Annotated in this window: 97 protein-coding genes, 1 tRNA gene and 1 pseudogene; 41 read left to right on the top strand and 58 right to left on the bottom strand. The window is 66.4% G+C overall.

Annotated elements, in window-relative coordinates; all coding sequences use genetic code 11:
* Nucleotides 1-119: 119 nt before the first annotated feature.
* Nucleotides 120-680, bottom strand: a complete 561-nt coding sequence (ilvN, locus tag AC1DVR_RS18085; protein WP_478001998.1) for an acetolactate synthase small subunit — start codon at nt 678-680, stop codon at nt 120-122.
* A 67-nt stretch (nt 681-747) separates the two neighbouring features.
* Nucleotides 748-2,520, bottom strand: a complete 1,773-nt coding sequence (locus tag AC1DVR_RS18080) for an acetolactate synthase 3 large subunit (protein WP_478001997.1) — start codon at nt 2,518-2,520, stop codon at nt 748-750.
* Between the two features lie 439 nt (nt 2,521-2,959).
* On the opposite strand from AC1DVR_RS18080, the gene AC1DVR_RS18075 reads away from it, so the two are divergent.
* From AC1DVR_RS18075 to AC1DVR_RS18060, 4 genes are all read left to right on the top strand, one after another.
* Nucleotides 2,960-3,523, top strand: a complete 564-nt coding sequence (locus AC1DVR_RS18075; protein WP_478001996.1) for a DUF2852 domain-containing protein — start codon at nt 2,960-2,962, stop codon at nt 3,521-3,523.
* Between the two features lie 84 nt (nt 3,524-3,607).
* The gene (locus tag AC1DVR_RS18070) at nt 3,608-4,072 is read left to right on the top strand and encodes an RDD family protein (protein ID WP_478001995.1); all 465 of its coding nucleotides are present in this window, start codon (nt 3,608-3,610) and stop codon (nt 4,070-4,072) included.
* A 104-nt stretch (nt 4,073-4,176) separates the two neighbouring features.
* Nucleotides 4,177-5,007: an arginyltransferase gene (locus AC1DVR_RS18065; RefSeq protein ID WP_478001994.1), complete on the top strand. Its 831-nt coding sequence runs from the start codon at nt 4,177-4,179 to the stop codon at nt 5,005-5,007.
* Nucleotides 5,004-5,387: a VOC family protein gene (locus tag AC1DVR_RS18060; protein ID WP_478002003.1), complete on the top strand. Its 384-nt coding sequence runs from the start codon at nt 5,004-5,006 to the stop codon at nt 5,385-5,387. Before AC1DVR_RS18065 ends, AC1DVR_RS18060 begins: the two co-directional genes overlap by 4 nt.
* A 70-nt stretch (nt 5,388-5,457) precedes the next feature.
* On the opposite strand, the gene pdxA is transcribed toward AC1DVR_RS18060, so the two are convergent.
* From pdxA to lptF, 5 genes are all read right to left on the bottom strand, one after another.
* Nucleotides 5,458-6,480 (bottom strand): 4-hydroxythreonine-4-phosphate dehydrogenase PdxA, encoded by a 1,023-nt coding sequence (gene pdxA / locus AC1DVR_RS18055; RefSeq protein WP_478001993.1) that lies wholly within the window; start codon nt 6,478-6,480, stop codon nt 5,458-5,460.
* Between the two features lie 10 nt (nt 6,481-6,490).
* Nucleotides 6,491-7,816 carry a peptidylprolyl isomerase gene (locus AC1DVR_RS18050; protein ID WP_478001992.1) on the bottom strand — a complete coding sequence of 442 codons (1,326 nt, stop codon included), beginning with the start codon at nt 7,814-7,816 and terminating at the stop codon, nt 6,491-6,493.
* 77 nt (nt 7,817-7,893) lie between these two features.
* The gene (locus AC1DVR_RS18045) at nt 7,894-10,077 is read right to left on the bottom strand and encodes an LPS-assembly protein LptD (RefSeq protein ID WP_478001991.1); all 2,184 of its coding nucleotides are present in this window, start codon (nt 10,075-10,077) and stop codon (nt 7,894-7,896) included.
* Entirely contained in the window at nt 10,077-11,171 is a 1,095-nt protein-coding gene (gene lptG / locus AC1DVR_RS18040) for an LPS export ABC transporter permease LptG (RefSeq protein ID WP_478001990.1), read from the bottom strand. The genes AC1DVR_RS18045 and lptG overlap by 1 nt, the downstream gene beginning before the upstream one ends.
* Nucleotides 11,168-12,316, bottom strand: a complete 1,149-nt coding sequence (gene lptF, locus AC1DVR_RS18035; RefSeq protein WP_478001989.1) for an LPS export ABC transporter permease LptF — start codon at nt 12,314-12,316, stop codon at nt 11,168-11,170. Before lptF ends, lptG begins: the two co-directional genes overlap by 4 nt.
* 245 nt (nt 12,317-12,561) lie before the next feature.
* On the opposite strand from lptF, the gene AC1DVR_RS18030 reads away from it, so the two are divergent.
* Nucleotides 12,562-14,034 carry a leucyl aminopeptidase gene (locus AC1DVR_RS18030; RefSeq protein ID WP_478001988.1) on the top strand — a complete coding sequence of 491 codons (1,473 nt, stop codon included), beginning with the start codon at nt 12,562-12,564 and terminating at the stop codon, nt 14,032-14,034.
* Nucleotides 14,031-14,504, top strand: a complete 474-nt coding sequence (locus AC1DVR_RS18025) for a DNA polymerase III subunit chi (RefSeq protein WP_478001987.1) — start codon at nt 14,031-14,033, stop codon at nt 14,502-14,504. Before AC1DVR_RS18030 ends, AC1DVR_RS18025 begins: the two co-directional genes overlap by 4 nt.
* 117 nt (nt 14,505-14,621) lie before the next feature.
* Here AC1DVR_RS18025 and eda read toward each other — a convergent pair whose 3' ends face one another.
* Nucleotides 14,622-15,263: a bifunctional 4-hydroxy-2-oxoglutarate aldolase/2-dehydro-3-deoxy-phosphogluconate aldolase gene (eda, locus tag AC1DVR_RS18020; protein ID WP_478001986.1), complete on the bottom strand. Its 642-nt coding sequence runs from the start codon at nt 15,261-15,263 to the stop codon at nt 14,622-14,624.
* Nucleotides 15,264-15,523: 260 nt separating this feature from the next.
* A complete protein-coding gene (gene edd, locus AC1DVR_RS18015; RefSeq protein ID WP_478001985.1) occupies nt 15,524-17,329 on the bottom strand; it encodes a phosphogluconate dehydratase in 1,806 nt (601 codons plus the stop codon).
* Between the two features lie 297 nt (nt 17,330-17,626).
* Between edd and AC1DVR_RS18010 the strand changes: the two genes are divergently transcribed.
* Both AC1DVR_RS18010 and AC1DVR_RS18005 read left to right on the top strand, forming a co-directional pair.
* Entirely contained in the window at nt 17,627-18,892 is a 1,266-nt protein-coding gene (locus AC1DVR_RS18010; protein WP_478001984.1) for an RSP_2647 family RNA methyltransferase, read from the top strand.
* On the top strand, nt 18,892-19,458 hold the full coding sequence (locus tag AC1DVR_RS18005) for an RSP_2648 family PIN domain-containing protein (protein ID WP_478001983.1): 567 nt from the start codon (nt 18,892-18,894) through the stop codon (nt 19,456-19,458). Before AC1DVR_RS18010 ends, AC1DVR_RS18005 begins: the two co-directional genes overlap by 1 nt.
* 111 nt (nt 19,459-19,569) lie before the next feature.
* Here AC1DVR_RS18005 and AC1DVR_RS18000 read toward each other — a convergent pair whose 3' ends face one another.
* The 4 genes from AC1DVR_RS18000 to AC1DVR_RS17985 form a co-directional block, all read right to left on the bottom strand.
* Nucleotides 19,570-20,745 (bottom strand): vWA domain-containing protein, encoded by a 1,176-nt coding sequence (locus AC1DVR_RS18000; RefSeq protein ID WP_478001982.1) that lies wholly within the window; start codon nt 20,743-20,745, stop codon nt 19,570-19,572.
* A 1-nt stretch (nt 20,746) separates the two neighbouring features.
* Complete coding sequence (locus AC1DVR_RS17995) at nt 20,747-20,920, bottom strand: hypothetical protein (RefSeq protein WP_478001981.1); 174 nt, start codon at nt 20,918-20,920, stop codon at nt 20,747-20,749.
* A gap of 31 nt (nt 20,921-20,951) precedes the next feature.
* Entirely contained in the window at nt 20,952-22,361 is a 1,410-nt protein-coding gene (locus AC1DVR_RS17990; RefSeq protein ID WP_478001980.1) for a DUF2927 domain-containing protein, read from the bottom strand.
* 418 nt (nt 22,362-22,779) lie between these two features.
* Nucleotides 22,780-23,619 carry an AAA family ATPase gene (locus tag AC1DVR_RS17985; protein ID WP_478002002.1) on the bottom strand — a complete coding sequence of 280 codons (840 nt, stop codon included), beginning with the start codon at nt 23,617-23,619 and terminating at the stop codon, nt 22,780-22,782.
* A 201-nt stretch (nt 23,620-23,820) separates the two neighbouring features.
* Here AC1DVR_RS17985 and dksA point away from each other — a divergent pair, with 201 nt between their 5' ends.
* Nucleotides 23,821-24,243 (top strand): RNA polymerase-binding protein DksA, encoded by a 423-nt coding sequence (gene dksA, locus AC1DVR_RS17980; protein WP_478001979.1) that lies wholly within the window; start codon nt 23,821-23,823, stop codon nt 24,241-24,243.
* A 114-nt stretch (nt 24,244-24,357) separates the two neighbouring features.
* Nucleotides 24,358-25,557, top strand: a complete 1,200-nt coding sequence (locus AC1DVR_RS17975; protein ID WP_478001978.1) for an FAD-dependent oxidoreductase — start codon at nt 24,358-24,360, stop codon at nt 25,555-25,557.
* Nucleotides 25,558-25,661: 104 nt separating this feature from the next.
* Here AC1DVR_RS17975 and AC1DVR_RS17970 read toward each other — a convergent pair whose 3' ends face one another.
* The gene (locus tag AC1DVR_RS17970; RefSeq protein WP_478001977.1) at nt 25,662-25,802 is read right to left on the bottom strand and encodes a hypothetical protein; all 141 of its coding nucleotides are present in this window, start codon (nt 25,800-25,802) and stop codon (nt 25,662-25,664) included.
* A gap of 164 nt (nt 25,803-25,966) precedes the next feature.
* Nucleotides 25,967-28,711, bottom strand: coding sequence for an aconitate hydratase AcnA (gene acnA / locus AC1DVR_RS17965; RefSeq protein WP_478001976.1), 2,745 nt, complete (start codon nt 28,709-28,711; stop codon nt 25,967-25,969).
* A 230-nt stretch (nt 28,712-28,941) separates the two neighbouring features.
* Between acnA and AC1DVR_RS17960 the strand changes: the two genes are divergently transcribed.
* Nucleotides 28,942-29,655 carry a DUF1223 domain-containing protein gene (locus AC1DVR_RS17960; protein ID WP_478001975.1) on the top strand — a complete coding sequence of 238 codons (714 nt, stop codon included), beginning with the start codon at nt 28,942-28,944 and terminating at the stop codon, nt 29,653-29,655.
* A gap of 13 nt (nt 29,656-29,668) precedes the next feature.
* On the opposite strand, the gene AC1DVR_RS17955 is transcribed toward AC1DVR_RS17960, so the two are convergent.
* From AC1DVR_RS17955 to purB, 4 genes are all read right to left on the bottom strand, one after another.
* Nucleotides 29,669-30,541, bottom strand: coding sequence for a lysophospholipid acyltransferase family protein (locus tag AC1DVR_RS17955; RefSeq protein ID WP_478001974.1), 873 nt, complete (start codon nt 30,539-30,541; stop codon nt 29,669-29,671).
* Nucleotides 30,542-30,564: 23 nt separating this feature from the next.
* Entirely contained in the window at nt 30,565-31,437 is an 873-nt protein-coding gene (locus tag AC1DVR_RS17950; protein ID WP_478001973.1) for a DMT family transporter, read from the bottom strand.
* A gap of 179 nt (nt 31,438-31,616) precedes the next feature.
* Nucleotides 31,617-32,639, bottom strand: coding sequence for a flagellar motor switch protein FliG (locus AC1DVR_RS17945; RefSeq protein WP_478002001.1), 1,023 nt, complete (start codon nt 32,637-32,639; stop codon nt 31,617-31,619).
* Nucleotides 32,640-32,923: 284 nt separating this feature from the next.
* Complete coding sequence (purB, locus tag AC1DVR_RS17940) at nt 32,924-34,228, bottom strand: adenylosuccinate lyase (protein WP_478001972.1); 1,305 nt, start codon at nt 34,226-34,228, stop codon at nt 32,924-32,926.
* Between the two features lie 158 nt (nt 34,229-34,386).
* Between purB and AC1DVR_RS17935 the strand changes: the two genes are divergently transcribed.
* A complete protein-coding gene (locus AC1DVR_RS17935; protein ID WP_478001971.1) occupies nt 34,387-34,713 on the top strand; it encodes a hypothetical protein in 327 nt (108 codons plus the stop codon).
* A 45-nt stretch (nt 34,714-34,758) separates the two neighbouring features.
* A complete protein-coding gene (locus AC1DVR_RS17930) occupies nt 34,759-35,394 on the top strand; it encodes a CDGSH iron-sulfur domain-containing protein (protein WP_478001970.1) in 636 nt (211 codons plus the stop codon).
* 69 nt (nt 35,395-35,463) lie between these two features.
* On the opposite strand, the gene AC1DVR_RS17925 is transcribed toward AC1DVR_RS17930, so the two are convergent.
* From AC1DVR_RS17925 to AC1DVR_RS17915, 3 genes are all read right to left on the bottom strand, one after another.
* A complete protein-coding gene (locus AC1DVR_RS17925; RefSeq protein WP_478001969.1) occupies nt 35,464-35,925 on the bottom strand; it encodes a DUF4265 domain-containing protein in 462 nt (153 codons plus the stop codon).
* 8 nt (nt 35,926-35,933) lie between these two features.
* Nucleotides 35,934-37,271, bottom strand: a complete 1,338-nt coding sequence (dddP, locus tag AC1DVR_RS17920; RefSeq protein WP_478001968.1) for a dimethylsulfonioproprionate lyase DddP — start codon at nt 37,269-37,271, stop codon at nt 35,934-35,936.
* A 138-nt stretch (nt 37,272-37,409) separates the two neighbouring features.
* Nucleotides 37,410-38,519 (bottom strand): hypothetical protein, encoded by a 1,110-nt coding sequence (locus AC1DVR_RS17915; protein ID WP_478001967.1) that lies wholly within the window; start codon nt 38,517-38,519, stop codon nt 37,410-37,412.
* A gap of 236 nt (nt 38,520-38,755) precedes the next feature.
* Between AC1DVR_RS17915 and AC1DVR_RS17910 the strand changes: the two genes are divergently transcribed.
* Nucleotides 38,756-40,093 carry an ATP-binding protein gene (locus tag AC1DVR_RS17910; protein WP_478001966.1) on the top strand — a complete coding sequence of 446 codons (1,338 nt, stop codon included), beginning with the start codon at nt 38,756-38,758 and terminating at the stop codon, nt 40,091-40,093.
* A gap of 87 nt (nt 40,094-40,180) precedes the next feature.
* The gene (locus tag AC1DVR_RS17905; protein ID WP_478001965.1) at nt 40,181-41,275 is read left to right on the top strand and encodes an ABC transporter ATP-binding protein; all 1,095 of its coding nucleotides are present in this window, start codon (nt 40,181-40,183) and stop codon (nt 41,273-41,275) included.
* Between the two features lie 196 nt (nt 41,276-41,471).
* Here the strand turns inward: AC1DVR_RS17905 and AC1DVR_RS17900 are convergent, their stop codons facing one another.
* Complete coding sequence (locus AC1DVR_RS17900; RefSeq protein WP_478001964.1) at nt 41,472-42,152, bottom strand: helix-turn-helix transcriptional regulator; 681 nt, start codon at nt 42,150-42,152, stop codon at nt 41,472-41,474.
* Between the two features lie 169 nt (nt 42,153-42,321).
* Here AC1DVR_RS17900 and AC1DVR_RS17895 point away from each other — a divergent pair, with 169 nt between their 5' ends.
* From AC1DVR_RS17895 to AC1DVR_RS17880, 4 genes are read left to right on the top strand one after another with little or no spacing between them, the layout of a single operon-like run.
* Entirely contained in the window at nt 42,322-42,552 is a 231-nt protein-coding gene (locus tag AC1DVR_RS17895) for a twin-arginine translocase TatA/TatE family subunit (RefSeq protein ID WP_478001963.1), read from the top strand.
* Nucleotides 42,553-42,570: 18 nt separating this feature from the next.
* Nucleotides 42,571-43,392, top strand: coding sequence for a Sec-independent protein translocase subunit TatA/TatB (locus tag AC1DVR_RS17890; RefSeq protein ID WP_478001962.1), 822 nt, complete (start codon nt 42,571-42,573; stop codon nt 43,390-43,392).
* Nucleotides 43,389-44,234, top strand: coding sequence for a twin-arginine translocase subunit TatC (gene tatC, locus AC1DVR_RS17885; protein ID WP_478001961.1), 846 nt, complete (start codon nt 43,389-43,391; stop codon nt 44,232-44,234). The genes AC1DVR_RS17890 and tatC overlap by 4 nt, the downstream gene beginning before the upstream one ends.
* Nucleotides 44,231-45,064 carry an ATP-binding protein gene (locus AC1DVR_RS17880; protein ID WP_478001960.1) on the top strand — a complete coding sequence of 278 codons (834 nt, stop codon included), beginning with the start codon at nt 44,231-44,233 and terminating at the stop codon, nt 45,062-45,064. The genes tatC and AC1DVR_RS17880 overlap by 4 nt, the downstream gene beginning before the upstream one ends.
* A 189-nt stretch (nt 45,065-45,253) precedes the next feature.
* Here the strand turns inward: AC1DVR_RS17880 and AC1DVR_RS17875 are convergent, their stop codons facing one another.
* The 6 genes from AC1DVR_RS17875 to AC1DVR_RS17850 all read right to left on the bottom strand — a co-directional run bounded on the left by AC1DVR_RS17875 (nt 45,254) and on the right by AC1DVR_RS17850 (nt 52,000).
* Nucleotides 45,254-46,495: a peptidoglycan DD-metalloendopeptidase family protein gene (locus AC1DVR_RS17875; RefSeq protein ID WP_478001959.1), complete on the bottom strand. Its 1,242-nt coding sequence runs from the start codon at nt 46,493-46,495 to the stop codon at nt 45,254-45,256.
* Nucleotides 46,496-46,548: 53 nt separating this feature from the next.
* Nucleotides 46,549-47,229 (bottom strand): protein-L-isoaspartate(D-aspartate) O-methyltransferase, encoded by a 681-nt coding sequence (locus AC1DVR_RS17870; RefSeq protein ID WP_478001958.1) that lies wholly within the window; start codon nt 47,227-47,229, stop codon nt 46,549-46,551.
* Nucleotides 47,226-48,011 (bottom strand): 5'/3'-nucleotidase SurE, encoded by a 786-nt coding sequence (surE, locus tag AC1DVR_RS17865; protein WP_478001957.1) that lies wholly within the window; start codon nt 48,009-48,011, stop codon nt 47,226-47,228. The genes AC1DVR_RS17870 and surE overlap by 4 nt, the downstream gene beginning before the upstream one ends.
* 146 nt (nt 48,012-48,157) lie before the next feature.
* A complete protein-coding gene (locus AC1DVR_RS17860) occupies nt 48,158-49,444 on the bottom strand; it encodes a PAS domain-containing protein (protein WP_478001956.1) in 1,287 nt (428 codons plus the stop codon).
* 94 nt (nt 49,445-49,538) lie between these two features.
* Nucleotides 49,539-50,237 (bottom strand): response regulator, encoded by a 699-nt coding sequence (locus AC1DVR_RS17855; protein WP_478001955.1) that lies wholly within the window; start codon nt 50,235-50,237, stop codon nt 49,539-49,541.
* Nucleotides 50,237-52,000: a DUF4118 domain-containing protein gene (locus AC1DVR_RS17850; protein ID WP_478001954.1), complete on the bottom strand. Its 1,764-nt coding sequence runs from the start codon at nt 51,998-52,000 to the stop codon at nt 50,237-50,239. The genes AC1DVR_RS17855 and AC1DVR_RS17850 overlap by 1 nt, the downstream gene beginning before the upstream one ends.
* Nucleotides 52,001-52,167: 167 nt before the next feature.
* Here AC1DVR_RS17850 and AC1DVR_RS17845 point away from each other — a divergent pair, with 167 nt between their 5' ends.
* A complete protein-coding gene (locus AC1DVR_RS17845) occupies nt 52,168-54,153 on the top strand; it encodes a potassium transporter Kup (protein WP_478001953.1) in 1,986 nt (661 codons plus the stop codon).
* Between the two features lie 80 nt (nt 54,154-54,233).
* Here AC1DVR_RS17845 and AC1DVR_RS17840 read toward each other — a convergent pair whose 3' ends face one another.
* The 3 genes from AC1DVR_RS17840 to AC1DVR_RS17830 all read right to left on the bottom strand — a co-directional run bounded on the left by AC1DVR_RS17840 (nt 54,234) and on the right by AC1DVR_RS17830 (nt 56,079).
* Nucleotides 54,234-54,686, bottom strand: a complete 453-nt coding sequence (locus tag AC1DVR_RS17840; protein WP_478002000.1) for a hypothetical protein — start codon at nt 54,684-54,686, stop codon at nt 54,234-54,236.
* Between the two features lie 230 nt (nt 54,687-54,916).
* Nucleotides 54,917-55,741, bottom strand: a complete 825-nt coding sequence (locus AC1DVR_RS17835; protein ID WP_478001952.1) for a Stf0 family sulfotransferase — start codon at nt 55,739-55,741, stop codon at nt 54,917-54,919.
* A gap of 263 nt (nt 55,742-56,004) precedes the next feature.
* Nucleotides 56,005-56,079 (bottom strand) — tRNA-Gln (locus AC1DVR_RS17830).
* Between the two features lie 112 nt (nt 56,080-56,191).
* On the opposite strand from AC1DVR_RS17830, the gene AC1DVR_RS17825 reads away from it, so the two are divergent.
* The gene (locus AC1DVR_RS17825; RefSeq protein ID WP_478001951.1) at nt 56,192-57,376 is read left to right on the top strand and encodes a BaiN/RdsA family NAD(P)/FAD-dependent oxidoreductase; all 1,185 of its coding nucleotides are present in this window, start codon (nt 56,192-56,194) and stop codon (nt 57,374-57,376) included.
* A gap of 239 nt (nt 57,377-57,615) precedes the next feature.
* Here the strand turns inward: AC1DVR_RS17825 and kdsA are convergent, their stop codons facing one another.
* The 4 genes from kdsA to AC1DVR_RS17805 form a co-directional block, all read right to left on the bottom strand.
* Nucleotides 57,616-58,446, bottom strand: a complete 831-nt coding sequence (gene kdsA / locus AC1DVR_RS17820; RefSeq protein ID WP_478001950.1) for a 3-deoxy-8-phosphooctulonate synthase — start codon at nt 58,444-58,446, stop codon at nt 57,616-57,618.
* Nucleotides 58,447-58,481: 35 nt separating this feature from the next.
* Complete coding sequence (locus AC1DVR_RS17815; RefSeq protein ID WP_478001949.1) at nt 58,482-60,248, bottom strand: KpsE/RkpR family capsule polysaccharide export protein; 1,767 nt, start codon at nt 60,246-60,248, stop codon at nt 58,482-58,484.
* Nucleotides 60,226-60,885, bottom strand: coding sequence for an ABC transporter ATP-binding protein (locus AC1DVR_RS17810; RefSeq protein WP_478001948.1), 660 nt, complete (start codon nt 60,883-60,885; stop codon nt 60,226-60,228). The genes AC1DVR_RS17815 and AC1DVR_RS17810 overlap by 23 nt, the downstream gene beginning before the upstream one ends.
* A 271-nt stretch (nt 60,886-61,156) precedes the next feature.
* Nucleotides 61,157-62,461 carry a Na+/H+ antiporter NhaA gene (locus AC1DVR_RS17805; RefSeq protein ID WP_478001947.1) on the bottom strand — a complete coding sequence of 435 codons (1,305 nt, stop codon included), beginning with the start codon at nt 62,459-62,461 and terminating at the stop codon, nt 61,157-61,159.
* Nucleotides 62,462-62,785: 324 nt separating this feature from the next.
* Between AC1DVR_RS17805 and AC1DVR_RS17800 the strand changes: the two genes are divergently transcribed.
* The 3 genes from AC1DVR_RS17800 to rpsI all read left to right on the top strand — a co-directional run bounded on the left by AC1DVR_RS17800 (nt 62,786) and on the right by rpsI (nt 64,668).
* Entirely contained in the window at nt 62,786-63,556 is a 771-nt protein-coding gene (locus AC1DVR_RS17800) for an SseB family protein (RefSeq protein ID WP_478001946.1), read from the top strand.
* A 159-nt stretch (nt 63,557-63,715) separates the two neighbouring features.
* Nucleotides 63,716-64,180 (top strand): 50S ribosomal protein L13, encoded by a 465-nt coding sequence (gene rplM / locus AC1DVR_RS17795; RefSeq protein ID WP_478001945.1) that lies wholly within the window; start codon nt 63,716-63,718, stop codon nt 64,178-64,180.
* Between the two features lie 2 nt (nt 64,181-64,182).
* Nucleotides 64,183-64,668: a 30S ribosomal protein S9 gene (gene rpsI / locus AC1DVR_RS17790; RefSeq protein ID WP_478001944.1), complete on the top strand. Its 486-nt coding sequence runs from the start codon at nt 64,183-64,185 to the stop codon at nt 64,666-64,668.
* Nucleotides 64,669-64,828: 160 nt separating this feature from the next.
* Here the strand turns inward: rpsI and AC1DVR_RS17785 are convergent, their stop codons facing one another.
* Nucleotides 64,829-65,038: a DUF1127 domain-containing protein gene (locus AC1DVR_RS17785; RefSeq protein ID WP_478001943.1), complete on the bottom strand. Its 210-nt coding sequence runs from the start codon at nt 65,036-65,038 to the stop codon at nt 64,829-64,831.
* 89 nt (nt 65,039-65,127) lie between these two features.
* Between AC1DVR_RS17785 and AC1DVR_RS17780 the strand changes: the two genes are divergently transcribed.
* From AC1DVR_RS17780 to AC1DVR_RS17760, 5 genes and pseudogenes are all read left to right on the top strand, one after another.
* Nucleotides 65,128-66,525, top strand: a complete 1,398-nt coding sequence (locus tag AC1DVR_RS17780) for an aminotransferase-like domain-containing protein (protein WP_478001942.1) — start codon at nt 65,128-65,130, stop codon at nt 66,523-66,525.
* 146 nt (nt 66,526-66,671) lie between these two features.
* Nucleotides 66,672-66,926, top strand: a complete 255-nt coding sequence (locus AC1DVR_RS17775) for a hypothetical protein (protein ID WP_478001941.1) — start codon at nt 66,672-66,674, stop codon at nt 66,924-66,926.
* A gap of 171 nt (nt 66,927-67,097) precedes the next feature.
* Nucleotides 67,098-68,012: pseudogene (locus tag AC1DVR_RS17770) on the top strand (ABC transporter permease); the annotation flags it as partial.
* Nucleotides 68,013-68,242: 230 nt separating this feature from the next.
* A complete protein-coding gene (locus AC1DVR_RS17765; RefSeq protein ID WP_478001940.1) occupies nt 68,243-69,049 on the top strand; it encodes an ABC transporter permease in 807 nt (268 codons plus the stop codon).
* A 17-nt stretch (nt 69,050-69,066) separates the two neighbouring features.
* On the top strand, nt 69,067-70,146 hold the full coding sequence (locus AC1DVR_RS17760; protein WP_478001999.1) for an ABC transporter ATP-binding protein: 1,080 nt from the start codon (nt 69,067-69,069) through the stop codon (nt 70,144-70,146).
* A gap of 77 nt (nt 70,147-70,223) precedes the next feature.
* Here AC1DVR_RS17760 and AC1DVR_RS17755 read toward each other — a convergent pair whose 3' ends face one another.
* The 8 genes from AC1DVR_RS17755 to AC1DVR_RS17720 all read right to left on the bottom strand — a co-directional run bounded on the left by AC1DVR_RS17755 (nt 70,224) and on the right by AC1DVR_RS17720 (nt 77,873).
* On the bottom strand, nt 70,224-70,838 hold the full coding sequence (locus AC1DVR_RS17755; protein ID WP_478001939.1) for a TetR/AcrR family transcriptional regulator: 615 nt from the start codon (nt 70,836-70,838) through the stop codon (nt 70,224-70,226).
* Between the two features lie 109 nt (nt 70,839-70,947).
* Nucleotides 70,948-71,817, bottom strand: a complete 870-nt coding sequence (gene ppk2, locus AC1DVR_RS17750; protein WP_478001938.1) for a polyphosphate kinase 2 — start codon at nt 71,815-71,817, stop codon at nt 70,948-70,950.
* Between the two features lie 42 nt (nt 71,818-71,859).
* Nucleotides 71,860-72,822, bottom strand: a complete 963-nt coding sequence (locus AC1DVR_RS17745) for an alpha/beta fold hydrolase (RefSeq protein WP_478001937.1) — start codon at nt 72,820-72,822, stop codon at nt 71,860-71,862.
* A complete protein-coding gene (locus AC1DVR_RS17740; RefSeq protein WP_478001936.1) occupies nt 72,812-73,732 on the bottom strand; it encodes a homoserine O-succinyltransferase in 921 nt (306 codons plus the stop codon). The genes AC1DVR_RS17745 and AC1DVR_RS17740 overlap by 11 nt, the downstream gene beginning before the upstream one ends.
* A gap of 87 nt (nt 73,733-73,819) precedes the next feature.
* Nucleotides 73,820-74,692, bottom strand: coding sequence for a DEAD/DEAH box helicase family protein (locus AC1DVR_RS17735; RefSeq protein WP_478001935.1), 873 nt, complete (start codon nt 74,690-74,692; stop codon nt 73,820-73,822).
* 65 nt (nt 74,693-74,757) lie between these two features.
* The gene (locus tag AC1DVR_RS17730; RefSeq protein ID WP_478001934.1) at nt 74,758-75,675 is read right to left on the bottom strand and encodes a DMT family transporter; all 918 of its coding nucleotides are present in this window, start codon (nt 75,673-75,675) and stop codon (nt 74,758-74,760) included.
* Between the two features lie 64 nt (nt 75,676-75,739).
* A complete protein-coding gene (locus tag AC1DVR_RS17725; RefSeq protein ID WP_478001933.1) occupies nt 75,740-76,630 on the bottom strand; it encodes a DMT family transporter in 891 nt (296 codons plus the stop codon).
* Nucleotides 76,623-77,873, bottom strand: coding sequence for an MFS transporter (locus AC1DVR_RS17720; protein WP_478001932.1), 1,251 nt, complete (start codon nt 77,871-77,873; stop codon nt 76,623-76,625). Before AC1DVR_RS17720 ends, AC1DVR_RS17725 begins: the two co-directional genes overlap by 8 nt.
* A gap of 237 nt (nt 77,874-78,110) precedes the next feature.
* Between AC1DVR_RS17720 and AC1DVR_RS17715 the strand changes: the two genes are divergently transcribed.
* On the top strand, nt 78,111-78,701 hold the full coding sequence (locus AC1DVR_RS17715) for a nitroreductase family protein (protein WP_478001931.1): 591 nt from the start codon (nt 78,111-78,113) through the stop codon (nt 78,699-78,701).
* Between the two features lie 105 nt (nt 78,702-78,806).
* Here the strand turns inward: AC1DVR_RS17715 and AC1DVR_RS17710 are convergent, their stop codons facing one another.
* Nucleotides 78,807-79,055 carry a putative quinol monooxygenase gene (locus AC1DVR_RS17710; RefSeq protein ID WP_478001930.1) on the bottom strand — a complete coding sequence of 83 codons (249 nt, stop codon included), beginning with the start codon at nt 79,053-79,055 and terminating at the stop codon, nt 78,807-78,809.
* Between the two features lie 201 nt (nt 79,056-79,256).
* Here AC1DVR_RS17710 and AC1DVR_RS17705 point away from each other — a divergent pair, with 201 nt between their 5' ends.
* On the top strand, nt 79,257-79,733 hold the full coding sequence (locus AC1DVR_RS17705; RefSeq protein ID WP_478001929.1) for a VOC family protein: 477 nt from the start codon (nt 79,257-79,259) through the stop codon (nt 79,731-79,733).
* A gap of 141 nt (nt 79,734-79,874) precedes the next feature.
* Here AC1DVR_RS17705 and AC1DVR_RS17700 read toward each other — a convergent pair whose 3' ends face one another.
* On the bottom strand, nt 79,875-80,639 hold the full coding sequence (locus tag AC1DVR_RS17700; protein WP_478001928.1) for an SDR family oxidoreductase: 765 nt from the start codon (nt 80,637-80,639) through the stop codon (nt 79,875-79,877).
* A gap of 122 nt (nt 80,640-80,761) precedes the next feature.
* On the opposite strand from AC1DVR_RS17700, the gene AC1DVR_RS17695 reads away from it, so the two are divergent.
* The 4 genes from AC1DVR_RS17695 to AC1DVR_RS17680 all read left to right on the top strand — a co-directional run bounded on the left by AC1DVR_RS17695 (nt 80,762) and on the right by AC1DVR_RS17680 (nt 83,384).
* Complete coding sequence (locus AC1DVR_RS17695) at nt 80,762-81,661, top strand: LysR family transcriptional regulator (protein WP_478001927.1); 900 nt, start codon at nt 80,762-80,764, stop codon at nt 81,659-81,661.
* A 123-nt stretch (nt 81,662-81,784) separates the two neighbouring features.
* The gene (locus AC1DVR_RS17690; protein ID WP_478001926.1) at nt 81,785-82,405 is read left to right on the top strand and encodes a hydrolase; all 621 of its coding nucleotides are present in this window, start codon (nt 81,785-81,787) and stop codon (nt 82,403-82,405) included.
* Nucleotides 82,402-83,019 carry a M17 family peptidase N-terminal domain-containing protein gene (locus tag AC1DVR_RS17685; protein WP_478001925.1) on the top strand — a complete coding sequence of 206 codons (618 nt, stop codon included), beginning with the start codon at nt 82,402-82,404 and terminating at the stop codon, nt 83,017-83,019. Before AC1DVR_RS17690 ends, AC1DVR_RS17685 begins: the two co-directional genes overlap by 4 nt.
* A 23-nt stretch (nt 83,020-83,042) precedes the next feature.
* Nucleotides 83,043-83,384 carry a hypothetical protein gene (locus AC1DVR_RS17680; protein WP_478001924.1) on the top strand — a complete coding sequence of 114 codons (342 nt, stop codon included), beginning with the start codon at nt 83,043-83,045 and terminating at the stop codon, nt 83,382-83,384.
* Here the strand turns inward: AC1DVR_RS17680 and AC1DVR_RS17675 are convergent.
* Nucleotides 83,374-83,973: a TetR/AcrR family transcriptional regulator gene (locus AC1DVR_RS17675; RefSeq protein ID WP_478001923.1), complete on the bottom strand. Its 600-nt coding sequence runs from the start codon at nt 83,971-83,973 to the stop codon at nt 83,374-83,376. The two genes, AC1DVR_RS17680 and AC1DVR_RS17675, sit on opposite strands and share 11 nt — an antisense overlap.
* Before the next feature lie 80 nt (nt 83,974-84,053).
* Between AC1DVR_RS17675 and AC1DVR_RS17670 the strand changes: the two genes are divergently transcribed.
* Nucleotides 84,054-84,935 carry an NmrA family NAD(P)-binding protein gene (locus tag AC1DVR_RS17670; RefSeq protein ID WP_478001922.1) on the top strand — a complete coding sequence of 294 codons (882 nt, stop codon included), beginning with the start codon at nt 84,054-84,056 and terminating at the stop codon, nt 84,933-84,935.
* A 38-nt stretch (nt 84,936-84,973) separates the two neighbouring features.
* On the opposite strand, the gene guaA is transcribed toward AC1DVR_RS17670, so the two are convergent.
* A complete protein-coding gene (gene guaA, locus AC1DVR_RS17665; RefSeq protein ID WP_478001921.1) occupies nt 84,974-86,566 on the bottom strand; it encodes a glutamine-hydrolyzing GMP synthase in 1,593 nt (530 codons plus the stop codon).
* 12 nt (nt 86,567-86,578) lie between these two features.
* Nucleotides 86,579-87,427 (bottom strand): arylamine N-acetyltransferase family protein, encoded by an 849-nt coding sequence (locus AC1DVR_RS17660; RefSeq protein ID WP_478001920.1) that lies wholly within the window; start codon nt 87,425-87,427, stop codon nt 86,579-86,581.
* A gap of 156 nt (nt 87,428-87,583) precedes the next feature.
* Between AC1DVR_RS17660 and AC1DVR_RS17655 the strand changes: the two genes are divergently transcribed.
* Both AC1DVR_RS17655 and AC1DVR_RS17650 read left to right on the top strand, forming a co-directional pair.
* On the top strand, nt 87,584-89,128 hold the full coding sequence (locus AC1DVR_RS17655; RefSeq protein ID WP_478001919.1) for a trimethylamine methyltransferase family protein: 1,545 nt from the start codon (nt 87,584-87,586) through the stop codon (nt 89,126-89,128).
* Nucleotides 89,129-89,314: 186 nt separating this feature from the next.
* Nucleotides 89,315-90,256 (top strand): arginase family protein, encoded by a 942-nt coding sequence (locus tag AC1DVR_RS17650; RefSeq protein WP_478001918.1) that lies wholly within the window; start codon nt 89,315-89,317, stop codon nt 90,254-90,256.
* Nucleotides 90,257-90,290: 34 nt separating this feature from the next.
* On the opposite strand, the gene AC1DVR_RS17645 is transcribed toward AC1DVR_RS17650, so the two are convergent.
* Complete coding sequence (locus tag AC1DVR_RS17645; RefSeq protein WP_478001917.1) at nt 90,291-90,701, bottom strand: DUF6477 family protein; 411 nt, start codon at nt 90,699-90,701, stop codon at nt 90,291-90,293.
* A 108-nt stretch (nt 90,702-90,809) separates the two neighbouring features.
* On the opposite strand from AC1DVR_RS17645, the gene AC1DVR_RS17640 reads away from it, so the two are divergent.
* Entirely contained in the window at nt 90,810-91,925 is a 1,116-nt protein-coding gene (locus tag AC1DVR_RS17640) for a DUF6456 domain-containing protein (protein ID WP_478001916.1), read from the top strand.
* 97 nt (nt 91,926-92,022) lie between these two features.
* Here AC1DVR_RS17640 and AC1DVR_RS17635 read toward each other — a convergent pair whose 3' ends face one another.
* Together AC1DVR_RS17635 and AC1DVR_RS17630 are read right to left on the bottom strand one after the other, a co-directional pair.
* The gene (locus AC1DVR_RS17635) at nt 92,023-92,703 is read right to left on the bottom strand and encodes an MIP family channel protein (RefSeq protein ID WP_478001915.1); all 681 of its coding nucleotides are present in this window, start codon (nt 92,701-92,703) and stop codon (nt 92,023-92,025) included.
* 192 nt (nt 92,704-92,895) lie between these two features.
* On the bottom strand, nt 92,896-93,894 hold the full coding sequence (locus tag AC1DVR_RS17630; protein WP_478001914.1) for a hypothetical protein: 999 nt from the start codon (nt 93,892-93,894) through the stop codon (nt 92,896-92,898).
* Nucleotides 93,895-93,992: 98 nt separating this feature from the next.
* Between AC1DVR_RS17630 and lipA the strand changes: the two genes are divergently transcribed.
* On the top strand, nt 93,993-94,949 hold the full coding sequence (gene lipA / locus AC1DVR_RS17625; protein WP_478001913.1) for a lipoyl synthase: 957 nt from the start codon (nt 93,993-93,995) through the stop codon (nt 94,947-94,949).
* A 136-nt stretch (nt 94,950-95,085) separates the two neighbouring features.
* Here the strand turns inward: lipA and AC1DVR_RS17620 are convergent, their stop codons facing one another.
* From AC1DVR_RS17620 to hpt, 5 genes are all read right to left on the bottom strand, one after another.
* Nucleotides 95,086-95,703: a glutathione S-transferase family protein gene (locus AC1DVR_RS17620; protein ID WP_478001912.1), complete on the bottom strand. Its 618-nt coding sequence runs from the start codon at nt 95,701-95,703 to the stop codon at nt 95,086-95,088.
* A 19-nt stretch (nt 95,704-95,722) separates the two neighbouring features.
* Entirely contained in the window at nt 95,723-96,613 is an 891-nt protein-coding gene (locus AC1DVR_RS17615; protein WP_478001911.1) for a c-type cytochrome, read from the bottom strand.
* Between the two features lie 116 nt (nt 96,614-96,729).
* Nucleotides 96,730-96,912, bottom strand: coding sequence for a hypothetical protein (locus tag AC1DVR_RS17610; protein ID WP_478001910.1), 183 nt, complete (start codon nt 96,910-96,912; stop codon nt 96,730-96,732).
* A complete protein-coding gene (locus AC1DVR_RS17605) occupies nt 96,909-97,478 on the bottom strand; it encodes a mismatch-specific DNA-glycosylase (protein WP_478001909.1) in 570 nt (189 codons plus the stop codon). The genes AC1DVR_RS17610 and AC1DVR_RS17605 overlap by 4 nt, the downstream gene beginning before the upstream one ends.
* A gap of 15 nt (nt 97,479-97,493) precedes the next feature.
* Nucleotides 97,494-98,033 carry a hypoxanthine phosphoribosyltransferase gene (gene hpt / locus AC1DVR_RS17600; protein ID WP_478001908.1) on the bottom strand — a complete coding sequence of 180 codons (540 nt, stop codon included), beginning with the start codon at nt 98,031-98,033 and terminating at the stop codon, nt 97,494-97,496.
* 97 nt (nt 98,034-98,130) lie between these two features.
* Here hpt and AC1DVR_RS17595 point away from each other — a divergent pair, with 97 nt between their 5' ends.
* Complete coding sequence (locus tag AC1DVR_RS17595) at nt 98,131-98,607, top strand: type II toxin-antitoxin system RatA family toxin (protein ID WP_478001907.1); 477 nt, start codon at nt 98,131-98,133, stop codon at nt 98,605-98,607.
* The last annotated feature ends 208 nt before the right edge of the window (nt 98,608-98,815 follow it).

Here is a 98,815-nt window from a genome sequence, read left to right as displayed (position 1 = left end):
CCGCCCCCCGCACCCCCCGACCCTAGGGGACCCTAGGCCCCCTAGGGGAACCCCCAAAAATACGCAGGGGGAGCCGCGGCTCCCCCTGCAACCCCCTGCGGATATTTGCGTCGGGTGAATTAGGCGCCGCGCGACAGAGCGGCAACGCCGGTGCGGGCGATCTCGCGCAAGCCAAGCGGGCGCATCAGGTCGGCGAAGGCGTCGATCTTTTCCGGCGTGCCGGTCATCTCGAAGACGAAGCTTTCCAGCGTCGAGTCCACCACATTGGCGCGGAAGATCTCGGCCAGGCGCAAAGCCTCGATCCGCGCCTCGCCCTTGCCGGCCACCTTGAAGAGGGCCAGCTCGCGCTGCACGCTCGGGCCCTCGGCGGTGAGGTCATGGACCTCGTGCACCACGACCATCCGTTCCAGCTGCGCCTTGATCTGGGCGATGACGGCGGGGGTGCCGCGCGTCACCACGGTGATGCGCGAGAGGTGGCCTTCGTGGTCGACCTCGGCCACGGTGAGGCTTTCGATGTTGTAACCTCGGCCCGAGAAGAGCCCGATCACCCGTGCCAGCACACCGCTTTCGTTGGCGACGACGACGGCAAGGGTATGGCTTTCGATGATCTCGCCATTGGGGTCGCGCAGGTCATAGGCCGAATGGCTGGACGAACCGCGTTTGATGTTGAGAGCGTTCATTTCTTCGCTTCTTTCATTGGTCCATAAATATCCCGGGGGTGCGGGGGCTGGCCCCCGCTCCGCCAGATCACACCAGCACCGCGCCGCCGGCCTTGATGGCGCCTTTGGTGTCGGCGTCGCCGAGGAGCATCTCGTTGTGCGGTTTGCCGCTCGGGATCATCGGGAAGCAGTTCTCGTGCTTTTCCACCCGGCAGTCGAAGATGAAGGGGCCGTCGTAGCGGATCATCTCCATGATGGCGTCGTCGAGGTCGGCGGGGTCCTCGATGCGGATACCCTTGCAGCCGAAGGCCTCGGCCAGTTTCACGAAATCGGGCAGGCTTTCCGACCAGCTGTGGCTGTAGCGCTCGCCGTGCAGCAGTTCCTGCCACTGGCGCACCATGCCGAGGCGTTCGTTGTTCAGGATGAACTGCTTGACCGGGGCGCGGAATTGCATCGCCGTGCCCATTTCCTGCATGTTCATCAGCCAGCTCGCCTCACCGGCCACGTTGATTACCAGCGAATCCGGATGCGCCACCTGCACGCCGATCGACGCCGGCAGGCCGTAGCCCATGGTGCCGAGGCCGCCCGAGGTCATCCAGCGGTGCGGTTCCTCGAAGCCGAGGAACTGTGCGGCCCACATCTGGTGCTGGCCGACCTCGGTCGTGATGTAGCGGTCCATGCCCTTGGTCAGCGCTTCCAGCCGTTCCAGCGCATATTGCGGCTTGATCGTCTTGGAGGAGGGTTTGTAGGACAGCGATTTGACCGCGCGCCATTGCTGGATCTGGCTCCACCATTTCGGCAGCGCGGCGCGGTTGGTCTTCGACCCCCGGGCGCGCCACTGGCGCAGCACTTCCTCCAGCACCGAGGCCACGTCGCCCACGATGCCGACATCGACATGCACCACCTTGTTGATCGAGGAAGGGTCGATGTCGATATGCGCCTTCTTCGAATGCGGGCTGAAATCCTTCAGCCGCCCGGTGATCCGGTCGTCAAAGCGCGCACCGATGTTGATCATCAGATCGCAGCCGTGCATGGCGAGGTTGGCCTCGTAAAGCCCGTGCATCCCCAGCATGCCGAGCCAGTTCTTCCCGCTCGCCGGATAGCAGCCGAGGCCCATCAGCGTCGAGGTGATCGGGAAATCGGTCTCGGCCACCAGCTCGCGCAGGAGCGTCGAAGCCTTGCGGCCAGAGTTCACCACGCCGCCGCCGGTGTAGAAGACCGGCTTCTCGGCCGTCTCCATCATCTCGACCAGACGGGCGATCAATGCCTCGTCGCCGCGCACGCGGGGTTGGTAGTGCGAGATCTTGCTGTCTTCGCGCGGCATGTAGGTGCCGGTGGCAAATTGCACGTCCTTCGGAATGTCGACCAGCACCGGGCCGGGGCGGCCGTGGGTGGCGACGTGGAAGGCCTGGTGGATCGTCTCGGCCAGCTTGTCGGTGTCCTTGACCAGCCAGTTCATCTTGGTGCAGGGCCGGGTGATGCCGACCGTGTCAGCCTCCTGGAAACCATCGGTGCCGATCATGAAGGTGGGCACCTGGCCCGACAGCACGATAATCGGGATCGAATCCATCAGGGCATCGGTCAGCCCGGTCACCGCATTGGTGGCGCCGGGGCCCGAGGTCACCAGCGCCACGCCGGGCTTGCCGGTGGAGCGGGCATAGCCCTCGGCCATATGGACCGCGCCCTGTTCATGGCGCACCAGAATGTGCTTGATGTCATTCTGCTGGAAAATCTCGTCATAGATCGGAAGGACGGCCCCACCGGGGTAGCCAAAGACCACCTCGACGCCCTGATCCTTGAGCGCCTGCACCACCATTCTCGCACCGGTCATCTGCCGCATCGTCTTATCCTCATTAGCCAACAAAAAGCCCCCGGGAAACTTCACGGGGGCGCATGGATACCTGATCAGGTTGCCGTTACCGGCCCATGCGCCAACACCCTACAATTACAAGTGAGAGAACCATGTCCCGCCTCGTTTCCCGTCATTCCGTCTGGACCGGGACACTATGAGCGGGCTTCGGGGGCGTCAACCGCAAATCGTACAGAATTATGTCGCCGGACCGTGATTTTTTGTACTTATATTGCGTGTTTTGGGGGATGAGACGCAACTAACGCAAAAGTGAGGGCTGTGGCCGGGCGTTCTGGCACCGGACTCGGCGGAATCCGGCTCAATGTAAATATCTGTAACATGGGATCTTGCACGGGGCAGGGGGCGGGGCCATCTTGGATCATGTGAAAGACATTCACATTCAACTCGCCTCCCGACCCGCAACCTCAACCAACCAAGGAGAGATCTGCCGATGTACAGCCAGCCTCAATCCCCTCCCGCCACCGGCGGGCCGGGTGGCATCCTTACCATGGCGCGCAATGTGCAGGCCTGGCTTGACGCGCGTGGGCGCGGCGCCTGGATCGCGGCCATGATCCTCGCCTTCATCTTTGTCTGGCCGATTGGCCTTGGCCTTCTGGCCTATATGATCTGGAGCAAACGCATGTTCAATCGTTCCTGCGGCGAAGGCCGCGATACCCGTGACGGTCGTGATGGGCGCGGCCCCTGGGCCAGCCATTTCGGCAGCCAGTGGGGCGCCAAATGCGGCAGCCGTCACATGGGCGGCTTCCGTTCCTCGGGCAACTCGGCCTTTGACGCCTACAAGGAAGAGACCCTGCGCCGCCTGCAGGACGAACAGGAGGCCTTCCAGTCCTTCCTGCAGCGCCTGCGCGAGGCCAAGGACAAGACCGAGTTCGACGCCTTCATGGAAGACCGCGCCAAATCGGCTCGTCCGGCTTCTGCGCCCTCGACCGATGTCGGCTCTTCCGACCCGAGCCGCGACCCCTCGCGCGATCCGACCCGCGACGGAAACTTCTGAGCCGAGCGTATCACTTCTGCGGCCCCTTCGCGGGGCCGCCTTCCGCCCCGCCGTTTTGCCCATCTCTCCTGAAGGGAAAGCCCCATGTACGCCGATCACCCCTACGCTGATCACCCCCCGACGATCCATGTGATCCCCGAGGATCGTCTTTTCGCCGATGTGGCGCCGCGCCGCGCCATCGCCTGGCTGATCGACACCGTGATGATCGCGGCGATCACGGCGGTTCTGATCCCCCTGACCGGGTTTCTGGCGCTGTTCTTTCTGGGCGGGCTTTATCTGGTGGTAAGCTTCCTTTACCGCTGGCTGGGGATGGCGCGCGCCTCGGCCACCTTCGGGATGCGGCTCGTCGGTCTGACCTTCCGTGACCGGACGGGCTATCCGATCGACGGGGGCACGGCGTTCCTGCATACGCTGTTCTACACGCTCTCGGTCGCCTTCGTCTTTCCGCAGGTGATCTCGGTTCTGATGATGGCCTTCACCCGGGCGCATCAGGGCCTGTCGGATGTGGCCTTGGGCACCGCGCTGGTGAACCGGAGCGCCTTTCGCTGAAGGGCGAAAGCCGTCATGATCGTGTCACAGGATCATGTCACAAGGCCCTTGGCGGCAGCGCCGGGCCTTGCTAACCTTGCGGCATTCCTCAGCCGAAGGCCATCATGCGCCACACCTTGCCGATCGCCCCGCAGTTCTATGTGACGGCCCCGCAGCCATGCCCCTATCTGGAGGGCCGGATGGAGCGCAAGCTGTTCACGGCGCTGCAGGGCGAACATGCGCAGCGTCTGAATGACTCGCTGTCCAAGCAGGGGTTCCGGCGCAGCCAGAACGTGCTGTACCGGCCGTCCTGCGCGGAATGCTCGGCTTGCCTGTCGGCGCGGATCCGGGTGGCGGATTTCGAACCCTCGCGGACGCATAAGCGGGTGTTGAAAGCGGCGGCCCATCTGCGCCGCAACGCGACCTCGCCCTGGGCCACCGAAGACCAGTTCGCCCTGTTCCGCCGCTATCTCGATGAACGCCACGCTGATGGCGGCATGGCCGACATGGATGTCTTCGAATTCTCCGCGATGATCGAGGAGACCCCKATCAAGAGCCGTGTCATCGAATATACCCGGCCCCCGGGCCCGGGCGAGCGCGGGCGCCCGCTGGCCTGTGTCAGCCTCACGGACGTCTTCGATGACGGACTGTCGATGGTCTACAGCTTCTACGACCCCGACCTGCAGCACCTGTCGCTTGGCACTTTCGCCATCCTCGACCAYATCTCCATCGCGCGCGAGGCGGGGCTGCCTTACGTCTACCTCGGCTATTGGGTGCCGGGCAGCCGCAAGATGGGCTACAAGGCCAATTTCTCGGCTTTGGAGATCTACAAGTCCGGGCAATGGGTGCCGATCGGCGACCCCGCCGCCCATGTGGCCGAGCTGCACCCGCTGTCGGTGGAGCCCATCGCCGAACAGGTCGCCCGCATCGCCCTGCCCGAAGCGCGCGGGCTCTGATGCGGCTATCCGCCTTCTCGGTCCTGGTGCCCGATTATGACGCGGGGATCGCCTTCTTCTGTCAGGGCCTCGGCTTCACCCTGAGCGAAGATATCGACCAGGGCCGCAAGCGCTGGGTGACCGTCACGCCGCCCGAGGGCGGCATCCGTCTGGTGCTGGCCCGCGCCGACGATGACAAGCAACGCGCCGCCGTGGGCAATCAGGCCGGCGGGCGCGTCTGGCTTTTCCTGCAATCGGATGATTTCGAAGCCGACCAGGCCCGCATCCGCGCCGCCGGCGGCATCTTCGAAGAAGACCCCCGCCAAGAACCCTACGGCACCGTCGCCGTCTGGCGCGACCCTTTCGGCAACCGCTGGGACCTGATCCAGCCCAAGGGCTAAAACTCGTTTACCTTTCATTGGTCCATAAATATCCCACGGGGGGTGCGGGGGGTGTGAAACCCCCCGCTTCTCACGCCAATGCCAAGCGCGCCGCAGCCATTCTTGCCGCCATCCGTAGCGCTGCCACGGTGCTGTCGGGCCGGGCGAGCCCCTTGCCTGCGATGTCAAACCCGGTGCCGTGGTCGGGCGAGGTGCGGATGAAGGGCAGGCCGAGGGTCACGTTCACCCCGCCGTCGAAATCCAGCGTCTTGATCGGGATCAGGGCCTGGTCGTGGTACATGCAGACCGCCGCGTCATAGCCTGCGCGGGCGCGGGCGTGGAACATCGTGTCGGCGGACAGGGGGCCGCGCAGGTCGAGGCCCTCGGCGCGCAGGCGGGTCAGGAGGGGGGCGATCATCTCGACCTCCTCGCAGCCCATGGCGCCACCTTCGCCGGCATGGGGGTTCAGGCCGGCGATGGCGAGCCGGGGCTTCGCGATGCCGAAATCGCGGCGCAGCCCGGCTTCGGTGAGGCGGATCACCTCCTCCAACAAGGCGGGCGTCAGGCTGCGCGGCACGTCGGACAGGGGGATGTGGATGGTGGCGGGGACGACGCGCAGCACCTCGGAGGCGAGCATCATCACCACCGGGACGCCGCCGGCGAGGTGGGCGAGGTATTCGGTATGGCCGGGAAAGGCGAAGCCCGCGCCGTCCTTCAGCGCCTTCTTGTGGATCGGCAGGGTGCAGACGGCGGCGGCTTCGCCCGCCTCGACCAGGGACACGGCGCGGGCGATCACGTCGATCACGCCCTGGGCATTCTCCGGGCGCGGGTCGCCGGGGATGGCGGGGCCGGCGAAGGCATGGGGCAGGACGGGGAGCAGATGCGCTGGCACCGAGGTGACCTCGGCCGGGGCGGAAATCTCGGCGAAGGCGGTGCCCTGCGGCAGGTGGCGCGGGTCGCCGAGCCAGAAGAAGGGCAGGTCGGGAAGGGCCTTGCGGGCCAGCACCGCGATCTCGGCCCCGATGCCCGCGGGCTCGCCGCAGGTCAGGGCGATGGGCGCACCGGGGGCGGCGGTCTGCCAGCCCCGCGCTGCCTTGGACGTGGCGGATGTCATCTTTGCGCCTTCAATTCTCAACGATGATGGCGCTGGAGCGCAGATCCTCGAGGTAAGCGGCGGCGAGGAGGCCGATCTTCTGGCTGACAAGCGCCGCGCGGATGTCGTCGCGCGCAAGTGACTGCGCCGGCTGGCGGCTGCACAGCATCAGAAGCGCCGGGGTTCCGGCCGGGCCGGTCACCACAGTGCTTTCGCCGGCATCGAGGGAGGCCAATGCGCCGCGCAGGCTGGCGGGGACGGCGCCTTCGGCCACGGTCTCGCGCTGGAGGGCCGCGGCGGGCAGGCCGCGCGCGGTGACGTAAAGCCCGTCACAGCCCGACAGGCTGGCCTGCAGCCGGCCCAGATCGGTGCCGACCGGCGCCTGGTAAAGCGCGTAATCCACCTGCATCGCGGATTTGCTGCCGCCGGCCTGACCGACATCGCGCAGGAAGTAGAAGGTCAGCGCGCCCTGCTGGCGCACCGGTTTTGTCATCTCGCCGGGTTTGACCCCGCGCAGCGCCCCGGCCACTTCGGGCGGCAGGTCGCTTTCGCTCATCCAGCCGAGCGAGCCGCCCGAGCTGGCCGAGCCGACCTTGGAGTAAAGCTGCGCCATGGCGGCGAAATCCTTGGCGGATTTGACCTTCGCGGTGATCCGGCCCGAGACGAGGCCCAGATCCATCTTGCCGTCATCCGGCACGACGATTTCCGACAGGAGCAGGCGGCGTCCGGTGCCGGGCACCGCTGCCGTCCCGGTGGCAAGGGCGCGGTCGATCTCGGCATCGCTGACCGTCACGCGGCCGCCGAACTTGGTGCGCACCGCCGCGCGCCAGGCGACCCCGGCGGCGATGAAGTCGCGGAAGGTCTGCGGCGCGACGCCGGCTTCGCCGAGGGTCTGCACCAGCTGTTCGGTGGTCAGTTTGCCGCGCGCGGCAAATTCGGCCATGCCCTGGGTGACCTCGTTGGTGTTGATCCCGACGCCGAGCGTCTTGGCCGCACCGGTCTCCAGCCGTTCCGAGATCAGGCCGTCGCGGGCGATCGCGGCCAGATCGCCCTGCTGGCTCAACACTTCCAGGAATTTCTGGCGCTGGCGCAGTTCAAAGGCGGTGATGACGCTGCCGTTCACCGTGATGGCGGGGGCGATCGTGCTCACCGGCTCCAAGGGGGCGGGGGTGTTGGAGACCGGGGCGTCTTGCGCCTGCACCTGATCCTGGGTCGGAAACTGCGGCTGCTCCTGCGCCAGCGCCGTGTGCGGCACGACAGCCGCGCCAAGGCCCGACAGCGCCACCACGAGAGACACTTTCAGCGCCAGTTTCAGCACCACCCGCTGCCGCATCTCCCAACCTGCCATCCGCTTCATCCGCCTGTTCCTGTCCGCCACTGCTTTCGTCACGCTGTCGTCACTCTTCCGGTCCCGGCCCGGCATCGCGGCCCGGCTCATTTCCGGCACATCTGCTGCGCGCCCTGCCGGGGCGTGCCGCCGAAGCCCAGAAGCTCGACCGAGACCCCGAAATTGGTGCTCGGCCTCACACTAGTCGAGGACGTGTACCGGCGCGAGATGGAAAGATCGACCGACAGGCACTCGTTCTGATAGTTCAGCTTCAACCCGGCTTTGGCCATGTGCTGGGACACCATGTCATAACGGTTGGTCACCGCCGCCGTCCAGTTGGGTGTCAGATTGTAACTGCCGTCCAGCACGACTTCGCGCACCGGGGTCGGTCGGTCCTCGCTCGGGTCGGCGAGAAGGTATTCGTAGCCGGTGGCCAGGCTGAGGTTGGGCCGGGTCAGGTCGAGGCGCACCTCGCCCTTGGTCAGGCTCATGCCATTGCCGATCAGGGCGCGGCTGGTCAGGCTGAGCCCGCCGGCATCGGCGACCGACCACGAGACCAGCCAGTCCGAATCCTTGCCCTGCAGCCCCGAAGCCGTGCTGAACTGGCCGAGGTCGTCAAAGCGCAGCACGCGGCCGGCGGTGACGCCCAGCGTCCAGCCCGCTGCGGCGGTGCGCAGGTAATTCACCCCCAGATTGACCCGGCTGCCGCCCTCGAACGCATCGGCGCCGGGGAAACGGTCCAGCGCGAAAAGGTTGCTTTCGTCAAATTCGACCAGGGTCGAATCCTCGTTCGGGATCCGGTTGTCGTTGTGGGGGGCCACGACCAGCTGCATCACCGGCTCGATCAGCTGGCTGCCGCCGCCCTTGTCGGCGCGCACCCAAGGCCAGCGCAGCTCGACCCCGCCGATCGCCGTGCTGCGGTAGGGGTAGCCCGCATAGACGCTGTCCTGCCGGATCGAGTAGAAATCCGCCTCGGTCTGGGCCTCGGTCGCAATCTCGATGCCGTTGTTCAGGGTCCAGTTGCGCCGCCAGCTGCCCTTGAAGGTCACGCGGCTCATGTCGCGGCCATCGGCCACGCCATCGCCATTGGTGTCGAAGGGGTCGGAGGAGGGGCGGTAGAGGCTTTGGGTCTGCCATTCAAAATCGCCCTCGCCACCGAGGATGGCGGGCAGGAAGCGGCGGTGGAAGTCGAAGGAGGTGATGTAGGACGGCTGGGTCGTGTTGTCGTCGCCCTCGCGCAGCGAGCGCAGGCCGGTGACCGAGGCCGACAGGAACAGGTCGCGCTGCACCCGCGTGACGCCAATCGTGCTTTCCAGCCGGTCGTCGTCCGAGATGTCGTAATCCGACAGATAGGACGGGTCGCTGACCAGGATGCCGTGGAAGGCCAGCTTGTAACCGCGCCCGAGGTCGAAATTGCCGGTGGTCTGCAGATAGCCGCGGCTCGATCCCGGCAGGATCTTGTCCTCGGTGCCGGCGCCCTCGATCTCGAAGGTGCCGTTGGCGAAGGCCTGGCGGTAGCGCAGGTTCAACGTGCGGTCGCCTTGCGTCGTCAGGTACGGCGTCAGCAGGAGGTCGCGGCTGGGGCCGAGGGCGATGAAATAGGGCACCAGCATCCCCGGCCCAAGTGACGAGGTGCTGCGGAATTTCGGGATCAGGAAGCCGGTGGCGCGGGTCAGCGTCGGATCGGGCACCCGCAGCGTCGGCAAAAACAGCACCGGCACGCCGCCAAAGCGCAGGGTGGCGTCGCTGAACCAGATCTGCTGGGCCACGGAATCATGCAGGACCTCGCGGGCGCGGATCTCCCAAAGGGGGGTGCTGGAGCCCGCGCAGATCGTGCAGGTCGAGGCCGCCACCCGGCGCATCGCGGTATAGCGCCCGCCATCGGCGCGCAGCACCTCGCCCGCGGCCAGCTGCAGGCGCTGGTCCAGCACGATGCGGGCCGAGGTCAGGATGCCCTCGGTCAGGTCGGTCGAAAGGTTGGCCTGTTCGGCGAGGAAGATGTTGCCCTTGCCATCCTCGACCCGGATCGGCCCGGTGATCAGCATCTTGTCGGTGCTGCGGTCATAGGTGATGGCCTGGGCGGTCAGATGCTGGCCCTTGTAGAAGACCTCGACATGGCCCTTGGCGATCAGCACGTCCTGGCTTTGCACGGTGACGGCATCAGCGACCAGCGTGGTGCGCGGGTCGGGGGCGGTCTGGGTGGCGGCGGTTTGCGCAAAGGCGGGCGCTGCCGGCGCGAGCAGGGCCGCCGCCATCAGCATTCCGCGTGTCAAGGGAAGCAGCCGGCGCATCAGCCATCCTCCAGATGCAGCAAAAGTCCAAGCGCCAGCATGGTTGCGGCGGCGGGCGGGGCCCAGGCGGCCATCAACACCGGAATCTGGCCATTGTCACCGAGGATCTGGCCGAAATTGCGCAGAAAGAACACCACAAACCCGGCAAGGAGCGCAAAAAGCACCAGGGTGCCGGTGCGCGCCATCCGGGCGTGGCGCATGGTGAAGCCGGCCGCGATCAGCACCATCGAGGCCAGAAGCAAGGGCTGGGCCAGCTCGATCTGGAACCAGACCTGATGGCTGCGCGCCGAAAAGCCCGCCCGCTCCAGATCGCGGATATAGGCGGGAAGTTTCCAGATGCTGACCGCACTCGGCGTGCCGAAACTGTCATGGATCCGCTCGCGCGTGAGGTCGGTGGCGAGCTTGGTGCCCTCGGCCACCGGGGCGGCGGCGCGTTCGGGATTGTTCTGATCCAGCGGCCAGGACTTGGCGCGGGACACCTGCCAGAAGCCGGGGATCAGGGTGGCATTGGCCGCCTCGATCCGCTGCAGCGGGGTGCCGTCGGGGCCGAAGGTCAGGAAGGTCGCGTCGTAAAGCTCGGTCCCGTCCAGATTGGCGCGCTCGGCCTGGATGACGGTCTGGCCCGTGTCGTTGCCCTGGCGCAGCCAGAGCCCGCTGTCGGAGACCGACAGCACCGAACCGCCGCGCGCATGGCCGGCGGAAAGCGTGTCATAGCGGCGCTGGGTGGCCGCAACCAGCGGGTCCATCACCGCCACCGCGACGCAGCCGATCACCAGCGCCGTCAGGACTGGCGCACGCAGGAAGGACAGGCCCGACCGCCCGGCCGCCCTGACCACCACCAGCTCGGACGAGCGTGACAGGCCCAGAAACAGCCCGATCGCCGACAGGACCAGAATCAGCGGCAGGATGCGGTAGAGCGTCTCGGGCACGTTCATCAGCGACAGCAGCAAGGCCTCGCCTAGGGTCAGCCCGGGGTTGGAAAAGCGGCGCATCTCGTCGATCAGGTCGATCATCACCATCAGCATGAAGAAGCCGAGGAAGATCCGGATGAACAGCCACAAAAAGCGCCGCGCGATGTAAAGGTTCAGGATCACGCGGCACCTCCGGCGAGGGCGGGCGCGTCCTCGGGCCCGGTGGCCGGCACCGGGCGTGGACGGCAGGTCCAGGCCAGAAGCGCCCCGGCGATGGTCAGGCCCAGAAGCGGCGCGGCGTAGACCAGGATCCAGCCGCGCGGCATCCCCGCCCCCATGCCCGTAACGGCGGTGGCAAGGCCCTGAACCAGAACCAGAAGACCGATCGCGATGCCGATCTGCCACCAGAGGCCAAAGCGGCTGAAACCGCCGATGATCAGGCTGGCAAAGCCCACCAGCGTGACCGACAGCGCGAGCAGGGGATCGGCCAGCCGGCTGTGCGCCTCAAAGCGCAGGGCGTCGGCGGTATCGCCTGTCTCGGACAGGATGGCGGGGGTCGGGAACAACAGATCCGCGGTCGAAAGCTCGGACGAGCCGCGACCGGGGCGGGTCGAAGCGGTCAGCAGCGCCCCGATGTCAAAGGTGAAATCGGCGAATCGCGTCACCGACAGATTCTGCGTCGCATGGTCCAGCACCTGTGCCATGCCGTCGAACATGATCAGCTTCGGCCCCGCATCGCCGCGCACGAAAAGCGCCTTGCGCGCGGTGTAGGTCGTGGCCTCCAGCGGGTTGCGGTCATCGGCGAGGAACAGGTCCATCAGCTCGCCCTTGGCCGAGATCTCGCGGATATAAAGCGTGGTGTCGGGCGAGGGATGGGTGAAGCTGCCCTCGGTCAGATAGCGCGCCGTGATGTTCTCGGACATGGCGGCGCGGGCCGAGACCAGTGCCGAGCGGCTGGCGGGCACCAGCACATTGTCCATGATCACCATCATCAGGGCGACACAAAGCCCGAAATAGAACACCGGCCGCGCCAGCCGCCAGGCGGAAAAGCCGGTGGCCTGCATCACCACCATCTCGCTTTCGGTCAGCATCCGGTTGGTACCGTAGACCGTGGCGATGAAGGCCGCGACCGGCACCACCAGCTTGATCACCGTGGGCAGGGTCAGGACCGAGAACTTGAGGAAGACCAAAGCCGTCTGACCGTCACCAATCAGCTGATCGAACAGGCCGACGGCCTTGTTGATCCAGTAGACCCCCACCAGAACCAGCGCAAAAAACCCGAAGAGCTGCAGGTATTGCGACAGAAGATAGCGGTCGATCCGTGGCAAATTCCGTCCTCACAGCTGGCCTCGCAGGTGGGCCTTCCGGCGGACCCTAAACCGAAAGCGGGCAAACGGAAAGACGGGCGAAACGGAAAGCGGGGGAAACCGCGAAACCCCTCGCGGGGCGGGCCTTTGTGCCATGGCGCGGGCAACTCCCGTCTGGCCATTTCCGCCCCCCGGGTCTAGCCTGACCCCGTCCTTGCCAGTCCCCGCCACAGCGGCGCGGGACGGTGCCATTGCCGGAGCCCCTGATGACCGACGTTCTTGTCCCCGAACTGCTGCCCTTTGATGCCGAAGCCCTGGCTGCCCAGACTGCGCGGATCGTGCTTCTGGTCGATGGCGAGGCGCCCGCCTCGCTCGGCGCGCGAAGGATCGACCGGCTGACCCGCGGCGCCCTGCGGCGGCTGATGGCCTCGGAGGGCTGGAAGAAGGTCAAGCCGGGCGAGTCGGTGGATCTGGTCTTCCCGCCCGGGCTCGCCTGCGAGGCGGTGCAGGTGCTGCGCCTGCCGCGCAAGACCGATGTCGCGACCGCCCGCAAGGCCGGCGGGGCGATTGCCCGGGCGCGCGGCCCGCAGGGCGCGCTGGTGCTGGCCGAGGGCCACCCGCGCCTGGCCGAGCTGCTTCTGGGCATGACGCTGCGCGCCTATGACTTCGACATCTACAAGACCGGCGAGAAAAAGCCGCTGGGCGGGCTCAGCGTGATGGTGGGCAACCTTGAAGCCGCGACCGCGGCCCTGGCCAATGCCAAGGCCCTGGCCGAGGGCATCTTCTTCACCCGTGACCTCGTGAACGAACCGGCCAATGTGCTGACCACGATCGAATTCGCCGAGCGCCTGACCGGCCTGCGCGAGCTTGGCGTGCATGTCGAGGTCTTTGACGAGGAGGAGCTGGAGCGTCTGGGGATGCGGCTGCTTCTGGGCGTCGGCATCGGATCGGAATGCCCGACCAAGATGGTGGTGATGCGCTGGAATGGCGGGGTCGAGGGCGAGGCGCCCTTCGCGCTGGTCGGCAAGGGCGTCTGCTTTGACACCGGCGGCATCTCGATCAAGCCGGCGGGTGGCATGGAAGAGATGACGATGGACATGGGCGGCGCCGGTGTCGTGGCCGGCGTCATGAAGACCCTGGCGCTGCGCGGGGCCAAGGCCAATGTGGTGGGGCTCGTCGGTCTGGTCGAGAACATGCCCGACGGCCGCGCCCAGCGTCCGGGCGATATCGTGAAGTCGATGAAGGGCGACACGGTGGAGGTGATCAACACCGATGCCGAGGGCCGCCTCGTGCTGGCCGATGTGCTCTGGTACGCGCAGGAGACCTTCAATCCCACAGGCATCATCAACCTCGCCACCCTGACCGGGGCGATCATCGTGGCGCTTGGCGCCGAACATGCCGGGGTCTTCTCCAACGACGACGCGCTGTGCAACGCCTTCCTGAAGGCGGCAGGTGCGGAAGGCGAGGGCGCCTGGCGCATGCCGCTGGCCCAGGGCCATGACGACAAGCTGAAATCGCGGCTGGCCGACATGATGAACGTCGGCGGGCGCGAGGGCGGGGCCACGATCGCGGCGCATTTCCTCAAGCGCTTCATCAAGGAGGGGATGCCCTGGGTTCACCTTGATATCGCGGGCGTGACCCTTGCCAAGTCCGACACCGGCCTGGCCCCCAAGGGCGCCACAGGTTGGGGGGTTCTGGCGCTGAACCGTCTGATCGCTGACGCCTACGAGGCGAAATGAGCGCCACGGCGGTCTTTTACCACCTGATCCACGCGGGTCTGGACGAGACGGTGATGACCACCGTCTCGCGCGCCCGCGGGGCCGGGTGGCGGGTGATGATCCGCGCCCCCGTGCCGCGTCTGCTGACGCATCTGGAAGCCAAGCTCTGGCTTGGGCCGGAGGAAAGCTTTTTGGCCCATGGGCTGGAGGGCGGTCCGCAGGATGCCGACCAGCCGGTGCTTCTGGGCGCGGGCGGCATTGCGAACGGGGCCAAGGGGCTGATGCTGCTGGCGGGCGCCGAAGCGGTGGCCGAGGAAGTGGCGGGACTGGAGCGGATCTGGGTGCTCTTCGACGGCGCCGATCCCGAAGCGGTGGCAACCGCCCGCCAGCGCTGGACCACGTTCACCGGCTGGGGCCTTGCCGCGCAATACTGGAGCGACGCGGAAGGGATGTGGGTGAAGAAGACCGAACGTCCGGCGGCCGTCGCCTAACGGGGCTTTTTGGGGCCTCCGGCCGGGGGGGCCGCGCGCGATAAATCGCGACGCGGGGGGCCTCCGGCCGGGGGAGGCCGCGCGCGATAGATCGCGACGCGGCTTGGCGATGGACGGTCAGGCGCGCAGGGCCTTGGCCTCGGCGGCAAGCGCGGTGACGGTCGCCCAGTCGCCCTTGGCCAGGGCCTCTTTCGGGGCGACCCAGCTGCCGCCGACGCAGATAATGTTGGGCAGGGCCAGGTAATCGCGGGCGTTCTTCAGGCTGATGCCGCCGGTCGGGCAGAACTTGACCTGCGGGATCGGCGAGCCGATCGACTTGAGATACGGCATGCCGCCGGCCTGTTCGGCGGGGAAGAACTTCTGCACGGTGAAGCCCATTTCCAAGAGCGCCATGATCTCGGAAGCGGTGGCGGCGCCGGGCAGCAAGGGCAGGTCATATTCGCTACAGGCGTCGATGATCCGCTGGGTGGCGCCCGGCGAGACGCCGAATTTCGCGCCCGCCGCTTTGGCGGCCTTCACATCGGCGGGCGTCAAGAGCGTGCCGGCCCCCACGACACCACCCGGCACTTCAGCCATGGCGCGGATCGCGTCGAGCGCCACCGGGGTGCGCAGCGTCACCTCCAGCGCGGGCAGGCCGCCGGCCACCAGCGCCTCGGCCAGTTTCTTCGCATGGGCAAGGTCATCGACCACGATCACCGGGACCACGGGGGCCAGGCGGCAGATCTCGGCGGCTTTGAGGGATTGTTCGGCGGGGGTCATCTTGAGGCTCCTTCTGCCCCGGCGGGGGCTTGGTTCGGGCAGCAGCCTCCGGCGGGGATATTTGGGCAAGTATGAAAGGGCAGGGCGAGGCGCGCTGACCCCCTGCCTCGGGCCGGTTTCCCGGGGGAGGCAAGGGGCCTTTCACACTTGGCGGTCATCGGCGTCCCCGCCTGTACCGCCTCACCTCTTTAACCCTGATTCCTTTCATACTTGTTAAAATATCCCCGCCGGAGGCGCAGGGTTCAGCTTGGTACAAGGGTTCAGTAAAGGCTCGACGCCCCTTCTGTCGAGGGGCCGACCTGGGCGCGGAAGGCGGCGAAGAGCTCGCGACCGAGGCCCCAGGCGTTGTGGGAGAGGTCTGCTGTGGCCAAGGGGCGGCCCTCGAAGCCTTCGGTCAGGACGGTGAGGGTGCCCTTGTCGGCGTCCAGCCGCACGATATCGCCGTCGCGCAGGCGCGCGATCGGGCCGCCGGCGGCGGCTTCGGGCGAGACGTGGATCGCGGCGGGGACCTTGCCCGAGGCGCCGGACATGCGGCCGTCGGTCACGAGGGCCACCTTCAGGCCGCGTTCCTGCAGGATCGACAGGGTGGGGGTCAGCGAGTGCAGCTCGGGCATGCCATTGGCCTGCGGCCCCTGGAAGCGGACGACGACGATGGTGTCTGAGGTGAACTCGCCATTCTTGAAGGCCAGTTTCACATCGGCCTGGTCGTGGAAGATCCGGACCGGGGCTTCGATCACATGACGCTCGGGCGCCACGGCGGAGACCTTGATCACGCCGCGGCCGAGGTTGCCGGACAGCTGGGTCAGGCCGCCGGTCGCGGCGAAGGGGGTGGCGACCGGACGGACGATCTTGTCGTTCAGCGTCTCTTTCGCGCCATCCTCCCAGACGAGGCGGCCCATGTGGAGCTTGGGTTCCTTGCGGTAGGCGGCCAGACCCTCGCCGAGGATGGTCTTGGCGTCTTCGTGCAGCAGGCCCGCATCCATCAGCTCGCGCATCAGGAACCCAAGGCCGCCTGCGGCGTGGAAGGCGTTCACGTCGGCCATTCCGTTGGGATAGACCTTGGCCATCAGCGGCACGGTCTGGCTGATCTCGGCGAAGTCCTGCAGGTCCAGCAGCACGCCCGAGGCGCGGGCCATGGCGGGCAGGTGCAATACGAGGTTGGTGGAACCACCCGTCGCCATCAGGCCGACGATGCCGTTGACGTAGGCCCGTTCGTCGAGGATTTCACCTGCCGGGCGGTAGTCGTTGCCCAAGGCGGTGATGGCGGCCGCGCGTTCGATGGCGGCGATGGTCAGCGCCTCACGCAGCGGCGTGCCGGGGTTGACGAAGGAGGAGCCGGGCAGGTGCAGGCCCATGAACTCCATCAGCATCTGGTTGGTGTTGGCGGTGCCATAGAAGGTGCAGGTGCCGATGCCGTGGTAGGAGGCCATCTCGGCCGCCATCAGCGCGTCGCGGCCGACCTCGCCGGCGGCAAAGGCGTTGCGGACGCGGGATTTCTCCTCGTTCGGCAGGCCGGTGGACATGGGACCGGCGGGGACGAAGACCGCCGGCAGGTGGCCGAAGGTGGCGGCGGCGATCACGAGGCCGGGCACGATCTTGTCGCAGACGCCAAGGAACATCGCGGAATCGAAGGTGTTGTGGCTGAGGGCGATCCCCGCCGCCATCGCGATCACATCGCGGGAGAAGAGCGACATCTCCATCCCCGGCTGGCCCTGCGTCACGCCATCGCACATGGCGGGCACGCCGCCTGCGACCTGGGCCGTGGCGCCGAGACGGCGGGCGGTGGCGCGGATCAGTTCGGGGTAATGTTCATAGGGCTGGTGGGCCGAGAGCATGTCGTTATAGGCGGTCACGATCCCGATGTTGGGGGCGCGCCCCTCTGCCAGGGCGGCCTTGTCCTGGGTCATCGCCGCATAGGCATGGGCCTGGTTGCCGCAGGAGAGATGCGCCCGCACCGGGCCGGCACTCGCCGCCCCCGCCATCCGCGCCAGATACTGGCCGCGCGTCTGGGCCGAGCGTTCGCGGATCCGGTCGGTGATGCGGGCGATGGTGGGATGGAGGGCCATGGTAACCTCAACTGCTTGCGGCGGGATGGCGCCATGTTATCAAGTTGCGTTAGCGCTAACAACCAAAATGCACCCTTCGGGCCGCATCTGGGCGCCCGGGCGCCGAGGGCTGCAGCGGCAGATTAGCAGAGGTGGGGGGCTTCTCATGGATTTTCTGGGCCCCGGCGGGATTTTTTCACGGCGGCGCGGGGGAAGCGGATCTCGAATCAGCGGCCTGGCGCGGGATTGGGCGGTTGGGCGGGGCAGGGCGAGATGCCGGGCCTTTCCTCAGAGGCCGGAACACCGTAAAGGAGGCCCATGTGCCCCCCTTCGCAAACCTCTGACGAGCCCGAAATCACCCCGACTTCTGAGAACCAAGCTCAGGGTCGCAGCCATAACCGTCCCATCGTGCGCCTGCGCCCGAAGGCCGAAGCCCGCGCCGTGCGGCTGGGCTTTCCTTGGGTCTATGCCGACGAGCTGGTGACCGACCGGCGCACCTCGGCCCTGGCGCCCGGGGCGCTGGCGGTGCTGGAGGATGGTGACAGGCGGCAGATTGGTCTGGTGACGGTCAACACCAAGTCCAAGATCATCGCCCGGATGCTGGACCGCGACGTGACAGCCCAGATCGACGCGGACTGGTTTGCGGCCCGGCTGTCGCTGGCGCTGGAGCTGCGCAGCCGCCTGCATGACGCGCCCTTCTACCGGCTGATCCATGCCGAGGCCGATGGTCTGCCCGGCGTCATCATCGACCGTTTCGGCGATGCCGCCGTGATTCAGCCCAATGCCGCCTGGGCCGAGGCGCATATCGAGGCTTTGGCCGAGGCGCTGCGCCGGGTGACCGGGGTGACCACGGTGATCAAGAACGGCACGGGCCGCGCGCGCGGGCTGGAGGGGCTGAAGGAAGAGACGCAAGTTCTGTCCGGCGCTCTGGATGGCCCGATCCCTGTGCCGATGAATGGCGCGGTTTACATGGCGGATCTGGAGGGCGGTCAGAAGACCGGCCTGTTCTTTGACCAGCGCCCGAACCATGCCTTTGCCGCACGCCTCGCCAAGGGCGCCAGGGTGCTGGATGTGTTCAGCCATGTCGGCGGCTTTGGCCTTGCGGCCTTGGCGGGTGGAGCGGACAGCGCTTTGGCGGTCGATGCCTCGGCTGCGGCTTTGGCCTTGGCCAGCAAGGGGGCGGAGGCTTCAGGCTTTGCGGGCAAGTTTGCCACGCGGCAGGGCGATGCCTTTGACGTGCTGGAGGCTTTGGCCGCCGAGGGCGCGAAGTTCGACATGGTGGTCTGCGATCCGCCGGCCTTTGCTCCCAACAAGAACGCTTTGGAGGCGGGATTGCGCGCCTATGAGCGGGTGGCGAAATATGCCGCCGGTTTGGTGGCGCCGGGGGGCTATCTGGTTTTGTGCTCCTGCAGCCATGCGGCCGATCTGACCGCCTTCCGCAACGCCTGTGCCCGCGGCATCGGGCGCGGCGGGCGCAAGGGGCAGTTGATCTATACCGGTTTCGCCGGCCCCGATCACCCGATGCTGCCGGTTCTGGCGGAGAGCGCGTACCTGAAATCGCTGTTCTTCCGCCTGGTCGATTGATGCGGGCGGTTCTGGACGCCTGCGTGCTTTATCCCACCGTCTTGCGGGAGATCCTGCTCGGGGTGGCGGCGCGCGGGCTTTATGAACCGCAATGGTCGGACCGGATCCTGCGCGAGTGGGTTCTGGCCACCGCCAAGCTGGGGCCGGTGGCCCAGGCCATGGCCGAGGGCGATGCGGCGCTGGCGCGGGCGGCCTTTCCGCGGGCCGCGGTGCGCGAGCAGCCCAATATCGAGGCGCGGCTGTCGCTGCCCGACGCCAATGACGTGCATGTGCTGGCGGTGGCCATCGCCGGCCACGCCGATGCGATCGTGACCTTCAACGCGATGGACTTCCCGCGCCCGGTGCTGGCCGAGGAAGGGATCGAGCGGCGCGATCCGGACGGGTTTCTCTGGGAGCTTTGGTCACGCAGCCCGGCGGAGGTCGGGGCGGTGGTGGCGGCGGTGCATGCAAGGGCGCAGGAGATGGCGGGCAAGCCGATTGCCCTGCGCGCGTTTCTGAAAAAAGCGCAGCTGTGGCGGCTGGGCAAGGCGATTGACGCGGCCGAGGGTGGTTCGTCCCGATCCTGATGAGCGCCTGCGGCGCGTGTCTTATCCTCGCCTCTGGCCTGCGGCCAACCGGCTCAGGCGCGCCTCCGGCGGGAGTATTTGGGCAATGGGCAAGGGGAGATTCGGGGGCATTCAGCGCAGGGTGCGGATGCCTTCGGTGAGGCCGGCGAGGGTGAGGGGGACCATCTTGCCGTCGAAAATGCTGCGGATCAGGGCGGTGGAGCGGGTGTGGGTCCAGCCTGGTTCCGGCGCGGGGTTGATCCAGAGGTGGCGTGGCCAGTGCTGGCAGGCGCGGGTGAGCCAGGTGCGGCCGGGCTCCTCGTTCCAGTGTTCGACCGAGCCGCCGGGGGCCTCGATCTCATACGGGCTCATCGCGGCGTCGCCGACGAAGATCGCGCGGTAGTCAGGGCCGTAGCGGCGCAACACGTCCCAGGTCGGGATCTTGTGGGCGATGCGGCGGGCGTTGTCCTGCCAGACGGTCTCGTAGAGGCAGTTGTGGAAGTAGAAGGAGGTCAGCTGGCGGAACTCGGCCTTGGCGGCGGAGAACAGGGCCTGGGCCTGCAGGACGTGATCGTCCATCGAGCCGCCGATGTCGAGGAACAGGAGGACCTTGACCGCGTTGCGCCGCTCGGGGCGTTCCTGCACGTCGAGCCAGCCCTGCCTTGCGGTGGCCTGGATCGTGGCGTCGAGGTCGAAACGGCTTTGGCCCTCGCGCGCCCAGCGGCGGAGCGCGCGCAGGGCGAGTTTCAGCGAGCGCGGGCCGAGGTCGGCGTCTTCGTCGAGGTTGCGAAATTCGCGCTTCTCCCAGACCTTGACCGCGCGGCGATGGGTGCTCGTGCCGCCGATCCGCATGCCTTCCGGGTTGTAGCCGCTGTTGCCGAAGGGCGAGGTGCCGCCGGTGCCGACCCATTTGCTGCCGCCCTGATGGCGGCCCTGCTGTTCGGCGAGGCGCTGGCGCAAAGCCTCCATCATCTTGTCGAGCCCGCCAAGCGCCTGGACGGCGGCGCGCTCCTCGGCACTCAGATGCCGGGTGAGCTGGGCGTCGAGCCAGTCGGTCGGGAGGTTCAGGGCCTGAAGCACCTCCTCGGGGGTCAGGGCATCAAGTCCCTGGAAAGCCTCGGCAAAGGCGCGGTCGAAGCGGTCGTAGAACCTTTCGTCCTTGACGAGTGACAGGCGCGCGAGGTGGTAAAATCCCTCCGGGTCATGGGTGACGAGGCCGGTTTCAAGCGCCGCCAGAAAGGCCAGATATTCGCTCAGCGACACCGGCACCCCCGTCTTCCGCAAGGTGAGGAAGAAGGGCTGGAACATCTCAATGCGTCAGTTTGCCGACGACGATATAGGCCAGCACGCCGACCAGTCCGAGGCCGATGGCATAGACCGCGCCATATTGCAGCGCATCGAGCCGGCGCCCCCCGCGTTTCAGCGCGGTCCTCGACCCCCAGAAGGCGCCGATCAGCATTGCCGGCAGCACGAAAACGCTCATGACGATAACCCCTTGCACGCGACCCGAAGGGTCAGCCCTTGTGATCCAGCCGCGCGAGGACGGCGATCTCTGCCGCATGGGCCCGCACCTCTGGCTCTGGGCCGAAGCCATAGCGCGCGGCGGGCAGGCTGTCGAGACGCAGCGCCTCGGCCTCGGCGGCATGGCCCTCGGTGGCGAGGGCCTCGGCCTTGATCAGCTGCAGCGTGGCGAGCAGGGCCGCGTTCTGCCCGGTCAGCGCCGCAGGCAGGGCGTGGTCGGCCAGGGCGATCGCCGCGGCATCCTGATCATTGGCCAGAGCAAGGGCTGCAAGCTGCATCAGGGCATGGGCGAGGTGGACTCCCTGATCGGGAAGTTGCGCATAGACCCGGGCGGCGGCGATATAGGCCACGGCGGCGCCGTCGGCATCGCGTGGGGCAAGCAGGCGGCCGAGGAGGAAATAGGCAAAGCCGAGGCGGTTGTCCTGCCAGCCCTCCTGCAGGGCGATGGCGAGGCTGCGGTTGGCGGCGGCCAGCCGGGCGGGCGCCGGGGCGCCGGGGTTGGCGGCCAGGGTCACGGCATCCTGCCAGACGCGGGGCGTTTCGGGCGCGGCCCAGCTGCCGCGCTTCTGCCCGCGCGGGTTGAGCCGGGCCAGAAGCGCCGGCAACCGCGCCGCAACCTCGGCCGGCCCCATGCCCGAAGCCAGTTCCGGCGCGTAGTGGAGCCGCAGCATCAGCATGTCGAACCCGGTCAGCACCGACTGGAAATTGTCGTCGTTGAAGACGGAATCGGGCAGCCGGTAGAGGTCATTGACCGGGCCGAGCGCCTGGGCTGTCTCCTCATGCAGGCAGTCACGCAGCTCTTGCGGGCTGGCATCGGCGGGCAGGAACAGGGTGGCGCGCGTCCGCACCCGCATCTGCGCCCAGTCGAGATCGGCCGAGCCGCGCTTGGCGCGGTATTCCTCCAGCGAGGAGACATTGGGCACCACGAAACAGGCGGCGGAAGGGTCGATCCGGCGCAGCCTGGCCGTAGGCTCGAAGGCGAGGGTCAGGGAGGCCTGGCTGCCGTCGGGCAGAAGCGTCAGGTGCAGGCCCGCCTCGGCGCGGAGCCGGGCGAGCAGGTCGGCGAGGTCGGCCCGCGCCGTCGGCGGCACCGGGCCGGTCATCGCCAGGGTGATCGGCCCCTCGAACCGGGTCAGGGCGGGCAGGGGCAGGCCGCTTTCCAGATGAAACTCCAGATCCAGAAAATCCTGCGCCAGTTCAGCGTTCGGGCGCTGCACCGGCAAGCCCTTGGCCGGGCGAAAGTGCAGGATCGGTCGGGCGGCCCCCGAAGTTCCCGCGTCACGGCTGGCCGAGGTGAGGCCGGCGGGCGGCACTGGCGCGCAGGCGGCCAGTCCGATCAGGGCTGCGGCGCACAGGGTCCTGCCGGTTCGGGAGAGTGCAGCGAAAACTGTGGTGCGGCGCATGGCAAACCCCCGGTCTGGGGCAATCCTGTCCAAGCGGCCCCGGTCAAGGGGGATCATCCGACATTGCCGCCCGCTTGTACATGTCGGCTGATGATGCCACCCGTCCGTCCAGACCACCCCCACGAGCAGGAAGAGGCCGACCTCAAGCCGCGTCGGGCCGGACGGGTCGCAACCACAGGGAACATGGGCCAGATGGCAGGACGGAGGCAAGCCTGCGGCACAGAAAAGACTTTGCGAAAGGGGCTTGCCAACCATTGATGGCCCCCGCGCCCGTGCCCCGCGCCAGATATGGCGGGGCGGCATCACGCAATGTTGCAGTGGCTGACACGAATGTGTGCGCCGCGTGATGTCAAACTTTAAGAATCGCGCGCAAGCTGTTGTCAAAGCGTCCGAATCTGATTCGGGCACTCTTCACGGCCTAACGGTCGCGCCGCGCCATGAAGGCCAGCTTTTCAAACAGCTGCACATCCTGTTCATTCTTGAGCAAAGCCCCGTACAGCTTCGGCAGGTTGCTTTTCGCGTCGCGTTTGAGGTCTTCGGGCGCCAGATCCTCGGCCAGCAGCAGCTTCAGCCAATCCAGCACCTCCGAGGTCGAGGGCTTTTTCTTCAACCCCGGCGCCTCGCGAATCTCGAAGAACTGGGTCAGGGCGGCGGCAAGCAGGCTCTCCTTCAGGCCGGGAAAATGCAGGCGCACGATGGCGGCCAGACCCTCGGGCGAGGGAAAGCGGATGAAGTGAAAGAAGCAGCGGCGCAGGAAGGCGTCCGGCAGCTCCTTTTCGTTGTTGGAGGTGATGATGACCACCGGGCGATGCCGGGCGCGGATCGTCTCGCCGGTCTCGTAGACGTGGAACTCCATCCGGTCGAGCTCCTGCAGCAGGTCGTTCGGAAACTCGATATCGGCCTTGTCGATCTCGTCGATCAGCAGAACCACCCGCTCGGGCGCGGCAAAGGCCTGCCAAAGCTTGCCGGGGCGGATGTAATTGGCGACGTCATGCACCCGCGCCTCGCCCAGCTGGCCATCGCGCAAGCGCGCCACGGCGTCATATTCATACAGGCCCTGCTGCGCCTTGGTGGTCGATTTCACATGCCATTCGATCAGCACCATATCCAGCGCCGCCGCCACCTGCCGCGCCAGTTCGGTCTTGCCGGTGCCCGGTTCGCCCTTGACCAGCAGGGGCCGCCCCAGCGTCACCGCGGCATTGACCGCCAGCGCCAGATCCTCCGGCACGACATAACCTGCGGTTGTGGCGAATTTCACTGTCATCTCAAGCCCCTGCGCTCAGCGTTAACGAAACCCTAAAGCCGCCTCGAAAAAGTCGCAACGGCTAGTGACAATCTCCGGCAGTTCCGCTAGACGGGCGCCGAAGAGGATTGCCCATTTGAATTTGCGGGCCAAGCCCCTGGGGCCCGCCCGCTGCGGCCAGCCCATCGGCGCCGCCTGCAAGAGGAAAGTGCTAAGATGAAAGCCGAAACCTTCCTGCCCGAAGATTACCGCCCGGCCGAAGACGAGCCTTTCATGAACGATCGGCAGCTGGAGTATTTCCGCCGCAAGCTGATCGTCTGGAAGCAGGAACTGCTCGACCAAAGCGCCGAAACGATCGACAACCTGCAGGATTCCGCCCGCGCCGTGCCCGACCTCGCCGACCGCGCCTCCGAAGAGACCGACCGGGCGCTGGAACTGCGCACCCGCGACCGTCAGCGCAAGCTGGTCTCCAAGATCGACGCGGCGCTGCGCCGGATCGAGAATGGCGAATATGGCTATTGCGAAGTCTCCGGCGAGCCGATCAGCCTGAAGCGGCTGGATGCGCGCCCGATCGCGACCATGACGCTGGAAGCCCAGGAAAAGCACGAACGCCGCGAGAAAGTCCACCGCGACGAGTAAGGCCTTGCGGGTCGGTCACCGCCAGATCAGAACAATGCCGGGCGGCAGTGGCCCGGCATTTGCGTTTTGGCCGCGGCCCGTCGGGCGGGTCGTCCCTGAAGGAAAGATCGCAAGATGTCTCTGATTGGTCAGCAGGTCACGATCCTCGGCGCCGGGGTGGCGGGTCTTGCCACGGCGCTGGCCCTGTCGCTGCGCGGCGCGCAGGTCACCGTGCTGGAGCAGGCCGATGCGATCCGCGAGGTCGGCGCGGGCCTGCAGGTCTCGCCCAACGGGGCGGCGGTGCTGAAGGCGCTCGGCCTCGGCCCGGCGCTGGAGGCGGTCGCGACCCGGGCCCAGGCGGTCGAGCTGCGCGACGGGGTTTCGGGTGATGTCGTCCTGCGGCTCGATGTCGGGCGGCTGCGGCCTGAACAGGGCTACCACTTCATCCACCGCGCCGATCTGATCACCCTGTTGCGCGAGGGGGCCGAAGCCGCGGGTGTCACGCTGCGGCTGCTGACCCGGGCGGTTTCGATCAACCTCGACGGCGAACGCCCGGTGATGATGCTGGACAGCGGGCCCGAGGAATCCGAGCTTCTGATCGGGGCCGATGGCCTGCATTCGCCGACCCGCGCCGCGCTGAACCGGCCCAGTGCGCCCTTCTTCACCCATCAGGTGGCCTGGCGCGCCCTGATTCCCGGCGATGGCGGCGCCAATGTGGCCGAAGTCCATATGGGCCCGGGCCGCCATCTGGTCAGCTACCCCTTGCGCGGCGGCGCCTTGCGCAACATCGTCGCGGTCGAGGAGCGTCAGCGCTGGGTCGAAGAGGGCTGGTCCCTGCGCGACGACCCGATGGACCTGCGCCTTGCCTTCCAGCGCTTCTCGCCCCGGGTGCGCGGCTGGCTGGAGCAGGTCGAGGATGTCTGGCTCTGGGGCCTGTTCCGCCACGAGGTGGCAGAGGTCTGGCAGAGGAACCTCGGCTCCGGCGGCGTGGCGATTCTCGGCGATGCCGCCCATCCGACGCTGCCCTTCCTGGCCCAGGGCGCCTGCATGGCGCTGGAGGATGCCTGGGTGCTGGCGGCCAGCCTGTCGCAGACCGACAGTATCGCCGCCGGCCTGGCTGCCTATGAGGCCGCCCGCAAGCCGCGCTGCACGCGGATCGTCGCGGCGGCCAATTCCAATGCGAATCTCTACCATCTGCGCGGCGCCCGGCGCAGTGTGGCGCACCTCGGTCTGCGGCTGGCTTCGACCCTGGCCCCCAAACTCGCCCCCTCCGTCGCCCTGTCGCGTTTCGATTGGCTCTACGGCATGGATGTCACCCGCCCCGCGGCGCCCTGACTGGCCGGCAAATCGGCTCCCCCTCTTCATCCAGATGGAAATATCCCACGGGGGTGCGGGGGTGTGAAACCCCCGCTCTTGCGACGGGTGCGGCGATGCTGTCGTCAGAACATCCGCAGCAACAGAACCAGAGCGCCGAACAACAGCACATCCAGCACGGCGATGCTGGGGGCGGGTCGGGCGCGGGCCATCGCGGTGGTGCGGATCTTTTCTTGCGGTGCAAGCGGGGGGAAACGGTCAGCCATCTTTATCCTCCTGATATGGGGTCAGCATGGCAGGAAGAGGTAAATGGGAACTTAAGGGGAACAAGAATTGGCCGCGGGACGCGACTTTCCACGCAAGCCACTGTCCGGAATAGAAAAAACGCGCGCCGGTTATGGCGCGCGTTTTGCTGTCAAAGCGGGTGGGTTCAGGCCTTGGCCAGATCGCGCAGCACATAGTGCAGCACGCCGCCGTGTTCGACATATTCGATCTCGATCTCGGTATCGATCCGGCACTTGATGTCGATCGTCACGACCTTGCCATCGGCATAGGTGATGGTGCAGGGCACGGTCGACAAGGGCTTCAGATCCCCGTCAAGCCCGGCGATCGAGACGATCTCGTTGCCTTCCAGCTCCAGGCTCTTGCGGGTCACACCGCCCGTGAACTCGAAGGGAATGACGCCCATGCCGACGAGGTTTGACCGGTGGATCCGCTCGAACGACTCGGCAATCACCGCCTTGACGCCCAGCAGGGCCGTGCCCTTGGCCGCCCAGTCGCGCGAGGAGCCGGCGCCGTATTCGATGCCGCCGAAGATCACCAGCGGCGTGCCGGCCGCCTGATAGGCCATCGACGCGTCGAAGATCGAGGTCTGCACGCCGTCCGGCCCCTTGGAATAGCCGCCCTCGACGCCATCCAGCATCTCGTTCTTGATGCGGATATTGGCGAAGGTGCCGCGCATCATCACCTCGTGGTTGCCGCGCCGCGAGCCGTAGGAGTTGAACTCGGAGACCGGAACCTGACGCTCGGCCAGATACTTGCCGGCCGGCGTTGAAGCTTTGAACGAACCGGCCGGAGAGATGTGGTCGGTGGTGATCATGTCGCCCAGAATAGCCAGGATCCGCGCGTTCTCGATGTTCTTGATCACGCCCGGGGTCTTGGACATGCCGCGGAAATAGGGCGGGTTCTGGATATAGGTCGAGGAGGCCGGCCAGTCATAGACCTCCGAGTCGGTGATCTTGACCGCCTGCCACTTGGTGTCGCCCTTGAAGACATCGGCGTATTTCTTCTGGAAGGCGGCGCGGGTCACGGTGGATTCGACCAGATCCGAAACTTCCTTGGTCGTGGGCCAGACGTCTTTCAGGTAGACCGGGCCATCGGTGCCCATGCCCAGAGGCTCGGTGGTGAGGTCGATGTTCATGTCACCGGCCAGCGCATAGGCCACGACCAGGGGCGGCGAGGCGAGGTAGTTGGCCCGCACGTCCGGCGAGATCCGGCCTTCGAAGTTGCGGTTGCCCGACAGGACCGCGGTGGCCACCAGATCGCCCTCGCCAATCGCGGCAGAGATCGCCGGGTCCAAGGGGCCGGAGTTGCCGATGCAGGTGGTGCAGCCGTAGCCCACCAGGTTGAAGCCCACGGCGTCGAGGTCTTCCTGCAGGCCGGCGGCCTCCAGATATTCCGACACGACCTGCGATCCGGGCGCGAGCGAGGTCTTCACCCAGGGCTTGGATTTCAGACCCAAAGCGCGGGCCTTGCGCGCCACAAGCCCGGCGCCGATCATCACATAGGGGTTCGAGGTGTTGGTGCAGGAGGTGATCGAGGCGATCACGACCGAGCCATCGCGCAGGGCATAGTCCTTGCCCGCGACGGCTGCGCTTTTGCGCACGTCGGTCGGCGGCGGCAGCGGCGCGCCTTCCGAGGCCATTTCCTTGGCCGCAGAGGAAGCATCGACGCCGCGGTAATCGGACACGGTCTTGTAGAAGCCGGTCGCGGCCTTGGTCAGCGGGGTATAGTCCTGCGGACGCTTCGGACCCGAGATGGCGGGGACGATCTCGCCCATGTCCAGTTCGAGCGTGGAGGTGTAGATCGGCGCGTAATCGGCACCGCGCCACATGCCATTGGCCTTGGCATAGGCCTCGACCAGGGCGATGCGGCCCTCGTCGCGGCCGGTGTTGCGCAGGTAGCGCAGGGTTTCATTGTCGATCGGGAAGAAGCCGCAGGTGGCACCGTACTCCGGCGCCATGTTGGCGATGGTGGCACGGTCGGCGAGCGGCAGATGGTCAAGACCTTCGCCGTAGAATTCGACGAATTTGTTCACGACGCCATGCTTGCGCAGCATCTGCACGACTTTGAGGACGAGGTCGGTCGCCGTGGTGCCTTCCATCATCTGGCCGGTCAGCTTGAAGCCCACGACTTCCGGGATCAGCATCGATACGGGCTGGCCCAGCATCGCGGCCTCGGCCTCGATGCCGCCGACGCCCCAGCCCAGAACGGCGAGGCCGTTGACCATGGTGGTGTGGCTGTCGGTGCCGACCAGCGTATCGGGATAGGCGACCTCGACCCCGTTCTGGTCCTTGTCGGTCCAGACGGTCTGGGCGAGGTACTCCAGGTTGACCTGGTGGCAGATCCCGGTGCCCGGCGGCACGACGCGGAAGTTGTTGAAGGCCTTCTGGCCCCATTTCAGGAAGACATAGCGCTCCATGTTGCGCTCGTATTCGCGGTCGACGTTGGCCTGGAAGGCGCGCGGGGTGCCGAATTCGTCGATCATGACCGAGTGGTCGATGACCAGATCGACCGGAACCAGCGGGTTGATCTTGGCGGCGGAGCCTTTCAACCCCAGGATACCGTCGCGCATCGCGGCGAGGTCGACGACCGCCGGAACCCCGGTGAAGTCCTGCATCAGCACGCGGGCCGGGCGATAGGCGATCTCGCGCGGGTTCTTGCCGCCAAGGGTCGCCCATTCGGCGAAGGCCTTGATGTCCTCGACCGTGACGGTCTTGCCATCCTCAAAGCGCAGCATGTTCTCCAGCACCACCTTCAAGGAGGCGGGGAGCTTGGAGAAATCGCCGAGCCCGGCGGCTTGCGCGGCCGGGATCGAGTAATAGTCCATCGTGGTGCCGCCAGCCGTCAGGCTGGTACGGGTTTTTGCGCTGTCGTGTCCGACGGTGACGGTCATAGCTGGCCTCCTGGGGGTCGTTTGATGCTTTTTGCCGCAATGCGGCACGTCCGGCAAGGAATCATTCTGGCTTCCGCTGCATTGTATGCAATGGTATGCCGAAAATCCAGCGCTAATCCGACCCGATCACGGTGTTGCGGTGACGACATAGGCGAAATTCCTCGCAAAACCTTGATTGGCCATCCCGGGGGCTTTTCACTAGATGTTGCCGGGCAAAGGGGATGTTTGCCATGAACAAATCGGTCATCGGCGCTTTGGCGGGCCTCTGGGTCGCGGGCGGCACAACGGCATATGCTGAAGATCAGGGCAGTGCCGTGGGAACGGTGGTCGAGCTTTACACCTCGCAGGGCTGCTCCTCCTGCCCGCCGGCCGATGAATATTTGCGCAGACTGGCGGAGGAACCGGGCGTCATCGCCCTGGCCCTGCATGTCGATTACTGGGATTACATCGGCTGGACCGACAAATTCGGCAACCAGAAGTTCACCCAGCGCCAGAAGGCCTATGCCCATGCCGAAGGGGCCAATGCGATCTACACGCCGCAGATGATCGTCAGCGGTGTGGACCGGGTCGAGGGCACCGATCCGGCGCGGGTCGAGGATGCGATCCGCCGCCATCAGGCCGCGGCCAAGGGTGTCGCCCTGCGTCTGGTGCGCCACGGCGGGCAGGTCGCGATCCTGGCCGAGGCCGATCCGGGCCTTGAGGCGCCGCTCCATGTGCAGCTGGTGCGCTATCACCCGAGCGCGACGGTCGAGATCGAATATGGCGAGAATGCCGGGCGCGTGCAGGACTATGCCAATGTGGTGACGGCCTGGTCCTCGCTGGGCCAGTGGGACGGCAAGGAGGCGCTGAACCTCTCGGCGCCGATCCCGGGTGAGGATCCGGTCGTGGTGATCCTGCAGGCCGATGGGCCGGGCAAGATCTTTGCCGCTGCCGTTCTGAAATAGGCGGTCGCGGTCGCTATTTCCAGCGCCTGTGGACCCAGAACCACTGCTCCGGCCGCGCGCGCACCTGTGCCGCCAGGCTGTCGTTCAGCGCCTGGGTCATGGTGACGGCATCGGTATGCGGGATCGGCGCCTCGACCAGCAGGTCGAAGTGCAGCCCGTCCTCCAGCCGGATGCCATAGACCGGCACCAGAAGGCAGTTGTATTTCAGCGCCATCTCCGCCGCCGACAGCGAGGTCCGCGCCGGGTGGCCGAGAAAGTCCAAAGGCGTGCCCTTGTTGAAATGCTGGTCGATCAGCATCCCCACCATGCCGCCCTTGCGCAGATGGGTCACAAGCTCGGCCAGACCGCGGCGGCCGCGGGCAAACAGCGGCTCGGCCACGGCGCGGATCGCGGCAGCGAAATGGCGGTCGAAATAGGGGTTGGTCTGCGGCCGGTACAGCGCCGCCACCGGCAGGCCGCGCGCCGCAAGCACGGCCCGGGCGATGTCATGGTTGCCGAAATGGCCCGAAATCAGCAGGACACCGCGCCCCTGGGCCTGCGCCTCGAAGATCGGCTCCAGCCCGTTGCCCAGCACCTTCGCATCGGCGACCAGCGCCTTGAACTCGCGTGCCGAGTAAAGCTCGGCCAGGGTGCGCCCCATGTTGTCGCAGACGCCGCGTACGATCTCGGCCACCCGCGCTTTCGGCAGGTCGGGCCAGATCAGCGCCAGATTGACCCTGACCCTTTGACCATAGCCTCCCAGCGGCGCAATCACCGCCCGCATCAGCCAGCCGCCAAAGGGAATGCGCCAGCGATAGGGCAGGGCCAGCATCAGGCCGATCAGGCCCTGAAGGGCCAGATTCTGCGTCCAGGCAATGATCTTGAACAGCCTTGAGGTGGGGTCCACGTCTTTTGCCCTGGCCCCCGGCCTCACGCCCGGGACTCGGTCCTTTCCTGGCCCCAGACATAGAGACCCGCCGCCGCGATCACAAGCGCACCCAGCAGGGTCGCAAGGTCGGGCAGGCTGCCAAAGGCCACCACCGACCAGAACAGCGCGAAGACCATGTCCAGATAGCCGAAAGGCGCCAGAACCGAGGCCTCTGCCGCCGAATAGGCCTTGATGGTGAAAAGCTGCGCCACGGCGCCGAGGCCGCCCAGAAGGGCGAAGGCCATATAGTCCTCGGTCAGGATCGGCTTCCAGTCGAAGGGCAGCGCCGCCGAGGTGACGAGCGCGCCGAAGAAGGCGGCATAGAACATCGCGGCCCAGGGGCTTTCCTGCGCGCCGACATAGCGGGTCAAAAGCATGCTGGCGGCATAGCCAAAGGCGCAGAGCAGGGCCAGAAGCGCGTAGGGGGTAAAGACCCCCAGACCGGGCCGCGTGATGATCAGCGCGCCGATCATCGCGATGGCGACACCGATCAGCCGCGCCCGCCCCAGCCTTTCGCCAAGGAACAAGGCGGCGCCAAGGGTGATCAGCACCGGGTTGATGTCGGCCAGCGCCGTGGCCTCGGCCAGGCCGATATGGCCCAGGGCCACGAAAAAGGCCGCGGTGGAGACCAGCTGTGCCAGCGCCCGCAACAGATGCCAGAACGGCAGCCTGGTCCGGATCGCAGGCCCCAGTCTTGGGCCAAGGTAGAGTACCACAAACAGAAGCTGCCCGATGTTGCGCGCCCAGACCACCTCGACCGCCGGGTAGGTGCTGACCAGATGCTTGGCCACCGCATCCATCGCGGTGAAGCAGAAGATGCCCATGGCCAGAAAGAGAATGCCCCGGCTGGCGGGGGCTGCGGCGGTCTGGATCACTTGGGGCACCGATCGGGGCTGGGGCAGTTGGGGCAAGCCCTGCTACGGGGCCAATCCGGGCCGGAGTTCGGCCCGGGCGCAACCTAGGCAGGACCTGGCGCAGGGGCAAGGGGGAAAGGCTTGCGCTGCGCGTCGACCCGGTCGCCCCGCCTGTCCTTGCGGATAGCGCTGGCCCGGCGCTACTCCTCGGGTTGGACCAGCACGACCTCGCCGCTGCCCTCCAGTTGGCGGATTGCCATGACGATGGTGCCCATCGCCTCGTCGGCGTCTTTCTCCTTGATCTTGCCGCGCCCGGCGATTTCTTCGCGCAGGCCCTGGGTCATGCGCTGCGACAGGTTGGCGAGGATATGTTCGGCGGAAGGCTCCAGATCCGGGACCGACAGCGCATAGGTCAGCGCGGTGACCAGCGCCGCCTGATCGACGATGCGGATCACCTTGGGCACGTCGCGCGGCGCGAGCTTGGCCTTGATATGTTCGAAGGTGAAGATGTTCTTCTTCACCAGCTGGGCGAACTCGGCGTCCGCCTCCAGAAGCCCGCGCAGCACATCGTCGCGGGTCGAGGCGGCGGCGATGTTCAGGATGGCGCCGACCCGCTCGCCCGGGCCCGCCTCGAAGGCCTTGAGCGGCTGGCTGTCAAGCTGCACCGCCAAGGCCATCCCGATCCGGTGCACGGTGTCGGGATCGACATTGCCGGTGAGCGAGACGGCATAGGCCACCTGGCGCGCCCGGTCGCCCGGCAGTTTCGACAACAGCTCCGCCGCGCGCGGCACCGGGAGTTTCGACAGGACCACGGCGCAGACCTCGATGCTTTCCTCGGCCAGGACCGGCAGGATGCGGTCGAGCGCCAGGGCATTGATCCGCTCCCAGGGGTCGATCGAGGAGTTGCCCCCCGACATCCGCCGCAACCGGCTGGCGGCATTGGCCGAAAGGTGCCCGTCCATGATCGTGAGCGCCCCTTCGAGCCCGCCGGGGAAGGACAGCCCGACCTGTTCCAGTTCAAAGAGGAATTCGTCGATCACCAGTCGCAAGGTCTCTCGGCTGACGCGGCGCATCTGGCCCATCTGCTGGGCCAGCGCGGTCTGCATCTCCTCCGGCAGGGCGGTCAGCTTGATCGGCGCGCCTTCGGCCAACAGAAGGCGCACGATGATGGCCGCCTTCTCGCGCGAGGTGATCGCCGGCGGTGGCGGCTGTTCGGACAGCATCGGCGGATTGAATGCGTCCGGATTGGTCAGACTGGCCAACATTGCAGGATTGAACGCCATCATGCCCCCGATTCTTCAGATGAGGCCAGACTGCCGCCATCGGGGTTAAATCCGGGTGAAGAGGGGTTCCGTCCCGGCCCGGCGGGGGGCCAGCCCCCCGCACCCCCCGGGATATTTGGATCTGGATGAAGAGGCTGGGGGCGCGCTTCTCCTTCATCCAGACGGAAATATCCCACGGGGGTGCGGGGGTGTGAAACCCCCGCGCCTGTCAGCCCGCGTGGCGGTCAGGCGCCAAAGACGCGGGCGAAGATCGTGTCGACGTGTTTGGTGTGGTAGCCGAGGTCGAATTTCTCTTCGATCTCGGCGGGCGAGAGGGCGGCGGTCACTTCGGGGTCGGCCAGAAGCTCGGTCTTGAAATCGGCGCCCTTCTCCCAGACCTTCATCGCGTTGCGCTGCACGAGGCGGTAGCTGTCTTCGCGCGACACACCGGCCTGGGTCAGCGCCAGAAGCACGCGCTGCGACATGACCAGGCCCTTGAACTTGTTCATGTTCTTGAGCATGTTCTCCGGATAGACCACCAGCTTTTCGACGACACCGGCCAGACGGTGCAGCGCGAAGTCGAGGGTGATCGTGGTGTCCGGGCCGATGGCGCGCTCCACCGAGGAATGCGAGATGTCGCGTTCGTGCCAGAGCGCCACATTCTCCAGCGCCGGCACCACCGCCATGCGGACCAGCCGGGCGAGGCCGGTCAGGTTCTCGGTCAGGACCGGGTTCCTTTTGTGCGGCATCGCCGAGGAGCCCTTCTGGCCGGGCGAGAAGAACTCTTCCGCCTCCAGCACCTCGGTGCGCTGCATGTGGCGGATCTCGATCGCGAGGTTCTCGATGCCGGAGGCGATCACGCCGAGGGTGGCAAAGAACATCGCATGGCGGTCGCGCGGGATCACCTGGGTCGAAATCGGCTCGGGCGTCAGACCCAGCATCTGGCAGACATGTTCCTCGACCGCGGGGTCGATATTGGCGAAGGTGCCGACAGCGCCGGAGATGGCGCCGGTCGAAACCTCGGCCCGGGCGTTCAGCAGGCGGGCGCGGTTGCGCGCCATCTCGGCGTAGAAGCGGGCGAAGGTCAGGCCCATGGTGGTGGGCTCGGCATGGATGCCGTGGCTGCGGCCGATGCGGACCGTGTCCTTGTGCTCGTAGGCGCGGGCCTTGAGGGCTGCCAGCACACGGTCGAGACCGATCAGCAGGAGGTCCGAAGCGCGGCAGAGCTGGATGTTGAAGGTGGTGTCCAGCACGTCCGAGGAGGTCATGCCCTGATGGACGAAGCGGGCTTCGTCGGCGCCCACGATCTCGGCCAGATGGGTCAGGAAGGCGATGACGTCATGCTTGGTCACGGCCTCGATCTCGTCGATGCGGGCGACGTTGAACTCGGCGTCCTTGGCTTTCCAGACGCCCTCGGCATGGGATTTCGGGATCACGCCAAGCGCGGCCTGCGCGTCCATCGCATGGGCCTCGATCTCGAACCAGATCTTGAAGCGGGCTTCGGGCGACCAGAGGGCCACCATCTCGGGGCGGGAATAGCGCGGGATCATCGGGACGGCCTTTCAGCGGAAGTTGCGGCGAAGGTTGCGGTGCGGGGTTGCGCCCCCTTAAGCCGCAAGGGGCACCAGTGCAAGATCGGCAGGCGGGTTTGGCGTTGATCGGCAGGGGCAGGGGTGTAGTCTGGGGCGGATGCAGGGTGGAGGATGCGATGCGGTGGGTTCTGGTATTTGCGCTTTTGGGCACGCCGGCCTGGGCAGATACAAGGCTGGACGGCGCGGCGATCACGGCGGCCCTGACCGGCAAGGTCCTGACCTTTGACGACGGCGCTTCGCAGAGTTTCAATGCGGATGGCGAGACGATCTACACCAAAGGTCCGGCGAGTATCGGCCATTGGCAGGTGCGGGGCGACCTATATTGCTCGGTCTGGCCGCCCTCGGACCATTGGGCCTGCTATGATGTCAGCCAGTCAGGCGACAGCATCAGCTTTACCGCCGAGGATGGCAGTGCCAGTGTGGGCCATGTCGCCCAGCCCTGAGCGGGGCGCGACGGGATCTTGATGGAAGCGACAAGGAGTGCTGCGATGGAAGTGGTCAGGGGCAAAGAGGTGACGATCACCTTTGACGGGTCGCGCTGTGTGCATTCGCGCAACTGCGTCCTGAGCCATCCGGAGGTTTTCGTGCCCAATGTGAAGGGCGAGTGGATCTATCCCGATGCCGCGCGGGCCGATGTGGTGCTGGCGCTTGGCGTCAACTGCCCCTCCGGTGCGATCCGGGTGGCGCGCAACGACGGCAGCGAAAGCTCGGATGCGGCGCCGGTGGTCAACCTGCTGCGGATCCGCGAGAACGGGCCTCTGGCCTTCGAGGCGCCTTTGATCCTGCGCGGCGTGCTGGAGCCCGGACCGCGCGCCACGCTCTGCCGCTGCGGCGCCTCGGCCAACAAGCCCTATTGCGACGGCAGCCACAACGCCGCGGGCTTCACCGCCACGGGCGAACCTGCGGTCAAGGAGGCCGCGGCCCTGGAGGCGCGCAACGGCACGGTCGCGGTGAACCCGCAGCCCAACGGCCCGCTGAAGGTCGTGGGCAATCTCGAGATCGTCTCGGGCACCGGCCACACGATCAACAAGGTGACGCAGACCTTCCTCTGCCGCTGCGGCCACAGCCAGAACAAGCCCTATTGCGACGGCAGCCACAAGGCGGCGGGCTTCGTGGCAGAATAACTTGGGGAGATGCCATGCGCGGCCATCCGTTCATGGCACCTCCCCAAGGGGCAATGCGGCGATCGTGACCTAGGTCGGATGGCCGCAATGGCCTTCTTCAAACTCCCAAATGCCTTCCGCTTCGCCTTCTTCAAAAAGGCGGTAGACCGCGTGAATATCGGCATCGGGAGGGACATCGACGGCAAACAGGTGTGTTTTTCCGTGGGAATGGCCCTCGTAGGTGCAGCCGAACGAGGTCAGCCGTGCCCAGGCCGCCTCGAACTTTGAAGAGGGCCATGGCACCCGCAGTCGATAGGTGGAGTGCCCTGCGGACGAGGCCACGCTGACGAAAAACAGGCGGCCGTCTTCTTCCTCGGCGCGGACCACATCCAGAAAGCTGACTCCAAAGGCGTAAAAGGGCGAGTTGTCGAGCTCAAACACAGAGGCGCCGGTGTCGGACGAAATGCGCTTCGCCCAGAGCGATTCCACGGAAGCGCCATGCCAGGACTCCGGGTCCAGATGGAAATGTAGCTTGACCATTGGGTTGGTCACGGCCCCCTTCACCCCAGAAGCCGCGGGTCGAAGGGGTATTTGGTCAGCGTCTCGTATCCCGTCTCGGTGATCAGCACCTGATCCTCCAGCTTGATCGAGAATTCGCCGCCCTCGGGCGAGACGAGGGCTTCGACACAGATCGTCATGCCAGCCTCCAGCGCGTGGTCGAAGGAGCCTTCGACCCAGGCATCGGGATAGGGCACATAGGGCCATTCGTCGCAAAGCCCGACGCCGTGCATCTTGCAGGAATATTTCTGCTTCCAGTACTGGTCCTCCAGCTGGTGGCCGGAATGGACGATGTCGCGGATCCGGGCGCCGGGTTTCAGCAGCTCGCGGTTGACGTTGATATGGTCGAGCGCGTGCTGCATGGCCGAGATCATCGCGTTGGTGGGCCGCGCATCGCCCACCCACCAGGTGCGCGAGATGTCGATGCAGATGCCATAGGCGCCGATCAGGTCGGTATCAAAGGCCACGATCTCGTTGTTCTGCACAATCCTTGGCCCGCATTCCTGAAACCAGGGATTGGTGCGCTTGCCCGAGGCGAGGAGCCGCGTTTCGATCCATTCGCCGCCGCGCTTGATGTTGCCTTTGTGAAGCTCGGCCCAGATCGCATCCTCGGACATGTCGCCTTGCGGCACGCCGAGGCGGGTCGCCTCCTCCATCTCGGCAATCGAGGCTTCGCAGGCGTGGTGCGCGCAGCGCATCGCCAGGATCTCGTCCGGGCCCTTGATGGCGCGGGTGCGTTCGGTGACCTCTTCGCCTTCCATCACCTCGAAGCCGGCACGCTCCAAAGCGCGCAGGCCGTGGATCATGATCTTGTCGACCGCCAGCCTGCGGTTCGAACCGGCATGTTCGCGCATCACCTCGTCGACCTGGGCGGCGAAGTTCTTCGCATCATTGGCCGAGGTATCGCCGGTCACCGAATAGAAGAAGGACGCGCCCGAGCGGAGTTCCTTGACCAGCGGATTGAAGGTCACGAGGAAAGGCGAGTTCTTGTATTCCCACATCACCATATGGCCATCGGCACAGAGCAGGCAGGCGCGGAACGGGTTGTGGCTGTTCCAGAGCTGCATGTTGGTGGTGTCGGTCGCATAGCGGATGTTCATCGGGTCAAACATCAAAAGTCCGCCATAGTCGCGCGCGACGAGCGCCGCCGTCAGCCGCTTCCAGCGGAATTCGCGCATCTGCGCCAGGTTGGGCAGGGTCAGCCCCGCCGCTTCCCATTCGCGAAAGGCAAGCTGGGTCGGGCCGATCTCGATCCGGTCATTGTCGTTGGGGGTGCCGTCGCCCAAGGTGGCGCCGCGCGAGGGGTCGATCTTGCGGCGGTCGGAATAGGGCTCGGCCATCGGGCACTCCTGCTGAGACTTGGGCGCCAGAAGACCTGGGTCCGGGCGTCAGTCTGCGTCAGGCAGGGCGCAAGGCTTTGCCCCCGCCGACGCCCTATGTCGGAAACAGGCGGGGGCGGAAGGCGGGCAGATACCGGCTCAGTTCCAGCCCTGAACAGAGGCCATGGCCTTGACCGTATGGCCGATCGGCGTCTGGGCCAGGCCTACGACGGTGCCGACCACCGCCATCATCCGGGCCGAAAAGCGGATGTCCTCGCCCTTCAACAGGGCATAGGTCATCACGGCAGCCCCGAGGGGCGCATAGACCAGGATCAGCGTCGCGTTCAGGCAATGGGCGGCGAGGCGGATCTGGGTGCTGGGGCGCGCATCGGCGGTCTCTTCGCCCTCGGGATAGAGCGCCGCGCGCAGATGCTGGAGCGAGCGGGTCTGCGGCAGGGGCAGGTCGGGCACATCATTGGCGGCGGGGGATTTGCCGTGGGCATCGGCGCTGTCCCTGAACAGCCGCAGTGCGGGGTGCTTCGCCTTCGATGCGGTCTGGAGGGGCTGCACCTGCGGCACCGCAAGCGGCGCAGGCATGGCCCGTGCGGCAGTCCTGCGGTCGATCCCGCGGTCGAAGGCGGGCGCCAGTAACTTGTCCGCCAGAGCGTTGTCGATCCGCGGTTGGCCAGCAGCGGATTGGCCTGCGGGAACTTCTCCCATCAGCGCAGCGGCGCTGTGCGGACGATCCTGCCGATGAGCGCCTGCCGTCGCCGGGCGTTGGGGGGGTGAAATCCGCGAATGAAGCCCGCGCATGTGCGGCAGATCGCCGGTCAGGGCATCGACCATATCGACGTCCACCAGGCCCTCGACCTCCTGCCAAAGCACCGCAGCCGGCACGAAGCGGCCCTGCACCCGCTCGACCAGACGCGAACACAGCGTCGCATGGTCCAGACCGCCCAGACCGCTGAACCGCCGCTCGTCGCCCGGAAGTGCCACCTGATCCGTGTCTTCGGCGCTGGCCGAGGGGCCGACCGATACCGTCAGGCACGAACCCTCCGAAGCGCGACCGAGTTCTGCCGTTGCCAGAAGGACCCGCGCCTCGGGCAGATCGAAGGTCACAAAGTCTTCGTCATCCCAATGCAGTTGCGCGTCACAGCCGCCCAAGCGCGTCAGGACCGTCTCCAGTTCCGAGACGATTCGTGCGAAGTCGAGTTCAAGGTCACTGGGGTACAAAACCTGGGCAATCGTACTGGGAACGCGGTTGGGCATGGCGTTTCTCCACATGGCGTGAGCACCGGATACGCCGCAATTGTGATCAGACCGCGCAACAACTGAGGTAATTGAAAGAAATTCGAACAACCTGCGGACGTGTTTTCGACACAAAGACAATCCTGTCTTCCCCGCAGGATTGTTCCTTGTCCCGCGCTGATGCGCGTTTTGGCCGGCAGCCCGGTGCCTGATGCAAGGGGCTTTGCAAGCTTGTGGCCGGGCGGTTAGGATGCGGCATGGAGCTTCGCCTCAAGTCCTTGTTGCCGCGCAGCCTTTACGGGCGGGCCGCCCTGATCCTCGTCCTGCCGGTCGTGGCGATCCAGCTTGTGGTCTCGGTCATCTTCATCCAGCGCCATTTCGACGGGGTGACCCGCCAGATGTCGCGGGATGTGGCATTGGAGGCGCAATATCTGCTGGCCGAGGTCGAGGCCGCCCCCGACCTTGTCGCGGCACAGGCGGCGGCGCAGGCGGTGGGGACGGGGCTCGTCATGTCGGTGGATCTGCCCGCCATGGGGGTGCCGCCCGAAAGCGACCAGCGCGACGGGCTGGACCTGTCGGGGCGCGAGGTCGGCTCGATCCTGCATGAGGCGTTGCCGGGGCTGGCCGCGGTCGATCTGCGCGCCAATCCGCGCGAGGTGGCCCTCTGGCTCGACACCCGCTTTGGCCTGATGCAGGTCCGGGTGCCGCGGGCGCGGGTCTCGGCCAGCAACCCGCACCAGCTGCTGGTGGTGATGCTGCTGGCCTCGGTCCTGATGACGGCGGTGGCTTTTGCCTTTCTGCGCAACCAGTTGGTGCCGATCACCCGTCTGGCCCAGGCCGCCGAGGCCTTTGGCCGTGGCCAGACCCTGCGCTACAAGCCGCGCGGGGCGATCGAGGTGCGGGCGGCGGGCATGGCCTTTCTCGACATGCGCGCCCGCATCGAACGCCAGATCGAACAGCGCACGCTGATGCTGTCGGGGGTCAGCCACGATCTGCGCGGGCCCCTGACCCGGCTGAAGCTCGGGCTGGCGCTGCTGCCGGAAGATGAGGAGACCGAGGCGCTGCTCGGCGATGTCGAGGATATGGAGCGGCTGGTCGAGGAGTTCCTCGCCTTTGCCCGGGGCGATGCGATGGAGGCCTCGGTGCTGGTCGATCCGGCGGCCCTTGTGGCGGAGGTGGTCGAGAAGGCCCGGCGCGGCGGGCTGGCGGTGACCTTGGGGGCGGCGCCACCGCTGCCGCGCGAGGGGGCCACGATGGTCCTGATGCGGCCAAAGGCGGTGACGCGGGCGCTGGACAACCTTCTGGGCAACGCCACGCGGTACGGCACGCGCGGGGTGCTCAGCTACGTCCTGACCGAGCGCAGCCTGAAGCTGGTGGTCGAGGATGACGGCCCCGGTATCCCCGAAGCCCGGCGCGAGGAGGCGATGCTGCCCTTCACCCGGCTTGATGCCGCCCGCGACCCGAACCGGGGCGGCGGCGTGGGGCTTGGCCTGTCGATCGCCGCCGACATCGCCCGCACCCACGGCGGCACCCTGCTTCTGGGCCGCAGCGAGGCGCTTGGCGGGCTGAAGGCCGAACTTATCCTCGCACGGTGAAGCGGCCCACCCGCCCGGTGCCGCCGCCTTGCAGGGTCGGGCCGGGGCTGCTAGGGCTTTGCCGATCAAAACCCTAGGGAATTGTCCGTGACCCAATCGCCGCATGCCACATCCTCCGCGCGCCTCGTGGTGCAATCGCTCAGCCGGGCCTTTGGCGGGCGCAAGGTGGTGGCCGATCTGTCGCTGGTGGTCGAGGCGGGGCAGGTGACCTGCCTGCTCGGGCCCTCCGGCTGCGGCAAATCCACCACGCTGCGGATGATCGCCGGGGTCGAAACCCCCGACAGCGGCCGCATCATCATCGACGGGACCGAGGTCTTCGGCCCCGGTCGCAACACCCCGCCCGAGGGGCGTGGGGTCGGGCTGATGTTCCAGGATTTCGCGCTGTTTCCGCATCTTACGGTGGCGGGCAATGTGGCGTTCGGCCTGGCCCGCGATGCCGCCCACCGGCAGCGCCGGGTCGACGAGCTGCTGGAGAAGGTCAATCTCGCGGGCTTCGGCACCAAGCATCCGCATGAGCTGTCGGGCGGCGAGCAGCAGCGCGTGGCCCTCGCCCGGGCGTTGGCGCCGCGGCCGCGGGTCATGCTGATGGACGAGCCGTTTTCCGGCCTCGACAACCGCCTGCGCGACGGGATCCGCGATGCGACGCTGGACATCCTGAAAGAGGAGGGCGCCGCCGTCCTCCTGGTGACGCATGAGCCGGAAGAGGCGATGCGGATGGCTGACGAGATCGCCCTGATGCGCGCCGGCCTGATCATGCAACGCGGCGCGCCCTATAACATCTACAACGCGCCGGTGGACCGGGCGGCGGCGGCCTTCTTCAGCGATATCAACGTGATCCGCGGCGTGTCGCGCGGGGCTTTGACCGAGACGCCCTTTGGCGCCTTCCTCACGCCGGGACAGGTCGATGGCGCGGCGGTGGATATCGTGATCCGCCCGCAGCATCTGAAGATCGACTTCGACCGCGCCGGACGCGGCCCGAACCCGACGCCGACCGAAGGCACGGCGGCGCGCGGCACCGTCACCCGCGCGCGCTTTCTGGGGCATGAAAGCCTGGTCGAGTTCCGGATGGAGTTTGACGGATCGATCCTGACCGCGGCGGTGCCGGGGGTCTTCCTGCCCAAACCCGGCCTCGCCCTCTGGCTGATGATCCGGCGCGACCGGTGTTTTGTCTTCCCGGCCTAGGGCTGGGTGAGCTTTGGCCGCCAAGCCCCCGAGCTGGCAGGGTTTTGCGAAAATCGGCGGTCTTGCTTCCGTCTTTCTTCGGTCTTCCTTGCGTCTCTACGCGGCAGGAAACTTTGCGGGCGGCCACGAATTTTCTGCGAAAATTCAAGGGGGCGCCCCGGAATTTTCGCAGAAAATTCGTGCTGTCAGGGTGGTGTCAATTCTGTGCCATCTGCCATTTGCGATAGTCCGCCAGACGCCTGCCGGGCTCGCGCGGGAACGTCTCGCCGCGCGGCACGATGTCGAGCAGGCGGTCCAGACCGAAATCCTCAAAGCCGGCCCGGGTCTCGGACCAGGCGCCCAGGGTCCAGGCGGTCTCCGACAGGGACAGCACCAGCGGGCGGATGTCGCGCTGGGTCAGCTTGCCCTCGCTGTCCAGCACCGCGACGGTCAGCCTTTCGCTCTGGCGGATCGCCTTGCGCAGCAGGGGCAGCTGCGGGCTCGCGCGCAGGGGGGCGGCGCTGCGTGCGGCGAAGAGGTCTTCACCCTCGCTCTCCTCGCGCGGGCCGGGAGCCACGGTGGCGATCTTGGTGGCCAGGCTGCGCGCGGCGGCGGCCAGGCCGGGATCGGCCCCGCCGGCCACCAGCGCCACCCCCTGGCGCAGCGCCAGCATCTCGGCCGGGGTCAGCATCATCGGCGGCAGGGTCAGGGGCGCGCGAAGGATGTAACCCACGCCGCGCTCGCCCTCCACCGGCATGCCCGAGGCCGCCAGCACCGCCATGTCGCGCCAGATCGAGCGGACCGAGACCCCGAGCGCCGCGGCCAGGTCCGCCGCCCGGTGCAGACGCCCGTCGCGCAGGATCTGGATCAGGTCAAACAGGCGGTCGGAGCGGGGCATGGCGGCCTTTGACAAGGGATCAGACGTCTAACTGACAGAAATATGTCAGTTAGGCCCGCAATCCGCAAGCCCGGACCGGATTTTGCGCGTTGAAGAGCTTGCTCTCATGCCGGCCAGGCGCAGAGTGGGCGCCAGCAAGGCCGCATGCCGCGGTCACAGGAGGTTTCCCATGCACATGTCTTCGCCGCTCGGCATTCTCGTCATCGCCATTGTCGTCCTTGTCCTCTTCGGCAAGGGCAAGGTTTCGTCCCTGATGGGCGAAGTGGGCAAGGGCATCAACGCTTTCAAGAAGGGCATCGATGAAGGCAAGGCCGATATCGCCGCCGAAGAGACCACGACCACCACGACCACCGTGGTCGCCAAGGACGTGACCCCCGTTGAACACAAAGACCAGGCCTGAAGGCCGGATTGACACATCATGTTCGGATTCGATTGGCCTGAGCTTATCATCATCGGCATCGTTGCGCTGATCTTCATTGGCCCGGAAGACCTGCCCGATATGTTCCGTCAGCTCGGGCGTTTCACCGCCAAGCTGCGCCAGATGAGCCGCGAGTTCTCGCGGGCGATGGAGCAGGCCGCCAAGGATACCGGCGTGAGCGATGTGGCGCGCGACCTCAAGACCTCGACCTCGACCAAGTCGCTGGGCCTCGACAAGGTGCGCGAGGCGGCTGACAAGTTCGAGAAGTGGGATCCGATGAAGAACACGGCCAATCCCACGCCCACCATGCCGGCGCGCAGCCTGACGCCACCGCCGATGCCCGCGACGCCGCCGACCGTGGTGGCGGCCGCGGTGGAATCGGCCCCGGTCGTGCCCGAGGTCACCATCACCGAAGCGGCGATCGCCGAGGAGATGGACGACGATCTGGCCGTGATTGCCGAACATGAAGAATTCGAGGCCGCCCGGGCCGCGGCGCCCGCCGCAGGGCTGGTGGAACCGGCACGCGGCCCTGTCCCCGACCCGGCCAAGGAAGCCTTCTACGACAAGCTGGCCCTGCGCAGCCAGGTCCTGAAGGAACAGACCGAAAAGCTGAAGGCGATCGAGGCGGGCACCTACATGCCCGAACCGGCGGCCATCTCTGAACCGGCGGCCCCGGTCCAGGCGGAAGACGAGGCGAAACCGGCGCCCAAACGCACCGCCAAAGCCAAGGTTGCGGCGCAGAAATCCGATGCCGCAGCCGCGGACGCGGCCGAGGCGGCGCCCAGGAAAAGCCCGCGCAAGAAGAAGGCGGATAACGCATGACCCAGACCGAAGATCTCGACACCAGCGCAGCCCCGCTGATCGAGCACCTGAAGGAGTTGCGTAACCGGATCATGATCTCGATCGGCGGTTACGTCGTGGGCTTCATGATCTGCTATGTGGCCTGGAGCTATGTCTTCGCCTTTCTGTCGCGCCCGATGTGCCAGGCTCTGGCCGCGCGCGGGCAGGAATGCGAATTCGTGCTGATCAAGGTGCAGGAAGGCTTCTTCGTCACGCTGAAGATCGCGATGTGGGGCGGATTCGTTCTGGCCTTCCCGGTCATCGCCCTGCAACTCTGGCGCTTTGTAGCACCCGGGCTTTACAAGAACGAGCGCCATGCCTTCCTGCCCTTCCTCATCGCTTCGCCGGTGATGTTCGCGCTGGGGGCAGGCTTTGCTTATCTGGTCGTGCTGCCCTTCGCCTTCGACTTCTTCCTTAGCTACCAGGACAGTTTCAAGGCGGCGATGCAAAGCACCAATCCCCTGGCGCAAGTGCCCAAGGGTGTGGTGTTCCAGGGCTCGGTCGAAGCCTTCTTCGCGCTGACCATGCAGTTCCTGATGGCCTTCGGTCTGTGCTTCCAGCTGCCGGTTCTGCTCACGCTGATGGGCAAGGCCGGGCTGATCGGCTCCAAGGGGCTGAAATCGACGCGGAAATATGCGGTGGTGGGGATTCTCATCGTCTCCTCGATGATCGCGCCGCCCGATGTCACCTCGATGCTGATCCTGTTTGCGGTGATCTACCCGCTCTACGAAGTGTCGATCTGGATCATCGTCTACTTTGAAAAGCAGGCCGAAAAGCAGGCAAAGCTCGACGGGACCTGGGAAGAGCCGGACGAAGACGAATGACCGAGCTTGAACGGATTGCGGCGGCGCTGGAGCGTCTGGCGCCGCAACCCTTGCCCGCCCCGGATTTCGCCGCGGCCGAGGCTTTTGTCTGGCAMACCGGCCCCGACCGGCTGGAGCCGGTGTCGCGGGTGTCGCGGGTCGATGTTGGGCTTCTGGTCGGCATCGACCGCTCGCGCGACACGCTGTGGGAAAACACCCGTCACTTTGCCCGCGGCTTGCCCGCCAACAACGCGCTTCTCTGGGGGGCGCGGGGGATGGGGAAATCCTCGCTCGTGAAGGCGATCCACGCTTCGGTGCGGGGCGAGGGCTATGACCTCAAGATCGTTGAACTGAGCCGCGAGGATCTGCCCTCGGTCCAGCGCCTGCTCAGCCACCTGCGCGCGGCGCCGCACCGCTTCATCCTGTTCTGCGACGATCTGTCGTTTTCCAGCGATGACCAGCATTACAAATCGCTGAAAGCCGTGCTGGATGGCGGGATCGAGGGGCGGCCGGAGAATGTGCTGTTCTACGCCACATCGAACCGCCGCCACCTGATGCCGCGCGAGATGATCGACAACGAGCGTTCCTCGGCGATCAACCCCGGCGAGGCGGTGGAGGAGAAGGTCTCGCTCTCCGACCGTTTCGGGCTGTGGCTCGGCTTCCACCCCTGCACGCAGGACGATTACCTGGCGATGATCCGCGGCTACTGCGCGGCGCATGGGCTGGTGATCTCCGAAGAGCGGCTCTGGGCTGAGGCGATCGAATGGCAGGCGACACGCGGCTCGCGCTCGGGTCGGGTCGCCTGGCAGTTCTTCTGCGATCTGGCGGCGCGCGAGGGCGTGGCGCTCTGACCCTGTCAGCGCGCCGCTCTGCGGACCCGGCTGGGAGGGCTTACCACCCTCCCAGACCCTCCCCGTGGATATTTATGGACCAATGAAAAGGGTTAAGAAGACCTTAATTTCATTGGTCCATAAATATCCCACGGAGGGGTCCGGGGAGGTGTGAAACCTCCCCGGCKCCTGCCACGGACGCGCGATGTCCTATTGCAGATAGGTCAGCGGGTTGACCGATTTCTGGCCCTGACGGACCTCGAAATGCAGTTGGGCCGGGTTGCCGCCACGCACGGTGCCGAGGGTCTGGCCGCGTTTGACCGTGGCGTCCTTGGCGACGCTGGCGGAATCGAGGCCGGCGTAGACGGTCAGCAATCCGTCGGCATGGCGCAGAATGACGATCAGCGCGCCCGAGGACGGGTCATGGGTGATCACCGCCACGCTGCCCTCGCGCGCGGCATGGACCGCGCTGCCGGCGGAGGCGGCGATGTCGATGCCCTGGTTGGTCTTGCCGTCATAGCTGCGGATGATCTTGCCATCGACTGGCATCGCCATCGCCGCGGCCGAGGCCTTGGTGCGCTGGCCGCCGAGATCGGGAGCCGGGGGCGCCGTGCGGGCGGCCTCGGCGGCGGTCACGGTCTTTTCGGTCGGCAGGGGCAGGCTGGCCGAGGGCGGCGCCGGTGTGGGGGAGCCTTCGCCGGGCAGGGTTGTCGTTGTCGTGTCCACACTGGCCGAGGCGCCCGGCAGGCGCGAGATGTCGGTGGCGGTCGGGATGATCAGGTATTGACCCTCGCGCACCGAGAGGTCCGGTCCGAGCCCGTTCCAGTCGGCGAGCGCCTTGGCCGAGATGTTGAACTGGCGCGCGATGGTGAAGGCGGTCTCGCCGCGCTTGACCTGGTAGCGCACCGGCACCGGGCCGGAGCCGGTGGTGGAGAAGGGCGCGCCCGGGGCCTTGGAGGTGCCGGTCGCACCCGTAGTGCCCGAGGCCGGGCCGACCCGGTCCAGCGCGGTGGTGGCGATCGCCGCGACGTCGATGCCACCGGAGGTGCCGCTCTGGTCAGGCAGGGCGCCGCCGGGCAGGGCCGCCGGATTGGCCGCGATGCGCACCGGCAGGGCCAGGATCTCGCCCGCGCGCAAGGTGTCGCCGACCTGCAGGGCGTTGTAGGTGGCAAGCTGCCCCGCCGGGATGTTCAGCCGCGCCGCGACCGAGGCCACGGTATCGCCGCGCCGCGCCGCCACGACCTGATAGCCGGGATAGGAGATCACCCCGTTGCTGTCCGCCGCCGGCCGTGCCGCCGTGCTGTTCTCGGCCGCCGAGGATGTGCCGCCGCCATTGTTGCGCAGATCCCAGTCGAGATTGCCGCTGTTGGCACAGGCCGACAGCAGAAGGACCGCCATCAGGGGCAGTGCCTTGCCACGACCGATCACCGCAAAAAACCCGTCATACCTCATCGCCGTCCCAACCCTCTGGCCTCGTCGAACGCCCGTTCATCCCGGGCTTTGCTTTATTCGGTTCCCAGACCCTCGACCAGCGGCACAAAGCGCACCGGGCGAAGCTCCTCGTAATCGTAGCCGCTTTGCAGCCGCGTCACCTTGATCAGGCTTTGCACTGTATCGGACTGTCCCACCGGCAATACCATGATACCGCCGATCTTCAACTGCGCCAAGAGCGGGCCCGGCGGGTCTTCCGCTGCGGCGGTCACCAGAATCCGGTCGAACGGCGCCTGATCGGGCAAGCCAAAGCTGCCATCGGCGGCAAATGCCGTGATATTGACCAGACCAAGGTTGCGAAACACCTCCTGCGCCTCGCGCACCAGGCGGCGGTGGCGGTCGACGGTATAGACCCTGCGGCAGAGGAGGCTGAGGATGGCGGCCTGGTAGCCCGAGCCGGTCCCAACCTCCAGCACCTTGTCGCGCGGCTGCACATCCAGCGCCTGGGTCATCAGCCCGACGACCGAGGGCTGCGAGATGGTCTGGCCGCAGGAGATCGGCAACGGCATGTCCTCATAGGCGCGGGTCGCGAAAAGGCCGCGCACAAAGGCGCCGCGGTCGATCCGCTCCATCGCGGCCATGACGCGGGCATCGGTGACGCCATGGCTGCGCAGCGCGTACATGAAGCGCATCTGGCGTTCGGCCACTTCGGCCCCCCGCGCAGGATCGTCCGATGGCGCGCCCGGGTCGGTCATGCCAGGGCTGCCGCAAGATCCGGCAGGATGTCATGCGCGGTGAGGTCGGCGCGCAAGGGCGTGACCGAGATATAGCCCTCCACATTGGCGGTGATGTCCGAGCCGGGCAGGGTGGCGCGGCCCTGTTCGCCGCCCTTGATCCAGAGGAACTGCCGCCCGGTGGGCGAGACATGCGGCTCCAGCGAGAAGGAGGAATAGCGCCGGAAGCCCTGATCGGCGACGCGGAGGCCCTTGACCTCGGCGGCGGGCAGGGCGGGGAAGTTCACGTTGTAGAACACCCGGTAATCGGCCTCGTCCCAATGGCCCTTGTCCAGAAGCCGGCGCAGAAGCGCTGCGCCATGCTGGACGGCGGCCTCGAACGGCTCGGCCAGGGTGGCGTTCTTCGGGCCGAAGAACTGCGACATCGCGACGGATTTGATCCCTTGCAGGGCGGCTTCCATCGCCCCGCCGATCGTGCCGGAATAGAGCACGTTCTCGCCCGAATTGTTGCCGCGGTTGACGCCCGAGAGCACGAGGTCGGGGGGCGCGTCCTTCATCACATAATAGATCCCGGCCAGCACGCAATCGGCGGGCGAGCCTTCGGCGGCATAGCGGCGCGGCGCAAGCTCGGCGATCATCGTGGGATGGGTGTAGCTGATGCAATGGCCGACGCCGGATTGTTCGAAGGCCGGGGCCACGACCCAGACCTCGCCCGAAGGCCCGGCGATTTCGGCGGCGATCCGTTCCAGGACGGCCAGGCCGGGTGCATTGATTCCGTCGTCGTTGGTGATGAGAATGCGCATGAAATCCCCTTTTCTCCCTGATAGACGAGGGGGGGCGAGGGGGCAAGCGCGGGCCTCGCCTCAATCCGCGAAGGCGGTGGATAGCCGGAAATTGGCGACTTTTGCGGTACAGGGTCGCCCGGTATTGCACCGCCCGTGGCGCCGGATCAGGGGGCGCCGGCGGGGCTGGTGGCCAAGGCCGCGAGATAGCCGTTCTGGATCATCGCCATGCCTTCGGACAGGGTATGCGCCATCTGGTCGATGGCGGCCAGGCTGCGGGCGATGATCATGTTGCGGTCGTGCAGCTGGTTGATCGTGGCGTTGATCCGCATCCCCTCGGCCCCGATGCGGGCGCTTTCGACGCGGCCCATGACGGTGATGGTTTCCAGGCTGAGCATCGCGCGGCGCAGGTCGGTGCTGGCGATGTGGATCTTGCCGGCGAGCGCCACCGCCTCGGCCAGGGCTGCGGTCGCGGTCTGGCGCAGCCGGGCGTCGAGGGCGGCCAGATGCCGCGCCTCTTCGGCTACCGCGATGCCCGATCCGGCCATATCCTCGCCCGCGACGGCGGCGATCATCTCGGCCATCAGCTGCGAGCAGGTCATCGCGAACATCGCGCCCTCGAAGCGGTCCGCCATCCGCCGGCAGAGCGAGGCCTCGCCCAGAAGGAAGGCGCCGACCTTGGCGAAGATATCGGCCGACATCATCAGGTAGATGTCGGAGATCGCCCCCACCGGCCCGCCGGTCGGTTCCAGCCGCGAGGCGAGGATGCGCATGTTGGTGGGCAGGATGCGCAGGCCGTCGAATTCCTTCACCAGCACCTCTTGCGCCGCGATGATCGTTGCGATGTTGCGGCGCAGCTGGCCGACCTCGGCCATCGCGGTGCGCGGGTTGGTCTTGGCGGCGCGGGCGGCATGTTCCTCGGCCAGGGCCTGGCGCATGAAATCCGCGTAGCTGGCAAAGCCCGTCTGGGCCAGGGCGGCCTTCAGCCGCGCGACCGAAGCCTCGACCCCAAGTCCGCCGCGTTCGGCCAGGGTGAGATCGGCGTAGATCGCCTGCGCCTTGGCAAAGAGGGGCGAGCTGGGCTTGATGCGGACCGAAAGATAGCCCGTGCCATGGGGCAGGACGGTGGCCAGCACCCAATAGGGCTGGCCGGCCTTGGTCCTGTTGCAGACATAGGCCACGGCGGGTTCGCCCTTCTGGATCGTGGCCCAGAGCACCGCAAAGACCGCGCGCGGCGTTGCAGGGTGGCGCACGATCCGGTGCGGCGCGCCGACAAGCTCGCCCCAGTCAAAGCCCGCAACCCGTTGAAACACTGCGTTCCCCGCCAGAATGACCCCGCGAGCATCGGTGCGGGAATAGAACATCTCCGCGATGCCATAGGTGGCCTCCGGTCCGAGGATCAGGGCGGAGACCGGCGTGGTGACGGGTTCGGCTGTCGCGGGGGATGGGCTCATGCGGGCAAGGGCCTTCTGCGGGGCATTCGCCTTGGTTTTAGGCCACAGACGCTAAGAAAGTGTCACCGGAGCCGCACCATGGCCCGCTTCAAGGTCAGGCCACGCTGTCGGGGTCGGCGGCGCGGTAGCCGATGCCGGGCTCGGTCAGGATCAGGCTGGGCTGGGCGGGGTCGGCCTCGATCTTCTGGCGCAGCTGGCCGATGAAGACGCGCAGATAGGGCACATCCTCGACATGGGCGGGGCCCCAGATCCGGCCCAGAAGCTGGCGGTGGGTCAGCACCCGTCCGGGGGTTTCCACAAGGGCCACCAGCAGGTCGAACTCCTTGGGCGTCAGGCGCAGCGGCGCATCGCCGCGAAAGGCCTGATGCGCGTCCAGGTCGATGTCCAGCGGCCCGAGCCGCAGCCGCGTCGTCGGCGCGCTGCGCGCCGGGCGCAGGCAGACGCGGAGCCGGGCCAGAAGCTCGCCGATGGCGAAGGGTTTGCCGACGAAATCATCGGCACCAAGGTCCAGCGCCATGATCTTCTCCATTTCCTGATCGCGGGCCGACAGCACGATGATCGGCAGGGCAGATTTCTGGCGCACCGCCTCGATCACCTCCTTGCCGTCGCGGTCGGGCAGGCCAAGGTCAAGGATCATCAGGTCCGGCTTGCGCGCGGCGAGCACGGTCAGCGCCTCGGCGGCGGAGCCGGCCAGGCAGATGTCATAGCCGCTGGCGCCCAGGGCATGGGCCAGAAAGCGCTGAATCTGCGGTTCGTCGTCAACGATCAGGATAAGGGCACGCGGGTCGGGCATCACAGGCTTTCGGCTGGGGTTGGCGGCAGCTGGGTTTCGGGCGGCAGCGGCAGGGCGAGGCGGGCGAGGCTGGGCGCCCCGGTCATGGTCAGATGGCCGCCCAGGACGCGGGCGATGCCCTTGGCCACGGCGAGGCCGAGGCCGTTCATGCCGAGCGGCGGGCGCGGGTCGGAGCTGGCCAGCCAGTCGCGCACCAGGGCGGGCGCGCCGGGGCCGTGATCGGCGACCGAGAGGGTCAGCGCGGTCTGGCCCGGCCCTCCGGTCACGCAGGCGCTGACGGTGATTGGCGCCTTGCCGTGGCGCAGGGCGTTTTCGATCAGGTTGAAGACGGCCTGTTCCAGCAGTCCGGCCTCGGCGCGCAGCATCGGCAGGTCCTGCATCGGCTGCGCCTCGATCTCGGCCTGGGGCCAGGCGCGGCGGGCGCGGGCGGCGGCGGCGCGGGCTACATCGCCGGCATCGACCCAGGCGAGCGCGGGCCGCAGCCCCGATTGCAGGCGGGTCATCTGCAACAGGTTGGTGACATGGCGGTTGAGGCGTGAGGCCTCCTCCTCGATCGCGGTCAGAAGGTCGGCCTGGGCCGCGGCCGAGAGGTCGGGGCCGAGGTCCTTGAGCGCCGTCGCCGCCCCGAGGATGGTGGCGAGCGGCGTGCGCAGATCGTGGCTGAGCGAGGCGAGGAGGGCCGAACGCGTGGCCTCGGCCTCGGCGCGCTGGCGTTCGCTTTGGGCGCGGGCGGCGAAGTCGAGCCGTTGCAGGGCGGCACGGGTCTGGCGGCACAGAACGTCGATGGCGGCGGTGCGCAACGCGGCCTCGGGGCCATAAAGCGGCGTGTGGCCGAGGGCGAGGGCGCCGGGGCTGGCCTCGGCCCGGATCAGATCGGGGGTGGGGTCTGGGGTCAGGTCGGCAGTCAGGTCGGCGGTCAGGTCGGATGTGGCAACATCAAGGGGCAGGATGGTCAGCCGCGCGCCCGGCCCGCCGTCGGCGGGGGCGGGCTGGCTGCGGTTCTGGCGCAGGGCACGTTCGGCGGCTTGAAGGTCTGCATCGGTCGGCAAGGATGGGACGGGGCTGGTGGCCACCACCGCAGGTCCGGCGGGATCGGCGCGGAAGGCCGCCGCCCGCCCGCCCGACAGCGCGGCCAGATGGCCGGTGGCGCGGCTCAGAACCGCCGCCGCATCCCCGGCGCTGCCCAGATCGGCCGACAGGGCTGAAAGCACGCCCAGCACCTCGGCCCGGCTGGAGGCCGCCGCCGCCTGATCGTGCAGCCGCCCGGCCAGAAGCCCGGCGAGCCCCGCCACGAAGAGAAAGACCAGAAGCGTGATCAGGTCCTGCGCATGGGTGATGTGGAGCGTGAACAGCGGCTCGGTGAAAAGGAAGTTCAGCACGAAGAAGCCCAGTGCCGCCGCGACCAGCCCCGACCAGAAGCCATAGGCCACCGCAGCAATCAGCACCGCCGTCAGGAAGATCAGCGGCATCACCGGGACGGGCAGGCTGTCCCCGGCCAAGGAGACAAGGCCCGCAGCCGTGGCCACCAGCGCCATCGTCGCGGCCAGCGCCGGCAGATCCGGCGGGTCGGGCAGCGAGGGCCGGTCGGGCAGCGCCGCAGAAAGGGGCGCAGATTGGGGAACAGATTGGGGCGCGGCGCGGGTCGCCTCCGATGGCATCAGGCGCGCCGGCTCGGGCGGCATGATCCGCACCTCCGGCCCGGACGAAGGGGCGGCGGAGGGGGGGGCGAAGGGTGTCATGGCGTCGGGGTGGGGCTCGCTCATGCCCTGTCATCGCGCCCTTCGGGGGTTTGTGTCCACAGGCTTTCGCGGCTCTGGCGCCGGTCTTTATGCAATCCTTATGCGCCACCCCGCCTTTCCCATCGTTTCCTTATGCCGATCGGCAGAAAAGAGCCGGGCCGCCCCGTTGCGGTGCCACGTCCGGAGTTTTCATGTCCTCGCCTGCCGCGAACCCGTCTTCTGTCCCGCTTGCCACAGCCCATCCGCCCGCAGCAAACCAGCCGGCCGCCCCGGCTACGGGGGGCCCCAAGGCCTCCGGCCCCTCCTCTGCCTCGCATGGCAAGCAGGGGCTCTTGTCGCTGTCGCTGGCGGCGATCGGCGTGGTCTATGGCGATATCGGCACCTCGCCGCTTTACGCCTTCCGCGAGGCGATGCGGGCGGCAGGCGCGAGCCATGGCGGGGTCGAGCCTTCCGACGTGCTGGGGGTCCTGTCGCTGATCACCTGGTCGCTGATGCTGATCGTGACCTTCAAATACGTCCTGATCCTGATGCGGGCCGACAATCAGGGCGAGGGCGGCACCTTGTCCCTGCTCGCCTTGGCGCAACGCTCGCTGGGTGGGAAGCTGCCTTGGGTTCTGGCGCTGGGGCTGATCGGCGCCGCGCTGTTTTACGGCGATGCGGCGATCACGCCGGCGATCTCGGTCCTGTCGGCGGTCGAGGGCTTGAGCCTCGTCACCACGGCTTTCGACCCCTATATCCTGCCGATCTCGATCGTCGTCATCGTCCTGTTGTTTGCGGTGCAATACCGCGGCACCGCGACGATGGCGCGGTTCTTCGGCCCGGTGACGCTGGTCTGGTTCGTGGCGCTGGCGGTTGGTGGGCTTTTGCACATCAGCCAGCGGCCCGAGGTGCTGCTGGCGCTGAGCCCGACCTATGCGGTGACCTTTCTGGCCGAAAACGGCATCCTCGGTCTGGTCGTTCTGGGGGCGGTCTTTCTGGCGGTGACCGGGGCCGAAGCGCTTTATGCCGACATGGGCCATTTCGGGCGGCTGCCGATCCAGCTCGCCTGGTTGATCGTGGCCTTGCCGGCGCTGCTGCTCAACTACTTCGGCCAGGGCGCGCTGATCCTCGGCGATGCCACGGCGATGGAGAATCCCTTCTTCCGGCTTTACCCCGATGCGGTGCTTTTGCCCATCGTGGCGCTGGCCACGGCGGCCACGATCATCGCGAGCCAAGCCGTGATCTCGGGTGCCTATTCCCTGACCCGCCAGGCGATCCAGCTGAAGCTGCTGCCCAGGATGCGCATTCGCCACACCTCGGACGCGCAGGAGGGGCAGATCTACATGTCGGCGGTCAATGGCGTGCTGTTGGTCGCGGTTCTGGTGCTGGTGCTGGTGTTCCGCGGCTCTTCGGCGCTGGCCTCGGCCTATGGCATCGCGGTGACGGGCACGATGGTGGTCACGGCCACGCTGGCGATGATCGTGGCGCACAAGCACTGGGGCCTGCCGAAATGGGCTGCCGTGGGGATGATGGCGCCGTTCCTCGCACTGGATCTGACCTTCTTCGGCGCCAACCTTCTGAAACTGTTCGAGGGCGGCTGGCTGCCTCTGGGGCTTGCCACGCTGATGGTGATCCTGATGTCGAGCTGGATGCGCGGCAGTGCCGTGGTGCTGGCCAAGGAGGCCAATGGCGATCTGGCGCTCTCGACCCTGCTGCGCCAGATCAACGCCAAGCATATCGCCAATGTGCCGGGCACGGCGGTCTTTCTGACCTCGGCCCCGGATTATGCCCCGGCGGCGCTGCTCCACAGCCTCAAGCACTTCAAGGTGCTGCACGAGAACAACGTGATCCTGACCATCGTCACCGCCGCCGTGCCGCGCGTCGCCCCCGAGGAGCGGGTGGTGATGTCCGACCTCGCGCCGCATTTCCGCAAGGTGACGCTGACCTGGGGCTATGCCGAGGAACCGGACGTGCCCGAGGGCCTGGCGCTCTGCCGCAAGCTCGGGTGGAAGTTCGACATCATGTCGACCTCCTTCATCCTGTCGCGGCGCAGCCTGCGCCTGTCGTCGCGGCGCCAGATGCCGGGCTGGATGGCGCGGCTGTTCATCCTGATGGCACGGAACTCGGCCCCGGCTTCGGATTATTTCCACATCCCGGCGGGCCGCGTGGTGGAACTGGGCACGCAAGTGAACGTCTGACCTTCAGGCAAGACAGGAACAGCCGCCCCGGGGTTCCGGGGCGGCTGTTTCATGGCAAGAACGCGGTTCGGCGCGAAGGATCAGAACAGCAGTTTATAAGTGTTGCCCAGGGTGTCAGTCACCCGGCCCGTACCGCTTTCGGTGCCCGAGCCGCTGATGAAATGGCCCTGAACCCGGGTGCCGTCGGTGCAGACGGCATAGACCTCGCCCGAGTTGATCCCGGCCACGTCCTTGGAGGAATTGCTGTAGCTGCCGCCGGTGTCGCGCAGGCCGAGCTTCAGGCCGCGCTCGTGGCTTGCCACCTTGGGCGCCACCGAGGTCCAGGTGCCCTTGCAATAGACCTTGCTCGGCGGAGGCATCCTGAAGCCGATATCGCCCGAGGTCGCGGTCCGGTAGGTGGTGGCGATCGAGATGACCTGCGAGGGATGGGCCAAAGCGATCGGGCCCTCGACCGGGTAAAGCCGCATGTCGACGCTCTTGTCGCCGCAGGCGGCGAGCAGGGCCAGAACACAGATCTTGCTCAGAAAACGCATAGTCACGGACGCACCACCCCGGGCCTTGGGGAGAGCAGGACCGCGCCTCCCCCTCATTCGGGCCCGGTTTACGGTATCAGGGGCCGGAAGGCCAGAGGAGCCACCGCGGCGCCACCGCCCCGGCCAGGGCAAGGATCGGCGGGTTCCCGCCGCGCGGACAGAAGGGGGGCAGGCGCTGCCCTTTGCGCCGCGCCGGATCCGGCGCGGCGGAGCGCCCCGGATCAGTGCGGCTATGGCGTTTCGGGGCCCGATGCGGCGCGCATTGCCGCCTCTTCGGCGCGGAAGCGTTCCTCCCAGGCGGCGTTCAGCGGCGTGGTCTGCGGCGTGAGCGGGGGGTCGTCGAATTCATGGACAAGCTCGCGCCCGACCGGCGCCAGTCCGCAATAACTGGCGACGCGCGCCGCCGCCGCTGCCGGATCGGCGGTGATCTCCTTGTACTCGATCCGCAGCGGATCGATGCCATGGAGCGCGAAAAACCTCTCCCATGACTCCTTGGACAGGCCGATGCTACGCATCGCTTGCGCGATGGCGGCATGGGAATAATCGGCATCCGTGACCTCGCGCTTGGTCACGTCCCATGAAGACCACGATTCGCGGATCTCGGCGATCACCTGGGAAATCGCCTGCCGCACGGCGTTCTCGCGCCAGAGGTAGACGAACCGCCATTCCTTCAGATGGGCCGGAAACTCTCCGGCGCGAAACAGCGGCACCATCGACTGGACATGCGCCTTCACCCCCCAGGCGCCGTTCAGGGCATAACGCGTGACCAGATCCGCGCACAGCGCCCGGCTGTCCGGGGCGCCGGGCGTGTGGGTGGCCATGTCGAGATGCAGTGGATTGAAGAACTCGGCGACGAAGACCCCGTACGTGAACAGGTTCTGGCAAAGCAGCGTGCTGGCGACCCGGGGCGTGAAGGCGACGACGAATTTCCGTTCGACTTTCCCGAAGGGCGTCTCGTCTGATGGGGCACCGGAGTCGCCGGGCAGGAGCCGGGCGTATTCGTCAAGGAACCAGCGATCCGCCGAGCGGTCGAAGAGAAAGGGATATTCTTGCATCGAGGTCTTTCTGCCAGATGTCGAGGCGCTGCCGCTGGTCAAAGCAGCTGCCGTCCTCTTTCCGTCCTACGAAGGAAGACCGCAGTCCACAAGAGAGAGCTTGGTCCTGGCGCGTCACGGCCAGCCCCTGTTGCCGCGGGGACATCGGGAATTTCTCCCCGTCCCGCGCGGTCATCAGAAAATTTCCGCCCCGGATCACCACCCCGCGATGCGCGGCGAGGACCGGTCAAACCGGTCTCGACTTGCGCGCTTTCAGGGGTAGTTGGCTGGGGCGCTAGGATTCGAACCTAGGTATGGCGGTACCAAAAACCGCTGCCTTACCGCTTGGCGACGCCCCAACTGCGGCGGTGTTTAGCGGGGTCTTTCGGGGGCTGCAAGAGGGTTTGGCCGGAAAATGATGCAAAAAAATCCGGTCGTTGAACGCGGGGCTTTGGCAGTCTAACAGAGGCTATGGAACAATATGATGTCGTGATCCTCGGGGCCGGTGCGGCCGGAATGATGGCTGCCATTGAAGCGGGGCGGCGCGGGCGGCGGGTGCTGGTGGTCGATCATGCGACCGCGGCGGGGGAGAAGATCAGGATTTCCGGGGGCGGGCGCTGCAACTTCACCAACCTTGGGACGGGGGTTGGGCAGTTCCTTTCGAAGAATCCGCGCTTCGCGCTTTCGGCGCTCAAGCGTTTCACGGCGCTCGATTTCGTGGCGCGGGTCGATGCGGCGGGAATCGCCTGGCATGAGAAGACCCTCGGGCAACTCTTCTGCGACGGCTCGGCCAAGGAGATCGTCGCCATGCTGCTGGCCGACATGGGGCGGGCACGGGTGGCCTTGTGGCTGAAATGCTCGCTGGGCGAGGTGCGACGCGAGGCGGCGGGATTCGTCGTCGAGACCGAGCGCGGGCCGGTGCGGGCGGGCAAGGTTGTGGTCGCGACCGGCGGCAAGTCGATTCCGAAGATGGGAGCCACGGGCTATGGCTACCGGCTGGCCGAGAGTTTCGGCCTGCCGCTGGTCGAGACGCGGCCGGCGCTGGTGCCCCTGACCTTTGCCGAGCAGGAGCTGGCCTGGATGGCGCCTTTGACCGGGGTAGCACTGCCGGTGCGGGCCAGGGCGGCGCAGGGGCCGGGGTTTGACGAGGCGGCGCTTTTCACCCACCGGGGGATGTCGGGGCCGGCGATCCTGCAGATCTCGAGCTATTGGCGCGAGGGGCAGGGGATAAGGCTCGCGCTGTGTCCGGGGGTTGATGTGGCGGCGACCTTGCGGGCGGCCAAGGTGGCCAACGGGCGGCAGGTTTTGCGGACGGCTTTGGCGGGTTTGATGCCCGAGCGGCTGGCGCGGGTGGTGGCGGGGCAGCTGGGGCTGGGGGAGGCGATGCTGGCCACCCTCTCGGGAGCGGAGCTGGAGCGGATCGCGAAGGTCCTGCAGGACTGGAGCCTGATGCCGGTTGGGTCGGAAGGCTACCGGACGGCGGAGGTGACTTTGGGCGGGGTGGATACCGATGCGCTCGACGGGCGGACCATGGAGGCCAAGGCGGTGCCGGGCCTGTATTTCGTGGGCGAAGTCGTCGATGTGACCGGGTGGCTTGGCGGGTATAATTTCCAGTGGGCCTGGGCCTCGGGCTGGGCGGCGGGGCAGGCTTTGTGAAGGACCTCGGGCTTGCACGCGTGCAAGGTTTGGTAAGATATTGTGATATATATGTATTTATTAATTCTTTAAGGTTTTGTTAGGACGTTGTCGGAGTCCAAAGGCGCGCCTGCGGCGCAAGACTTTGTCTCGCCTCTGGCCTGCGGCCAACCGGCTCGGGTTCTTGGCTCCGCCGGGAGTATTTGGGCAGAAGGCAAATCTGGGGGGGTGGGCCGGGTTTTTGGCCCGGCCTTGGGGTTTCAGAGCCGGAGGGGAGCGGCCTTGGCGAGGCGGTCGAAGTCCATCAGGCTGGCGATCAGGCCTTTCATGTCTTTCAGGTAGACCATGTTCGGGCCGTCGGACGGGGAATTGTCGGGGTCCTGATGCGTCTCGATGAAGACGCCGGCGATGCCGAGCGAGACGGCGGCGCGCGCCATGACCGGGGCGAAGCGGCGGTCGCCGCCCGAGGAACTGCCCTGGCCGCCGGGTTGCTGTACCGAATGGGTGGCGTCCATGATCACCGGATAGCCGGTTTGCGCCATGGTGGGCAGGCCGCGCATGTCGGTGACCAGCGTGTTGTAGCCGAAGGAGACGCCGCGTTCGGTCAGCAGGATCTTTTCGTTGCCGGTCGAGGCCACCTTGTCGGCGACATTGGCCATGTCCCAGGGGGCGAGGAACTGGCCCTTCTTGATGTTGACCACGGCGCCGGTTTCGCCCGCGGCGAGCAGGAGGTCGGTCTGGCGGCAGAGGAAGGCCGGGATCTGGATCACATCCACCACCTTGGCCGCCATCCGCGCCTGTTCGGCGTCATGGATGTCGGTCAGGACCGGCATGCCCATGGCGCGCACCGCCTCCAGCACCTTCAGGCCCGCGTCGATGCCGAGGCCGCGGCGGCCCTTCAGGCTGGTGCGGTTGGCCTTGTCATAGCTTGCCTTGAAGACATATTGCGCGCCGGCGGCGGCGCAGACCTCGGCCATGTGGCCGGCGATCATCTGGGCATGGTCGAGGCTTTCGAGCTGGCAGGGGCCGGCGATCACCAGAAGCGGGCGGTCGTTGGAGGCCGTGAGGCCGCCGATCTTGACGTCTTTCATCACAATGTTCCTAAAGGGGCCACAAAGTTTGGGCCTTAGCCCGAAACCTGCTCGCGCAGGATGGCGATGGTCATCGAGATCATCAGGTAGATGCCGCCAAAGATCAACATCACCACCAGCGTATTCTCGAAAGCGCGCGGATAGCTGGGCGTGTCGGGCGGCAGGGGTTCGACGGCGAGTTCGAGATAGCGGGTCTGGCGCTGCGCCTCGATCCTCGAGGTTTCCATCGCGTTGGTGGCCTGGGCCAGCATCATCTGCCGGGTCGCCACATCGGCGGTGGCCATGACCATCTGGCTTTGCACCGAGGCCAGCGAGGGGCCGGCGCTGTTGTCTTGCGTGAGACCGGCGCGCAGCTGGGCGATCTGATCCTCCAGCGTCTTGATGCGGGTGATCACCGGGTCCATCCGGGCCTGGTTCGGGCTGGGGTTGGCCTGCATCTGGGCCAGCGAGAGTTTTTCGGTCATCACCTGGGCGTTCAGCGCACCGATCTGGCTGGTCACGAGGCCGGCCTCGACATCGGCGCTGAGGGTCTTGTACTTTTCCTGCAGTTCCACAAGGTGGGTCTGGGCGACCTGCAGCTTGGCCTGGGCATCGTCGAAATTCGACTTGGCGCTGTTTTCCTGGTCGCCGCGCAGGCGGGCGGTCATCTGGTCGACCTGGCCTTCGGCATAGCCGACGAGGGCCTTGGAAAACTCCACCGCCTTGGCCGGGGTGGCGGCCGAGACCTCCATGTTGATCAGGCCCTCGGTCGGGTCATAGCTGACCTTCACGTAGCGCTGATAGAGGTTGTAGGTCTGGGTCGTGCTGGCCTTTTCCGGCAAGCGCTGGATCGGGTCGATGTCGGGGGCCGAGAAATGGGCGCGAAAGCCGTTGTCGTCGTCAAGCCGCTCCATCGCGGCGATGGATTGCAGGTAGTTTTGCACCGTGACCGAATCCTGCGAGGTGGCAAAGGCGGTCCCGGTGAAGAGCGAGGAGAATTGCGAGGCGGCGGTGGCCTGCTGGATCACGAATTTGGTCGTCACCGAATACATCGGGGTGGCGACCATGAAGTAATACCAGCCGGCGAGCAGCGTCGGCAGGAAGACGAAGACCGCGAGCTTCGACCACATCAGCGCCAGACGGCGGCGGCGGCGGGCGATGATGTCGGTCTGGATCCGCCGCACCTCGGCGATATGGGCCTCTTCGACGCGCAGTTCGGTCGAGGGCAGCGGCACCGGCTTCACCGTCTGCGGCAGCCGGTCCTGGCCGCCCTTCGAGACGGTCAGCGCGCGCGAGGGTTCGAGGTCATCGGCGGGCAGTTCGTCGCCCTCGGCATCGCCCTGCACCAGTTCCAGCACGGCCGAGCGGCCGAAGGGGTCGATGCCGGCCTTGCGCAACAGGCGCACGGCGTCGAAATCGGAGGTGGCGGGCAGGGCGTGTTTCTGCGCCATGCGGCGGGCGACGCGCAGTTGGCGGCCGGTCAGCCCCTCACGCCGGATGGCGTCGATCTCTTCGGGCGGGGAGCCGGTGTCGGCCCCGAGGCTGGCGGCGGGGCTGGCGGCGGGGCTGGCTGCGGAGGGTTCGGGGCGTAGGAAGCTTTGGTCGCCAAAGCCGTCGTCGGTCTCGTCCGGCATGAAGGCGTCATTGCCGAGACGCTGAAGGTCAGGGCGCTGCACGTCAGGGCGTCGCGGGGGCAGCGGTTGGCTGTCCAGGGCGGCATTGCCCTGCACCGCCGTGGCCATGTCGGCCGCGCGCGGCGCCGGGGCGGCGGCGGGGTCGGCCTTGCGGGTGCGGAAACGGCTAATTGTGAGCTTCGTAGTCATACAACTGTTTCGCTTCCTGCAAAGTTTCGAACATGTAAAGCTGGCCGTTCTTCAACACCGCGGCCGAGCGGCAGAATTTCTCCAGCGTCTTGGGCTGGTGGCTGACGATGATCACGGTGGCATTCTGCAGGCGCTGGCGCAGGATGGCGCCGGCCTTGCGGTTGAATTCGACATCGGTGGTCGAGGGCATGCCTTCGTCGATCAGGTAGATGTCAAACTCCAAAGCCAGCATCAGCGCGAAGTTGAAGCGTGACCGCATGCCCGAGGAATAGGTGCCGACCGGGCGGTCGAAATATTCGTCGATGGCGCAGAGCCAGCGGCAGAAGCTTTCGACGTAATCGGGGTCGAGGCTGTAGAGCCTTGCGATGTAACGGGCGTTCTCGGTCGCGGAGTGTTTCGAGATCAGGCCGCCCATGAAGCCCAAGGGAAACGAAATGCGCGCGGTGCGGCGGATGACGCCCTCGTCCGGCTTTTCCAGCCCGGCCATCATGTTGATGATCGTGGTCTTTCCGGTGCCGTTCTTGGCGAGGATCCCCAGCGAATGGCCCAGCGTGACCTTGAACGAGGCCCGGTCGAGAATCACCTTGCGGCTTTTCCCGGTCCAGAAACTTTTGCTGACATTCTCGAATTCGATCATGTCGTTTCGCGTTCCGCTCCCATCCTGGGGCATGGCCCGACCGGCCCCGAAGCTGGCCGGTGCGGCCGGCCTGCGCACCGGCCTAAGGGATTACCATTAACAGCAGGTGCACGCCTGCCTGTCCGCGGCAATTTAAGACTGCGGTCCGGGCGAGACAATAGCGCGCAATCGGGCAGCAATATGTTCGGTCTGCGGAGAAGCTGCGATGCGGCAGGGGCGCCGCAAGGGCTTGGGCGGTCAGGGTTTCCGGGGACGTCTGTTTGGGGGGCTTTCAGGGGGTCTCCTTGACCGCCGGCTTGCGGCGCGGGGCGGGGCGCAGGTCAGTCCGTGTGCCTGGACGCAGGCGCGCCAGAACCATGGCCAGCGGGCCGAAGCACAGGCTGAGGGCGACGCCGGCCCGGGCCTGATCCTCGGGCACGCCGCCGGGCAGGGTGTAGTCGAGACCCAGCAAAGGCACGGTCACGCCGATGCCCGACAGGAGCGCGATCAGGACCAGATCCGAAATCCTGAGGCCCGAGGGCAGCGAGCCGCGGCCCATCAGCACGACGATCCCGGCGCCGATCAGCAGCCCCAGGGGCTTGCCGAGCCAGAGGGCGGCCAGAACCCGCACGGTCATCGGGCCGAGGGCCGAAAGCTCGATCCCGCCACGCGTCAGACCGAAGAGGAACAGGACCAGCGGCAGCGGATAGACCAGGTAATGCGCCAGCCGGTTGAGGGGGTCGTGCAACAGCTCCTCGGCCTCGGCGAACAGGCCGAAGCTGCGCCCGGCATGGGGCACCAGCGGGATCAGCGGCAGAAGGCCCAGGGCACCGGGCAGACCGGCCAGCACCACCCCGGCCCAGCACAGAGCGCCGGCCAGAACCCAGGGCCAGAGGGCTGCGGCGCGGCGGTGCTGCACCTCGCTCGCCTGCGGGCGGGTGTCGCGCGCGCTGAGCGGCCAGACGGCGGCCAGCGCCAGCAGTGGCAGCACCAGCCAGACCGGATGCAGCGCGCCGAAGGGAAAGGCCAGCGCCAGGGACAGAAGCCCCAGGATGTCGAAGGCAATGGCGATCAAAAGCAAAAGATGCAGCGCGGGATGATCGCGCCCGAAGACCCTTGCGCCAAAGACATAGCAGAGCACGACATCCGAGCCGACCGGCAGAGGCCAGCCGGTGCTGACGCCGAGCCCGGCATCCGCCACCGACCCGTCGCCCAGCTGCGAGGTGAGGCCAATTTCCAGCCCCGCCGTCGCCAGCCAGACCAGAACCGCGCCGATCACCCCGCCCAGAACCGCACCAAGGGGCATCGCCCGCCGCCCGGGGCCCGAGAGACTGCCCCGCTCCAGCACCAGCGCCTCCCATAACTCCTTGGCGATGAAGGCGATGAACAGCGCCATCAGCCCTTCGGAGGTGATCAGCTGCAGGGTCAGCACCGGGTCGGGCAGGCCCATCCAGGCGGGCAGGCCCGGCGTCCAGAGCCGGTATTCCATCGCGTCGAAATAGCTGTCGGGGGCGATATTCACCCAGAGCGTGGCCGCAAGGGCGCCCGCCAGAAGGGCGCCGGCAAAACGGGGAAGGTGAGAGGAGACGCGGTACATCGGGCGAATCGAGCCTTTCGGAAGCGGTGTCGCGGGGCCTTCTGATCGGCATAGGCCGGGCCGCAAGCGCTGGCAACGACGGGCATCACTGCGACCGCGCAGCAGGGCCGGAGTGATGCGGCAACGCCCACATGGCGCCCTTCGCGGCGGAGGGGGCGGCCTCCCGGCGCTGCGGAATTGGGCAGGGATCGGACGCCCTCGCCTGCCCCGGACGGGCCCCGCCGCGGGCAGGCTGGCGCTTTTTCCTTGAAGCAGCGCGCCGCCCGCAGTAGCGGCAGGCGCAAACCCCGCTGACCTTTCTTGTGCCGGGGGAACGGAGGCAAGATGACCATCCTTGATCAGACCCATGCGGCGATGGAGGCCGGCGGCGAGGCCGAGGCGCTGGCCTTCTGGCGCAGCCTTGCCGATGCCGAATTGTTCCTCGTGCTGGAGGAAGAGGCCACGGGCGAGGTGATGACGCCGCGGGTCTATGACCTGGCCGAGGGGCCCCTGTTGCTCGCCTTTGACAGCGAGGAGCGTCTGGCCACGATCAGCGACGATCCGATGCCCTATGCGGTGCTGCCGGGGCGGGTGCTGGCGGCGCAACTGGCGGGACAGGGGCTGGGCCTCGGGCTGAACCTCGGGACCGCCTGTCCCAGCGAGACGATCCTGCCGCCCGAGGCGATCGACTGGCTGGCCGAGATGCTTTCGCAGACCGATCCGGAGGAGGCCGAGGCGCGGATTGCCGCCCTTGCCGCCCCGCATCTGCCGCAGGGCCTGCTGACGGCTTTGGGCGGGCTTCTGCCCTCGGGTGCGGCGGCGGCGCTGGCGCAGGTGACCTATCAGGGCGGCGGACAGGGCCACATGCTGGTCCTGTCGGGCATCCGTCCCGAGGCCGAGGCGCGGATGGCACGCGCCGTGGCCGAGGCGCTGGTGTTTTCGGGGCTGGAGGCCGCGGCGCTCGACCTCGCCTTCGCCGGGGCGGAGACGGCGCTTTTCCTGCGGATCAGCGGCGCGGGCCTGACGGTCAGCGCGGCCGAGGTGGTCCCGCCCCCGATGCCTGAGCCGCCGCAAGCCCCCGGCTCGGACCCCGACAAGCCGCCGCGCCTGCGCTGAGGCGCGCCATGATTGGGGTAAAATAATACCTCACATCATAAGGTATTGATTTTACACGTTTTAAACTTTCACACGGCACTTGACCCGCTGCGGGGCATCAGCGATAAGCCGCCATCCAAGATCACGGCGGCTAGTTCGCCCTCCAACTTAGGTTCCGATATGAAAACCTTTACCGCAACGCCCGCGGATATCGACAAGAAGTGGGTCCTGATCGACGCTGAAGGCGTTGTTCTGGGCCGCCTTGCGACTCTCGCGGCCTCGATCCTGCGCGGCAAGACCAAGCCGACCTTCACGCCCCACATGGACATGGGGGATAATGTCATCATCATCAATGCTGACAAGATCCAGATGACCGGGACCAAGCGCAAGGACAAGAAATACTACTGGCACACCGGCCACCCGGGCGGCATCAAGATGCGCACCGCCGAACAGATCCTCGACGGCGCGCACCCCGAGCGCATCGTGGAAAAGGCTGTCGAGCGCATGATCTCGCGCAACCGTCTTGGCCGCGTGCAGATGACCAACCTGCGTGTCTACGCCGGTGCGGCCCATCCGCATGAAGCCCAGCAACCCACGGTCATCGACATCAAGGCGATGAACCCGAAGAACACCCGGAGCGCATGATCATGACCGATATCAAATCTCTCGACGATCTGAAATCGGCCGTTGGCGCAGCTGCTCCGGCAGCCTCGCTGGCCCCGGTCCGCGTCGCTGTGCGCGACAAGCTGGGCCGCGCCTATGCCACCGGCAAGCGCAAGAACGCGGTCGCCCGCGTCTGGATCAAGCCGGGCTCCGGCAAGGTCATCGTCAACGGCAAGACCATGGCGGAATACTTCGCCCGTCCGGTGCTGCAGATGATCCTCGCCCAGCCCTTCACGGTGGCCAATGTCGAAGGCCAATTCGACGTGATGGCCACGGTGGCTGGCGGCGGTCTCTCGGGTCAGGCCGGTGCTGTGAAGCACGGCGTGTCCAAGGCGCTGCAGCTGTATGAACCCGCTCTGCGTGGCGCCCTGAAAGCCGCTGGCTTCCTGACCCGCGACAGCCGCGTGGTGGAACGCAAGAAGTACGGCAAGCGCAAAGCCCGCCGGTCCTTCCAGTTCTCCAAGCGCTAATACGCGCGACATTCCCGAAAGGCCCGTGCCCCTGGCGCGGGCCTTTTGCTTTGTACCGATGGCTTTGACAGGGTCCGGGCCAGGACGGGAACGAAAAAAAGGGCCGCAATTGCGGCCCTAGTCGGGGAAAACTCGGGGGGAGGGCGGCGCCTTCGGGGCCTCAGGCCTTCCAGAAGGGCTTGGCCGCCTCTTGCGCGGCGGACATCGGGTCAAGGCCGATATCCTGCAGCATATAGTCGGTCAGACCGCGCAAGTCCTTGCGGGTCCGGCGTCGCAAGTCCCATTGCACGACGACCAATGTGGCACGCAGCAGGGCGCGCGACAGGGGCGGCAGGGGCAGGCGCAGGACATTCACGTCAAGGGCGGTCATTTTCCATCTCGATTGTGTTGATACAAGTTTGCGTTTATCGTAGATAATAGATACAATGCAGGGCGAAGAATCGCCAGAGGACAATTGTCATGGATACAATTTGGCAGCCAGAACTTGCCGATGACGGCCCGAAGTATCTGGCGCTGGCGCAAGCCCTGCGCGGGGCGATCCGCTCCGGCGCCTTGGCCGAGGGCGCGCGGCTGCCGCCGGTGCGCGATCTGGCCTGGCAGATCAAGGTGACGCCGGGCACCGTGGCCCGCGCCTACCAGATCGTCACGCAAGAGGGGCTTTTGCAGGCCACGGTCGGGCGCGGCACTTTCGTTGCGGCGCAGCGCCAGCCCCTGGGGCCGCCGGCTCCCACCCCGGCGGAGCGCGACAACAGGCCGGTGGATGGCCGGCTCGATCTCCGCTCACCCAACCTGCCCGAGGTCGGCCAGGTCGCGGCGCTGGGTGAGGCGTTGCGCCGGATGGCCGGCAAGATTGATGACCAATGGCTGGACTATACCAGCCAAGCCGCTGAATTGCCTTTGCGTTCCGCCGTCTGCGCCTGGCTTTCGGCCCGCACCATGGGCCCGGTCGGCCCGCAGGATGTGGTGCTGAGCCACGGCGGGCAAAATGGCGTTTCGCTGATCCTGAACTGCTGCCTGCGCGGCGACAAGCCGGTGGTTCTGGTCGAGGACCTGTGCTACCCCGGCTTCCGCTATGCCGCCCGTCTGGCCCGGGCCGAGGTTTACGGCGTCGAGCTGGATGACGAGGGGATGCGCCCCGATGCGCTGGAACTGGCCTGCCGGCGCTATGGGCCGCAGGTGCTCTGCCTGACGCCCGAGGCGCAGAACCCGACCACGGCCCGGATGTCTGAAACGCGGCGGGCCGAGATTGTATCCATCGCCCGCAAGTACAATCTGCAGATCATCGAGGATGAATGCTATTCGGCCCGATTGTCCGACCGGCCCACGCTGCGCGCACTGGCGCCGGAGCGGGTCTGGTACATCGGCAGCCTGTCGAAATCGGTCTCGGCGGCCTTGCGCTTTGGCTTCGTGATCTGCCCGACCGGCATGGGCGAGGCCGGGCGCCTGGCCGCCCAGCAAAGCTATTTCGCGCTGTCGCAGGCGGTCTCGGCGCTGTGCCTTGAGCTCTTCCAGTCCGGCGCCGCGGAGGAGATCCGCACCAAGGTCATGGCGGAATTCGCCGCCCGCAGCCGGATGGCCGCCAATATCCTCGGCGGCTTCGACATCCGCTGGCAGCCCGGCCTGCCCTTCGTCTGGCTGAACCTGCCGCAGGGCTGGCGCGCCTCGACCTTCGCGCGGCGGGCCGAGGAGGCCGGCGTGCTTTTGCGCTCGGCCGATCAATACGCCATGGTGACGGGCCGCGCGCCCAATGCCGTGCGGATGGCGCTGGGGGGCGATTCCGCGCGGATCCGGCTGGAACAGGGGCTGGAAAGCCTGTGCAGCCTGCTGGCCTTTCCGCCCAACGACATGGCGGTGTGACGCCTTACACCGTCAGGCACTGTGTCCCGCGGGACTCATGCTGCGCTGCGTCATCCGCAAGGGATTGACGTAAAGGGAAAGCTTTGGGCACTCTGAGCCATCGGGCATAAGCGAGCAGTCAAAAAAGCGCCCGGCGAAGAGGTAACATGGGACTTCAATCCACTTTCCACGCGCCGCAGGGCGCGGATTTTCTGGGTTGGCGCGTCAGCCGTGCCGGCCGCACCGAGATTGTCTACGAGGACGGCGCCGCCCACCGCCAGATCTGGCGCCTGACCGAAGCCGGCCCCGACGAGGCCCTGGTCGAGGCGATGCAGCTGGCGGTCGCCAGCCCGCATGTCGTGCCGCGCCTGATGGAAGAGTTGAAGAAGCGGGCGATCGCCGTGGAATCTGGCACGCTTTAGCCCGGTTTTCCAGCATCCGTCTTGTCAGGCCCGAGGCTCAGGCGCAATCTCGCCATCAAATCGCTTGCGCGACGCAGCGCAAGCTGCTTAATTTGATCAAACGTTAGAAGAGGCGGCATCTGCAAGCCGCCGCATGTCAAGTTACCAAGAACCGAGCCAACAGGGTGATTGATGTCTGAACCGCAACAGCGGAGCCGCTTCTGGGGATCGGAGGCTGCGAGTGGGCTTGCCCTGATCAGCCCTCCGGCGATCTACGCAATACTGCTCCTCGCCGCGCCTCTGGCCACGACGCTGCTTTATTCCTTCCTTACCGACGGTTATCTGTCGATCATCCCACATTTCCAGCTTTGCAACTATGTGGGCGAATGCCATTCCCAGTTGCCCGATGGCACGGTTTCGACCGAGACCTATCTGGGCGCCTGGACCGATCCGGTGGTGCAGACCCTGCTGATGCGCTCGATGATCGTATCGATCCTGGTGACGGCAACCACGGTGTTCCTGGCCTATCCGGTGGCCTATTTCCTGAGTTTCGAGGTCTCGCCGGCGAAAAAGTCGCTCTGGCTGTTCCTGATCACCATCCCGTTCTGGACCTCTTACGTGATCCGCGTCTTCATGTGGAACGTGATGATCGGGCGCACCGGGGTGATCAACTCGGCCCTGATGGAGGTGGGGATCATCTCGGAGCCCTTGCAGATGGCCTATACGATCCAGGCCATGGTGGTGACGCTGGCGCATTCCTACGCGCCCTTTGCGATCCTGCCGATCTATGTGGCGCTGGAGAAGATCGACCGTTCGTTGCTTGAGGCCGGGCAGGATCTGGGCGAGACGCGGTTCACCACTTTCCTGCGGGTGACGCTGCCTTTGTCGATGACCGGCGTGGTCGCGGCGGTGCTGATCGTCTTCATCCCGACGATCGGCGATTATGTGACGCCGAACCTGATTGGCGGTGGCAAGATCCCGATGATCGCCAACATGATCGAAAAGCAGATGCTGAAGGCGGACAACCGGCCCTTGGGCTCGGCGGCGGCGGTGTCGTCGATGGTCGCGGTGGTGCTGGTCCTGTTCTACGCCTTCGTACAAAGTAAGCTTTGCGCCGTACTGATGAAATGGGTCGCCGAACGGGTGACGGTGCGCGGCGCCGGCATGCCATGGATCCTTGGCGGCGCGGCCTGCGTCCTGGCGGTCGTGGCGCAGTTCCTGGTGTTCAGCGCGCTGGGTGAGGCGATGGGCAGCCCGGTGATGGCGATCATGCTCGCCGTGGTCTGGCATGCGGCGCTGTACCTCGTGCTGGTCGGCGGCAAGATCAGGAGTGTGAAATGAAATTCCCGACGCTGCGGATTTACACCCTGGCCTATCTGGCCTTCCTTTACACGCCCATCGTGATCCTGCCGATCTTCGCCTTCAACGATGCGACCGCGGTGGCCTTCCCGCTGCACGGCTTCACGACGCAATGGTTCCAGAACGTCTTTCACGACGCACAACTGGGCATCGCCCTGAAGAACAGCCTGATCGTGGCGGTCTGCACCTCGGTCCTCGCCACCACCTTGGGGATCTTCGCGGCCCGCGCCAGCACGCGCTACACCTTCAAAGGGTCGGGGCCGCTGATGGGGCTGATCCTCTTGCCGATGGTGCTGCCCGACATGATCATGGCCATGGCGATCCTCGTCGTGCTTCTGTCGCTTGGGGTGCAACTGTCGCTCTTCACCATCATCCTCGGCGATGTGCTGATCTGCACGCCTTTCGCCGTGGCGATCCTGACCTCGGCCTTCCAGTCCCTGGACAAATCGCTGGAGGAGGCGGCGCAGGATCTGGGCGAGGGCCCGATCTCGACCTTTTACCTGATCATCCTGCCGCTCGTCATGCCGGGGATCATCTCGGCCCTCCTGATCTGCTTCACCATCTCGATTGACGAGTTCATCCTGGCCAACTTCCTCGGCTCGGGCGAACCGCTCTTGTCGACCTATATCTACGGGCAGCTGCGTTTTCCGAAAAACGTGCCCAATATCATGGCCTTGGGGACCATTCTTGTGGGGGTCTCGATCCTCCTTCTCGCCCTGGCCGAGTTTTTCCGCCGTCGTGGCCTAGCCAAGACCGGCGCCAAGGATACCGGAGGCTTCCTGTGACGTCTGACAAACCTGACATGATCGAATTCAAGGACGTCCATAAATATTATGGCGACTACCACGCGCTGCGCGGCATCAATGCCACGATCAAGGCGGGGGAGTTCTTCTCGCTGCTCGGGCCTTCGGGCTGCGGCAAGACCACTTTGCTGCGCACGATTGCCGGGTTCGAGGGGATTTCCTCGGGCGTGGTGCTGATCGATGGCAAGGATATGGCGAATGTCGCGGCCAACCAGCGCCCGACCAACATGGTCTTCCAAAGCTACGCGATCTTCCCGCATCTCTCGGTGGAACAGAATGTCGGCTTCGGGCTGCGCAAGGACCCACGCTCGAAGGAAGACAAGGCCAAGGCGGTGGACGAGGCTCTGGCCATGGTCGGCCTTGCCGGTTATGGCAAGCGGGCGGCCAATGCGCTCTCGGGCGGCCAACGTCAACGCGTGGCCCTGGCCCGCGCCCTGATCCTGAAGCCCAAGGTGCTGCTGCTGGACGAACCCCTTTCGGCGCTTGATAAAAAATTGCGCGAGAATATGCAGGTCGAGCTGATCAAGCTGCAGCGCCAGGTCGGCATCACCTTCATTCTGGTCACCCATGACCAGGAAGAGGCGCTGGTGATGTCCGACCGCATCGCCGTGATGTTCGAAGGCCAGATCGCCCAGCTCGACAGCCCCGAAACCCTGTACCGGCTGCCCAAGACCCGGGCGGTCGCCAATTTCATCGGCACGATGAACTTCCTGCCTGCCAAGCTGATCTCGGAATCCGGCGGCAAGGTCGAGGTCGAGGCCCAGGGCTTCGGCCGCATCACGCTGGACGCTGAAAAACAGGTGACCGGCCAACCCTCGCCCGGCGGCTGCACCGTGGGCTTCCGCCCCGAAACCGCAACCCTGCTCTTCGAGGGCCAAACCGCCACCGACCGCGAGACGATGGCGACGATCCAGGAGGTCGTCTATTACGGCGACATGACCTATTACGACGTGGTCCTCGATGGCACGAGTGAGCCGATGCGCCTGTCGATGCGCAACGTCTTCGGTCGTCCGGTGCTCGACATCGGCACCCGCGCCCGCCTCGGCTGGAGCCCCGGCGCCCTGGTGATGTTCCGCTGACCTTCGCCTGTAAGTCTGTCCCTACGCCGTAAGTCCCCCGGGCTTACGGCGTAAGCCTTGCGCCATACAGCGTAAGTTCAGGCATCCGGCTTCAAAAGCCCGAGGCCGCGCAGATAGATCCCGATCCCGCTCTCCAGGAGATCCTCGGGCGAGAAGGGCGATTTCGCCCCCGGATTGCCGCGCATGTACAGTTCCACCACACCATGGCTCATCGCCAGGATATGCGCCGAAAACATCGACGCCGGCGGCCGCCGCCCCATGGGCATATGCTGGCTCAAACTCTCCGCCGCCTTCTCCAGCACCGACCGCGCCTTCTGCGCCATCAACGCAAGGTCAGGATGGGCGTTGAAACTGAGGCCGCTCTCAAACATCGCCATGTAATGCCCGGGGTATTTGCGTGCAAAGGCCAGATAGGCCCGCCCGGTCGCCTCAAACGCCGCGAGCGCCGAGGGTTTGCCGTCGTTATAGGCGAACTCCATCAGGGCGGCAAAAATGTCATAGCCCTGGCGCGCCACTTCGGCGATCAGCTCGTCGCGCCCGGCGAAATGCCGGTAGACCGCCGCCGGCGTCACCGCCACCGCCTTGGCCGCCTCCGAAAGGGTGAACCCGGTCGGCCCCTTCTCCGCAATCAGCTCCAGCGCCGCTTCCACCAAAGCCTGCCGCAGATTGCCATGATGATAGCCTTGCTTCACGTCGCGTCTTTCATCCAGACAGAAATATCCGCGGGGGGTCTGGGGGGCGGCAAGCCCCCCAGCCGGAGCCGCCGCGCGCCCCCCGTCCGACCCGCGCCCAACCTGCGCTTCACATCCCCATCACGTCAGGCCCGCCACAGACCTTGGGATCGATCGCCCCGATCAGCCCGGGGTCCTTGCCGTCAAAGTCCATCGCGTTCAGCACGGTCTGGATCGCCGCGATCCTGGCGCGCAGCTTGTCGTCCGACAGGATCACCGTCCAGGGCGCATAGCTGAAATTCGACCGCTTCATCGTATCGGCAATCGCTTCGGAATAGTCTTTCCACTTGCCGAGGCCGTCGATGTCGATCTGGCTCAGCTTCCACTGTTTCAGCGGGTCCTTCTCGCGGTCCAGAAAGCGTTGCAGCTGTTCGGCGCGGTTCACTTCCAGCCAGAGCTTGACCAGCACGATCCCCTCGTCGGTGATCATCTGTTCATAATCCGGCAGTTGCCGAAAGAACTTCGCCCGCTGTTCGGGGGTGCAAAAGCCGAAGACCGGTTCGACGATCGCCCGATTGTACCAGCTGCGGTCGTAAAGCGAGATTTCCCCCAAGGCGGGCAGCTGGTCGACATAACGCTGGAAATACCACTGCGCCGCCTCGCGCTCGGTCGGTTTGGGCAAGGCGATGACGCGCGCCACCCGCGGGTTGAGGTTCAGCCTGATCGCCTCGATCGTGCCGCCCTTGCCCGCCGCATCGCGGCCCTCGAAGACCACGATCAGGCGTTTGCCCTTGGCTTTCAGGTCGTAATGCATCCGCACCAGTTGCAGCTGCAAAACCTCCATCCTTGCCTCGTAGTCCTTTTTCTTCATCTCTTCGCGGTAGGGATAGGCCTTGGACAGGATCTCGTCCTTCGAGGCGGTCTCGATCGCCTCGCGCACCTCTTTCGGGGCGTCTTTCCTGAAATAGCGGGTGATGGCACCGTCGAATGGCAGGTCCATGATCTTCCTCCGGTTTTCCCTTGTGTAGGGCAAAGCCTGCGGTCAAGTCCACCCGGCGCGGCGCGCCGCGCGCAGAACCGCCGCCACCACGTCGTCGGGGCGGCTGTGATGCGGCATGTGGCCCGCCGCGGGCAGGACGGTCAGCGCGGCCCCCGGGATCAGGCGGCTGACCGGTTCGGCATGAACCGCTGCCGGCACGATCGGGTCGGCGGCACCGTGGATCACCTCGACCGGGATCAGCAGCTCGCCATAGCGGTGCTGCATCACCGTGACATGGGCAAAGAGCGCGTTCACCTGGCGGGCATTGTCGGCCAGATGGCCATAGGGCAGGGCCAGCGCCGCCCCGGTGCGCGCCGCATAATCGGGCGGCGCCGCCTCGGGGGCGAAAAGCCCCGGCATCATCGCCTGCAGCTTGCGGTCGGTGATCAGCGCCGTGGCCCAGGGCAGGATCAGCACCCGCCCCAGCGCGGTTTCGGTCAGCCGGTAGGTCCAGTCGAGCTTGCCCGGCCAGGGCATCGCCGCGGCCGAGACGAGGACCAGCGCCGCCGCCGCCTGATCGCCGGTCACCTCCAGCCCCCAGGCCAGCGCCACCGCCCCGCCATAGCTTTGCCCCAGCACGATCGGCGCCTTCAGCCCGAGGGCCTGCGCCGCCGCCGCGAGGTGCCGGGCTTGGTCAGCGGGCGCCACACCGCCCGCGCCAAGGCTTTGCGAATGGCCAAGCCCGGGCCGGTCCAGCGCCGTCACCCGGAAATGCGGCGCCAGACGCTCCATCAGCGGCAGCAGGTCGCGCACCTGGCCCGAGGCGCCGTGCAACAGCACGAGGTCGCGCCCGGTGCCCAGTGTCAGCGCGTGAACCCGCCGCCCCGCGACCTGCACCATCCGCCCCAGCGGCGGAAAGCGCCGCCGGATCGCCGCAGCCCGGCTCCGCACCCGCCAGACCAGACCCAGCGCCGCCAGCGCAAGCGCTGCGAGGACAAGTGCCAGCAGGGTCGGGTCAGCTGCCAATCTGGTTCAGGTCGAAATAGGTGGTCTGATACAACTCATTGACCCAATTGCCGTAAAGCAGATGGGCATGGCTGCGCCAGCGGTTGAGCGGCGGGCGGCTCGGGTCGTTGCCCGGATAGTAGTTCATCGGCACGTTGATCGGCGTGCCATTGGCGATATCGCGGTCGTATTCCTGCTTCAGCGTGCCGCTGTCATATTCGAAGTGGTTGAAGATATAAAGCGCGCGGCGGCTGGCATCCTCGACCAGGCAGGGGCCGGTATCGGGCGAGCCGAGCAGCGTGCGCAGGCCGGCGGCGTCGATCTCCTCCTGCTTTTCCTCGGTCCAGCGGCTGACCGGGATCACGCATTCATCGGAAAACCCGCGCAGATAGGGCGAGGTCGGCGCAAGGTTCAGCTGCGGGAAGCAGCCGAAGGCCTTGGCCGGAAGCATGTGTTTCTGGACGCCGTGGTGATGGTAGAGCATCGCCATGCCGCCCCAGCAGACGCCGAAGGTGGAATGCACGTTGGTCTGGGTCCAGTCCATCACGCGTTTCAGTTCGTCCCAATAGGTCACCTCCTCAAACGGCAGGTGTTCGATGGGCGCGCCGGTGATGATCAGGCCGTCGAACTTTTCACCGGAGGCTTCCACCTCGGCGAAGGGACGGTAGAAGGTCGCCATATGTTCGGCGGCGGTGTTCTTGGTCTGATGTTCGGTCATCCGGATCAGCTGGAAGTCGATCTGCAAAGGCGTGGCGCCGATCAGCCGGGCAAACTGGTTCTCGGTCTGGATCTTCTTCGGCATCAGGTTCAACAACCCGATCCGCAAGGGCCGGATGTCCTGATGCGCGGCCCGGTCGGGCGACATGACCATGACGCCCTCGGACCGCAGAACGTCATAGGCGGGCAGGGTTTCGGGCAGGGTGATGGGCATGGAATCCTCGGGGGTTCAGGCTTGGTCTGGCACGTCAGGCGAAGGAGCCTAGGGCAGGGTGGTTAAGTAAGAGTTCCGGTCGGGCGATCAAGCCCCTTTGCGGTCGATGGCGCGGGCGATCAGGGCGTCGAAGGCCTCGGGCGTCCTGGCCTCGGCGGCCTCTTCGGCGGTGATGGTGACACCCCATTCCGCCATCGCCTGATAGCGCGGCTGGCGGCTTTCCAGAAGCCGGGCATAGCCAAAGCGCAGGAAGGCGTCGGGGTCGACCTCCTCCGGGCCCTTGCCCTGTTCGCGGAGGAACTCCTCCCAGACCTGCATCAGGAAGGCGGGGCGGTAGTACATCGGCTTCGGCGCGCGGTCAAAGCGGCGGCACAGTTCGGCGCTGTGGGCCGGGGTGCCCTTGATCCAGACCAGAAGCAGATGGTCGGAAATTTCGCGCAGCACCGGGTCGGCGGGATTGTCAGCCTCGACCACCTCGCAGACCGAACCGGAGGTGTCGCAGATGAAATGCGGATAGCCGTAGATGTCCTTGGACCGCGCGATGAAGCGGGTGGTGTCGAGCATGGCGGCCACTTCGGCGCTGGCATGCTGGGCCTGGCGGCGCTGGTATTCTTCCAGGGGCAGGCCGCCGTGTTCGGCGGCGCCGGGCTTGCCAAGGTAGGTCGACAGCGGGGCCAGGTTGTCGAAGGTGATGTTGGACGCGATATAGACCGAATCCGACATCAGCAGTTCGCGCAGCAGCGGGACCTTCATCGCCTCGCGCTTGAAGTTGTCGGCGATGTATTCGCCCATGTAGCGGGTGCCGATCCGGTAATCGACCGAGTAATGGAACCAGCCGCCCGCGCCCTTGGTGTCGCGCAGCATGTTGGACAGCGTGGTCTTGCCCAGACCCGACATGCCGAACAACAGCACCTGCTTGCGCGGGGCGGAGAGGTAGTCTTGCGCGGTCTGGTAGATCATCGGCTTTCGGTTCCTCGTGCCCGGCGAAAAGGATGTCCGGGGTTTAGCCGCTCGGGCGCGGAGATTCACGCGGAAAATCGCCGGATGATCCAGGCGAGCGGCCGCCCGTCGATCACCACGAGGCCGAGGGTCAGGAGGGCGAGGCCGGCAAAGGCGGTGGGCGGCAGCGCCTCGCCAAAGGCCAGCGCGCCGAAGACCACGGCGACCGGCGCGATGAGCAGGGTAACAAGGCCAAGGTTGCCGGCGCCGGCCGCCTGCAGGATCGTGTAGAACAGCCGGTAGGCAAGGGCCGAGGCGATGAGGGCGAGGTAGAGGACGGCGAGCAGGGTCTTGCCCTGCGGCGTCTCGGGCACCCCGTTCAGGATCAGGGCGGTCGGCACCATGATCAGCGCGGCGGCGGTCAGCATCGCCGCCGCCCCGACCTCGGGCCGGATGCCCTTGAGCGCGCGGCGGCCATAGGCGGCGGCCCCGGCATAGGAGAGGCCCGCCCCGAGCATCGCCAGTTGCCCCAGCGAGGTCAGGTCGAGATGGGTCAGCGCCGCGGGGCCGATCACCACGACCACGCCCGCCAGCCCCAGCACCACGCCGATGAGGCGGCGCGGGCCCAGCCGCTCATCCGGGAAGACCGCCGCCGCGACCAGCACCGAAAACACCGCCGTCGAAGCGTTGAGGATCCCGGCCAGACCCGAGGCGATCTGGGTCTGGCCCCAGACGATCAGGCTGAAGGGGACGACATTGTTGAAGATGCCAAGCACCAGCGCATCGCGGGCAAACCTCCAGCCGCGCGGCACCGGCAGGCCAGTTGCGGCGATATAGGCCCACAGAGCCAAGGCCGCGATGCTCGTCCGCCCGGCCACCACCAGCGTCACCGGCAGTTCGGCCAGGGCCGCATGGTTGGCAGTGAACGACCCGCCCCAGATCAGGGCGAGGAGGAGGAGAAGCCCCCAGCTTTTCACGCTCAGGCGGGTTTGGGCGATGGGCATGGTCATAAGGCTCCTTTGCTCCGTTCCGGGCGGCCAAGGCCACCCGGAACCTGCGCCTTCCGGCTCAGCCTTTGCGAAACTGGGCGCGGATGTTCAACAGGATGCCGGCAAAGATCACCGCACCCCCGGCCAGCACGAAGGGGTCGAAAGGCTCGGCAAAGAACAGGGCACCGATGACGGCGATGAAGGGCAGGCGCAGAAAGTCGATCGGCACGACAAAGCCCGCCGGGGCGAGGGCGAGGGCCGAGGTCAGGCTCAGATGCGCCGTCACCCCGCAGAGGCCGATCAGCGCCAGCCAGGGCAGGGTCTGCGCCGTGGGCCAGGTGATATGGCCGTCATAGCCCGCCGCGATCAGCCCGAAGAAGAACTGCATGAAGGTCAGCCAGAACAAGATGCCGATGACGCTGATCCCGCGCGTCAGCCTTTTGGTCATGATCGAGACGGCGGCAAAGCAGACCGCCGCCCCCGCGCCGGCCAGAACCCCGATGTTCATATTGGCCATGCCTGGCCGCGTGACGATCAGGATGCCGGCAAAGCCCAGGGCCGCAGCCCCAAGCCGTTGCGCCGTCAGCTTCTCGGCCAGGAAGATCGGCGACAGCAGGATCACCCAGATCGGCGAGGTGAACTCCAGCGCGAAGACCTGGGCGAGGGGGATCAGGGTGAGGGCGAGGAACCACAGGTTTTGTCCGGCGAAATGCACGATATTGCGCAGGAAATGCCCCGGCATCCGCTGCAACGTCACCTCGTGCAGGCGGCCGGTCAGCAGGCCCACCAGCACGACCAGCACGAAGCCGAAGGCCGAACGCACCATCAGCACCTCGAACGTGTCATGGACATGGACGACATTGCGCCCCGCCACCGCCATCAGCGAGAAGGAGACGACCGAGCCCATCATCCAGGCCGCGGCCTTCCAGGGATGATAGGTGTCCGAAGGCAGGCTTACAGCGTCAGTCACGGGTTGTTCCATCCAATGTATCGGCCTTGCGCAGGGCGGGGAAGATCGTGGCCCAGATCCCGGTCACGATCAGCGTGCCGATGCCGCCAAAAGCCGCCGCCATCACCGGGCCCATGAAGCGGGACAGGACCCCGCTTTCGAACTCGCCCAGCTCGTTGGAGCCGGAGATGAAGAGGCCGGAGACCGCCGAAACCCGGCCCCGCATATGGTCTGGCGTCACGATCTGGATCAGGGTTTGCCGGACGTTGACCGAGATCATGTCCCCCGCGCCCAGCACCGCCAGCGCCAGCACTGACAGCCACATCGAGCGGGAAAAGGCAAAGACCAGCGTGGCCAGACCAAAGGCCGCGACGCCAAGGAACATCTTGACCCCCGCCGCCCGCTTGATCGGGAAGAAGGTCAGCCAGGCCGAAATCGCCAGCCCGCCGACGGCTGGTCCCATGCGGAGCAGGGCGTTGCCCAGGGGGCCGACCTGCAGGATATCGGTGGCAAAGGCCGGCAGCAGCGCCGTCACCCCGCCCAGAAGCACGGCGAACAGATCCAGCGAGATCGCCCCGAACACCACCTTGTTCTGCCAGACATAGACCAACCCCTCGCGCAGCTGGGTCAGGGGATGACCCTCCTGCCGCTCGGGTGTGGTGGGGGTGCGGATCAGGGCGAGGCAGGCGACACCCATGCCATAGGCGAGTGCGGTGATCCCATAGGCCGCCGCCATGCTCAGCGTGATCAGCAAGCCGCCGATGAAGGGGCCGACGATCACCGCCGTCATCCAGACCGTGGTCGAGATCGAGATCGCCTTGGGCATGTCGGTCCGCGTCACCAGCATCGGCACCAGGGCCGAGGCGGCAGGCGACAGGAAGGCCCGCGCCGCGCCGAAAACGGCGGCAATCACGAAGATCGCCTGCAGCGAAGGCGCGGTCTGCAGCGCAAGGAAGGCCAGCGCGATGACGCCCGCCGCCTCAGCCAGAAGCGCCCAGATCACGATGGCCTTGCGGCTGACCCGGTCGGCCAGGGTGCCGGCGAACAGCGTCAGCACGAACATCGGCACGAACTGGCACAGGCCGACCATGCCGACCATGAAGGCGCTTTCCTCGATGCTCCGGGTGGCGCGGGCGATGTGATAGACCTGCCAGGCGATGGTGATCGCCTCGATCTGGGCACCGAACTGGATTGGCACCATGCCGATGAAATAGCGCAGGTAATCGGGATGACGCGTCAGGAAACGCAAGGGATTTTCGGCCATGATCCACCAATGGAAACGCGGGCGGACATTGGTCCGGCCCCGGCGCGGCTGCAAGGGCGAAAGGTGCTTTTGCGGGCAGATCGGGAAAAGCCCGGGCTCGGCCGCGCCGCAAACCCCGCCAATGAGGGGGCCGAACCCGGAGTTCTGTTCATTCCTGCAGGGGTGCTCTGCGCGCACAGGCCTTTTCCGCCTTGGCACCTGCCCCTAGGTTAGCGGCAACACAAAGAGGATATCGCCATGAATGCTCCTGTCACCCCCGCCCGCATCGCCGACCATCCGGTCGACCCGATCTTCCTGGAACGCTCCTCGCCGCGCGCCTTCACCGCGGCCGAGATGACGGTGGCCGAGGTCAACACGATCCTCGAGGCCGCCCGCTGGGCCCCGTCGGCCGCCAATTTCCAACCCGCCCGCTTCGTCTGGGCCCTGCGCGGTGAGCCGGGCTTTGCCGCCATCGCCGAAACGCTGGCCCCCGGCAACAAGGTCTGGGCCGAGAAAGCCGCAGCCCTCGTCGTGATCGGCGCCAAGACGGTGGTCGAACGTGACGGCGTGAAAACCGCGCTTTCGACCCATGCCTTCGATGCCGGCGCCGCCTGGATGAGCCTGGCGCTGCAGGCCCATATCAACGGCTGGATCGCCCATGCGATGGGCGGCTTTGACAAGGACAAGGCCGCGGCCGCCGTCAAACTGCCGGAAGATCACGAGCTTTATGCCGTCGTGGCCCTCGGCCGCCAAGGCACGCCCGACCTGCTGCCCGAGGCCTATCGCCCGCGCGAAGTCCCGAACGGCCGCCTCGCCCTGCAAGAGGTCGCCCGCCACGGCAGTTTCTGAAGATTTGTTCCGGAATGCGGGCCTGACAGTTCGGGTTCCGGACCATCTGTTCGCTTATCAGGATCCGCCCCCGGCCCGGGGCGGATTTTTCTTTGCCCGCGGGCCTCAGTCGCCGATTTCTTCCATCCGGAAGTCGCGCAGGATGCCGCGGGTCGCGGCAAACCAGGCGCTCTCGCGCGTCCGCGCCTGATGCGCGTCAAAGGAGGCGCGGTCGCGGAAGGCCTCCATCACCTCATAGATCATCGGATCATCGGTCGGGCTGACCTCGAAGGTCAGACAGCCCGGCTCGGCCCTTGTCAGCGCCAGATGCGCCGCGAGATGGCTTTGCACCGCGGCCAGTTCTTCTTGGGTCATGCAGATCATCTGACCACGCAAACGGATCATCTTCAGGCCTTTGCACCAGGGGGCCGCCGGATCCTGGCGCCGCCCGGCATGGCGCGGCGCCAGGATCCGGCGGTGTCGGGGCCAGACTAGCGCCAAGGCGCGAAGGACCACAAGTCCTTGACCAAAGCCGCGCCCGGCGCGCATTCTGGGTCAAAGCACAGGGAGGATGCGATGGCCAAGCCGACACTCTGCCTCTGGTACGACGATGCCGCCGAAGAGGCCGCCACCTTCTACGCCGCGACCTTTCCCGACAGCCGGGTGCTTGCCGTTCACCGCGCGCCCGGCGACTTTCCCGGTGGCAGGAAGGGCCAGGTCCTGACGGTGGATTTCATCGTGCTGGGCCTCGCCTGCATGGGCCTGAACGGCGGGCCGGTGTTCAAACATTCCGAAGCCTTCTCGATCCAGGTCGCGACCGAGGATCAGGCCGAGACCGACCGCTACTGGAACGCGATCCTCGACAACGGCGGCCAGGCCAGCGATTGCGGCTGGTGCAAGGACAAATGGGGCCTGTCCTGGCAGATCACCCCGCGTGTTCTGACCGAGGCGATGGCGGCCGGCGGGGTCAAGGCTGAACGCGCCTTCGCCGCGATGATGACGATGCAAAAGATCGACGTGGCCGCGATCGAAGCCGCGGTCCGCGGCGCCTGATTTTTCGCAGAAAAATCGAAAGACTGAGGGCAGAACGATTTTTCGTCGAAAAATCGAATGACGGGGCGTGGCACGATTTTTCTGCGAAAAATCGGAAGTGGTGCGCGCCGAACCAGATATTGGTCCGGCGCAGGTCCCGTTTCAGCTCCGCGTGATCGAGGCGCCGCCATCGACGAGCGAGGCCGTGCCCGTCACAAAACTCGCATCATCCGAGGCCAGGTACAGCACCGAGCGGGCCAGCTCTTCCGGTGTCGCCACCCGCTTCAGGGCATGCAGATTGGTGATGTAGCTCTGCTTTTCGGCGGTGTCGTTCATCTCGCGGTACATTTCGGTATCGACCGCGCCCGGCAGGATCGCATTGACGCGCACCTTGGCGGGGCCAAATTCGGCGGCCAGCGCTTGTGTCAGGCCGATCAGCCCGGATTTGCTCGCGGCATAGGCGGCCACGCCGGGGAAGGCGAAGCTGTAACCCACGAAGGTCGAGGTGAAGATCACCGAGCCGCCGCTGTTCTTCTCCATCTCGGCGATCTGGTGCTTGGCCGCGAGGAACGAGGCGGTCAGGTTGATTGCGACCGTATCGGCAAAACCGGCTTCGGAGACCCCGGTGCTCGGGCCTGCCTCGCCCAGGGTGCCGGCATTGTTGAAGGCGATGTCGAGCTTGCCGAAGTGGCGGACGGCGGCGGCCACCAGGTCCTTGTGGAAGTCTTCCGACCGCACATCGCCGGCCACGGCGACAGCTTCGCCGCCGGCCGCGGTGATCTCGGCCACCAGCGCGTCAAGTTCGGCCTGGCGGCGGGCGCCGACCACGACCCTGGCGCCTTCGGCGGCGAACAAGAGGGCCGTGGCCCGGCCGATGCCGGAGCTGGCGCCGGTCACGATGGCGACTTTGTTGGACAAACGGGGCATGATCTTTTCCACTTTCATCTGGATGCGGCCTCGGCCGCGGTTGCGATGACAGGAAGATGGCGCCTCCTTGGCGTTCGCAATAGACTGCCAATCGTGGAACTCGAATTCGGAAAGGCCGAACGATGATCAGGATCGAGGGCATCGCGGCCTTTGTGACCACCGTCGAAAGCGGCTCGCTCAGCGAGGCGGCGCGGCGGCTCCGCCTGTCGAAATCGGTGGTCAGCGAAAGGCTGGCCGAGCTGGAGCGCACGCTTGGCGGCGCCTTGTTGCGTCGCACGACGCGCAAGCTGACGCTGACCGAGGACGGGGTGGATTTCCTCGACCACGCCCGCCGCATCATGGCCGAGATCGGCGAGGCCACCGTCGCCATGGCCGAGCGGCGCGGCACCCTGTCGGGTCCTTTGCGCATCGCGGCCCCGGTGACCTTTGGCCGGATGCATCTGGGGCCCGCGCTTTACCCTTTCCTCGCCGCCCATCCGGGGATCGAGCTGACGCTGGATATCGACGACCGCCGGGTCGATATCTCTGCCGGGGGCTATGACGCGGTGATCCGCAACGGGCCGATCGCCGACAGCCGCCTGATCGCCTGGAAACTGGCGCCGAGCCGCCGGCTGCTCACCGCGTCGCGCGCCTATCTTGCGGCGCATGGCACGCCGCAGAGCCTTCACGATCTGCAGGCGCACCGTGGTCTGTTCTACACCAACCGCGGCGTCGCGGATTGGCGCTTTCAGACCGATGCCGGCACGATCACGGTGCGGGCGAGGCTCGCCATGGGGATGAACAACGGCGACATGCTGCGCGATGCGGCGATTGCCGGCCTCGGCATCGCCCTTCTGCCGGCCTTCATCGCTTCCCCTGCCGTCAAGAGCGGCGATCTGGTCGAGATCGACGTCGGGGTAACGCCCGAGCCCGAGTTCATCCACATGGCCCATCCCGAGGGCCGCAACCCCTCGGCCAAGCTGCGCGCCCTGGCCGAGCATCTGAAGCAGGCCTTCGGCGACCCGCCCTATTGGGAGCGGTGAAACCGCCGCTAACACCTTGGTATGATGGTGCGGGGCAGGGGCCGACCCTAACCATGACCGCAGAAACCGAGGCGCCGGCCCCCCCCGCGGCACCCCCCGGCCCCCCTGTGCAGGAGACTCAGGATGACCCAATCGCTGCTTGACCCCAAGGACTGCGCCCTGCTTCTGGTCGACACCCAGGCCGGTCTGGCCTTTGGCGTCGGCTCGCAAGACCGCCAGACCCTGCGCGACAATCTGGTGGCGCTGGCCCGCACGGCGCAGGTCTTCGGCCTGCCGATCATCGCCTCCACCTCGGCGAGCCGGGTCTACAGCGGCCCGGTGATGCCGATGATCCAGCGCGCCATCCCCGATGTCGTGGCCATCGAACGCCGCAACATGAACGTCTGGGAGGATGAAACCGTTCGCACCGCCATCAAGGCCACCGGCGCCAAACGCCTGCTGATCGCGGGCCTCTTGACCGAGGCTTGCGTGACCTTCCCGACCCTCGATGCGCTGGCCGAGGGCTATGAGGTCTTCGTCGTCGGCGACGCCTGCGGCGGTCTGACCGCGACCAGCCACGACCTCGCGCTGCGCCGGATGGCGGATGCGGGCGCAAGGATGACCAGCTGGATTCAGGTCCTGCTGGAGCTGCAGCGCGACTGGACCCGGCACGACACCTATGACGGCGCCCGCGCGATCGTCGAGGATCACGCCGGCGGCTATGGCATCGGCCTCGCCTATGCCCGCGACATGATCAAGCCGTGACGGAAAGCCCCGTCCCCATCGGTTTCAGCCACGGCGTCTCGGTCGAGGTCGCGGTCCGGGATGCGGTGACGGCGGAGGTGGACCTGTCCTGCGCCTGCATGTTCTCGCATGAAGTGGGGGAGGGCCCGACCGGCGGCCTTGCCCATCTGGATGCCACCCTCGGCCATGCCGCCACGCTTTTGCGCCGCGAGGGTCATTTTGCGGCTGCTGAGGGCGAGACGCTGCTGATCCCCCGCCCGCCGTCAGGGATTGCCGCGCGGCAGGTGCTGCTGATCGGTCTCGGCGCGCCAGAGGTCTGGACGCCGCAGGTCATGGCGCGGGCGGTGGCGACCGCCGTGGGCTTTGCCGGGGCGCTGAAGGCAAGCTCCGTGGCCTTTGCGCCGGGGATGCTGGATGGCGGCTTGCCCGGCTCCGCCACTTCCGGCGCGCCCGAGGCGATGGTGGCCGGATTGGTCCAGGCACTTGACCTGCAGGCCAGGCTGCACGCGCTGGACTTTTCTGATGCCCCGGTTTTGAAACGCTGGGTCTTTGACGTGGGCGGCCCGCGTTTTGCCGGGGCCATCGCGCGCTTCGGCGCCGCATTGCACAGCCTTCCTCCCACCCAAGCGCGCTGAGCGCCCGTCTCAAAAGGTCTGCCATGCCTGATCCCATCCCATCCGCCGTGACAACGCAGGAACTGCGGATCGTCGATGCCGCCGGTGTCACGCGCATGGTCCTGTCGGCTGCGAACGGCCTGCCGTCGATTACGCTGCGCAACCCTGACCCTTCGGGGCCAAGTGCGGCTTTTGAACTGGATGCCAAGGGCGGGCATCTGAAGCTTGACCGGCCGGGCGGCGCCTCGGCCTATCTGTTTCTCAACAACGCCGGCGCCTCAGGCGTGGTGCTGATCGACGCGGATGGCAAGACCCGCGCGAGCGTGGTCCTGAGTGCGGATGGCAGCCTTTCGCTGCAGCATCCGCCGGGCGATCTTACGCCGTAGGGGCAGCTTCCGGCGCTGGCCAGGCCTTGAGGCCAAGATCGACCAGCTTGCGCAGATCCTCAGCCGAGGCCCCGGCCTGCGGCAGGGTCATGATCGCCTGCAACAGGCCGAGGAAATGCCAGGACAGCGCGGCAAGATCGGCGTCGGGAGCCAGCTCGCCGGCCTTGACGGCCTCTTCCAGGATGGCGCGGAAGATCGCGCGTTGCTGGGTCAGGCCCTCCAGCGCCAGGGCGCGGCCCGCCTCGGGCAGGTCGGCCATCTCAGCGCAGGAGCGGACCAGCATGCAGCCCGGCGGGCGCGGCGGCGTGCCGGGTTTCGGCAGGAAATCCAGCAGCAAAGCCTCCAGCTGCTGCCGCCGCGTCTGCCCCTCCACCGCGTTCATCCGGCGCAACACGCGGGCAGCATAGGCAGAGAGCACCTCTTGGAACAGGCCCTCCTTGTCGGTGAACCTTTTGTACAGGCTCGACCGCGACAGGCCCATCGCCGTGGTCAGCTGGTCGATCGAGGCCGCCGCATAGCCGTGGCGCCAGAACACCTGCATCGCGGCCTGGATCACCGAGGCCTCGTCGAACTGGGGTTTGCCGGACATGATCATCTCGCTTGACATCTTGGACTGATCGTTCCATGTATGGTGGACCGATTGTTCCAAGATAGAAAGGGAAGCGGGAAATGTCGAGTGTCTCTGTGCAGGTAAAGCGGGTGCGGATTGCGGTGGCGGGGGCCACGGGCCGGGTCGGGGCGGCGCTGGTGGCGCGGCTGGCCGAGGATCCGGTGGATCTGGTGGCGCTGACCCGGGATGCCGGCACGACGCGGCTGCCTTCCACGGTGGCGCGGAAGACGGTGGATTTCGGCACCCCGGCCAGCCTGACCGAGGCTTTGCGCGGCGTGGACCGGCTGTTCCTGGCGCATGGCACCTCGGACCGTCAGGTCGCCAACGAGATCGCGCTGATTGATGCCGCGGTCAGCGCGGGCGTGGCGCATATCGTGAAGCTTTCGGTCATGGGGCCGCCGACCCGGCTGCATCCTTTCGACTGGCACATGCAGATCGAGGCGCATCTGGCGCGGCAGGATCTCGGCTATACCGTGCTGCGGCCCAGCACCTTTGTCGATATCCTCACCGCGCGGGCCGGCAAGGCGGTGGCCGGGGGCTGGTGGGGCGGCGCCGCGGGCGAGGGCCGCGTCAACCTGATCGACACGCGCGACATTGCCGATGCGGCGCGGGTTGTGCTGCTGGATGACCAGCATCTGCAGGCGCAACGCGCTTATCACCTGACCGGACCGGCGGCGGTCAGCATGCCCGATATCGCGCAAACCCTGTCGCAGCTTTTGGGCAAGCCGGTGACCTACCACCACCGCACGCCCGAGGAGCATCGCAAGGTCCTGATCGATTCCGGTCAGACCCCGATGGTCGCGGATCTGCAGCTGGGTCTGGACCGGATTTTCCATGACGAGGTGATGACCGAGACGACCACCACGGTCGCGGCTTTGACCGGCCACGCACCGCGCTCGGCCGCGGGCTGGCTGCAGGACAACCTGGCCGCGTTCCGCTAGGGCGTGAGAAGGGGGCGAGGCGCCCCCTTAGCCTTGGTCTACTCCAGCTCGATCGTGCCCGGCGGCTTGGAGGTGCAGTCGTAGAAGACCCGGTTGATGCCCTTGACCTCGTTGATGATCCGCGTGGCGGTCTGGCCGAGGAAATCATGCGTGAAGGGGTAGTAATCCGCCGTCATGCCATCGACTGACGTTACCGCCCGCAAAGCCAGCGCATAGTCATAAGTGCGTCCGTCACCCATCACACCGACGGTTTTCATCGGCAGAATGGCGGCAAAGGCCTGCCAGATCTCATCGTAGAGCCCGTGTTTCCGGATCTGGTCGATATAGACCGCATCGGCGCGGCGCAGGATCTCCAGCTTTTCGGTGGTGATCTCACCCGGGCAGCGGATGGCAAGGCCGGGGCCGGGGAAGGGGTGGCGGCCGATGAAGCTGGCCGGCAGGCCAAGCTCGCGGCCCAAGGCGCGGACCTCGTCCTTGAACAGCTCTCGCAGCGGTTCGACCAGCTTCAGGCCCATCTTCTCCGGCAGCCCGCCGACATTGTGGTGCGACTTGATGGTGACCGAGGGCCCGCCCGAGAAGCTGACGCTTTCGATCACGTCAGGGTAAAGCGTGCCTTGGGCGAGGAACTTCGCCCCGCCGACCTCATGCGCGTGTTTCTGGAACACGTCGATGAAGAGCTTGCCGATCGTCTTGCGCTTGACCTCAGGGTCGGAGACGCCTTCCAGCGCGCCAAGGAAGAGCGCGCTTTCATCGGCATGGATCAGCGGGATGTTGTATTCGTCGCGGAACATCGAGACGACCTGCTCCGCCTCGCCCAAGCGCAGAAGCCCGTGGTCGACGAAGACGCAGGTCAGCTGGTCGCCGATGGCCTCATGGATCAGCACCGCCGCGACGGAAGAATCGACCCCGCCCGACAGACCGCAGATCACCTTGGCATCGCCGACCTGTTCACGGATCTTGCGGATCGCCTCTTCGCGGTAGGCGCCCATGGTCCAGTCGCCCTTGAAGCCCGCGAGTTTCACGAAATTGGCGTAAAGCTCGGCGCCTTTCGGTGTATGGTGCACCTCGGGGTGGAATTGTACGGCGTAGAAATTGCGCTTCACATCGGCAGTGATCGCGAAAGGCGCGTTGGGGGAGGTGCCGTAAACCTCGAACCCCGGGGCGATTTTGGAGACATGGTCGCCGTGGCTCATCCAGACCTGCTCGTCACCCGTGGTGAACCAGCCTTCCAGCAGCGGCAGGTCAGTGGTGGCGGGGGTGACGTAGGCCTTGCCGAACTCCGCCGTGCCGTGGCCGCCTTCGACATGGCCGCCCAGCACATGCATCATCACCTGCTGGCCGTAGCAGATGCCAAGGATCGGCACACCCATCTCGAACACGCCCATCGGCGGCATCGGCGCGCCGTCCCAATAGACCGAGGCCGGGCCGCCTGAGAAGATCACCGCCTTGGGTGCGAAGTCCGCAAGGAAGGCGTCGTCGATCTTGTTGTAAGGGTGGATCTCGCAATAGACGTGCAGCTCCCGCAGACGGCGCGCGATCAGTTGCGTCACCTGGGAACCGAAGTCGATGATCAGCAGGCGATCATGCTGGGGGGCGTGAAGCGGGGCGGGGTGCGATGCAGCTTGGGTCATGCGCCCGATTATCTAGGGCGCGGCAGAATCGCAAGACCCCTGCTGATCCTCGCCGAAAAGCTCGCGGTGGCGGGCCAGAATCCGGGGCCAGAGGCGGGAGATATCGACGTCTTTGATGCCGAAATGCGCGGAAAGCAGGGTTTCCAGCGCCTCCGCCGTGTCGATGCGCTGCTTTTCCACCCCCTCGGGTGTGGTGCGGCGCAACACCCGGCCCAGAAGGGTGAGGGAATCGTCCTTTCCCATCAGAATCACCTCGGCATTCTGGACGAAATGCGAGCCGGGGTCGGATTGCAGATAGGCGTTCTGGCGCAGGAAGATGGCCTCATCCGCCGGGGTTTCGCTGAAATCGAAGGTCTCGGGCGCGCCAAGCGGATGGTTGTGAAAGCGCCAGTAGCCGTCGGGCAGCCGCTCCAGCCGGAAACTGAGCTTGCCGTCGTGGTGCAGCCCCTCGGTCAGGGGGATCGGCCCGCGCAACCCGTCGCCGAGGCCGAGGTCGCAAAGCCAGGGCTGATCCAGGAAAGCGATCAGTGTCAGGTGGTTGCCCAAGGCGGCATCGCCCCGCTCGCGCCGATAGACGCCTGCCACGCAGCGCCGGACTTCAAAGCCCAACTGGCCCAGAGCCCAGCCCAGAAGCCCGTTCGTCTCGTAACACCAGCCGCCGCGGCGCCGGGTCACCAGCTTGTCGAAGATCCGTTCGGGGTCGAGGTCGAGGGGGACGCCCTGCTGAATATCCAGCCCCTCGTAGGGGATGGCATGGGCCTGCGCCCGGTGGACGGCCTGCAGGGTGGCCAGGGTCGGGGTCCGTTCCTGATCTGGCGGACCCGCAAGCCCGATCCGTTCGAGATAGTCGTCCAGCCGCATCACACGCTCCTTTCCGCCAGCCTAAAGCCGCGCGCCGCCGCTGACGCGTCGTTTCCGTCAAAGTTCGATGTCGGTTTTAGGCCGCAAGCGGCGCTTTCGGGGCGCCGCAAAGCCGCCACCTCGGCCATAACAGGCAAAACTTTCGGGAGAAGAACCATGAGCGATACGGGTGCAGCGCGCCGAGTGCGTGGCGGCGGTGGGGCAACACGCCGGGCCGAGCGGACGGCTGTCAGCTTCGAGACCGCGAAGTTCATCGAACGCCAGATCCCGAATTTCGAGATCCTGAACGAAGAAGCCCTGCAGATCATCGAATGGAACGCGGAAACCGTTCTGGAAGAGATCGGCGTGAATTTCGTCGAAAACCCCGCCGCCCTGCAACGCTGGCGCGATGCCGGCGCCGATGTGAAGGGCGAACGCGTCCATATTCCGCGCGGCCTTGCGCGCAAGCTCTGCGCCACCGCGCCGAAAAGCTTCACCCAATATGCCCGCAACCCGGCGCGCAATGTCGATATCGGCGGCAAGAATCTGGTCCTCGCCCCGGTCTATGGCCCGCCCTTCGTCCGCGATGCCGAAGGTGGGCGCCGCTATGCGACGCTGGCGGATTTCCGCAATTTCGTGAAGCTCGGCTATATGTCGAAATGGCTGCACCATTCCGGCGGCACGGTCTGCGAGCCGACCGACATTCCGGTGAACAAGCGCCACCTCGACATGCTCTTGGCCCACATGACTCTGTCGGACAAGCCCTACATGGGTTCGGTGACCGAGCCGTCGCGGGCGGCTGATTCGGTGGCCATGTCGAAGATCCTGTTCGGCGATGCCTTCGTCGACCAGAACACGGTGATGACCTCGCTCATCAACATCAACTCGCCGATGACCTTTGACGGCATCATGATGGGTGCGCTGGAGGTTTATGCGCAGAACAATCAGGCGGCGATCGTCTCGCCCTTCATCGTCGGCGGGGCCATGGCGCCGGTGACGGTGGCGGGCACCTTGACGCAGGTTCTGGCCGAGGTTCTGGCCGGTGTCGCCTATAGCCAGCTGGTGCGGGCGGGCGCGCCGGTGATTGCCGGGGCTTTCGTGACCTCGATCGACATGAACTCCGGTGCGCCGACCTTCGGGACGCCGGAAGCCGCACATATCACCTATGGCGTGGGCCAACTGGTGCGGCGTCTGGGGCTGCCTTACCGTTCGGCGGGGGCTTTCTGCGGCTCCAAGCTTCCCGATGCGCAGGCGGCTTACGAATCGGCCAACTCGCTCAACATGGGGCTTCTGTCGGGCGTGAACTTCATGCTGCATGCCTGCGGCTGGCTGGAGGGCGGGTTGGTGTCGTCTTACGAGAAGTTCGTGATGGATGCCGACCAGCTGGGCACGCTGCACCATCTGGCGCAGGGCGTGCATATGGATATCAACGGCCAGGCGATGGACGCAATCCGCGAAGTCGGTCCGGGCGGCCACTACCTCGGCTGCGAGCACACCCAGGCCAACTTCAAGACCGCCTTCTGGCGCAGCGATCTTTTCGACTACAAGCCCTTCGAGACCTGGGCCGATGAGGGGTCGCGCGACACCCAGGCCCTGGCCTCGGAGCGGGTCAAGAAGATGCTGGGCGATTACGTCCAGCCCGCGCTGGACGAAGGCAAGCAGGAAGAGCTGGAGGCTTTCGTGGCCAACCGCAAAGCCTCGATGCCGGATGCGTTCATCTGATCGTTTCGATAACGGAAACGGGAAGGCCCGCGCCGAAAGGGTTTGGCGCGGGCTTTTTGTTGCGTCCCGGGCGTCAATCGGCGGGGGTTTGCGCGCGGAAATTGACAGGGCAGGGCGGGCGCGGCTAGCCTTTCCTTACCCGTTTCGGACGTCCGGGAGATGATGGCCGGTCCGAAAGGTCTTTCCATGTCTCACCGTTTCACCCCCGCCACCCGGCGCTTCATCGACTGCCCGGCGCTGGAACAGCCGCTTGCCCCGCGCGATCACGTCATATTCGGGGCCGCGCATGGCACGCCTTATCCGGCCACCTCGGACATGGGCTATGATGTGGCCACCGGCAGCAGCACGGCGCCGCAGGCGATCCGCGATGCGGCGACGCAGAACTCCTCGCTGTTGAGCAACTACGATTTCGACCTTGGCGGGCCCCTGCTGAACGAGGGTCAGCATGGTCTTTTCGATGCTGGCGATCTCGCGCTGGACCCGCTGGACAGGCCCGCCAACCGCGCCGCCATCGCCGCCGCCACGCGCGAGATCGTGGCGGCGGGGGCGGTGCCGGTGATGATCGGCGGCGACGATTCCGTGCCGATCCCGTTTCTGGCGGGCTTTGCCGGCACAAGGGTGAACATCCTGCAGATCGACGCGCATATCGACTGGCGCGACACGGTGGGCGGCGAAAAGTTCGGCTATTCCAGCACGATGCGCCGCGCCTCCGAACAGGGGCATGTCGGGTCCATCACGCAGGTGGGCATGCGCGGCGTCGGCAGCGCGGGGCCTGCCGAGGTGCGCGCCGCGCTGGATTGGGGTGCGAAGCTGGTGACGGTGGAGAAGGCGCGCGCCCTTGGTCCGCAAGGTGTGGCCGGGCTGATCCCCTCCGGGGCGCCGCTGATCATCCAGATCGACCTTGATGCCTTTGACCCTTCGGTCTGTGCCGCGGTCAATGCGCCCTCGCCCGGCGGTTTCAGCTTTGCCGAGCTTACGGCGATCCTGAAGGCCGCGATCCAGGCGCATGGGCTGGCTGGCCTCTCGGTCGTCGAACTGGTCCCCGCCCGCGATGCCGACCTGCGCTCGGCCAACGCGGCGGCGCGGGTGATCTGCAATGCGATCGGGTGGTCGGTCCGTCAGGGCTGACCGGCCACCCGCCGCGACAGGGTGTGGTGCGGGCCTAAAGCTTGACCATCACCCGGGGCAACAGCCGCACTTCGGCCATCAGCGCGATCAAAATTTCGATGTGGCGGGTCAGCGAATAGGCGGCATCGCCGGATTTGCGAATTTCTTCAAGGCGTTCCTCCTCGTTCAACAGGCGCGGCACCGCGCGGTCCGGGGCCGGCTGCTGGCCGTCAAGCAATCGCTTCAGGTCGCGGTCGCGCCGGTAATCGCACAGGCCGAAGCGGGCCGCGCGGATCAAAAGCTGCGGGCGGCGCAGGTCAGCGAGCAGGGCGCGAAAGTCGGTCATGGCAGCAACTCCGATGCGTATTGTTTCGATTTGCGCATCATGCCGCAGCACAACCAAGCGTTGCACAACGCCGGATTCCACCGTGCGATGGTTACTGGTTTGTTTAAGATTTCGAAACAATTATACGAAGATGCTCAGAAATTAACGATTGGGTAATGAATGCTGCTCAGTGTCGTAAAACTGCAAGTTGTCTCTACGCGGTCGCTTGCGCCGCAGCCGGAACCCGATATGCAACCCAATCTGAGCGCCCATCTGACCCTGCCTGCCTGGATACCGGACGCGGTGCGACTATACCTTGATCACACCGAAACCGGCCTGTCGCTGCGCGCCATTGCCCGGCGCGACGGGCGGCACGCCTCCACCGTCCTGCGCCAGGTCCGCCGCTACGAGGGCCGCCGCGACGATCCTTTGCTGGACGAAGCGCTGGAGGCCCTGGCCCGGCAGCAGGCAAGCCCCTCTTCGGAACCAGCCAGAAAGGATCCAGCCATGTCCGCCCCCCTCCGCCACCCGAACCTTGCCCTTGATGAAGCAGCCCTCCACCGCGAGGGCCGCCGGATCCTGCGCCGCCTGGCCGAGCCGGGCTCGGTACTGGCGGTGGCGCCTGACATGGAAAAGGCCGTGGTGATGCGCGAGTTTCCCGATGGGCGCAGCGCGCGCACCGGGGTGGTCGACCGCGCCTATGCCCAGGCCTTCGTGCTGAAGGACTGGATCGCGATCCGCAAGGCCGGGCGGGTGACGAGTTACGAGCTGTCCGCCACCGGCAGGCTGGCGCTGAGGCGGATGGTGGAGGAGGAGGAGAGCACCCGCCTCGGCCTCGCCGAGGCGCCGGCGGCCTTCGCAGGCCAGCACCGCGACTGGGCCGAACGCGAGATCGCGACCGACGAGGGCCCGCGCCGGATGCGCTACAACCTCGCCGAAAGCCCGGTGGCGGTGCTGGGGCGGCGGCGCGACAAGGACGGCAAGGTCTTCCTGACGCCCGATCTGATCGACGCGGCCGAACGGCTGCGCGAGGATTTCGAGCTGGCGCAGATGGGCCCGCGCGTCACGCAGAACTGGGAGCGCTTCCTGACCACCGGCGACCGCGGCGGCTTTCGCGCCGACAATGGCCTGGCCGAGGGACCGCGCGCCGCGCGCGAAAGGGTGGCCGCAGCCTTGCGCGACCTTGGCCCGGGTCTCGGCGATGTGGCCTTGCGGGTCTGCTGTTTCCTGGAAGGCATCGAGGCGGCCGAGCGCCGGATGGGCTGGGCCGCGCGCTCGGGCAAGATCGTCCTGCGCATCGCCCTGCAACGCCTGCGCCGGCATTATGACGAGACCTATGGCAGGTCCGGCCCGCTGATCGGGTGAAACCCCTGGGAAGATGGGCACATTGCCCATCCTACCAAATTTCCGCAGCGCAGGTGGCTATTGGTAGGATGGGCAATCTGCCCATCTTCCCGAAGCCTCAGACCCGGGTGATCCCGGCCTTGTAGACCAGTCCCGCCACGGCGCCGCCGGCCAGGGGTGCCAGGATGAAGACCCAAAGCTGGGCCAGCGCCGTGCCGCCAACAAACAGCGCCGGGCCGATCGAGCGCGCCGGGTTGACCGATACCCCGGTCACATCGATCCCCACCAGATGGATCGCGGCCAAAGTCAGCCCGATCGCCAGACCCGCCATGGCCCCGGGCGCGGACTTTTCGGTCGCTCCCAGAATGACGGTGACAAAAAGGAAGGTCATCACCGTCTCGAAGATCAAGGCCGAGGAGAGGGCATATTCGCCCAGATAGCCCGGCCCATAGCCGTTCTGCCCCAGACCATTGACCGCGATCACATAATCCGCCCTGCCGGTCGCGATCAGATAAAGGATTCCCGCGCCAAGCACCGCCCCCACGATCTGCGCCACCGCATAGGCGAGAAAGTCGCTCAGGCTCATCCGCCCGGCCAGCGCCATGCCCAGGCTCACCGCCGGGTTCAGATGCGCCCCCGAGATCGCGCCCAACCCGTAAGCCGCCGCCACGATCGCCAGCCCGAAGGCCAGCGCGATCCCCAGCATCCCGATATGTCCGCCCATCAAGACAGCGGCACCACAACCAAACAGCACCAGGATCAAAGTTCCCAGCGCCTCCGCAATCATCCTTTTCGCCATCCGTTCCCCCCGCAATCCATCTGCGCTATCCGCCTTGTTGAAATTCCGTCTCTTGCCCGTCCCATCCCCCGGCCCAAGGCTTCGGAAGCCTGGGCCTGCCGCGATGTGCTGTCACGGGGAAAAGCCGCCGTCCCGCGTCAGTCCCGCGCCGGGCCGCGTCCTGCGCCGCCCGGTCGAGGCCGCCAAAATCCTTCAGCTTTTGAACAGCTTGTTCAGCCCCAGATAATCTTCCGGGTTCTCCTCGTCGGCGAATTTGTCCTCGATCTTCTTGCGGGTCGCCATGCAGGTCGCCTTCGCGTCATCGGATAGCTTCTTGATCTCGATCCCGGCCTTTTTGACATCGTCATGGTCCTTGGACTCGGCGATCTCTTTCTTGAACTTCGACACCAGCTTGGCAAACTCGCCATAGATCTTGTGCATCGCCTCCAGTTGGAACTGTGCGGTTTCCAGCGATTTCATCGCCTTTTGCGGAGATTTGTCGGCGGCGGCGGCCAGGGCGTCCTTGCAGAGTTTCTCGATCCGCTTGTCAAGCTCGCCCATGTCCTTGATGCGCTTCTTGTTATTGGCCTCCGACAGGGGGCGCGGCATCTCGCCCTCCTCCTTGGCGGGCTTGGCCTTCTTCAGCGCCTCGGCCAGGAAATGGTCGATCAGCTTGTCGAATTGCGCGTTGAAGGTGGTGAGGAATTTCTCGGGCTTGAAGCCCAGGGCATGGGCGCTGAACAGATCCTTGACCTTGGCGGCCAGTTCGAGACGCAGCTTCTCGACCTTGCGCTGCGCCGGAGAGCTGACCTTCGCCGCCTTCAGCGATTTCAGCACCGCCTCGTTCATCTTGTCGCCGATCTTGCCCAGGCTGTCGCATTCGTCGCAATAGGTGTCGAGCGCCTTCAACTCGCCGACCAGCGCCTTGCGGTCCGCCTCGAGCAGTTTCTTGGCATCGACAAAACCCTTGTTCTTGGCAAAATCCGCCACGGTCTTGCCGACGATGCCCGCCTCATGCGCCGCCAGAACCGCCTTTTCAAAGGCCTTCTCATGCGTTTCGATCAGCTTGTCGCGGGTCTGGATCGCGTGCCACAGCTTGTTGGCCCCGTCGAGGGAATAAGACTTGCACTTCGCCTGCAGCTTGCCGATCTCTGCTTCGACCTTTGCCCAATCTTCGGCCATGTCAAAATGCCCCGCTTGCAATGCCGCCATGCAATCTTCATGGACAAAGCGGATGAGAACAACTTTTCATCCCTTGCGTCAAAGGTTATGTCTGAGGCATGGCCGCCCAGCCGCGGCAGGAGAAAGCGATGACCTCACGCGACCTGAAGTTGCCCGAAGAGCGCCACCCCGAAAAGGCGCACAAGGCCGATAATCCGCAGCCGAAAAAGCCCAGCTGGATCCGCGTGAAGGCGCCCACCTCCGAAGGCTACAAGCAGACCCGCGACATCCTGCGCGAGAAAAAGCTGGTCACCGTCTGCGAAGAGGCCGGCTGCCCGAACGTCGGCGAGTGCTGGAGCCAGGGCCACGCCACCATGATGATCATGGGCGAGATCTGCACCCGCGGCTGTTCCTTCTGCAACATCGCGACCGGCAAGCCCAAGGCGCTCGACGCGTTCGAGCCGGGCCGCGTCGCCCATGCCGTCTCGGAGCTTGGCCTGAAACATGTGGTCGTGACCTCCGTCGACCGCGACGATCTCGATGATGGCGGGGCCGAGCATTTCGCCATGACGATCCGCGCCATCCGCCACCGCGCGCCCGGCACCACGATCGAGGTGCTGACCCCCGACTTCCTGAAATGCCCGCCCTCCGCCCTTGAAAAAGTGGTCGAGGCGCGCCCGGATGTCTTCAACCACAACCTTGAAACCGTCCCCGGCCTCTACCCCGAGGTGCGTCCCGGCGCGCGCTATTTCCACTCGCTGCGCCTGCTGCAGAAGGTCAAGGAGCTTGACCCGACGCTTTTCACCAAATCCGGCATCATGGTCGGCCTCGGTGAGGACCGTCAGGCCGTGTTGCAGGTGATGGACGACATGCGCGCCGCGGACGTGGATTTCCTGACCATCGGCCAGTATCTGCAACCCACGCCGAAACACCACCGCGTCGACCGCTTCGTCACCCCTGACGAGTTCAAATCCTACGAGACCGCCGCTTGGGGCAAGGGCTTCTCGATGGTCTCGGCCACGCCCCTGACGCGCTCCTCCTACCACGCCGGCGACGATTTCGCCCGCCTGCGCGCCAACCGGCTGGAAAAACTGGGCCAGGCCTGATCCCGACCGGGCCTGCCCCCTAACGCCCCCCCCGGCCCCCCCCTTCATTGGTCCATAAATATCCCACGGGGGCCCGGGGGTGTGAAACCCCCGGCCTTGATGCAGCAGGCCAGGGCTGACCTATGCCAATCCCGGGCTATGCGGGCGGCACGAAGGCCTGAAAGATCTCCTGAAACACCGGCAGGGCCTCGCAGGCCTGCGCATGGGCGGCCAGGGCGGGAAAAGGGCTGCGGTCGATGTCGGGCAGGGCATCGCTGAGGAAACGCCAGGCGCAGGCCACGGCGATGTCGGCGTGACTCATCTCGGCGCCAAACCACCAGGGGCCGGGGCGGGCGCCCCGGTCCGCCTCCAGCGCCTGCGCCGCACCGGTGATCTGCGCCGCGCAGCGCGTCTGCCAGGTGGGCGAGGGCACCGGATGCAGCACGCGTTCGTAAAACAGGCTCACCGCTTTTTCGGCCATCCCGGTGCCCAGCGCCACGATGCGCAGGACCTGGTGGCGCTCGGGCTCGCTCCGCGGCGCCAGTGGCCGGGCGGCCAGGCTGTCGAGGTAGTCGAGGATCAGGTGGCTGTCGGTCAGCACCGTACCTTCCGCCAGCACCAGCGCGGGCACCCGCATCAGCGGGTTGAGGCGCCCGACCTCGGCTGCATTGCCAAAGACCGACAACGGGCGCTGTTCAAAAGCCATCCCGTAAAGCCGCAGGGCGATGCCGACGCGGCGCACGAAAGGGCTGTCATATTGACCGATCAGGATCATCTCTGCCGCCGCCTCCATCCTATTTGACCGGCTTTACGGCCTGCAGATAGGCCACGATGGCCCGCACATCGCTTTCCGGCAGATGGCCCATGTTGTCGACCACATGCGCCATCTCGCCGCCCACGGCATCGTACTCCGGGGTGAAGCCGGTGGTGAGGTAGGTAAAGATTTCCTCCCCCGTCCAGGTCAGCGCGCCGGGGGTGATGTTGGGCACTTTGCCCTTGCCATCGGGCGTCGCCGCCCCGGCGAGCCAGCGCGATTTGTCCAAGCCGCCCAGCGGGTTGCGCGGTGTGTGGCATTCGCCGCAATGGGCCAGCCCCTCGGCGAGGTAGCGGCCCCGCGTGACCTCGGGCGACAGATCCCCGGTCAGCACATAGCCGGTGCCGCCGAACAGAAGCTTCCAGCCACCCAGCGCGCGGCGGATGCTGAAGGGAAAGCCCACCCCATGCGGCGTGTTCGGCACTGCCGAGGCGGGCAGCGTGTCCATGAAGGCCTTGAGGTCGACGAGATCCTGCGGCGCCATCTTGGCATAGGCGACATAGGGCATCGCGGGATATTCATGCGCGCCATTCGGCAGGATGCCATCCTGCACCGCATGGGCAAAGGTCGCCGTGCTCCAGCCACCGATCCCCTCGGCCGGATCGGTCGAGATATTGGGGGCGTAGAAAGTGCCAAAGGCGGTCTGGAAGGCTTTGCCGCCGGAGAGCACCAGCTGATCCGACCCCTTGGCATCCGGCGCCATATGGCAGGAGGCGCAGCCCGCGGCCCAGAAGATCGTTTCGCCATGGCCCTTGTCGCCGGTCAGACCTGCCAGCGCCTCGGTCGGGCGCTGGACGGGGGCGGTCAGATACCAGCCGAACGCCCCGCCCGCGATGGCGAGGGCGGCCAGACTGCGCAGAATGGCGGCCATGCGATGCTCCTGTCTCGTTTTCACGAAAGGTTGCACAGGCGGTGAGGCCCGGCAAGCCGCCGGGCACGACTTGACCCGATCGTGAAGCGGAAGAGCGTGGTCGCTGCGGGTGAAATTCAGGGTTTCGGCAGGCCGCGCATCGGGCCATTGACCTTCAGCCAGTCCGGCCAGCCCCAAAAATGCTCGATGCCCACCACCGCGAGACAGAGGCCAATGGTCACCGCCACGAGGATCACCCGCGCCAGGCTCGGCGGGTGGCGCAGCCAGCGCACCATGCGGAGGAGCCAGATCGGATTCATCGCTTGCCCTGCGCTTTCTGCCAGCGCCCCAGATCAAGCCAGGGTGCCGCGCTGAAATGCAAATTGGCGCGCGAGGGCGAGGGCAGGGCCCACAGCGCCATGCCCGGCCAGCGCGCATCCTCCGCCAGGCGCCCCGGCGCCAGCCGCTTGTCGCCCAAAGCCGTGCGCGCCGCCTTGAGGCTGGTGAAGGCCAGCGCGCCGGGCCGCCACTGGCTCACCACTTCGGCCAGCCGCTGCGGCAGATAGGCGCTTTCGGGAATGTCCTTGTCCATGCCCGCTACCGCCTTGGCCAGATCGGTCAGGCCAAGCCCGAAGCCCGGCATCAGATGATCCTCGTCCGGGGTCAGCTGGCGTGGCGTCAACCCGGCCTCGGCCAGAAGCCCCCAGAACCGGTTGCCCGGCCCGGCATAGTAATGCCCGCGCCGGGCCGAGACAAAGCCCGGCGCCGTGCCGCAGAACAGCACCGTCAGGCCGGGCGCCAGAAAGTCGGGCAGCACGTCGGGTGTCGCGTCTGGTATCACGGCGGGCGGAACCTCCGGCAAGATCTCGGGCAACGGGGCAGTCATCGTCTATGTCTTCGCCTATTCGGTGAACCGCACCTTGCCGATATAGGGCAGGTTGCGGTTCCGCTGGGCAAAGTCGATGCCGTAGCCCACGACGAATTCATCGGGGATCTCGAAGCCGGTCCAGGTCGCCTTGATATCGACCTCGCGCCGCGATGGCTTGTCCAGGAGGGCGCAGATCGCCAGACGCCGCGGCTCGCGCGCCTCCAGAAGCTTGCGGACATGGGTCAGGGTAAAGCCGGTATCGACGATATCCTCGACCACCAGCACATCCTTGCCGGCAATTTCGCCGCGAAGATCCTTGAGGATGCGCACCTCGCGCGAGGAATGGGTGGCATTGCCGTAGGAGGAGGCTTCGAGGAAATCCACCTCGACCGGCAGGGCAATCTCGCGCACGAGATCGGCGATGAAGACGAAAGAGCCACGCAGCAGGCCCACGACCACCAGCTTGTCGGTGCCGCGGAAATGCTCGGTGATTTCGGTCGCCAGCTCCTCGACCCGCGCCGCGATGGCCTTGGCGCTGATCATCTGGTCGATCACATAAGGTCGTTCCGGCATGGGGCCCTCTTGATTTCTGGCGCAAGCCTACTCAAAAGCAGGGCGGCAGGACTGGCAAGAGGCAAAGCCCCGCAGCCGGATCAGAGAAGGGCAGAAGATGACGCGCCATCACGAAGAAAAACTCCTGCCGCATACGGCAGATGAGATGTTCGCCCTGGTGGCCGATGTCGCGCGCTACCCCGAGTTCCTGCCCTGGACCGCTGCCGCCCGCATCCGCTCGCGCAGCCCGGTGGAGGGCGGCGCCACAGGGGATGAGGTGATGGAGGCGGATCTGGTGATCTCCTTCAAGCTGTTCCGCGAACGCTTTGGCAGTCGGGTGACCCTGTTGCCGGGCGAGGGCAAGATCCTGACCGAATACCTCGACGGCCCGTTCCGCCACCTGAAATCGGTCTGGAGCTTTGCCGATGCGCCGAGCGAAGCCGGTGCGCCGCGCTGCAAGGTGGTCTTCGACGTGGATTTCGAGTTCCGCAACGCGATCCTGGCCGGGGTGATCGGTCTGGTCTTCAACGAGGCGATGACCCGCGTGGTGCGCGCTTTCGAGGCCCGGGCCACCAAGCTTTACGGCACAAGATAGGGCGCGCTTCCGGCTAGATGGGCATATTGCCCATCCTTGTCTCTTGGCGATCTGCGACAATGGAGGTTGCAGACGAGACCCCGTTCCATCCTTGGGTGCATGAGCCCGTCCGGTAGCTTGGGGCTCGTCTGCGTCTTCGCGTTCAAACCTGAACAGTTGCCTGGGGCGCTGCGCCAACAGACGACCCCGCAGATCAAGGACAGGCCGC

This window comes from Rhodobacter sp. P2_H5, assembly GCF_056403335.1.
Note: the sequence above shows the minus strand (reverse complement) of the source record. Positions and strands in the feature narration are given on the sequence as shown.

Excerpts from the sequence above, each read along its gene's own strand:
- AC1DVR_RS17800 (WP_478001946.1), top strand. The coding sequence starts at position 62,786 with ATGACCATCCTTGATCAGACCCATGCGGCGATGGAGGCCGGCGGCGAG.
- AC1DVR_RS17775 (WP_478001941.1), top strand. The coding sequence starts at position 66,672 with ATGGGACTTCAATCCACTTTCCACGCGCCGCAGGGCGCGGATTTTCTG.
- AC1DVR_RS17660 (WP_478001920.1), bottom strand. The coding sequence starts at position 87,427 with ATGCGGCTGGACGACTATCTCGAACGGATCGGGCTTGCGGGTCCGCCA.
- AC1DVR_RS17695 (WP_478001927.1), top strand. The coding sequence starts at position 80,762 with ATGATCAGGATCGAGGGCATCGCGGCCTTTGTGACCACCGTCGAAAGC.
- AC1DVR_RS17990 (WP_478001980.1), bottom strand. The coding sequence starts at position 22,361 with ATGCGCCGCACCACAGTTTTCGCTGCACTCTCCCGAACCGGCAGGACC.
- rpsI (WP_478001944.1), top strand. The coding sequence starts at position 64,183 with ATGACCGATATCAAATCTCTCGACGATCTGAAATCGGCCGTTGGCGCA.
- eda (WP_478001986.1), bottom strand. The coding sequence starts at position 15,263 with ATGACCCCCGCCGAACAATCCCTCAAAGCCGCCGAGATCTGCCGCCTG.
- AC1DVR_RS17635 (WP_478001915.1), bottom strand. The coding sequence starts at position 92,703 with ATGGCGAAAAGGATGATTGCGGAGGCGCTGGGAACTTTGATCCTGGTG.
- AC1DVR_RS17715 (WP_478001931.1), top strand. The coding sequence starts at position 78,111 with ATGAATGCTCCTGTCACCCCCGCCCGCATCGCCGACCATCCGGTCGAC.
- AC1DVR_RS18075 (WP_478001996.1), top strand. The coding sequence starts at position 2,960 with ATGTACAGCCAGCCTCAATCCCCTCCCGCCACCGGCGGGCCGGGTGGC.
- AC1DVR_RS17845 (WP_478001953.1), top strand. The coding sequence starts at position 52,168 with ATGTCCTCGCCTGCCGCGAACCCGTCTTCTGTCCCGCTTGCCACAGCC.
- AC1DVR_RS17780 (WP_478001942.1), top strand. The coding sequence starts at position 65,128 with ATGGATACAATTTGGCAGCCAGAACTTGCCGATGACGGCCCGAAGTAT.
- AC1DVR_RS17595 (WP_478001907.1), top strand. The coding sequence starts at position 98,131 with ATGACGCGCCATCACGAAGAAAAACTCCTGCCGCATACGGCAGATGAG.
- AC1DVR_RS17850 (WP_478001954.1), bottom strand. The coding sequence starts at position 52,000 with ATGAGCGAGCCCCACCCCGACGCCATGACACCCTTCGCCCCCCCCTCC.
- AC1DVR_RS17675 (WP_478001923.1), bottom strand. The coding sequence starts at position 83,973 with ATGTCCGGCAAACCCCAGTTCGACGAGGCCTCGGTGATCCAGGCCGCG.
- AC1DVR_RS17960 (WP_478001975.1), top strand. The coding sequence starts at position 28,942 with ATGAACAAATCGGTCATCGGCGCTTTGGCGGGCCTCTGGGTCGCGGGC.
- AC1DVR_RS18025 (WP_478001987.1), top strand. The coding sequence starts at position 14,031 with ATGAGCGCCACGGCGGTCTTTTACCACCTGATCCACGCGGGTCTGGAC.
- AC1DVR_RS17855 (WP_478001955.1), bottom strand. The coding sequence starts at position 50,237 with ATGCCCGACCCGCGTGCCCTTATCCTGATCGTTGACGACGAACCGCAG.
- AC1DVR_RS18010 (WP_478001984.1), top strand. The coding sequence starts at position 17,627 with ATGTGCCCCCCTTCGCAAACCTCTGACGAGCCCGAAATCACCCCGACT.
- AC1DVR_RS17740 (WP_478001936.1), bottom strand. The coding sequence starts at position 73,732 with ATGCCCATCACCCTGCCCGAAACCCTGCCCGCCTATGACGTTCTGCGG.
- edd (WP_478001985.1), bottom strand. The coding sequence starts at position 17,329 with ATGGCCCTCCATCCCACCATCGCCCGCATCACCGACCGGATCCGCGAA.
- AC1DVR_RS17680 (WP_478001924.1), top strand. The coding sequence starts at position 83,043 with ATGCCTGATCCCATCCCATCCGCCGTGACAACGCAGGAACTGCGGATC.
- AC1DVR_RS17840 (WP_478002000.1), bottom strand. The coding sequence starts at position 54,686 with ATGCGTTTTCTGAGCAAGATCTGTGTTCTGGCCCTGCTCGCCGCCTGC.
- AC1DVR_RS17875 (WP_478001959.1), bottom strand. The coding sequence starts at position 46,495 with ATGAGGTATGACGGGTTTTTTGCGGTGATCGGTCGTGGCAAGGCACTG.
- AC1DVR_RS17785 (WP_478001943.1), bottom strand. The coding sequence starts at position 65,038 with ATGACCGCCCTTGACGTGAATGTCCTGCGCCTGCCCCTGCCGCCCCTG.
- purB (WP_478001972.1), bottom strand. The coding sequence starts at position 34,228 with ATGATCCCGCGCTATTCCCGCCCCGAGATGGTGGCCCTCTGGTCGCCC.
- acnA (WP_478001976.1), bottom strand. The coding sequence starts at position 28,711 with ATGACCGTCACCGTCGGACACGACAGCGCAAAAACCCGTACCAGCCTG.
- kdsA (WP_478001950.1), bottom strand. The coding sequence starts at position 58,446 with ATGAAAGACGTCAAGATCGGCGGCCTCACGGCCTCCAACGACCGCCCG.
- lipA (WP_478001913.1), top strand. The coding sequence starts at position 93,993 with ATGACCTCACGCGACCTGAAGTTGCCCGAAGAGCGCCACCCCGAAAAG.
- AC1DVR_RS17650 (WP_478001918.1), top strand. The coding sequence starts at position 89,315 with ATGTCTCACCGTTTCACCCCCGCCACCCGGCGCTTCATCGACTGCCCG.
- hpt (WP_478001908.1), bottom strand. The coding sequence starts at position 98,033 with ATGCCGGAACGACCTTATGTGATCGACCAGATGATCAGCGCCAAGGCC.
- AC1DVR_RS17655 (WP_478001919.1), top strand. The coding sequence starts at position 87,584 with ATGAGCGATACGGGTGCAGCGCGCCGAGTGCGTGGCGGCGGTGGGGCA.
- AC1DVR_RS17825 (WP_478001951.1), top strand. The coding sequence starts at position 56,192 with ATGGAACAATATGATGTCGTGATCCTCGGGGCCGGTGCGGCCGGAATG.
- AC1DVR_RS17670 (WP_478001922.1), top strand. The coding sequence starts at position 84,054 with ATGTCGAGTGTCTCTGTGCAGGTAAAGCGGGTGCGGATTGCGGTGGCG.
- guaA (WP_478001921.1), bottom strand. The coding sequence starts at position 86,566 with ATGACCCAAGCTGCATCGCACCCCGCCCCGCTTCACGCCCCCCAGCAT.
- AC1DVR_RS17970 (WP_478001977.1), bottom strand. The coding sequence starts at position 25,802 with ATGGCTGACCGTTTCCCCCCGCTTGCACCGCAAGAAAAGATCCGCACC.
- AC1DVR_RS17690 (WP_478001926.1), top strand. The coding sequence starts at position 81,785 with ATGACCCAATCGCTGCTTGACCCCAAGGACTGCGCCCTGCTTCTGGTC.
- AC1DVR_RS17765 (WP_478001940.1), top strand. The coding sequence starts at position 68,243 with ATGAAATTCCCGACGCTGCGGATTTACACCCTGGCCTATCTGGCCTTC.
- AC1DVR_RS17835 (WP_478001952.1), bottom strand. The coding sequence starts at position 55,741 with ATGCAAGAATATCCCTTTCTCTTCGACCGCTCGGCGGATCGCTGGTTC.
- AC1DVR_RS18030 (WP_478001988.1), top strand. The coding sequence starts at position 12,562 with ATGACCGACGTTCTTGTCCCCGAACTGCTGCCCTTTGATGCCGAAGCC.
- AC1DVR_RS17630 (WP_478001914.1), bottom strand. The coding sequence starts at position 93,894 with ATGGCGGCATTGCAAGCGGGGCATTTTGACATGGCCGAAGATTGGGCA.
- AC1DVR_RS17605 (WP_478001909.1), bottom strand. The coding sequence starts at position 97,478 with ATGACTGCCCCGTTGCCCGAGATCTTGCCGGAGGTTCCGCCCGCCGTG.
- AC1DVR_RS18005 (WP_478001983.1), top strand. The coding sequence starts at position 18,892 with ATGCGGGCGGTTCTGGACGCCTGCGTGCTTTATCCCACCGTCTTGCGG.
- AC1DVR_RS17760 (WP_478001999.1), top strand. The coding sequence starts at position 69,067 with ATGATCGAATTCAAGGACGTCCATAAATATTATGGCGACTACCACGCG.
- dddP (WP_478001968.1), bottom strand. The coding sequence starts at position 37,271 with ATGGCCGAGCCCTATTCCGACCGCCGCAAGATCGACCCCTCGCGCGGC.
- surE (WP_478001957.1), bottom strand. The coding sequence starts at position 48,011 with ATGCGCATTCTCATCACCAACGACGACGGAATCAATGCACCCGGCCTG.
- AC1DVR_RS17700 (WP_478001928.1), bottom strand. The coding sequence starts at position 80,639 with ATGCCCCGTTTGTCCAACAAAGTCGCCATCGTGACCGGCGCCAGCTCC.
- AC1DVR_RS17810 (WP_478001948.1), bottom strand. The coding sequence starts at position 60,885 with ATGATCGAATTCGAGAATGTCAGCAAAAGTTTCTGGACCGGGAAAAGC.
- AC1DVR_RS17910 (WP_478001966.1), top strand. The coding sequence starts at position 38,756 with ATGGAGCTTCGCCTCAAGTCCTTGTTGCCGCGCAGCCTTTACGGGCGG.
- pdxA (WP_478001993.1), bottom strand. The coding sequence starts at position 6,480 with ATGACATCCGCCACGTCCAAGGCAGCGCGGGGCTGGCAGACCGCCGCC.
- AC1DVR_RS18000 (WP_478001982.1), bottom strand. The coding sequence starts at position 20,745 with ATGTTCCAGCCCTTCTTCCTCACCTTGCGGAAGACGGGGGTGCCGGTG.
- AC1DVR_RS17895 (WP_478001963.1), top strand. The coding sequence starts at position 42,322 with ATGCACATGTCTTCGCCGCTCGGCATTCTCGTCATCGCCATTGTCGTC.
- AC1DVR_RS18050 (WP_478001992.1), bottom strand. The coding sequence starts at position 7,816 with ATGAAGCGGATGGCAGGTTGGGAGATGCGGCAGCGGGTGGTGCTGAAA.
- AC1DVR_RS17640 (WP_478001916.1), top strand. The coding sequence starts at position 90,810 with ATGCAACCCAATCTGAGCGCCCATCTGACCCTGCCTGCCTGGATACCG.
- AC1DVR_RS17720 (WP_478001932.1), bottom strand. The coding sequence starts at position 77,873 with ATGGCCGAAAATCCCTTGCGTTTCCTGACGCGTCATCCCGATTACCTG.
- ppk2 (WP_478001938.1), bottom strand. The coding sequence starts at position 71,817 with ATGGACCTGCCATTCGACGGTGCCATCACCCGCTATTTCAGGAAAGAC.
- AC1DVR_RS17805 (WP_478001947.1), bottom strand. The coding sequence starts at position 62,461 with ATGTACCGCGTCTCCTCTCACCTTCCCCGTTTTGCCGGCGCCCTTCTG.
- AC1DVR_RS17975 (WP_478001978.1), top strand. The coding sequence starts at position 24,358 with ATGTCTCTGATTGGTCAGCAGGTCACGATCCTCGGCGCCGGGGTGGCG.
- AC1DVR_RS17995 (WP_478001981.1), bottom strand. The coding sequence starts at position 20,920 with ATGAGCGTTTTCGTGCTGCCGGCAATGCTGATCGGCGCCTTCTGGGGG.
- AC1DVR_RS17735 (WP_478001935.1), bottom strand. The coding sequence starts at position 74,692 with ATGATCTACCAGACCGCGCAAGACTACCTCTCCGCCCCGCGCAAGCAG.
- AC1DVR_RS17900 (WP_478001964.1), bottom strand. The coding sequence starts at position 42,152 with ATGCCCCGCTCCGACCGCCTGTTTGACCTGATCCAGATCCTGCGCGAC.
- dksA (WP_478001979.1), top strand. The coding sequence starts at position 23,821 with ATGAAAGCCGAAACCTTCCTGCCCGAAGATTACCGCCCGGCCGAAGAC.
- AC1DVR_RS17945 (WP_478002001.1), bottom strand. The coding sequence starts at position 32,639 with ATGCTGTCCGAACAGCCGCCACCGCCGGCGATCACCTCGCGCGAGAAG.
- AC1DVR_RS17610 (WP_478001910.1), bottom strand. The coding sequence starts at position 96,912 with ATGAATCCGATCTGGCTCCTCCGCATGGTGCGCTGGCTGCGCCACCCG.
- AC1DVR_RS17710 (WP_478001930.1), bottom strand. The coding sequence starts at position 79,055 with ATGACCCAAGAAGAACTGGCCGCGGTGCAAAGCCATCTCGCGGCGCAT.
- AC1DVR_RS17730 (WP_478001934.1), bottom strand. The coding sequence starts at position 75,675 with ATGCCCATCGCCCAAACCCGCCTGAGCGTGAAAAGCTGGGGGCTTCTC.
- rplM (WP_478001945.1), top strand. The coding sequence starts at position 63,716 with ATGAAAACCTTTACCGCAACGCCCGCGGATATCGACAAGAAGTGGGTC.
- AC1DVR_RS17815 (WP_478001949.1), bottom strand. The coding sequence starts at position 60,248 with ATGACTACGAAGCTCACAATTAGCCGTTTCCGCACCCGCAAGGCCGAC.
- AC1DVR_RS17915 (WP_478001967.1), bottom strand. The coding sequence starts at position 38,519 with ATGCCCAACCGCGTTCCCAGTACGATTGCCCAGGTTTTGTACCCCAGT.
- AC1DVR_RS17870 (WP_478001958.1), bottom strand. The coding sequence starts at position 47,229 with ATGACCGACCCGGGCGCGCCATCGGACGATCCTGCGCGGGGGGCCGAA.
- AC1DVR_RS17615 (WP_478001911.1), bottom strand. The coding sequence starts at position 96,613 with ATGGCCGCCATTCTGCGCAGTCTGGCCGCCCTCGCCATCGCGGGCGGG.
- AC1DVR_RS17860 (WP_478001956.1), bottom strand. The coding sequence starts at position 49,444 with ATGAGCCCATCCCCCGCGACAGCCGAACCCGTCACCACGCCGGTCTCC.
- ilvN (WP_478001998.1), bottom strand. The coding sequence starts at position 680 with ATGAACGCTCTCAACATCAAACGCGGTTCGTCCAGCCATTCGGCCTAT.
- AC1DVR_RS18045 (WP_478001991.1), bottom strand. The coding sequence starts at position 10,077 with ATGCGCCGGCTGCTTCCCTTGACACGCGGAATGCTGATGGCGGCGGCC.
- AC1DVR_RS18070 (WP_478001995.1), top strand. The coding sequence starts at position 3,608 with ATGTACGCCGATCACCCCTACGCTGATCACCCCCCGACGATCCATGTG.
- tatC (WP_478001961.1), top strand. The coding sequence starts at position 43,389 with ATGACCCAGACCGAAGATCTCGACACCAGCGCAGCCCCGCTGATCGAG.
- AC1DVR_RS17930 (WP_478001970.1), top strand. The coding sequence starts at position 34,759 with ATGGAAGTGGTCAGGGGCAAAGAGGTGACGATCACCTTTGACGGGTCG.
- AC1DVR_RS17705 (WP_478001929.1), top strand. The coding sequence starts at position 79,257 with ATGGCCAAGCCGACACTCTGCCTCTGGTACGACGATGCCGCCGAAGAG.
- AC1DVR_RS17935 (WP_478001971.1), top strand. The coding sequence starts at position 34,387 with ATGCGGTGGGTTCTGGTATTTGCGCTTTTGGGCACGCCGGCCTGGGCA.
- AC1DVR_RS17890 (WP_478001962.1), top strand. The coding sequence starts at position 42,571 with ATGTTCGGATTCGATTGGCCTGAGCTTATCATCATCGGCATCGTTGCG.
- AC1DVR_RS17620 (WP_478001912.1), bottom strand. The coding sequence starts at position 95,703 with ATGATCCTGATCGGTCAATATGACAGCCCTTTCGTGCGCCGCGTCGGC.